Here is a 114,043-nt window from a genome sequence, read left to right as displayed (position 1 = left end):
GCCGGGAGATTAGAGAGAAATTCTGCTTTTTGGCGGAAAAAGACTGTTGCAGTCTTTCCCTGCGCCGATGTTGAAGGTAGGATTTACCCCTAAATCGCGAAGTCAAGGCGAGTAGCTTGCTGAGCGGCGCAAGGCTTTTGGGACAACACTGAGTTGATTTAGCACTCCGCAATGCAAGCGAAATAACCTTGTACTTCCGCCTAACGTATTGGCGTCGCCTCGGGTCTTCGATATCTGCCTACCGTTCGTGCCGGTAAGGCGGACTCTAAAGCGCAGCCCAGAAAGACGACGGCCCCTAGTTGGCGACTCCTTTGGAATAGACGGATCACCGCTGTCTAGACGGTGTTATGCACTTTTGGTAAGGGATGCAAAGTGAACAAGAATAAGCACGGAAAACACGACAAAGTGCAAGCCAGCCAGGGTTTCAGGCAATCGCTCGTAATCCCTGGCCAATCGGCGGAAGCGGTTAAGCCAGCCAAAGCTGCGCTCGACCACCCAGCGACGTGGCAACAGTACAAAGCCCTTTTTCGCCTCGGACAGCTTGATGACCTGAAGCTCAATGCCCTCCTCGTCGAGTGCCGCCTGCGCGGGCGCTTCGCCGGTGTACGCCTGATCCGCGAATGCTACCTTGACCGTCTGACCCGTGACCTGCTGGACCTGCCGCGCCAATTCTCCAACCGGTGCACGCTCCTGTTCGTTGGCCGGCGTCAAATGCACTGCGAGCAGTTGCCCCAAGGTATCAACCGCGATGTGCGCCTTGCTGCCTTTCTTGCGTTTGTACCCATCATAGCCTGCACGCGGTCCGCTCTCGCATGTCGATTGCAGCGTCCGGCCATCAAGGATCACTGCACTGGGCTGACCTCGACGATCCTGCGCCACCCGGATGATCGAGCGCAGGTCATGGACCTTGGCTTCAAAACAGCCCGCCTGAATCCAGCGTTGCGTCTGCTGGTAGACCGTCTTCCAAGTCGGAAAGTCATTGGGCAGCAGACGCCACGGCGCACCCGCGCGGACAATCCAGCGCAAAGCGTTGAACATTTCGCGCAATTCGTATCTGCGCTGTGGCGCGTCCTTGCTCATCAAGGTCAGGTACGGAGCAGCGAAGTACCACTCTTCATCCGACATATCCGTTGGGTAGGGTCTGCATTTTTTCATCCGGCCGGGATACCAGGTCTGGCCGAAAGTTCATAACACCGTCTAGAACCGACTTCCGCTGTATGACGTCGCGATTTCTTCGCAGGTACCCGGTCAACGAGCTTTCTGGATTTCCCGATTATCCGAGCGTGTAAGCGCATTTATGTTCGGGTAGGGGACGCAGCCAACTTTCGTAGAATAGTTTTCGCGGGGTTGCTCACCTATTCTGATTCCATGGGCTTAGGGATTTCGATCCAGCGGCGGCGAAGTCAAACGTAGTCGGACTTATTTGAATCTACTGTTGTGGCAGGTCCTAATTTGGACTACTAACGGAACTTACATAAAGGATTATCCATATGCTAAAACGTCGTCAATGCGGGGGCGGGACCGACTCTGGAGCCGCTTCGCCAGAAGTATTAGCCAATGCCGCACAAGAGCACCAGCTCTCTTTTCCCTGACCGCAGCGCGCGCCGCGAAGCTTGTCCCGAGGTCAAGTACTTATCTTGGTGCGAACGTTTGCGCTGCGCCGGTTGCCTGCGCTTCTCCCCCTGAAATTTTAGACAATCGCGCCATCGGACAGTCCGATGTCTCAGGCGAATTTATCTTGCTTGTAATTTGGACTACTAATGGCATTTACATAAAGGATTATTCATATGCTAAAACGTCGCCAATTTCTTACTGGTGCCACAGCAGTTGTTGGTAGCTATATCTTGACGGCATGCGGGGGCGGTACCGACTCTGGAGCCGCTTCGCCAGAAGCATTAGCCAATGCCGCACAGCGACCGTCACCCGATGGCACGACCATTCCGCCCGCCTCGTCGATCATCGACCCCTCCGGCAATACGTGGACGGTAAAGAACGGCGTGATATACAAGGGAGGCGCGAAGGCGGGGTTCTCACAGAACGTCACCCTACTGCTGCTGTACGGCGGCAACATCTACCAATCTGCCTATGGAAGCTGGTGGGTGTGGTCGGGCAGTGCGTGGAACACTTCCTCGGACCCCCGCGTCGCATCATCCACGGGACCTGCGATCGGCGTACATTGTGAAGGCGACAACGATGTTTCGCTTTATGCCGCATTCAGTGCATGGCTTGGCAAGCCGGACCTGTATCGGCTGACGTTCACCGCCCGCGATTCATGGTCAGACGTAGCCACACCGTATTTCCTGTCTGCCACACAGACATGGATTGCACAGCCTGGTCGCTATGAAGTTATGTCCGTTCCGCTGCTGCTGGGATCGGATACATTTGCAAGCATCGCAGGGGGGGCACAGGATGCGACATGGCAGGCACTGGCCAACAACATCAAGTCCATTGGGAATCCGGCCCAGGTGATTATCCGGCTTGGCTGGGAACATAACGGCAACTGGTATGCATGGAATTCCCGTAGTGATCCTAATGGCTACGCGGCGGCGTTCGCGCACGTCGCGCAGGTGATGAAGGCCATCGCGCCCGGTCTCCGATTCGACTGGTGTACCGACTTCCAGGCCTACGACACTTTCAACTGGCAGGCGGCCTATCCTGGCGACGCCAGTGTGGATATCGTGTCGATGGATGTCTACGACGAGTGGAATCCCAATGGCTGGAGCGACATCACTAGCGGAGCAGCAAATATCACACAGCTTCGCGCCTTTGCTGCTGCCCACGGCAAGAAGGAAGCCTATCCTGAATGGTCCTGTTCAATCGACGCGAGCGGCCATGGTGATAATCCCACCTTCATCACAAACATGTACAACTGGTTGATGGCAGGTGGTAGCAATGTCCTTTACCATTCGTACTGGAACACGAACCTGGGTGGGCCCAATGCTGCTATTCAAGGGCCTCTCTCTGGGAACGTACCGTTGGCGGCAGCACAATATAAAGCCTTGTTCTCTCGCTAGAAGGTGTTAGGCGCCCTTTGTCGGACCAAGTATCCTGTCAGGATGAAAAAGCGCAGGCCATACCCAACGGATGTATCGGATGAAGAGTGATACTTCGCTGCTTCGTACCTGACCTTGATGAACTAGGACCGCACCGCAGCGCCGCTACGAACTGCGCGAGATGTTCAACACGCTGCGCTGGATCGTGCGGCCGGTGCACCGTCTGGTAGACCAGTTCCCAAGGTGGAAAGTCATTGGCACATGGTTGACCAGGACCGTCAACGAAGGAGCGCCGTTGACGGTCGGGATAGCCACTCCCCGTCAAAAGCGATCGCCGCTGTGGTTGAGGCGAGGATCGTCGGCGGGCGCATGCCGTTCGTGCAGCAGGTCATGCAGTGCGATGCGCGCGCGCAGAGCCTCAATGACTTCAACGACGGCGAGCGCACGTTCGCGCGACAAGTTCTCGGGTATCGGAGGTGTCCAGAAGAAAGATGGTCACTCTCGCCCCACAAGCTGAGGGTTAGCCGCTTCTTTAGCGTTGCGAGGTTCATTCGTTTTGCCGAAATATCCGGTACATCTCAGTAATCTCGCGCAGCGAAAGGAAGCCACACCATATGACGTTGGTCGAGAGGGACGATCATGCTTGCGATTCGAGATAGCCGCCGAGGCTGGCAATCCATAACACTACCTGAGCCAGCGAGGGGACCTTTGTGGGCAGTGTGTGGAGAGCGTCAAGCAGGACGTCCGGTCGTGGGCGTCGCGAACCTCTCCGTCGTGCCGTGCTGCGGGCTTTGTCAAATTGAAGGAAGATGGCCGTACGAATCGGCAGTCCGGAGGATTCCTTCTGATTACCGGGTGTACTTGACTAGGTCGGCTGCGCTCCAGCCATACCAGCCGTCGAGACGTTGCTTCAGCTGGGCACGGTGAGTAGCAGCGTCCATGCGGTGACGGGGTAAGGCGAAGTGTTGCCGGATCAGTCCGAAGCTCGACAGAAAGCGCTGCGTGCGTCGCGGATCACGGAAACCCTGCATCTGGCGCTCACGCCGGCGCGTCGGCTGGTGGCTGTTTTCCGCCCGGTTGTTCACCCGGGCCGAAGCCTTCACGAACACGTGTTTCACATTGGCCAGCTGTGGCACCTCGGCCTTTGCCGCCGGGTAGCTGCGCAACCGGTCGGTGACGATCTTCCGGGGCACCGGGTGCGAGCGCAGCATCTTTCTGAAGAAACGCCTTGCGGCGGCCTTGTCGCGCTTCTTCTGCAACAGCACCTCCAGTTCGGTCCCATGTTCGTCCACCGCGCGCCACAGCACGTATGGCTCCCCGCGCAGTTTCACGAACACCTCATCCAAATGCCACGTCGTGCCCGATCGCGGCCGGACTGCTTTGGCCCGGCAGGCGAACGTCGCACCAAACCGGTCGCACCGGTTGCGCACCGACTCATATGTGACCACCACACCACGTTCGGGCAGCAATTCCTCGATGTCGCGCGGGCTCAGATTGAAGCGATGGTACCAGCGTACCGCGCAGCTGATGACCGCGGATGGGAAACGGAAACCGTGATACGGCGAGGTGCTCTTTTTCATTTCGCCATTCTATCCAGCCCGCCTTCAAGTTGACATTGCCGTCAACGGTGGTGCGAATGCGTCGGCCGCGCCGGTTTGCGAATGGCAGTTCGCGCAACGGGTAGTCGAGCCGGGCAGCAAATGGTCGCCGTCGCGCAATTGCGCCGCGATGAATGCTGCCCGTTGAAGATCGCGCACCCGAGATCCTTTGGCCCGCAAAGCGGCGCGGCGTGCGCAACATACATGATGCTCGCCAACCCGAGCATTAGCGCCACACGCGCCGCGGTCCGCCCTGACAGTATCGCCATCACTGGATCTGCACCGTACGCGAAACGCTCGGCATGCCTTTCGCGTTCAGGCCAAACAGCATGTAGTAGCCGGGCACGACTATTCCCGGATCGGAAGGAATATTGATCAGATATTCATCCGCCGTTCCTACCGTGAAAGTCACGGGTACCCGCCGCGCTCGTTGTTGACCGCGTGGGTCGACGAAGACAAGCGCATCAACGCAAAGGCCGTGATGCCACTGCTGCCCGTCACGGCGATCGATGTCCCGAGCTGTGCTGGGGTCGGCGCGGCTGTGAGGGTCGGTCGGGTTGCCCGCGAGCCGTCCGCGTTCAGCAGGTACGGCGGCGTCAGTATTTCGAGGTTCGTATGATTTGTCGAGCAACTTCCGCACAGTCCACCGCCGCCGCTCAATACGCGACCGTCCGGCAACAGCAGTCCGATGCTGTGATAGTTGCGCGGCACGGCTTGCGGCGGAAGCACCGAAAAAGTCTTCGTGGTAGGGTCCCACAACTCTGGCGCCAGCACGGCAGTGTCGTCCGAAAACGTTATCGGGTACGCCTCTCCACCTAAGACCACCACCTGGCCGTTCCGCAAGACCACGCTGGTGTGAAAGGCGCGGCGGTAATTCATCGGCGTAAGCGCTTGCGTCACCGCGGTGCCGCTACTGATGTCGATTAGCGTGGCGTTCGCAGTCGCGTTGGCATACTCGTAGTTCGTCGCACCGCCTGCAGCCAGGATCTTGCCGATATCGTACATAACGGCGTTGCCGTTCATCGCATCGGTATCGCTGCCCTGGTTGCCGACAGGCGTCACGTTGCCCCCGCCGGCGGTATCGAACCAGTGCATGGCAACGCTCGGACCGGCGTGGAAGACTCGCCCATTTGCCACCGCAAACAGCCATGCATGATTTGTCGGAGCGGAAAATGCCAGCCGCGTCATTCGTGAGGATGTAGTCGGCGAGAATGGCGCTGTTGACCTGCCAACCCGTACTCGGTGACCAGGTCTCGCAGGTCTTGCCGCCTTCGCCTCCGTTCCACGAACCACCCACCAGGAATACGTTGCCATTGCTCAGCGTTACGCTGATGTCTGCAGCGCGCCGCCGCTGCAAGGCTGCTGCGTGATCTGCGCGCCCTATGCCGTGAGACTCGCAACCGCCAGACACAAGTTGCTCTGCGACGCGACGATCGCAAAGCCGCCACCTTGCGGTATGAGCTGAAAGCTTTGATTCCCCTGGCCATTGCAGGTCCACTGGTCCGCTCCAGCGCCGGCGTCCGTGCTTACACCGTAGATGTCGAGGCAAAGATTGCTGTTTACGTTGACGAACTGATAAAGCCCGTTGTTCTGGGTCAGTGTCCAAAGCTCGTTATTCTGCCCATGGAAGGTCCACTGGATGACCGAAGCGCCAGGCGTTGTCGATTGGGCGTCCACATCGGCGCACAAGCTGGTGCCGTTAACGGTGATCGTACTCGATGTCTGCGCTTGCAGTCGTGGAGTACATTGAAAGCACCGGCAAAAATGCAATTAGCAGCAATGCTCTCACGCACCTGTCGAATCACTGCGACATGAACCTAAGCGATTTTTTCGTGACATGTTCTCAGTCCAATAGGTTACACACGCCCTAATGCGCCCAATACCTCGCAAACTTGATCCGCGCGGGGCAGGTCATCGCTTCGCCAGCGCAACATTGCGTTAGCGTCGAAGCAGTAGATTTGGGTCGAGTGATCGGCAATGTTGCCGACTGGCAAGGTGCTGCCCGAAAGCGCTGTGCGCATCCGGTCGACGTCCTGCAACGTCGGCGTGGCCGCCCGCCATTCGGGTCCGGCCTCGAAGCGCTTGAGCCATGCGTGCAGCGCGGGCGGCGAGTCGGAAAGCGGATCGATTCCGATCGACACCAACTGAAGGGGATAGCGATGCTGCAACTGCGATATCCGTTGCTGAACGGTGCTGAACAGCGCACCTTGCAAAGGACAAACTGAACTGCATCCTGTGTAAATCGTCTGCAACGCAGTCACTTTCCGATGCAACAGGTCGGTTAGAAGCTGCTTCTGGCCGCTTTGATCGATCACCCAGTAGTCGTCGAGACGAATAGGCGGCGTGACGAGTCCCACGCTTGCGTGCTGCGCATATAGCGGAAAGGAAATGCCGGCTAACGCCGCCGCCGATACTCCACGCAACAGCGCACGGCGACTCGGGCTTCGTACCGGCGCGCGCGCGCGCAACGCCGCGCGACCCGGCGCGTGTTGATGAAACATGAATGTAATCTCCCGCAACGTGTAACGATCTTCAGAACTATTCGTCGCCATCTCTCACTGCTGTTACCCGCGCGCCAAATGTGCAGACGTCGCGCGCGACGGCTAACGGTCGCTCTCTCACTGGTGAGCGTAGCAGGGAACCTTCCGGAAAATGACAGCGTCTGGCCCGCGACTTGCTGCGTTTTGTGAGGTCGGCCACATAACCGTGAACCTCCAGGAACTGGCCGTTTCGAAGGCCCGAGCAAAGCCCTTTTTTGACTTGCAGCTTTTATTTTCAAAAGCACTAAATCGAAGCGTCGCGAGATCCGCATTTCGCGATTTATGTATTGCGAGTGGGGCAGTCCCACCGAAAGGCCTCGACGGACGGCCTCTCTTTCTAAAAAATCATACTAACGAATTCACCCAAGTTTTCAGCTATCCCTTACCGACACGCCTCCATCTCACAGATTTCGTTGTTACGCTTGGTTACGACGGCGGGGCAATTTTTGCGCCATTTCTGTATCATTCGTTTCGTCAGATCAGTCAGGGAAAACCTTGGTCGTTTCGATCAGTATAACTTTGCAATTTTCGACGAATCACCGAATCGTGCTTTTTGAATGCTTCAACGTGTTTCCGGTGCATCGCATTTAATCTGATGATTGAATTCGATTAATGCATTACGCGAGTCCGGCGACTGGTGCCTTTTGACAAAAGCGAATCATTAGTTAGTTTTATCTGTGTTTCTGCGTAATTATTCGTGGCGAGGTCCTTATCACCCGAACGTTGTTCGCTTTAGCGGCCAAGGTTGATCGGCCTTGATAGAAAGGTGTCCTCTTTCAGCAGACTCTCTCCAAGACTAAAACCATCATTTCGTCAACTTCCTGAGATCGCAAAAACTGTTTCAGTACTTGCATTTACCGCAGGAATCCTGAGCCTTGCAGGTTGCGGCGGTGAAACAAGCGATGACGGCAGCACGCAGTACGTGACTGCCAACTCCTCGCTCTCTGCTAACGCAGTCGCGAACGCGACTACGAATGAGTACAGCAACGGCGTAGTGTCCGCCGACAACGGTTCGCCGCCGGTTCAGGCGAACGGTCAGCCTTATAACCGCGCCCACGTGCAACGGGCGGGACAAGGCGATTGAGCCGTTTCGCGACGATCGATACGAAAGCCGCATATCCCGCGCAAAGTCCATTTGCAATCGTGACGTCAGCGACAGTTGACTCACGAGTTTGACGTGTTTGCGTTACGTGTGCCATCGCCTCAGGAACTGATGGTCATCGGCAAACGTAACGCCGACGTTCTCGGTTCATTCCCCGTTGTATGGACGCCTCCTTTTTTTGCAACAGCTTTCGATTGATCTGGTGTAACAGGAACGGCTTGCAGCTTTGTATCCGGCCTTCATGCAGCCAATACAACCGCTGCGGGCCCCTATGGAATCCGCTGACTTGCACCTCATTTCAATATCGAGCTCGAAGCTCTTCGGAGAATTCAGGTTTAGCAAGTCCCAGGTCCGACCTGTATTGCCATCACATTCGACTGCGGGTGCAAACTTTCGAGGTTCATCCTGTGTTAAACGTCAATCTTCCACATTGCGTAAGACACTCAGGCGGGCTTCGCGGTCAGGTAGTCCTTCTGGTATGGCCTGTTGTGGGCCAGTAGCGCCCAAATCGTCCGCGCCATCTTGTTGGCTAGCGCCACGATCACGACATTCTTGAGCTTGCGCTTGAGCATCTGCAAAACCCATGGATCGGACTCCTTCGCATGCTCAATCACCGATCTCGCACCGTGGATCAGCAGTGTGCGTAGATATGTGTCGCCACGCTTCGATATACCGAGTAGGATCACCTTGCCTCCGGAGCCCGTCTGCTTCGGCACGATACCAACCCATGCGGCGGAACTCCCGGCCGGACCTGAATGCCTTCGGGTCGCCCATCGTCGCCACCGATGCCGTAGCCGTCAGCAACCCGACGCCGGGAATCTCACTGACCTTCTTCACGGACGGATCCTCCTTCTTCCACTCGCGCATGCGACGCTCGATCTGCGCGGCCTGTTGATCCAGCTCCGCCAACCCGTTCCATTGCTCGCGCAACGTGTCGATTACCACTGCGGGCAGACGTTGAGCGATCCGCTCGAGCACCGCCGGTATCTCCTTGTCCAGCTTGGCCCGCCCATTGCTCATCACTTCACCGTATTCCGCGAGCAGTCCGCGCAGGCCGTTAATCTGCATGGTGCGAAACTTCACCAACTGCTCGCGCATTCGATGTAGTGCCAGCATCGCCTGCTGCATTTCCGTCTTCACCGCCACCGGCTTGCTGGGTTGCTGGACCGCAAACCAGATTGCGCGTGCGTCGCCAGGATCTTTCTTGTTTCCGATGTTGAATGCCTTCACGAACTCGCCCGGCAAGAGCTTCACCTCGTGCCCCATTTTTGCGAGTTGCCGATGGTGCGCGCCACCGCATGCCTCCATTCCGATCAAACAAGGTCCACGGTTATTCTTTTCCAGGGGGGCATGTATGCACCGTCTAGCGCATACCAATGCTCGGCCACCCAGAATCCGCCGAGCGGATCGTCGCCGCGACTCGACTTCTGCGACGCGACGTTCACGAAGTATCTCGGCTCGCTGATGGACGTCGTTCTGCCCTTCACGGCTGACATCGAATTGTTCAATGAGACCAACTGGTCGTTCTCCGCTTCGGACCCGTCTTACGGCGATCCGAACGGTATTTCCGGCTAAATTCCCAATCGCAGCAAGACGCTCTATTCGGAAGCCAGGCAGGTCCTGAACACGAAGAGCCAGTCGGACTACAAAACGGTTCTGCATACTCAGGGCATCTCGTACTTCTACAACTCGGCGTATCCGAATAACGGCTGGCTACCGCCCGCAGGCAGCCAACTGATCCAGGCGACCGACTACATCAATGCCATGGGCAACAACACGAAGAGTGCTTCCAGCCCGTTGAACAACACGATCGACGTCGTTGACGTTCACCCGTACTTCGGCAGCGCCGAGTACAACACGCTGGTGCAGGCATTCATGACTACCGTATCGAACCTCGTCAGCAGCGGTGCGAAGCCGATCTGGGCTGACCGAGACCAACAATGGCACCAACGGTACGGATGCCGGACAAACGGCCGCGTTCAATCAGTTGAAGATTCTGATGAACAACAGTTCGGTGGCAAAGGCGTTCTGGTATGTCATGCGTAACGGCGATCCGAGCAATGGCGAGGGTGACGGCTACTCGATCTACGACTACAACCGTAACCTGATTCGTCCGCAACTTGCAGCCGCGATTCAGGCCTACACGGCAACCATTCCGAGTTCGGAACGTTTCCTGTCGGGTTCTTATCTGACTCCGATCCAGTAAGCCTGCCCGTGTAGCCCATGAATGAACGGAGCGCCGACTATGGCGCTCCCTTCTTTTTTGCCGTTTGGATACGCCCCGTGTGCGATCGCTCACGCAAGGCGGCAAACTCGTCCGGCAGCGGACGAGTCAACTCAGCGCCGTGCCTTTCTTCTTTTCTTCGGCTTCGGTTGCGTGAGTGCAGCGCTCCAAAACGCGGAGGCCGCGCGTTTGGCCGCCGCCGTCGTTCGTACCCCCGCCGAGTTGGCGATGGTATTGGCGCCGCTTAGCGACATGCTCAGGAACGGGTTCTTCCTGGTCCAGGGATTTTTCATGTCAGCCTCGATTAAACGAATGTCCAGCGAGCATGCAATGGCTATTCCCGAACATTTGTAGCCTCTTCGCTCTACTACCGCATCGCTCGCCCAGCAGGACGCTGCGGTAACAAAATCACGCACAGGGCCATGAACGAAACCAGAATCACCGATGCATAGAGTCGGCTGATCTCGAGCCCACCTTGAGATACGGGTTTGTCGAGCAGATCTCCTAAGGTCGCGCCGAGCGGACGCGTCAGGATGAACGCCGCCCAGAAAATGGCGGTCCGCGACAGCCGCGACCAGTAATACAGCGCGCCGACGATCAGCAGACCCGCACCGAAGATCAAAGCGCCGTTCTCATAGCCGAGCCCCAATCCGCCTTCGTCCGATCCCGCCACCCAATCGCCCAACGCCGTACCCAGTGTCTGCGAAAAGAGGATCGTCACCCAATAGAACCACTCGGCTCTCGGCGTGGTTACGCTCTGCACTGACACCGTACCTTCCGATTTGTACCAGATCCCCAGGCTCGCGAGCAGAAGCGCGAAGACGATCATGACACCGCCAGGATAGCCAACTCCCACGGATCGATCGAAGAAGTCGGCCAGCGTGGTACCGAGCGTGGTCGTTGCGACGATGGTCGCCCAATAAAGCGTGGCATTGAACCGCTCCGCCCTGATCTGCCCTGCGACCAGCGCAATAAAAATAACTGCAAAGATCGCGGTGCCGATCAGATAACCCAATTTGAGCGACATGGTCACCCAATCGCCGCCCGTTTCACCAAGTGTCGTGGCGGCGATTTTGATGATCCAGAAGCCCAGCGTGATCTGAGGGACTTTGCTGACTGCATGCGCGCGAATTTCCGATCGGCTGATATTCATGTGAGGTGCTCACTATTCTGGTAGCTTGAACATAGGCTCGACCATCGCAGAACAACTCTTAACAGAGCCTTAAGCATTCCCGCAGAAGTTTCAACGCAGTTCCAGCCACATCGGCTGATGATCGGACGAGCGGCTGTGCGGATCGACATCGCACGACGCAATGCGTGTGCCCAGGTCTTGCGTGACGAAAACGAAATCGCACGCGAATGGTCCGTCGGGCCATTGCTCGTGATCGTATAGGCCGACCGTCGCAGCCCGCGGCTCGCCGGGGTGCGCGCGGGCCCACGCATCGACGAAGGTCGGCGCGTCGGCGATCGGTTCGAGCATCCGACAAAACGCGGTGTCTTCGAACGCGCTGTTGAAGTCCCCGCAGACAACCGCGCTGAGTGGACGCGCCGTATCGGCAAACGGGCTGTCCGGCTTTTCACCACGCGCGGGAAAGTGCGCGTGATTGCATGCTTCCTGATGCAACTCGCGCAGTCTCGCCACTTGCGCGAGCCGCTGTTTCTCCGAATAGAATTCGAGGTGCGTGCTGATGACACGAATCGGACCGACGTCGGCTTCGAGCACCGCTTCGAGCGCGACGCGCAGCATCGACGGCTTGGCGGGATCGGCAGGCCACGGCAGCGAATGGCGCAGCACCTGACGAACCGGTAAGCGGGTCACGATGGCATTACCGAACTGCCGCCGATGACGGCTCGCGCCCAGCGAAGGCAGGTCGGAGCCGATCGCATCGAGCACGGTCATTTCCGGAAGCAGAGCGGCAAGTTCGGCGAACTGATCGGCCGACGGCGCGCCTTTCAATCCGCCTTCAGCCGGTGCTTCGTTGAAGCCGCGCGTGACTTCCTGCAGACACAGCACGTCGAAGTCGCACAACGCGCGTGCTTCCCGCACGATCCGGCCGAGGTCGACGCGGCCGTCGACACCGCAGCCCCACTGAATATTCCAGTCGACCAGTTTCATGATGGCCTCCTTGAAAGATCCGACTATCGGTCATCGCTGCGCCTGGCGCTGTTACGGAAACAACTTCCGACGAGCGATTTCAACCCGTATTTCGCATTGTGATGAGCGATCGCGGGGTCACCGAAAGTTAGCGATGAAATTGCGCAGTAAAAATTGTCAGTGAAGGTAAGCGAAAAAAAATGCCCCTGCGGGCGATGAATTATGCTGATACTCATCCGGCGACCGGCTCCATTTCTTTACAAAAATATGAATAGCTTCGATTTATCCATCGAAACATATCTATCCAACATACATTTCAGTCATTTCGCGACGCTATCCATACAAGCCATCGACAACCTGTACACCTTCAAAGGTCTCGTGCTCGTTCCCGTGCTGTGGTGGATGTGGTTTCAGCAAGACGAATGCCGCGAATGGCGGCGAGAAATGGTTCTCGCGACGGTTGTCAGCGGCCTCGCGGCGCTCTTCGTCGGAAGAGTGCTGACTCACTGGTTGCCGTTCAGGGTGCGCCCCGTCTATGACCCCGAACTGCATCTGAGCTTCGCCAGCGGCGATATCAAGGACGCAGTGCTGACCAACTGGAGTTCCTTCCCGAGCGATCACGCGATGCTATGGATGGCGGTCGCCACCGGCATTTTCCTCGTGTGGCGGGGCATCGGTGTGCTGGCGCTTCTCTATACCGCGCTGTTCATTTGTCTTCCGCGCGCCTATCTCGGCTTTCACTATCCGACCGATTTGCTGGTGGGCGCCGCGGTGGGGATCACGATCACCTTGATCATGACGCGCGATGCGATCCGCACGCGCTACGCGACGCCGGTGCTGCGATGGATGGACCGCCACCCGGCGCCCGCTGCGACGCTAGCCTTTATTCTGTGCCTCCAACTCGTCACACAGTTCGACGAACTGCGCAGGCTCGCGAGCGGCATATTGAAACATCTATGATGCAACGTAGCGCGCTTCGTTCAGATCCGACAGTAGCGTGGGACCGGTCGGTCGCCAGCCCAAACGCGCTTGCGTCTGCGCGCTCGATGCCGGCATATCGAGCGCGGCGAAAATCGCCATCCATCCGAAGTACGCCTGCGCTTCGCCGCGCGCGATCGAGACGACCGGCAACTTCAGGCCGCGCCCCAGCGCTTCGGCGATCTCTCGTGCACTAACACCCTCTTCGTCGACCGCGTGATAGCGCGCACCGCGTTCGCCCTTCTCGATCGCAAGCCGGTACAGCCGCACCACATCCGACAGATGCCCGCGCCGGCCAGCGATTAAGTCCTTCCTCCACATATGCGCACACGCCTTTGTCCCGAGCGATCTGGATGAGCGGCGTGATGAGGCCTTGCCTGTATGGGTTATGCACTTGCGGCAAGCGCATCACCGACACGTTGACGCCGTCCTCCAGTAGCGCATTGCCGGCCATCTCGGAGCCGATGCGAGGGTTCGGGTGGCTGGTGTTGAACACGTCCTCGACGGCCGGCTGCCCGTTATCCCGGCTGCCGACGCCCGTGCCTGAGGTGATCAGAAGCGGCCGATCCGAGCCCGCCAGCGCCGAGCCAAGTGCTGCGATCGCACGCTTGTCCTTCTCGCAGTTCTCCACGAAGTGCGAGAAGTCGTGATCGAAAGCAAGGTGTATGACGGCGTCGGCCTTCGCGGCGCCGCTGCGCAGGCTGTCGGTGTCTTCGAGCGTGCCGCGATGCACCTCCGCGCCCGCTGCGACGAGCGCCTGCGCGCCCTGATCGGAGCGGGTCATGCCGATCACCTGATGGCCGGCTTCGATAAGTTCGGGCACCAAAGCCGAGCCGATAAACCCGGTTGCGCCTGTCAGAAAGATTCGCATGGTCAAGTCTCCAGAATAGCCACGGACGCACTATGCGATCATTCGCTATGCTATTGAAGTAGTGAGCTTATCCCGGTAAAGCGACTAACAGGTTAATCGTCCAGTGAACACCGCCCAATCCCTCGGAGACTTTCTGCGCAGCCGCCGCACGCGGCTCGATCCGGCCAGCTTCGGCTTCTCGGGCCGCAGGCGTACACCCGGCTTGCGTCGGGAAGAAGTCGCGCAGCGCGCGAATATCAGTTCGACCTGGTACACCTGGCTGGAGCAGGGCCGCGGCGGCGCGCCGTCCGCCGCGGTGCTGGAGCGCATCTGCGCGGCGCTGATGCTGACCAACGCGGAGCGCGAACATCTGTTCATGCTGGGCCTCGGACGCCCCCCGGAAGTGCGCTACCGCTCCACCGACGCAGTGGACCCGCGCTTACAGCGCGTGCTCGATTCGCTCGAGGCGAGCCCGTCGATCATCAAGACCGCGACGTGGGACGTGGTCGCATGGAATCGCGCGGCAGCCGTCGTGCTGACCGACTACAGCGCGCTGCCGCCGGGCCAGCGCAACATCCTGCGCTTCCTGTTCGGCGATCCCGACGCCCGCGCAAAACAGCATGACTGGGAGAGCGTCGCCCGCTCCGTGGTGGGGACGTTCCGCGCGGACGTCGCACGCGCGGGGATCGCCTCCGAGGTGGGCGATATGGTCGACGATCTGTGTCGCAAGAGCCCCGACTTCGAACGCATGTGGCGCGAAAACCAGGTATTCGGCCACAGCGAAGCCCAGCACGTTAAGCGCCTGCTGCATCCTGCGTTTGGGACCATCGAAATGGAATATTCGCTGTTCGCCGTCGATGGCCGGCCAGAGCTCAGCATGCTCGTCTACACCCCGCTCGACGCGCGAATTGTCGCGCGCATCCGTAGCGCCGTTTCGGCGATGGACGAGACTGACAGCGCCGCGCCCCTGAGCACTGCGTGATCGGTTTCGACGGTCGAGCGCGGCCGACGGATCGCGCTTCGGCCCACCAATTGCTTGTACGGCATCGCACAACCTTCGTGTAAAAAAATGCCTGAGCAAAAGAGGGAGCAAAGCGACGATTCGTCGTATCGCCGCCAGCGCGGCGGCGGCACGCTCGTGCTAGGCGCACTGGGTGTCGTATTCGGCGACATCGGCACGAGTCCGATCTACGCATTGCGCCAAGCCGCCATCGAAACCGGTTCGATCGACGTGCAGGTCGTGATGGGCACGCTGTCGATGATCGTGTGGGCCGTCGTCATCGTCGTCATACTCAAGTACGCGTGGTACGTGATGGCCGCCGACAATGAAGGCGAAGGCGGCATCATCGCTCTGACGGCGCTGGTTCGATCGGGCTATGAGGACGAAGGGCGGCGGGTGCCGCGTGCGCTGCTACTCGCGGGACTCTTCGGCGCCGCGATGTTCTATGGCGATTCGATGGTAACGCCGGCCGTATCCGTGCTGTCGGCCGTCGAGGGACTGAGCGAGATCAGTCCATCTTTCGATCCATGGGTCGTGCCGATCGCGGCAGCCATCCTGATCGCGCTCTTTTCGTTTCAGCGACGTGGCAGCTCGGTGGTCGGGCGTGCATTCGGTCCCGTGATGGCCGTGTGGTTTCTGTCTCTTGCCTCGGTCGGGCTGTATCGGGTCGCGCAACATCCCGTCGTGTTGCATGCGCTATCGCCGCGATGGGCCGTATCGCTGATGATCGGCCATCCCCGCATCGCATTCACGATTCTCGCCGCCGTGATTCTCGCGCTGACCGGAGCGGAGGCCCTGTATGCCGACATCGGTCACTTCGGACGCCGCGCGATCCGTATTGCGCTCTTCGCCATCGTGTTTCCGTCGATCATCATCGGCTACTTCGGGCAGGCAGCAACCCTGTTGTTCGTGCCCGACTCTTTTCACCAGCCGTTCTTCCACGCTGCGCCGTCGTGGGCGCTCGTGCCGAGCGTCATCATCGCGATGCTCGCGACGATCATCGCTTCGCAAGCGGTGATTTCAGGCGCGTTTTCAATGACGAGTCAGGCGATCGAACTGGGCTTTCTGCCGCGCCTGCGGGTCGTCGAAACGTCAACAACGCAGCGCGGACAGGTCTATTCGCCCGCCGTCAACCTTGTCCTGTTCGTGGCGGTGCTGTTTCTCGTGCTGGCGTTTCGAAGCTCGTCGAACCTGACTTCGGCGTACGGCATCGCAGTCGCGCTGACGATGCTGATCACCACGATCCAGATGATCAGCGTGTCGCGCAACGTCTGGCATTGGCCCAGCTACGGCGTGGCGCTCGTGAGCGCGCCGTTGCTCGTCGTCGACGTGACGCTGGTATCCGCGAACGTGCCGAAAATCGCTTCCGGCGGCTGGTTTCCTGTCGCCGTCGGGCTGATTCTTTTCGTGCTGATGTCGACCTGGAATCGCGGACGCGAGATTGCCGCAACCCATGCGAACGAAGCCGATGCGCTCGACGCGTTCCTGCGCGACGCGCTAGCCGGTCCCGAACCTCCGGCTCGCGTGCCAGGCACGGCGGTTTATCCGGGCAACGCATCGGGCAAGACACCGGCGACATTCAAGAGCAACATCCGCCACAACCGCGTGCTGCACGAGACGACGATTTTTTTCGCCAACATATCGGAGTCGGCGCCGCGTATCGATGACGAAACGCGCATCGACGTGCGAGACCTCGGCAACGGATGCTTCGAGATCATCGCGCATCATGGGTTCGTCGAGCGCCCCAACCTGCCGCGACTGCTTGAATCGCTGGCGGGTCGGTTCGATGGCTGGCACTACGATCCCAGGCACACCACGTTTTTCCTGCCGCGCGATGAAGTCATCAAGGGACGTTCGCACGGCAGCATGACGCGCTGGCGCGAGGCGCTGTTCGGACAGATGGCGTTTCATTCCACGCCCAGCGCGGAATACTATGGGCTTCGAGCGGAAGACGTCGTTGAACTTGGCATTCAGGTGGCGCTTTGAACCGGTGAGTCATCTACCGTTCATGATGGAGAGTCAACGAATCACGATGACCGCCTCGCTGGCGGCAAGCAAATTGGCGCCCTGGACGAAGGCGTCACCGATGCGCGTGGTCACCGTCGATAGCAGCACCATGCCCGCGCGCGATTGCACGGTGGCAGCTTCGGCACCCATGTTCAGCGCGATGAACAGACATTGATTGCCGGAGTGCCGCTCATAGGTCAGCACGTCGCCGTCGGCAACGACATTCTCTATCGTGCCGCGCACGAGCGCGGCGCTGCTGCGGCGCAGGCTCAGCAAACGCCGATACAGCGACAACATGCTCGACATGTCGCCGTCCTGTTCGCGCACGCTCGTCGCGGTCGCAATCGGCAACCACGGTCTGCCGTCCGTGAAGCCCGCATTCGGCAGCGAGCCATCCCATTGCATAGGCGTGCGCTCGGGATCGCGTCCTTGGCAAATGCCCGGTTGCCGGAGCTCCGCCGGGTCCTGAATCTGATCGGACGGGATATAGCCGTCCGTCATGCCGATTTCATCGCCGTAGTAAAGCGTCGGCGTGCCTCGTAGTGTCAACAGCAGCACAGCGGCCACACGTGCCTGTGCCGCGCCGACGCGCGACGCAACGCGCGGATTGTCGTGGTTTCCCAGCACCCAGTTCGGCCACGCGTATTCGGGCAACGCAACGTCGTAATCCCGGATCATGCTGGCGATGTTCTCCGCATTCCATCTCGCGCTGAGCAACTGAAAATTGAACGGCATATGCGCTCCTTCGCCTTTCACGCCGTAATACTTCACCAGTTGCGCAACAGTCAGATAGATTTCGCCGATCAGCACGCGCTCGCCGTATTCGTCCAGCGTGGCTCGCATCGAGCGGACGAGTTCATGTACTTCCGGCTGATCCTCGGTGTAAGTTTGCAACAGTCGATGATGGTCCGGCTCGCCGGGCAAATAGCCGGGATTGGGCGGATTGTCGCGAAACTGCGCGTCCTTGATCAACAGCCACAGCACGTCCACGCGGAAGCCGTCCACGCCGAGGTCGAGCCAGAACCGCAGCACCTGGTCCATCGCGCGGCGCACTTCGGGGTTGCGCCAGTTCAGGTCAGGCTGCTCGCGCAGAAACGCGTGATAGTAGTACTGCCCCGTCACCTCGTCCCACTCCCACGCCGAGCCGCCCATGCGGCTCAACCAGTTGTTCGGCGGTCCGCTATCGGGCGCGGGATCGCGCCACAGATACCAGTCCCGTTTCGGATTGTCTCGCGACGAGCGGCTTTGCTCGAACCACGGATGCCGGTTCGACGAATGATTCGGCACGAAATCGAGCAGCACCTTGAGCCCGAGCCGATGCGCGTGGCCCATCAATTGCTTGAACCCGTCCAGAGTGCCGAACATCGGATCGATGTTGCAGTAGTCCGCGACGTCATAGCCAAAGTCGGCCATCGGCGACGGGTAGATTGGGGAGATCCACACCGCATCGACGCCTAGCGCCGCGACGTATTCAAGGCGCGCGCTGATGCCGGACAGATCGCCGATGCCATCGCCGTTACTGTCCTGAAACGAGCGCGGATAGATCTGATAGATCACACCGCGTTGCCACCACGCAAGCTCCGACATTGCAATTCCTCTTCACGATCGATAGTTTAGGCGCCCCCGCGCGGAACCTATGCTTAATGACCTCTGGTACAAGAACACGATCATTTACTGCCTTTCGGTAGGCACCTTCATGGACGCGAATGGCGACGGTGTCGGCGACTTCGAGGGGCTGATGCGCAGGCTCGATTACCTGCAAGGGCTCGGCATGACGACGATCTGGCTGATGCCCTTCCACCCGTCGCCAGGACGCGATAACGGTTACGACGTTTGCGACTATTACAACGTCGATCCGAAGTACGGCACGCTCGGCGATTTCGCCGAGTTCACGCATGCGTGCGCCCAGCGGGGCTTGCGAGTGATCATCGATCTCGTCGTCAATCACACATCCGACCAGCATCCGTGGTTCCTGGAAGCACGCAGCGATCCCAAGTCGAAATATCGCGACTGGTATGTCTGGTCGGACGACAAACCGCCCGATGCGCAACGCGGCGTGGCGTTTCCGGGCGTGCAGAAGTCGACCTGGAGTTTCGACAAGCGGGCAAAACGCTGGTACTTCCATCGCTTCTACGATTTTCAACCGGACCTGAATACTTCCAATCCGCATGTGCAGGCGGAGCTGCTGAAGATCATGGGCTTCTGGATTCAGCTCGGCGTGTCCGGATTCCGCATGGACGCGGTGCCCTTCGTCATCGCGACGAAGGGCCCGAAGGTGCGCCGCCCCGTCGAGCAGTACGACTTGTTGCGAACGTTTCGCGAGTTTCTGCAGTGGCGCGAAGGCGACGCGATCATTCTGGCCGAAGCCAACGTTCTGCCCAAATCGGATCTCCAGTATTTCGGCGACGAGGGCGAGCGCTTGCCGATGATGTTCAACTTTCGCGTCAATCAAAACACCTTCTACACGCTCGCGACGGGCAACACGAAGCCGTTGAAGGACGCGCTGCTTGCGACGAAACCACGGCCGCCGACTGCGCAATGGGGGGTGTTTCTGCGCAATCACGACGAACTCGATCTCGGCCGGCTTACGCCCGCTCAGCGCGAGGCAGTGTTCGCCGCCTTCGCCCCGGACCCCGACATGCAGCTGTATGGACGCGGCATCCGCCGCAGACTTGCGCCGATGCTGTCCGGCGACAGACGCCGTCTCGAGCTCGCCTACAGCCTGATGCTGAGTTTGCCGGGCACGCCCGTGTTCCGGTATGGCGATGAAATCGGCATGGGCGACGATCTGCATCGGCCCGAACGCCAATGTGCGCGCACCCCGATGCAATGGTCGGGCGAGCCGCAAGGCGGCTTCACGAGCCATTCGAACCCGCCTGTGCCGGCGATCTCCGGCGGGGCTTATGGGTTCGAGCGGGTCAACGTGGCAAAGCAGCGGCGCGATCCCGATTCGTTTCTCAACTGGACCGAGCGGATGATTCGCATGCGCCGGGAAGTGCCGGAAGTCAGCTGGGGGGACTTCGAAGTGCTGCCCACCTCGCGAAACGATGTGCTCGCGGTCGGTTATCACTGGCGCAACAACTCCGTGCTGTTTCTGCATAACTTCCGCGCCGAGGCGTGCACCGTCGAATTCCGCCTCAGCTCCAACGAACCCGGGCGGGATTCGCTGATCAATCTACTGTCCGACGACCACAGCGGCGCTGACGATGACGGCCGTCACACGGTGATGCTCGAGCCGTTCGGATACCGATGGTATCGGGTGGGCGGCCTCGACTATCTGCTCAAGCGGACCGAGGTCTAGCGACGACGAGCCACGGTTAAACTGATACGATCGCATGCTCCTGGTCGTTCGCGGACTCACGCGAATGCTCAGCCTGCTCGACTCATCGGATACGCAATCGGAAAAGGGATGTCATGGCAAAGGATCAAATAGTCTGGGGAATTTTGGGCGCCGCAAAGATCAACGACAAGGTGGTCGTGCCCATGCACAACGCGCCGAAGTGCCGGGTGAAAGGCATCGCGTCGCGCTCTCTGGAGAAGGCGCGGGAAGCCGCGGCCAAATATGGTCTGGCTGTCGCATACGACGGTTACGAGGCGCTGCTCGCGGACCCGGAAATCGACGCGGTCTATATTCCATTGCCCAATCATCTCCACGTGGAATGGACGATCAAAGCGGTCGAGGCGGGCAAGCACGTGCTGTGTGAGAAACCGATCAGCCTGGACGCGCAACAGGTCGAACGGCTGATCGCCGCGCGCGACAAGAGCGGCCGATACATCCAGGAAGCCTTCATGGTTCGCACGCATCCGCAATGGTTGAAGGTGCGGACCCTGATCGACGAAGGCGCGATCGGCGAATTGCGGGCAGTGACCGGCGGTTTCACCTATCACAACACGAACGAAGACAATATCCGCAATAAGAGCGAGCTAGGCGGCGGCGGTCTGCTCGATATTGGTTGCTATCCGATCACGACGTCGCGCTTCACGATCGGGCGTGAGCCACGGCGCGTAGTAGCGCTGGTGGAACAGGATCCTGCCTTCAAGGTAGACCGGCTCGGCTCCGTGCTGATGGACTTCGATGGCGTGCAGGCGAGTTTCTTTTACTCGACTCAGACCTATCCGTACCAGCGGATGCAATTTCACGGCACCAAGGGGAGAATCGAAGTCGAAATTCCGTTCAATGCGCCACACGATCGACCGACGCGTCTGCTAGTCAGTGAGCACAATAGCGACGGTGTCGCGACTGAGCGCTGGCTGGAAGTTCCGGTGTGCGATCAATACGGCGTAGCCGCCACCACGTTCGCGGAGGCGATCCTGAGTGGAGGCCCGCAAGCTATTCCGCTGGAAGATGCGCGCGCAAATATGCGGGTGATCGATGCCGTGTTCCGCTCGGCTCAGTCGGGCGCGTGGGAGAGCATCGCCCAAGCTTGAAGTGCAAAGCTGGGGCGAGCTGTGCGGGTCAACGCGCGGGAAGTGCCCCAGCTGTCTGATCTCTACTTGGCTGGCGCAGTCACATCGCAATCGCCGCCATGGGTGCCGCCGCCAGTGTTTTTCAGCGTCAGCACGAGCCTGCTGCCCCGGTTTGCCGTCATGATCTGACCGTAGCTAACCGTCGGAATGAACTGGATATCCGGCGCGACCGCCACTGGCGGATTTCTCGCACCGTCGACGGTCAGGTCGAGCTCCACGGTGATCGAGTCGATTGCGGCGCCCAAGTCCTGCTTGCGGCCAGCCTGATCTTTGCGGAAATTGCACAGGCCCTGGAGAACCTGCTCGAGGGCAGTCGGGATATCGACCGGCTTACCCGGTGCGATCGGAGGCGTGTTACAGCCGACGATCATGAACGGCAAGGTGCAAAGCGCTACATATCGCCAGGCTCGCATCGGCTCCCCCGCTTGATGTGGTGGACGTGGTGTCTGCCTTCCCATGCTGTCGCTGGTTCAGTGCCCAGCCGGCGCACGCGAACTCAAACGCTCAATACTTGATATTCCTGGCCGCCTGACGGCCGCCCTGCTTGGTTTGCCGCTTGTCCTGCCGGCATTGCGAATTGCTCTTCTGATCCGCGGCTCTGCACTCCTGCTTCGTATGACGGGCACCCTGGCGTGTCTCCTGGCGCACGTCGCGTCCAGCACGACGTTGCTGAGCCTGTTCAGTTGCCCAGGCGCTTCCCGCGCAAGCCATCGCGGACACGGCGATGACCGCGAGCGCGAACTGCCGGCTCCATGAAAACATGGCGGCCTCCCTGACAGGTTGCATGTGAGTATTCCGGCTTTGTACAAGGGTGCCACGCGTGGGAGTCGCGTCAATCGGACCAAGGTCCTAGGGCCGTCGCGATGGCTTTGTCAGGCGGGCGAAGCTCAAACGGGTGTGTAGATCGAGAGTTTGAGCGACGGGTCGTCGTTCGCCTGAAACGTAGCGTATTGGTAACGTTGGATACCACGCTGAGGATGCGCGAGTACTTTCTCGCCGGACGCGCCGCCACGGACGTCATGCGCGATCCACCAGCTAGCGAACTCCGCACTCGACGAACGCAGGCGCTCCACTAGCTGGACGAACGATGGATCGGTGGCGAAGAGATCATGCGTTGCGCGAAAGAGCGCGATCATGCGGCGCGCTTCGTCTTCCCACGCGGGTCCGAATAGCCGTCGCGCTTCCGGGTCGATGAACATGAAAACGAGGATATTGCGGTCCGCCTCGGTCAGCCGATCGAATCCGAGTAGTTCGGCGGCCGCCCGGTTCCACGCCAGGATGTCCCACCGCCTGCCGGTCACGTATGCCGGCAGGCCCAGGTCTGAAACGATGCGCGCGATTGCCGGCGGCACTTTCTCGGCAGCAAACGTCCGCTGATCGTTGCTGCGCGCGAGCGCCCGCAGATGCGCGGCTTCTGCTTTGCCAAGCCGCAGCGCGCGAGCAAGCGCGTCGAGGGTGGCATCGGATGGGGCTGACCGTTCGCCCCTGCTCCAGCCGCACATACCAGTCGACACCGATGCCCGCCAGTTCGGCAACTTCTTCCCGCCGCAGACCCGGCGTACGACGGCGCCGGCCGCTCCCGAGCCGCCCCGATGCCGGGCTCAGCTTCTCCCGGCGCGACCGCAGAAAATCGCCAAACTCGCTCCGTTTGGATGCCGGCATGTTCGTCCTCGCAAGGAGGTATCGATGAATCCTGGGATAGTACCAGGCCTTGTTGCCTATTCTACGTTCGCCAGAATGACCTCGTCAGACCACCCTTGACGGAGAACGACGATGAAAGCTGCAATCCTGAATTCGCTCGAGCGACCGCTCGCGATTACGCAAATGCCGGATCCGGAAATCGGCACGGGCGAGGTGATCGTGGATGTCGCCGCCGCGCCGGTGCTGTCATACGCGAATGAAGTGTTCAACGGGCAGCGCCGCTATCCGCTCGAGCTGCCGATCGTGCCCGGTTGCGGCGCGATCGGTCGTGTAAGAGCGAGCGGTCCCGATGCGACTCATCTGAAGGTGGGCGACTGGGTGTTCTGCGATCCGACAGTGCGCTCGCGCGACGACGCGTTGATGCCCGATATAGCGCTGCAGGGTTGGAGTTCGCGTGGAGACGGGGGCTTGCGACTGCAACGGTACTTTCACGACGGCCCGTTCGCCGAACAGGTGCGTGTGCCGACCGAGAACGCGGTTCGCATCGGCGACATCGATCCTGACGAGGCGGCGCGCTGGTGTGCGCTCAACGTGATGCTCGTGCCTTATGGCGGGCTGCTTGCGGCCGCGCTGCGGGCTGGCGAAACGCTGCTCGTCAGCGGGGCCACCGGCAACTTCGGCAGCGCCTGCGTGGCTGTCGCCCTCGCGATGGGAGCGCGCTGCGTGGTCGCGCCGGGACGCAATGCGGAAGCACTCGACGATCTGAAACAGCGCTTCGGCGCGCGTGTGCGCCCGGTCAGACTTTCAGGCGATGAACAGACGGATCGCGAACTGATGCAACAGGCGGCTCCTTGCCCTATCGATTGCGTCATCGATCTGCTGCCGCCCTCGGCGCCCGTCACGGCCGTGCGTGCCGCGATGAGGGCCGTGCGGCCGTACGGCCGCGTCATTTTGATGGGTGGCGTGGGCATGCTGGGCGATGCTGGGCTCGATCTGCCATATCCGTGGCTCATGCGCAACGACATCACCGTGCGCGGCAAATGGATGTATCCGACGGAAGCCGTGACGCTGATGACGGGCCTGATTCGCTCGGGGCTGCTCGATCTCCGCCATTTCGACGTCAAGACATTCCCGCTCGATCGCGCCAATGAAGCGGTGTCCCACGCGGCCGCAAACGGCGGTCCATTCAGAATGACCGTGATCCAGCCGTAGCCAGCGATTCAGCAAACGCTCACTCGTCCGCCAAAAAATTCGGATGACTCGTGCGAATCTGATCGATCTGACTCAGCGTCCCCGACAGATGCTTGCGTAGCGCCGCCTGCGCGGCCTCGACATCGCCTTTGTCGATCGCATCGACGATCTCCGTATGATCGCGCACGACCGCCATCGTCTTGCCCTCCGCCGGCAGATTCAGGCGCCGCAGCCGGTCGATATGCCCGCTCAGCCTGCGCACCAGGTCCCACAGCTGCGGCACGCCCGCCGCCTCGTACATCTGCCGATGAAACGCCTGATCGAGCAGCGAGAACTCCTCGTAGTTCTTCAGGTCGAGCAATTCCGTTTGCCGGGCGATCGTGACGCGCAGTTCCGCGATCAGCGTGGCGTTGCGCTGCTCCGCGAGCGTGCGCACCACTTCGAGTTCGATCGAGCGGCGCAGGAAATGCGCCTGCAGCGCGGAGGTCACTTTGATCTGACTAACGACCGTCGCGTGCTGCGGATAGATATCGACGAGTCCTTCCTCGCCGAGCTTCATCAGCGCGTCGCGCACCGGCGTCTGGCTGAGCCCATAGCGGTTCGCGAGCTCGGTGCGCGACAGCACCGTGCCCGGCGTCAATTCGAGAGAAAGGATCATTTCGCGCAGTCGTTCGAAGACTTGCGGCGCAGCGTGGCGGGAGCGGTCGAGCCGGGTGACCGTCGACGAGTGAGCGTGGTTTTTCATGGCAGAAATTGAAGCTTGGAAGCAGGCGGACCGACGGGGCGGTCCGCTGAGGCACTAGTACTATAGCCGACGCTCGCCGCTTCTAGCGGGCTTGCAAGCGGAATTCGCCACGAAGTGGACATGAGAGTTTACCCCACTAACGCACTAATATATTAGTGCTTTACTATCCGGCCCATCAAACTCCACTTATGCCGATTGACATCATGACTCGCGACATCACCATCACCCAGGTGCGCATCACCCCGATCGCCTTCCGCGACGGCCCGCTGCTCAACGCCGCCGGAATCCACGAACCTTGGGCGCTGCGCGCCATCGTCGAACTGGAGACGAGCGACGGCCGCGTCGGCATCTCCGAGACCTATGGCGACGAACCGATGCTGCGTGTGCTCGAACAGGCGAAGTCGCTGGTGAACGGGCTGTCGCCGTTCGACCTCAATCGCATGGAAGAACGCGTGCGGGGCACGATCAAGGCGACCCCGGGCGCGGTCGAATTCGAACTCGCGCCCGGCTCGCATGCGGCGAAGAACGCGCCGAAAGTCATCAGCACGCTCGAAGTCGCGATGCTCGACCTGCAAGGGCAAATCGTCGGCGCGCCGATCGTCGATCTGCTTGGCGGCAAGGTGCGCGACGCCGTGCCGTACAGCGCCTATCTGTTCTTCAAGTACGCCGAGCACATCGACAAGCCCTATGCGCCCGATGCCTGGGGCGAAGGCCTGAGCCCCGAGCAGATCGTCGCGCAGGCGCGTCGGATGATCGAGCTGTATGGTTTCCAGAGCATCAAGCTGAAGGGCGGCGTGTTCGAGCCGGCACACGAAATCGCGTGCATGCGCGCGCTGCATCAGGCGTTCCCCGGCGTGCCGCTGCGCCTCGACCCGAACGCGAACTGGACGCTCGAAACGAGCATCGCCGCCGCCCCTGAACTCGACGAACTGCTCGAGTACTACGAAGACCCGTGCCCGAGTCTCGAAGGCATGGCCGAACTGGCGAAGCACACGCGCCTGCCGCTCGCGACCAACATGGTCATCACGACGATGGAAGATTTCCGCCGCGGCGCCGAGATGGGTTCGGTCAAGGTCCTGCTGTCGGATCACCATTACTGGGGCGGCCTGCGCGCGACCCAGACGCTCGCGCGCATGTGCAAGCTGTGGGATCTCGGCATGTCGATGCACTCGAACTCGCACCTCGGCATCAGCTTGATGGCGATGACGCACGTCGCGGCCAGCATCCCCAACCTGACCTATGCGTGCGACACGCACTACCCGTGGCAGGAGGAAGAAGTCATCAAGGGCGGCCGTGTCACGTTCGACAACGGCTCGGTGCGTGTGCCCACCACGCCGGGCCTCGGCGTCGAGCTCGACCGCGAGCGGCTCGCCGAACTGCATGCGCAGTATCTGTCGTGCGGCGTGCGCAATCGCGATGACCTCTCGCAGATGCGCAAGTACGAACCGGGCTTCACCGGCAAGAATCCGCGCTTTTAATTCTCGCTTCCAAATCCGCGCCTACGAGGCCCGCGACGCGCAATGCGCGTCGCCATCGAAGGAGACAACCCCATGAGTAGCCCGATTGCCGACACGGCGCGGCCCGAGCTCGCCGGCGCGCTGGCGAGCGCGGTGCACAAGATCAAGTGGCGCGTGCTGCCGCTGTTCGTCGTGATGTTCATCGTCAACTACATCGACCGCGTGAACATCGGCTTCGTGCGCCAGCATCTGAGCGCCGATCTGGGCATCGGCGCGGCGGCCTACGGGCTCGGCGCGGGGCTCTTCTTCATCAGCTACGCGATCTTCGAAGTGCCGTCGAACATCCTGCTGCAGCGCTACGGCGCGAAGCTGTGGCTCGCGCGCATCATGCTCACGTGGGGGCTGGCCGCGGCCGGCATGGCATTCGTGCGCGGCGAAACGTCGTTCTACGCGATGCGGCTGCTGCTCGGCGCGGCCGAAGCGGGCTTCTTTCCCGGCGTCATCTACTACTTCACGCAATGGCTGCCGAGCAACGAGCGCGGCAAGGCGATGGCGATCTTCCTGAGCGGCTCGGCGCTCGCGTCGGTGCTGTCCGGGCCGATCTCCGGCGGGCTGATGCTGATCGAAGGCGCGGGGCTGCGTGGCTGGCAGTGGATGTTCATCATCGAAGGCATGTTCTCGGTCGTGCTCGCGGGCTTCATCCTGCTGTGGCTCGACTCGAAGCCGCGCGACGCCGCTTGGCTCACCCGCGCCGAGCAGGACGCGGTGCTGGGTGCGATCGACGAAGAGCAACGCCAGCGCGCCGCCGCGCACCCGGTCAAGCCGTCGCTCGGAACCCTGCTGCGCGATCCGCAAATCCTGATCTTTTGCCTGATCTACTTCGCGGTATCGCTGACCATCTACGGTGCGACTTTCTGGCTGCCCAGCATCATCCACAAGATGGGCCATTTCAACGACTTCCAGGTCGGCCTGTTCAACTCGATTCCGTGGCTGATCTCGATCGCGGCGATGTATCTGTTCGCGATGCTCGCGGCGCGCTTCAAATTCCAGCAGGCGTGGGTCGCGTGTGTGCTGCTGATCGCCGCGCTCGGCATGTATGCGGCTGGCCAGGGCGGCCCGGTGTTCTCGTTCGTCGCGATCTGCTTTGCTGCGATCGGCTTCAAGGCGGCCTCGTCGCTGTTCTGGGTGATCCCGCAGGGCTATCTCGACGCGCGGATTTCCGCCGCGGTGCTTGCGCTGATCAACTCGATCGGCAATCTCGGCGGCTTCGTGGCGCCGGCGACCTTCGGCTTCCTCGAACAGAAGACCGGCTCGATCGAGGGCGGCCTCACTGGACTCGCGGTGATGTCGGTGATTGCCGCCGGGGTCGTGTTCTTCTCGCGCATGAGCCCGCGCGAAGGATTGCCGGCCTCAGCGCATTGACCGTATCGAACCACCATATAGACACATTTTCAGAAACCTTCAGGAGACTCGATGAAAACACTAGAAGCTACGACGGCCGCCGCACGGACGGTCGTCGGACGATACCGATGGACCATCTGCGCGATGATCTTCGCGGCAACGACGATCAACTACATGGATCGTCAGATGCTCGGGCTGCTCGCGCCGCTGTTGCAAAAAGATATCGGTTGGAACCAGGTGCAGTATGCGCAGACCGTGATGGTGTTTACGGTCGCCTATGCGGTGGGTCTCGCGATCTTCGGCCGCATCGCCGATCGCGTCAGCACGAAGAAGGTCTACGGCAGCGCGATGGCGCTGTGGAGTCTCGCGGCGATGCTGCACGCGGTGGCATCGACCGTGCCGGGTTTCGCGGCCGTACGCGGTCTGCTCGGCTTCGGCGAAGCGGCCAATTTTCCGGTTGCGATCCGCACTACCGCCACGTGGTTTCCGAAGAAGGAACGCGCGCTAGCGACGGGCTTCTGGAACATGGGCGCGACGATCGGCGGCATCGTGGCGCCGGCCTTCGTGCCGATCGCCGCGGTGATGTGGGGCTGGCGCGCGACGTTCATCGCGGGCGGCGCGACCGGTTTCGTCTGGCTGGCAGTGTGGTGGCTGGTTTATCGGCAGCCTTCGGAGCATCCGTCGGTGTCGAAGGAAGAACTCGCCTACATCAATGCTGATCGCGAAGAAGTCGTCGAGCAGAAAGTCAGCTGGTTGTCGGTGCTCAAGTACCGCGAAACGTGGGCGTTCGTCTTCGGCAAGCTGCTGACCGATCCGGTGTGGTGGTTCTATCTGTTCTGGCTGCCCAAGTGGCTCAATGAGTCGCGCCATATCGACATCGCCCACATGGGTCTGCCGCTGATCGCAATCTACACGATGTCATCGATCGGCAGCGTGGCGGGTGGCTGGCTGTCGTCGCGTTTGATGGCGCGCACCAACCGGCCGAATTTCGCGCGCAAGCTCACGATGCTCATCTGTGCATTGTGCGTGGTGCCGATCGCAACGTTGTCGGCATTCCAGAGCCTGTGGTGGGCGGTGCTCGCCGTTGGCCTCGCGGCAGCGGCGCACCAGGGCTGGTCGGCGAATCTCGTCACGACGGTCGGCGACGTGTTTCCGAAGCGGGTGGTCGGCACGGTGGTCGGTATCGGCGGCGTGGCGGGGATGGTCGGTTCGTTCTTCTTCTCGGGCGTGATCGGCGAGACCTTGCAGCGCACTGGGAATTATTGGGCGCTGTTTACGGTCGGCGCATCGGCGTATCTGGTTGCACTGGGCATCATTCATCTGTTGATGCCCCGGATGACGGCGGTGAAGTTGCGCGATTGATGTAGCGTTTGTCGGTGAAACAACCGGAGGGCGGGGACGCATGATTGGCGTCACCCGCTTTTTTTGTCAGGACGGGGATGCAGCGGAGTTGATCCAGTGAGTGATTAGCACTCACGCTTACTGATTGATTGGCTTTGTCAGTTCATCGAGCCGATTCCTGGTAATTCTCGTCATGCAGTCCCAAAACTCGACGAATCGCAACTACGCCTGTCCAACCTCATACACTTCCGCAAAACATTCGTTGTCGCGATAGAGCTTCCAGCCCTCCTGCCCTCTCCGCAAATACGGAAGTGCCTCGGGTTCGCTATTTGCTCGACGTTCGTTGTCGCCGTCAGCCATGATCCGCTCGATTGCGGATACCTTCTTTTCGAGCGTCCGTGAAATGCGTTTGAAATCGTGCTGAGCGCAAGCCGAAACGGCCATTATCGCTAGGGCATTTGCCGGTGAAATATTGAATACGGTTCTCCACGAAGCGTGACGAACATTTCGTCGAGATGCCATGTACTACGCCGGATCGCGCATTCTGCTGTGTCAGCGGCGGTTGAAGCGTCTCACGACGCAATAAAAGATCCACGGATGGATCTTGAGCATGGTCATAGTGATGGAAAGCTTCAGATGCCGATCGGCAAACAGGCCAAGCAGGTGCTTCACGCGCAGCTTCTCCGATACGCTTTGCAGAATAGGGCTCGCGAGGCGGTAGGTCGGCGCGGTGATCGCGGTCTGAAACGCGATCGCGCGGAATGCCCAGCTGTATTTGAGCCGGAAGAAGAGGCGCTTGTAGTCGGTAATCGGGAGGGACGCGGTATTTTTCTCCACGCGGTCCATGATGGCAAAAAGGTCGACGACCTGCGGGTTGAAGCGTCTCGAAATTCCTGATTCACGGATCATGTATGAATAGAGGTTGTCCGGAATGAGGCGCACCACTTTCGAGTTGGCGAGCGTTTGCACCGACACGCAAACGTCTTCGAAAATGAGACCGCACGGATGATCGGCTGCGACGAAGATGGAGCGGCGCACAAGCTTGTTCCAGCAAAAGGCTTGCAGCTTGAGTTCGAGAATTTTCTGGACGGCTTCCACGCCAGTGATAATCCCGTCGCCGGAATCGATCCGAGCGTTGACGGCGCCATCGGGACTGATGCGCTCGGCGGCGAAAATGACGACATCGGCGTCGTGCTGGTCGGCTTCGCGCAGCACGGTGCAAATGAGATCGCGATGGACGTGGTCGTCGCTGTCAACGCAGAGCACATAGTCGCCCCGCGCTTCCGATGCTGCGATTTTTCGCGTTTCAGCGAGCCCTTTGTTGTCGATGTTTCTGATTAACTTCCACGAAATGCGATCCTGTTGCGCGAGAACCCGGGCGGCGATTTCACCGGAACGATCGGGGCTGCAGTCGTCGACGGCGATGATTTCGAAATCGGTGCAGGATTGTGACAGCAGTGAGTCGAGACAGTCCTCGATATAGTCCTCGACCTTGTAGATAGGCAGCAGAACGCTGATTCTCGGTGCGGACATAGACAATGCTCCTGGAGGTAAACGAGGCGTGAACTACCCGTTGTATATCGCATAATCCCTGCTTCGCGAACAAATCAACTAATCACGAATCATGTTGTGGGAGCAAATCGGGCCGACCTGAAGTGCCGGCAGTCTGGGTCTACCAAGATCGCCAGCAACTGAAATAATCAGACAATTAATCGGGTAGAACGAGACTATGCCCTCGCGGCGCAATCTTAGGACAAAGTCGAGCAGCATGCGGCCAAGAACGAAGGTACTCAAAAGAGTAGAATGCATCGCTGTACCAATATATTGTAGGAATCGGCACAAATTGGTGAGGTATTGGCGTATTCCGCCACTGGGGCAGTGGATCAGGCAAGTATGTCAAATAGGAATTTTTTAATGAAATCGTTGTGGCGATGTTTAGACGAATACGCCAACAGATATCAAATTAATCCGGTGTCGTCAAATTAGCTGGATAACCCGCGCCCCAATGCTATTCGCATGAGTTTGCGAACGCCTTCATCGCGGCCGACCCTCTCTTCGGCGTTACTGATCAATCTCTGCATCACATCCGCGGGGTAGATCTCGTCGAAAAGCTGATGGGATCCAGTACTGGCAAACACGTGATGCAGGAATGAACCCTCTGGTGGACAGACCCGTTTGAACACGCCAAGCTTGACCACACGATTATTCCAAAGTTTAAGCGTATATGCATTGGTGCAAAGCGCAGCGCACTCTTCGAAATAGTGGGGCAAAAATACCTTATAATAGGAATTGGCATGCACCGGATAAAACACTTTTTCAGGCAAGCCGGCCTTTGCACCATAGACTTCCGTCAAAATATGGGAACCAGCAGCACGCCATTTAATATTCGTGTTTTCCATCGCTTCTACCCGTCGAATTACATCATGCAGCTGTGGATTCCGCGGGTCGAGGCGCAGGAGTGCGGTGCAAAGCAGATCCGGCTTTCCCCGGCCGACCAAGTCGCCCGCAATGGTCAGGTCAAAACGTTTCAGGAGAAGAATATCTGTGTCCGCCCAGATTTCATCCGTTTTGGTAAACATTATCAACCGGAAATAATCTGTGAAATGCGCCATTGAAGGAACGCCATTAACGGGAAAAGCGCTCAGTGAGTCGGCAGAAAGAATCGACCGGGCGTCCTTTTCGATCACGCCTTTTGGCAAGTTACTGATGGGTTTGTAACTATATACAGCGATTTCGCTGTCATTAGCAGTGAACGTATTCAAACAGGCGATTTCATAAGGAGATAATTCCGGACCATTCCAGAACGTTGCAAATTTTGCATCGCTCATAATTTACCCTCCTCGATTTGCTTCGTTGAGAGCATCGCTGCATACCATTGGAGGCTCGGCATGGCGTGCCGTACGCGAGAAGGTGGTTGCCTTGTAACGGACTACGCAATACGAGTTTATCCAGGACTAAATGCGGTCTCTAGAGCATGTCTCTTTTTGCCCGACTAATGTCGCCAATGGTTGGGTGGGGCTAATTAATCATTTAATCGAAAATTTCCGCCGTCGCCAAGTCGATCCTGACGTTCATCACAACTGCCGACGGCCTTGTCAGCTTGCGAGGCCGGTAAAGTGGCGTGATGAAAAAATCGAAATCGCTCTATCACGGTCACCGTTTTCCGGCTGGGGTCATCCGCTGCGTGGTTCGATGGTATTTCCGCTTCCAGTTGAGCCTGCGCGACATCGAAGAGCTGCTGTTCGAGCGCGGCATTCTCAACGGCTCGAGCGCCTTTCCGGAGCCGGATGTATTGGCCACGTTGTGCGCTTGATATGATGAAGCCACGGGAGATACTCTTTCAGCAACCTCATAAAACTGACGATATCTTTCCGGCGCACCGGATTGCTGCCCTTTACCGCATGAATGAACAACATTGGATTGCCCAGTCGACCGCTCGCATATGATTTGCCTACACCTCTTGTTTTGCCACGAATGACCTTTATCGGAGTGTCCAGCATCCCGTATTGCGCGAGCGTCTGATTCAATTCAAAACTTGGGCTCGTCCTTGAATCGTCTCCCATGCCGCTCCCAGCCGAACCGACCGGGCGTGTATGGAACACGGAAAAACGATCAATAATGCCAATCTTTCCAAAAGAAGCGACCCACTTGGGCCACAAGAAATCGAGGCCCCAGCCTGATTTGTTCATCCCGAAGCTGTGTTTTATCGCATGCAAAGCATTCGAAGATAAACATGGCATCATCAACTCCACGAAATTTGTTTCGCGAAATTCAAACTCCCTGTTTTGCAACGTCGTTTGGTGACCGAAATAGCTTCTGTCGTCGAGAGACGGTTGCGCGAGTGCGAAATTTTCTCGTTCTACATACTCGAAGAAGTCGTTCATGGTTGGAACATCCATCAGGATGTCGTCGTCCGGGAGCCAGATGTAACGATATTGCAGAATCAATTCGGCATTTTGCAACATGAAGTCGTTAAGACCTTCCCATTTTGATCCTTTGAATCGATGTATGGCTTTGGCAAAGATGTCTGCATAATCTTCGTTCTTCCCGTAGTAACTCAGCACCAAATCAAAGTTTGGTGCCTGTCCGCCGCTGAACCATTGCGGATGCAAGGAACTGTCTCCACACCTCAGAACGACCAGGTACTTGTTCATCTTTCAATTTCCCTATGCGTAGAAGCAGATTGCGCGGCACGTAGAGACAGTCACTGGCGAAGAATTGCATTTGACTGACACCAACCGCGCGAAATCACGAAACCACACACTCCGCTCGGCGACGCGCGCCCTTGCTCATTTCCATAGCGTGCGCACTCGCCGATAGATCGCGCGGCTGACACGCTTCGACGCTTCAAGCGTCCCCTTGGTGGCCTGCGGCGGGTGGTCTTCGAGCCAGCGCAATCGCGCTTCGATATCGCGTTCACGGTCCGCGTAGAGTGAAATCGGGAAGGGATGGCCAAGCCTCCCGTCGTAAAGCGCGCGAGCGGCATCGACGATGTCGCGGTTCTCCTCGCGCTGGGTGAAGTACGCGATGTGCACGAATGGCACGCTGCGCGCACAGACGATTCTCAGCCGGTGCCGCGCACAGTACATATGCATCATGTGCTCGTCATCTTTCCCACCGTCGTCGATCATGTCCCATAACTGCTTGCGAAAAAGAATGCAGCCGATCGAATAGCGCGATTCCGCCGGCACTTCGCAAGGTTCGAGGTCCCGAGTCGCAGCGATGAAAGCATCAGGCTGAAGCGTGGTCCGTTCATGTAGCCAGCGCGCGATGTGCGGATAGCCCCATATCGTGCCATTGGTGCCGATCTCGATCTGTTCCGCAGGGATGATTCGCATCGGATAGCGCTTGTCCCCGTCGGCCCCGACGAAATGCGGATGCGCCTGGTTCGTGAAGTACTCGCGTTCCAGACTCATCGCACGCATCACTTCCGGGAAGCCCCAGTTGTTGTTGTTGATGAGCGGGGTGACGTAGGCAAGCCCGTTCCCGCTTTCCTTTTCCGCCGCGTCGTACGTGGCGAGCATCTTGTCGAGCCACCCGCCGGCGATCGGGAACGCGTCGTCGTCCACCTTGCAGATCAGGTCGATTTCGGCGAACGCCGGCTGCGAGAATAGTTTTTTGATCGTGCGATAGGGAGGGCCAGGTGGAATATCGTCGACGACCCGAACGACGCCCGGAAAAAGTCTTGCATAGCGCCGCGCGACGGCAAGCGTGCGTTCCGCGTCATAGCCGCCCCGACAGTTCTGAAGCAGGATGAACTCTACGCCTGTCGGCCGGTACGCCAGGTGACTGGCGAGGGTCAGTTCGAGCGCTGCGTAGTCGCGACAGAGCAGGACCAGAATAGCGACTCGCCTCGATGCCGCGTTAGAACGGGATGCAGTCATGCTTCTCCTTCGTAGGACGAGTACATCTTATTACTGCTCCTTTAGACGAGTGTTTCTACTGCTTTGAGCGCCGCACCAACGACCTGGTCCATGTTGTAATAGCGATACTGCGCCAGCCTGCCCACAAAAGTCACATCGGTAACTGTCTCCGCGAGCGCGCTGTAGCGCATGAACAATGCCTCGTTTTCCTTGCGTGGAATCGGGTAGTACGGCTCGCCTTCGGCTCGCGGATATTCCTTTACGATCGAAGTTCCTCGATGCTGTTGCCCGGTGAGGTGCTTGAACTCCGTAATCCTCGTATATTCGTGATCGTTCGGATAGTTGATGGTACCCGTCGTCTGAAAACGCTCCACGTCGCTCAGATGCTGGTGTTGAAAGTGGAGGCTGCGGTACGGAAGCTTGCCGAACCGATACCCGAAATACGCGTCGATCGGTCCAGTGTACACAACGTGTCCACATTCGATATTCGCTTTCACCACGTCATAGTCGGTCGACAGACGCACGTCGATATTTGGACTGTCAAGCATCTTTTCGAACATCGCGGTGTAGCCGTGCGCCGGCATAAATTGAAAAGTATCGGTGAAGTACCGGTCGTCGTCGTTCGAACGCGTCGGTATTCGCGCAGCGACACCCGCTGACAATTCAGACAGATCGAGTCCCCATTGCTTGCGCGTATAGCCACGGAAAAACTTGTCGCACAGATCCGGGCCAACGCTGCTCAGCACCACGTCCTCGCTGGTCGTATTGACCTCTCGCGCTTCACGTACCGACTCAAGGAACGCTATCGTGTCCTGCTCGCTCAGATCGAGGCCATATAGCTTGTTGATCGTCGTGCGATTGATCGGTATCGGATACAGATCCCCGTCTACATAGGCCTTCACGCGATGCTCGTAGAAGCGCCAATCGGTAAAACCCGACAGGTACTCGAATATCCGCTTACTGTTCGTATGAAAGATGTGCGGACCATACGGATGGATCAGCACACCGTTCTCATCCTCGCGGTCATATGCATTGCCGCCAATATGATTTCGCTTGTCTACGACTAGCACACGCTTGCCGCTTGCCGCCAGACGTTCGGCACAGACCGCGCCTGCAAAGCCGGCGCCTACGATAAGGAAGTCATAATTCATCTCTGCGCATCCTCGTATAAAAAGCTGGAATCTTGCATTTGATCAGGTGGAGAGCCATTAAGGCCGTAACCAGAAATTCGGTGGCAAGCACTGACATTGCCGCGCCCTGAGCGCCATAAGCCGATGCAAGAGGCACGAGCAGGGCAAGGTTGATCAAGCCGCAGACGACCAGTATCTCGCTGACTCTCTTCTTCATGCCGAGCGGCAGCATCACCTGAACGCCCAGTACATTGTTTAGACAGATGAGCAGCGGCAGGAGGGCCATCCACTTAAGGACGATGACCGCTGGTTCGTACCCAGGGCCCACGGCGATGCGAATGATCAAATCGGCGCCGGCCCAGAGCGCGACCGAAGCCAGCAACATGGCCGAGCCCCCCAGGTAGAGCATCTTGCGCACCAGCCCAAACGCCTTTTCGGAGTCTTCGGAAAAGAGCGCCGTCACGCGCGGGTAAATTGCGTTGGCGAACGGTACGAGCGGCGCCTGGGCGACGTTCCGAATCTTGTCGGCTACGCCAAAGTAGCCAACAGCGACGTCTCCCGCAATAAATCCAAGCAACACGCTATTAGTGGTTGTGTACAGACTGATCGCTGCCGTGGAAATGAACATGTGCCAGCCTTCACGAAGCGCTTCGATGACGTCCGCCATGCTCGGCATCAAGGGGATGATCAGTCTGTTTTTTGCGATCAGGATCGATGCGACGACTCCGGCAGCAATCACGCTCATCGAACTGATGAGCGACGCGATCCACGTGTCGGCCGGCGAGTGCACCAGGAAGAACGTTAGCGGAAGCAGTAGCACCCGCGCGCTCAACGTGGAGACCGTAGTAAACGTCATCTGCTCCAAGCCCTGGAAAAGCCACTGTGGAAACAGGACCGTTCCGATAACGACCGGATAGGTAGCCAGCAGAACCGGCAGCAGTTCGCGCAATCTTGCTACGAAGAACGCCGCTACAAGCAGGATGGCGAAGCAGACCAAAGCGATAAGCGCCTTTGCGCCTTGCGTCGCCCAAAAGATCTTCGATACCGCGTGCCGATCTTTTTGGACCCGTGCGACGTGAGCAGTCGCTGACCAGTTAAAACCGTAGTCCGTCAGCAGCACGAGATAACCAACTAAGGCTTGCGCGAAGACGTACGCACCAAAGTGTTCCGGGCGCAGAACACGCAACAGGTAGGGAAATGTTGCAAGCGGCAGCAGCATGTTGGCTGCTTGCAGAACTGACAGCGCAACGATGTTGTGTCGGAGTGGACTCGTCATGAGTTAGCCGTTGTCAATACATCGATGAAGGATCGCTTGGAGACAGATCTTTATATCTCCGCGGAAGCGAATACCTGATCAGGCCGACGCCGGATGGGCCTTGCTACCGGTTCCCCGACTCTTCGTCCGAGGAAGCCACCGCTACCGGCAATAAGCCGCAAGTCCGCACTGGTCGGGCGCGGATGCGTCACTGTTGTCCGACTCGGATGAAATTCGTGGCGCACCGTAAGCGAATCGCCACCAGAATCGCCAGGAACTGAAATAAGCAGACAATTGATTAGCTAGAACGGGTTTGTGCCGTTGCGGCGCAATCGCAGGAAAGGTCGACCAGGTGCGGCCAGGAAACGAAGTACTTTAGAAATTTGTACATGCTTCGCTGCACCAATGTCAGCAACCGGCACAAATTGGAGAGGTATTGGCGCATTCTCCACTTCGATAGTGGACCGGACAAGTATGTCAATAGCTATCTACACACCGGCGCGAGAGCGTCGCCATGGGATGGTTGGGAGTACCTTTCCGCGTGCGCCTCGCTGCTGTTGCTACTTCCGGTGACAAAGTAGTCCCCGCCACTCGTTCGGGGGCCTACCGTGGCCACTTCGGCGCCATCGGTCTAGGCGGTACGAGAGTCACCGCCATGAACAAGCGCTGCGCGCACTCGATTCGATAGATAGCAGCGCATGCTCTGCGTTATGTGCCAGATGACGCATTTCGCAGGGTCACGGCCATGGAGGCTTCTCATGAAGCAATAGCAGACGTCATGGTGACGGAGACCTCCGGCCGCTTGTCGCATCGCGCTTGCCAGTCACGACATCCCATGCTCGCCGACCATTTTTCCACAGCGTGCGCACTCGCCGATAGATCGCGCGACTGACCCGCTTCGACGCTTCAAGCGTCCCCTTGGTGGCCTGCGGCGGGTGGTCTTCGAGCCAGCGCAACCGCGCTTCGATATCGCGTTCACGGTCCGCGTAGAGTGAAATCGGGAAGGGATGGCCAAGCCTCCCGTCGTAAAGCGCGCGAGCGGCATCGACGATGTCGCGGTTCTCCTCGCGCTGGGTGAAGTACGCCATGTGCACGAATGGCACGCTGCGCGCACAGACGATTCTCAGCCGGTGCCGCGCACAGTACATATGCATCATGTGCTCGTCATCTTTCCCACCGTCGTCGATCATGTCCCATAACTGCTTGCGAAAAAGAATGCAGCCGATCGAATAGCGCGATTCCGCCGGCACTTCGCAAGGTTCGAGGTCCCGAGTCGCAGCGATGAAAGCATCAGGCTGAAGCGTGGTCCGTTGATGTAGCCAGCGCGCGATGTGCGGATAGCCCCATATCGTGCCATTGGTGCCGATCTCGATCTGCTCCGCAGGGATAATTCGCAGCGGATAGCGCTTGTCCCCGTCGGCCCCGACGAAATGCGGATGCGCCTGGCTCGTGAAGTACTCGCGTTCCAGGTTCATCACGCGCATCACTTCAGGGAAGCCCCAGTTGTTGTTGTTGATGAGCGGGGTGACGTAGGCAAGCCCGTTCCCGCTTTCCTTTTCCGCCGCGTCGTACGTGGCCAGCATCTTGTCGAGCCACCCGCCGGCGATCGGAAACGCGTCGTCGTCCACCTTGCAGATCAGGTCGATTTCGGCGAACGCCGGCTGCGAAAGTAGTTTTTTGATCGTGCGATAAGGGGGCCCAGGCGGAATATCGTCGACGACCCGAACGACGCCCGGAAAAAGTCTTGCATAGCGCCGCGCGACGGCAAGGGTGCGTTCCGCGTCATAGCCGCCCCGACAGTTCTGAAGCAGGATGAACTCGACGCCTGGTGGCCGGTACGCCATGTGACTGGCGAGGGTTAGTTCGAGCGCTGCGTAGTCGCGACAGAGCAGGACCAGAATGGCGACTCGCCTCGATGCCGCGTTAGAACGGGATGCAGTCATGCTACTCCTTCGTAGGTGCCGACGAGCACATTGTCTAAGGAACATACATGCGAGTATCGGGACACACTGAATTTGGCGTCGTCTACATCACACGAATTTACGAACACCAACAGTGCCGATGCTAATAACCGCGCCTCAGGTCGCAGAACCGATCGCGGCTACTAAAGAGACAAGACGGGGACACGCCGGTTCATCATAGTACAAGCAGCGATGAAGTGAAGTCGCATTCCATAGCGCGTCGCCCCATCTCTCGGCGGCGAACGGTTACTTCAAGTATTGAGGCAAACAACTGCCGGGAGGAAGTTCTATGAGTTATCAGACATTTCAGTGCGCTGAAATCCGCCAGACCATCATGGCGGAGGGCAGCAGATGCCGGCTGCCGCCGGAAAGCGTCGCTACGTGCCAGTTCCACCGTTCACGACCGCCTCCTACCCATGACGCTACCCACGCTTCGGGCCGACGACCGGTCACGATCTTGCGCACACAGCGCGCGAAGCGTTCTGTTCGAGCGTGAACGTCTGTAGCGCATCAGGCTCGACCGGCAATTCCGCGACAGGGATGGCGGTGGGCGGCATGGCTATCATGATGCCCAACTCGCGCTACGTTTAGACGCTCAGAGAGCCTTGTATTTGCGCGTGCGGGAGCGACGTCGACTCACGCGCGTCACCGCGACGGCGCGATACCGCGAATCACTGCGCGCTATTCTTGCGAAAAAGTTACGTATCGCTAACGGGTTCAGCAGTCAGAGGCCATAGGCATGAACCACGTGGTCGCCACCGGCGACGAAGACTTGCCCGTTCACGACCATCGGCGACGCGAAGTTGCCCTCGCCGTTTTGAGCTGGCGTGTATTGGTCGTGGAAGAGTATGGTCCCGTCCGCGGCATCCAATGCATAAAAGTCGTTGCCCAAACCGTCTGCGTAATACACCACACCATTTGCGGCGACGGGCGGGATAGCCGGGTTGAACGCGACTTGGTTCAAGCCGACTTGCGCCGTCCACACGGGTTTGGGGTTCACAGTACAGTTGCTGTCGATCGACAGTGCAATCACCCCGTGTTGGTATAAGTTGTTGCTCCCCGAACCGCCAGGGGACACGACGTAAAGCCGATTCAGCACCGGGTCGAATACAGGAAGGCCTATGTTGCTGCCGTCGGCTGAAGTTTGGGAAATCGTCAACTTTTCAATGGGGCCCTGCTGCTGAATAGTGGCTCGGTTATAAATGAACAGGTTGCCGGACTTATTGTAGGCCGCGAGCATCGTCGGGCAGGTGGGACGCTGAAAGAGCAATGCTGTAGCGCCGAAGTCGACGTCCGAGAGGGGCGGAGAAAGCGGCGAGTTCGCCGCGGCTACCGCCAAGGTCGGCGTGAGCTTCACGACGTGCTCCGCGAACGCGGCATTTTCCGGATTGGCGAATGCGTTGCCCGTGAGTGCATAGACGACCGTCCCATCAGGCGGAATCGATACGCCTCCCATACCCCATATACCGCCCCCATCTGGCCCGCTTGCGCCGGTTGGGTACCAGCGTTGCAGAATCGCAGCTGGGTTGGTGGTGGACGCGCGGACGACCTGTCCATGGTACGGCTCCGTATCGCAGGGGTCACCGGCTGTTCCCACGTATATCGACGAACCATCGGGACTGAGCGTCAAGCCGCCATAGACCATCGTTCTTGGAGTAGCGTTGTTTGGGTCGAGAAGTAGCAGGTTGAAGCCCGGGAGATCCACGCCGGTCTGGAGGTTGTACGCATGCAGGTAGCCTCGCCCGCTCACAACGAAAATCCGGTTGTTGGCATGGTCGATGACGGGCGTGCCCTGCACCCCGATCTTGCCTTGGAACAGCCCCTGGCAGGCCGACGTCAAGATAGCTTGAGGGATAGGGGCGCTTTGCCAAATGACCGCCCCTGTCGCGGCATTCAGTGCCCATGTAGTGTTCCCCTCTGTCGCAACATAGACGATATCGGTTGGCACCCCCTTGATCATTACCCCGGTAGCCAGTACCGGCTGAGTCAGGATAGCACCGTCCAGCAAAGGTGAGTCCCAGTGCTTTCTCAAAGTGCCCACGTTGGTCTGGGTGAGCACCGTCTCGACTGAGTTATACCCAGTCCGCTGCCTGTTCATACCATACGTCGGCCAGTCGGTCGTCGTAAAGGTTGGCGCCGCGACGGCCCCTGGTGTCCGGCTCAATGTAGCGGCAGTCGCTGCTTCGGGAGCCTGGTACGGCGTATCCACCGCCGGCCCGCGATCGTCGCGGAAGTTATCCGGATTGATCTTGTCTCCGCCGTTCTGTTTGTCTACGTCCGATCCATCGAGGGCGAAGGCTGGCGGCACTTTCGGTCCGACGCCATGCGGGTGCGGGCCATGAGGGAATGGGTCCAGTGCGTTTGACGACGCCTGAGCGGCTATTGCAAGACCCGGCGCAGATGCCGCAGCCGGTGCCGCGTTCGAACTTTGCGCTTGTGCGCCCGAGCCCGCCGCGCAGGCGAGGATCAAAGCTGCAACGAGCCGAGAAGCGTCGATAACGTTGTGTGCGCTTTTCATGTAGCCACCTCTTGCAAATATTGCTGTTAGCATTGGGTAGACGGCGCACCGCGACTTCTCGCCTCGAATCTACTACTTCATACGCGCTTTGCTAACGTGAGGTTAATCGTACGCCATCTAAACTCAACCGCAAGAAATGGCCGCGATGGACTACCGTCTGGCGGACGGGGAATTGTCCCTATTGAGTAATGCAACGCTCACACACCGTTCGGCTGCTTCATCAGAATGCGCCATTTCGCTGGAAGCAGATCGGCACATCCGGCCACCCCGTCCCGAGCCGTTTTCAATCGACGTGCCATCCGCCGCCGCTGCGCTGACGTTGCGGCCGAAGGCAAACCAAATGATCGATCGATCCATCGCCAAGCAGATTGTCGAGCTCATCAAGAGCGAAGGACTCGACGCCGGCGCGCACCTGCCCGCACAGATGCTCGCCGACCGTCTGCGCGTCTCACGTTCCCCCGTGAACGAAGCGCTCGCGTTGCTGCACGAGAAAGGCATCTTGACGCGGGAAAAGAATCGCGGCTTCTTCCTCGCGAAGCCGCTCTCCGAATCTTTTGCGGACGTGGACGACGAACTGCGCCTCGCCGAGACCGACGTCGTGACGCGCGCCTATTTCCAGATCGCCGACGACCGCCTGAAAAACGAATTGCCCGATGAATTCTCCGAGCAGCTGATCCGCACCCGCTACGGACTCACCAGCGCGCAACTGACCGCGGTGCTCGGCCGCATCGCGCGGGAAGGATGGGCCGAACGCAAACCGGGCTATGGCTGGCAGTTCTCGCCAATGCTGACCACGCCCGACAGCCTGCTAAAGTCGTACCGGCTGCGCCTCGCCCTTGAACCGGCGGCACTGCTCGAGCCCGGCTACCGGCTCGAGCGCAAGGTGCTGGAGCGGTGTCGCGAGGTGGAGAAGCATCTGCTCGCGGGCGGCATCGAAACGGATACCGCCGACCAGTTGCACGATCGCGGCGTGCGCTTTCACGAGTCGCTCGTCGAGGCTTCGGGCAACAGCTTTTTCATCGACACGATCCGGCGCGTGAACCGCGTGCGCCGTCTGCTGTCGTATCGCTCGATGCAGCATCGCGAGCGCTATGTCGAACACGCGAAGCAGCATTTGCATCTGCTCGAACTGCTGGAGCAAGAGCGCAACGAAGAAGCATCGGAAGCGATGCGTCAGCACCTGCTGCATACGCTAGACGCGCTGTCCCGCATCAGCGAACTCCTTGAACCCTGAGACCGCCCTTCGCCCTGAACGCGGTCGCCATGAGAACCTCCATGACTATCGATCCCTCCGTCGTCACCGCCTTCACGCCCACGGGCAAGCTGCGCGCATCGATCAATCTCGGCAATCCGATCCTCGCCAATCGCCATGCGGGGTCCGGCGAGCCGTTCGGCGTATCGATCGATCTCGCGCGCGCGTTCGCCGCGAAACTAGGCGTCGAACTGGAACTGGTGGTATTCGATACGGCCGCCAAATCGGTGCAGGCCGTCAGCGAGGAACGCGCGGATTTCGGCTTCTTCGCGATCGATCCATTGCGCGGCGAAACGATTGAATTCACCGCGCCGTATGTACTGATCGAAGGCTTCTATCTGGTGCGCGACGACTCGCCGGTGCGGTCGAATCAGGATGTGGATCAGGCGCACAACCGGGTCGTCGTCGGCAAAGGCAGCGCGTACGATCTGTTCCTCACCCGCGAGCTGAAAGCCGCGCAGATCGTCCGCGCGCCGAGTTCACCGAGTGTCGTGCCGACGTTCATCGAGCAGCAGCTGGAAGTGGCGGCAGGCGTGAAGCAGCAACTCGAAGCCGATGCGAAGCAAACGGCCGGCCTGCGCCTGCTCGACGAGCGCTTCATGGTGATCCGGCAGGCGATGGGTCTACCGAAGAGCCGCGGCGAAGCGGCGGCTCGGGCGCTGCGTTCGTTTGTCGAAGAGGTGAAAGCGTCGGGCTTCGTGGCGGAATCGCTCGCGCGACATGGGATCGCCGGGGCGTCCGTTGCGCCTGCGGAGTAGCCGTCGGCTCCCAGCCGACACCGCGTAGCAAGCGGGGCGTAACAGAAAGGCGGGGCGGCGCCCGATACTTCGGCGCCGCCCCGCCACAAACTACCCTGACCAACCCTCAAACGAGCGTAGTCTGCACATCCACGTTGCCGCGCAACGCCTTTGAATACGGGCAGGTCAAATGCGCGCGCTCGATCAACGCGTGCGCCACGTCCCGCTCGACACCGGGAAGACTGACGAACAGACGCGCCTGAAGGAAATAGGCGCCATCGGTGGTGCCGAGATCGATTTCGGCATCGACGCTCGTATCGGGGGGCAAAGACACGTGCAGCGCGCGCGCCGCCAAACCGAGCGCACCGATGTAACACGCCGACCAGCCGGCAGCCAGCAACTGCTCGGGGTTCGTTCCAACTCCCGAGGTGCCGGGCGACGACAGCTTGATGTCGAGACGGCCGTCCGAGCTGCGCGCGGCGCCTTCGCGGCCGCCGGTCGTATGGGTCTTGCCGGTGTACAGCACGTTTTCGATGCGGGTCATGGTGGCTTACTCCTGTTGATCCAGTGATGTGATATCTGCAAATCCGGGCTCGAACTTGCGTTGGACGTATTTGAACGCGCCGACGTATCTCGCATGTGTCTGGATCAGCGGGTTTGGTATGCGCACGTATCCGTGGACCGCGCAGATACATTGCGATACAAGGAGCGGCGCGCGGCAACTAGCGCACGCCATCGCGCCCGTCGCTTCATTCAGCGACGCCGGTCGAAATACCGCCGCAGCAGATAGTTCGCGGTCGAGCCATGCAGCAGCACCGACAACACGATTGCATCGAGCACCGCGGGCAGCAGCGGCGTCATCGCGCCGCGCGCGTATTCGAGGCCGAACATCAGGTAGTAAAACGCGCCGACACCGCGAATCCCCATCCATGCCATCAGATACCGCTGGCTGCTGTCGATGCGCGCACCCATCATCGCGACGACGACGGACAGCGGCCGTGCGACGAAAAACAGAAACACCGCGGGCAACACGGCGCGCACGTCGAGCATCTCGCTCCAATGCGCAGACACGACGCAGCCGATGATCAACATCAGCGACAACTCCGCGAGCCGCTCCATTTCGCGCGTGAAGCCCATCATCGATTCGGCGAGGATCGCATGCGCCTTTTCCGGGTCTTTCGCGACATCGGCCCTTTCGCCGTGCTGCACCTCGTCGAGCACTTCGGACGGGTTCTTGTCGCCGGTCGAGCGCAATTCCTCGTGGCGCACGGCGACGCCCGCCACGAATACCGCCACGAACGCATACGCGTGCACCAGCAGCGCCGCGCCGTATGACGTCGCCATCAGCCCTAGCGCGAGAAAGCCGTCGAGACCGATCGCTTCGCCGTAGCGGGTGCGCAGCAAGAAGATCGCGCGCGCGAACACGATTGCGGATACGCAGCCGACCGCGAGCGCGCTGACGATCCCCCACAGCACCGAGCCGGCGAAATGCACGCCGCTGCCGGAGCCGAACAGCCTCGCGCCGGCAAGCGTCAGACCCAGCACCGCAAACGGATAGGCGGCGCCGTCGTTGAGCCCGCCTTCACCCGACAAAGCGAAGCGCACGGGTTCGTCGTCGCCGGCCTGGGTCACGCGCAGTTCATTGGCGAGCACCGGGTCGGTCGGCGCGAGCGCTGCCGCGAGGAACAACGCCGCGCCGTCCGCGCGTCCGGTCAGCCAGGCGGTGAAGCCGAACATCAAGGCAACGGTGACGATCATCGCGGGCCCGCCAAGCCGCAGAGGCAACCACCACAATGGATTGCGCAGCCGCACGCGCAGATGCATGCCGATCGAAAACAGCGACACGACGAGCCCGACTTCGGCGAGCGTCGCGAGCAGCACGGTATTGGCGAGCAGATCGACACCGACGAGCCCGGACACGGCCGGACCGACCGCCACGCCGACCAGCAGATAGATCATCGCGCCGGTCAGCGGCAAGCGGCGGATCGGACCGCGCGCGACCGCCATGAACGTGAGCAGTGCGCCGATCAGCAGGAACCAGACCGGTTCGTCTCTCATAGTGGAATCGCGCGCGCTAGCGGCGACGGCGGCAACCGGGCCGCGTCGCCGCTAGCGCGCGCGGCTGGCACCGTGGGGCGCGCTCGCGCCCTGCTGACTGCGCTGTCCGTGCTGAGCCGCGGCCTGGTTCGCGCGCCCCGCCTGTTCGCGTTTCGTCTGGTCGCGGCTCAATTCGCCGGGTGGCGTGCCCGACTGGCCTGCCGTGCCCGCGCCGCCTTCGGTGCCCGCGTCTTTGCCGGCCTGCACGAATAGCAACGGCGGCGCGGCGACAGCCGGCTGAGTCCCGGCCCACTCGACGGCTTGCGCGCAGATGAAGTCACTCGCAACACTGAACATCGCGGCAATGGTCAAGCGCTGTACAACCTTGTTCATGAGCGGCTCCCCGGTTTGGATAAGCTGGATATGCACTGTCCGCTCCGCTGCAAGCCGTGTTCCTCGCTCATACACCGAATGGAAAAGTCTCCGCCGCGTGGTACTTCTCGTCGGCGGAAACGGGCAGCGTGGTCACCGCGCTGGTGCGATCGAACCACACGAACGCATCGAACTGATCGGCCAGCGACGCTTCCGCGTAGTGGCTATACCGCTCGGTCTCCGGACGATAAATCACGCCGATGAAGCGCTCAAGCAGCGATGCGCGCAGCCGTTCGCGCAGCGCGTCGTGCACGCCGGGCCGCAGGTCGAGCAGAAAGCGTGCGAGGCCAGTGGCGTGCATGCTGAATTCGATACTGCCATCGAGCGATGGCCGCACGGTCTTCACTTCCATCGGTCCGTCCCAGTCGCTGGCCGCGGCGACCGTGCCGCTGTGCGTGCCGAATCCGATCAGCGCCGCCGCGTCGCCGAACTGCGCGCGGCACAGCTGGCCTAAATTGATCTCGTCCTGCACGCGGCCCATCTGCGTGGCGCTCGCGTCGCCGATATGCGAGTTATGCGCCCACACGACCACACGCGCCTGCGGCCCGTGACTGTCGAGCGCATGTCGCAGCGTGTCGAACATATGCGTGTCGCGGAGATTCCAGCTTTGCGGTCCGCCGTAATACATCGCGCGATAGTAGTGCTCGGCGACAGCCACGAGCCGCGCATTCTGCGCCGCGTCGAGGAAGCGTTCGCCGTCTTCCCGTGCATAGTCGAGCCGGCTTTTCAGCAGATCGCCGAGCTGGGCGACCACGTGCTCTTCGCACTGCGCGTAACCGCCGCTCAACGCGGCGCGCCCGTACACGGCGGGATCTTTCTGCCACGGACTGAGGCACCCATAACGCCCGCGCGCGATGCGCGCCGCGGCCGGGTCGACGCTGTCCAGATAGCGCAGCACCGCGTCGATCGATTCGGACAGGCTGTAGATGTCGAGCCCGTAAAAGCGCGTCTCGCTGTCGCGGTGCAGCGCATTGTGCGAGCGCAGCCATGCGACGAAGCTCATGAAATCGGTGTTGCGCCACATCCAGGTCGGAAAGCGGCGAAACGGTCGAGACCGTTCGCCGGGCATCGGCCGGTCGCGCACATGCCGGTCGATGATCGCGGCATCGGGCCAGTCGGCCTCGACCGCGATCATCGAAAAGCCGTGCCGCTCGACGAGGCGTCGCGTGATCGCCGCCCGCGCGCGATAGAACTCCGACGTGCCGTGACTGGCCTCGCCGAGCAGCACGACGCGCCGCCCGGCGAAGCGGTCGAAAAACGCCGCGAATTCCGCGGAATCGATATCGGGTAACGGTTCGGCCGCGTCGCGAAGCGCGAGTTCGAGTGCGGCCGGCTTAGGCGCGGCCGGCTCAGGCGTGGCCGGCTCACGCGTGGCCCGCGAATCCGCATGCGGCACGCCGCCCGGCGCCGGCCAGCCGTCGTCACCGACGAGCGGCACGAAGCGCACGTCGGCGAATGCATGTTCGTCGTAATCGTGCTCGTCGCGCCGCACGATCTTCACGAGCCGCTGACGGCTCGGACTGCTGCCGACCGGCATCACGAGCCGTCCGCCGACCGCAAGCTGCACGCGCAGCGCCTGCGGCACACGCGGCCCGCCCGCCGCCGCGATGATCGCGTTATACGGCGCATGCGCGGCAAGACCCGCGGTGCCGTCGCCGACATGCACTTCGACATTCTCGTAGCCGAGCCGCTGCAAGCGCTCGCGCGCGCCCTCGGCGAGGCTCGCGTCGCGTTCGATCGAATCCACCCGGCCCGCGATCTCCGCGGCAATCGCGGCCGCATACCCCGAGCCCGTACCGATGTCGAGTACACGGTCGCCGGGCTGCAATTCGGCGGCCGCAAGCATCTTCGCGACGATGTACGGCTGCGAGATCGACTGTTCGCCGCCGATCGGCAGCGGCGTATCGTCATACGCGAAGTCGCGCAGATCGAACGGCACGAACGCTTCGCGTGGCACGCGCCGCATCGCCTCGATCACGAAGTCGTCGCGCACGCCGCGTTGCACGATTTGCCGCTCGACCATCCATGCGCGCGCTTCGTCGAAATCGCCCATCGCCGCCTCCTCGCGAATGCGCAGCGCTGCGCGCGCCACGCATCGCGACGGGGCCGCGCGCGAGTTCGCTGCTCTTCTACGCTTCAGCAATGAGCATACCGCCGGCTTGAACCGATGGCGATGCGCGAAACGTGAAGCGCGCGCGGACCGATCCTTGCTGAGCTTTTCCACGAACAAAACGCCGGTCCGAATCCGTCGCACAACAAGGGCGAAAATCATGAACGTTCCCATGCAGGTCGTGTCCTTCCTCAGCTCGCGAGGTCTGAAGCTCGCGACCGCCGAATCCTGCACCGGCGGCCAGATCGCGTCGTATCTGGCTAGCGTGCCGGGTAGCGGCGCGTGTCTCGATGTCGGCTTCGTCAGCTACTCGCCATCAGGCAAAGCAGGCTTTCTCGGTGTGCGGGAAAGCACGATGAAGCAATACGGGCTCACCAGCGAAGCGGTCGCGCGCGAAATGGCCGAGGGTGCGCTGCGTCAGGAAGGATGCTGCGCTGACATCGCGGTATCGAACACGGGGCTTGCCGATGGCGGCTCCGCTGACGGCCCGCCACCGGGCACGCAATGCTTCGCATGGTCGTTCCGACGGCCCGGCAATCAGTTCGTCACGTTCGCCGAGACGCGGCGCTTTTCGGGCGACCGCAACGACGTGCGTTCGGCCGCCGCGCTGTATGCATTGTCGCGCGTCGAGCATTACTTCGATCAACTTCCGCGCATCGAGCGGGACCACTGAAGAGAGGCCAAACGATGAATCTGCACCCTTCCTTCGACACCGACGCGTGGCAGCAGGCAGTGATTGACGAACTCGGCGTCGAGCGCGATTTCGACGTGGCCCGCGAGCGCGAGCGGCGTGTCGCGTTCCTCAGCGACTACCTGGCGTCGCAAGGCTTGCACACCTATGTGCTTGGCATCAGCGGCGGCGTCGATTCGTCGACTGCCGGACGCCTCGCGCAGCTTGCCGTCGAACGTCTGCGTGCCACCGGCTATGAAGCGCACTTCGTCGCGGTGCGTCTACCGTACGGCAGCCAACGCGACGAAGAAGACGCCGCGGCCGCCCTCGCGTTCATCTGCCCCGACGAAACGCTGACGGTCAACATCAAGGAGCCCGCCGACGCGATGCTGTCTTCGCTCAAGCGAGGCAACGTGCAGTACGTCGACGACTTTCATGAAGACTTCGTGCTCGGCAACATCAAGGCGCGGCAACGTATGATCGCGCAATACGCGATTGCGGGCGCCCGGGTCGGCGTGGTGATCGGCACCGACCATGCGGCTGAATCGCTGATGGGCTTCTTCACGAAGTTCGGCGACGGCGGCGCCGATATCCTGCCGCTGGCGGGTCTGACGAAGCGCCGCGTGCGCGCACTCGCGCATGCGCTCGGCGCATCGGAGCGGCTCGTCGAGAAGGTGCCGACGGCGGACCTCGAATCGCTGACGCCGCAGAAACCGGACGAAGACAGCTACGGCATCGGCTACCAGGACATCGACGACTTTCTCGAAGGCAAGCCGGTCAGCGGTGAAGTATTGACGACGATCCGCCGCTTTTACATGGCGACGCGCCACAAACGCGCGCTGCCGGTGGCGCCGACGCGATCGTCGGCGTCGGTGTAGAGCGCGGCGCCCGCTTATCCGGCGCGCGGGCGTTTGGCGCGCTTCGGCGCTTCGATGTCCTCGCCCGGCGTTTCCTGCAGTTGCTGTTCGGGCGCGATGCGCGAGCCGCGGTCGCGATCGGCGGACTGATCGGTCGGCTCCTGCGGCGCGGCAGCGCCTTCCGCCTCGATCTGCCGGCGCGCTTCCTCCCAATGGTCGTCGGCTCTCCCTTCCGGCGACGGATCGTTTTCCCAAATCTGATACGCCCGCGTGCGGATGCGGGCTTCGAGTTCCTTGTCCATATGTGATTCTCCGTGAACGTGAGCGATGCCGCGGCACGGCGCCGCGCGCGCCGGATCCAGATGACGGCGAGCGAAAGACGAGCAAGGGTTGTTCCGCGCGGCGCGCGTTGGGTCGATGGCACCACTTCAGCAACAGAGCGGCTGCCACACAACTCCACCGTGTGCCGGTCGTGAACCGGGACAAGCGTTTGATGGGGATGCCGTCGTCACCACGGCGGGTCGCCGCGCGCTACCCAGGCCGCGCGCTTACGCCTCGGGGCAGGCAAGGTCGGCCGCGACGATCCGCGCGCCGTACTCCTCGGCGGCGAGCCGCGCTTCCTCGATGCTGTTGAACGGACCGACTTCGGGCGCGCCATCGAACGGGAACAGACGGCGGCCATCCACTTTACGGCTCACCAGCAGATCGGCATAGAAACGTCCATCGGCGCTGCGTCGTGCAGTGACGTAGATCGAAAAGTCGTCGCGCGAGGCGATCGCTGCCGCCGGATACTGCGTGAGTTTCAGCTTTCTCCTTGACATGGCTCCCCCTGCCTGCATCAGGCGATCCGTTTTGCCCTCCTGAAAACGATGTTAATGGACATGCAAACGGGTGCGTTCGTCCGTAAGCGTCGACTTATGAACGGGACTGTCGCACCGACGCTTTAAGGTTCCAATCAGGTCTTGTCGCCAACCGCACCGCTGCCCGCCTGATCCAGCCGCGCTTGCAGCGTTTCCTTGCGCGCCGCGATCTTGTTACCGAGCCCCGCGAGATCGCAGCCGGTGCGCCGCAAGGCCGGAAAGAGCTCGCCTTCCTCTTCCTCGACGTGATGCCGCACCAGTTCGGCCATGACCTTGAACGTCGCGTCGAAGCCTTTGTCGCCCGGCTTCAGCGTCGTGAACTTCGCGATTAGCGTCTTCACCAGAAAATGCTCGACGTAGGCTTCATCGACATCGAGCTTGCCGTCGTCCGGTAGTGCTTGCTGCGCGGCCGGATACAACAGCTCTTCCTCGATGATCGTATGCATCGTCAGCTCTTCGCACGCGCGCTGCGCCAGCGCGGCTTTGGCTTCGAGCGTGTCGCGCTCGTCACCGCGCGACTTGCCGAACGCATCGAACAGCTTTTCGACGGCACGGTGATCAGCTTCGAGCAGCGCGAGCGCGTCGGGTGCGCTGGCGGTTTCGCGTGCAGCGGTGGGCTTCTTGTCGTTAGAAGCGGATTGCGTTGCGCGGTCGTTCATGGCGGCTCCTTTGATCGGTCAAGTGCCCGCATCGAGCAAACGCCGTACCGCTTCACCGGTCGGTGGCGGTACGTCGATTGCTGCTGCTGGTCCGGCGCGGCGTGTTGCGCGCCACCCTCCCTCCCCTCTTTTCAACGCCCGATGAGAATCGCCCAGATCGCTCCGCTTTACGAAAGCGTGCCGCCGTTCGCGTACGGCGCGACCGAACGCGTCGTGTCGTATCTGACTGAAGAACTGGTCGCCCGCGGCCACGACGTGACGCTCTATGCGAGCGCCGATTCGACGACCGCCGCGCGGCTCGTGCCAATTTGCCCGCGCGGTCTTTGGCGCGACACGAACGTGTGGGACACGCAAACGCATCACGTCCGGCAATTCGCGCGCGTGATTCGCGACGCGGATCAATTCGACGTCGTTCATTTTCACGGCGAGCCATTGCATTTCGCGTGGGCCGAGCGCTTGCCGTGCCGTACGCTGACGACGCTGCACGGCCGTCTGCTGCTGCACGATCATGGCCCGCTGTTTCGCGAATTCGCCCGGGTGCCGGTGGTGTCGATCTCCGCGAGTCAGCGCCGGCCGGTGCCGTGGGCGAACTGGCAGGGCACGGTCCATCACGGCCTGCCGCTCGACGAGTTCTCGTTTCAGCCGATATCCGGTTCCTACCTGCTTTTCCTCGGCCGCATGATGCCGGAGAAACGTCCCGATCTCGCGATCGAAATCGCCCGGCGCAGCGGCTTGCCGTTGAAGATCGCCGCGAAGATTCATCCCGGCGAGCGCGACTATTTCCGCGAGCGCATCGATCCGCTGTTGCGGCGCTCGACCACGTTCACCGAATACCTCGGCGAAGTCGGCGGCCTCGCGCGCCGGCGGTTGATCGAGAACGCATGCGCGTTGCTGCTGCCGATCGAATGGGACGAGCCGTTCGGCATGGTGATGATCGAGGCGATGGCGTGCGGTACGCCGGTGATCGCGTTTCGCCGCGGCGCGGTGCCGGAGTTGATCGAAGACGGCGTGAGCGGCCTGATCGTCGACAACGTGGACGCGGCCGTGCAAGCCGTTGCGCGCATCGACGGCATCGGGCGCGACGCGTGCCGCCACGCGTTCGAGCGCCGCTTCACGGCCTCGCGCATGACCGACGACTACCTGACGATCTACGACGCACTGCTCGCACGCGACACACGAGACCATCCGCGCGCGACCGGCAGTCAGCCCGCGCCGGTGTAATCGCCGTTCAGTTGCGATCGGGCGCCTTGGTACGATCGTCATGATCGTCGGACTCCGTCGCATAGCGACGCGATTGACCGAGTTGCCGGCGCAACTCGTTCACCTCGTTCTTCAGATCGATCACGCGCAGTTCGCGGCCGATCGCCGCCTTGTTGAACCGCTCGAGTTCCTCGTTGCGCGCGCGCAGGTCTTCCTCGGCGCGCGCGCGTCCGACCGCGGCCCACGTGCGCTCGGCCATCAGTTCGAGAAACATCAGTTCGTCGGGCGCCCACGTGTGCGCGGTGTCGAAGTGCACCGTCAGCGCGCCGAGCACGCGACCCGACTGCACGAACGGCATGTTGGCCCACGCGCCGATGCCGAGTGCGTGGCACGCGCGCCGCTCGGCCGCGCTAGCGGCGGGATCGGCCATCACGTCGTTGCTCCAGCCGCTGCGGCCGGTGAACAGCGCGGCGGTGAGCACAGGCCCGGCGTCGTTGATCGCGCAGCGGCGGCCCAGCATATCGGCCGTGCCCGCGAGCGCGTCGGTCGCGACGATTTCCAGTTCGTCGGGGCCACGCGCTTCCGAGTAGTTGACGCGCGCGGCGCCGAACTGCTGACGCAGCATCCGGATCGCCGTCGATCGGGTATTACGGTATCCGGACAGCCCGCGCAGCGCGTTGGCGAAGCGCATCATGAAATCGTGCATCGCGCTTTCGCGCAGCACTCTTTCCGCGTGCTTCAGGTCCGAGATGTCGGTGACCGTGACGGCCACGCCGCTCGTGCCGGTCTGCGACAGAAACGGGCGAATGCGCCGCAGGAACCATCCCCCGCTGGCATTGCGCACCTCGGCTTCGCGCGGTGTCCCGCTCTGCATCACCGCGAGCACGTCGCGCAGGAAATTCACGTCGTCGACTTTCGGCGAAATATCGGCGATGCCGCGTCCGACGTCGCCCGTTTTCAGCGGAAATATCTCGCAGATCGAAGGCGTGAACCAGCGCACGCGCAGCGCCTGATCGAGAAACATCGCCATCACCGCACCGGCGCTCAGTACGCCGCTCTGCATCTCCAGCTCCGCAATCTTGCAAGTGAGCCGCGCATTGGCCTGGTTCAGGTCGTCGTTGACGAGATTGAGTTGCTCGTTCGCGGCTTTCAGTTCCTCGTTTAGCACCTGCAACTCTTCGCGCGACGCCTCCAGTTCCTCGCGCGAGATGCGGATCGCTTCGCTCCACTCGCTCGAAGCTGCGACGTCCGCAGCGTGGCTCGGCAGCGCAACGGGTTCGGTGGCGCCGGGCCGAATTTCGCGCGCGCGAGAAATGAACGATGCGAGCAGCCGCGGCGCGGCGCCGTTTTGCGCGCTTCGAATCGGTGTGAGCCGGATCTGGAACGCGTGCGTGACGTTCCCTTCTTCACGCAGGCCGTTGACGATCGTCGGCTGACCGTCTTCGAGCGCTATCTTCGCGGCCGCCTTCAGGCTCGACGCCAGTTCGCGCTGCGTCAGTTCGAGCAGGTTGTCGGTGGGTTGGCCGGCCGGGACGCGCAGGTATTTTTCCGTGTCGCCATACACCCGCAGCACGCGAAATTCGTCGTCGATCAGCACCGACGGGAAATCCCGCTGCGCATGCACGCTCGAATGACCGATGAAAGGCACGGCGCTCGCGCGCAAGCTTGTCGCGACACGCAACGGGAAGCGGACCTCGACGTCGCTCGCGGCGCCGGTCTTGCGGTAAATATGCCAACGGCTCGACACGACGTTGAAACCGCCTTGCCGCGACAACAGCGGTTCGCCCTTGCCGAGGAACAGATAGCCGCCCACCTTCAGCGAGTTGTGCAGCAGGAATACGACGCGCTTGACCGCTTCGGGGTCGAGATAAATCAGCAGGTTGCGACAAGTGACCAGATCCAGGTTCCTGAACGGCGGATCGAGCAGCAGGTCCTGCGGCGCGAATACCATCTTTTCGCGCAGGTGGCGTTTGACGCGCCAGTTGCCGTCGGTGGAATAGAAGAACTTCTGCTGGCGTGCCGAAGAGACGTTCTTCAGCGCGTCGCTCGAAAACGCGCCGCGGCTCGCGCGCGCGACGATTTCCGGCGACGCATCGGTCGCGAACACCTGGAAATCGATGGGACGGCCAGTCTTTTCCGCATGCTCGTGCAGAAGCATCGCGACTGAATACGCTTCTTCGCCGGTCGCGCACGCCGGTGTCCAGGCCCGTATGACATCGCTCGCGCGGCGCTCGCTCAGCATCGGCTCTATGACCTCGTGCCGCAGCACGTCCCAGGCGGGCGCGTCGCGGAAGAACTCGGTCACGTGAATCGGAATGCCGCGAATCAGCGCTTCGAGCTCAGCCGGGTCGTCGCGCAACAGCGACTCGTAGTCGCCGAACGATTCGGTACGCCGCAAATCCATGCGCTGCTGGATGCGCCACAGCAGCGGGGTCGCTTTGTAACCACCCAGATCGAAGCCCGCCTGCTTGCGGATCAGCCCGACGATCTCGTCGAGCGTTCGCGTAATCTCGCCGGTCCACGCGACTTCGTTGGCCGGCCGCACATAGGCGGGTGACGCACAGCGCAGCAGCTGTTTCGCGATCTCGCCGACCGGCAGGATGTAGTCGGCGGCGCCGCGCGAAATCACCGCTCTCGGCATGCTGTCGTTCATCGTGGTGACCGGGTCCTGTACGAGCACCACGCCGCCGGCCCGCTTCACGCAGATCGCGCCGGCCGCGCCATCGGTGCCGGTGCCGCACAGGATCGCTGCGAGCGCGTGCGAGCCGCGATCTTGCGCGAGGCTTTCGAGGAATGCGTCGATGGTGTCGATGCCGGGACGGCGGCTGCCGCCGTCGACCGGCCGCGTGCGAAAGAGGCCGCCTTCGAGAGTCAGCACGTCGTCGGAACCCGCGACGTAGACGTGATTCGGCTCGGGACGCTCGCCGTTGTTCGCGGCACGGACCGGCAGCAACGTCCACTTGCTGACCAGATTCACGAGCTCGTCCGATCCACCCGGCAGCTGGTGTTGCACGACGACGAGCGCAAGCGCAGGTTCGGCGGGCAAAGCCTGAAGCAGGCAATGCATCGCTTCGATGCCGCCGGCGGATGCGCCAATGCCGACGACGTGGCAGCTTTCCGCTGGCGCGGAAGCTTGAATCGGAGTCGCCATGAGTGTGAGCTTGCGCAGGAACGTCGTATCGTGCCGGCCATGTCCGGCACGCGTGTCCTTACATGTTCATCATATGCCTGTGCGTGGTTCGCGGCGCTTTCGTCCCGCGCGGCTGATTTGTGGCCGGGGCTGAAGACCGGTGTCGGCGCAAGGGACGTTTTCATCGGCAGCAGCGCAATAAAAATGCCCGGACGGCATATCGCTTGCTCATTACGTTGACTGACAGGAAAGGCCCGTTTTTCCGTCCCGCTTCCACGTCCCGGAGTCCACTTGAGCCACCGTGATTTCATCGTAATCGGCACGTCCTCGGGAGGGGTCGACGCGCTGCGTGCGCTTGCGTCGCAGCTTCCCGTCGATATGCCCGCCAGCATCGCCGTCGTGCTGCACATCGGCGCGCATGGCAGCATGCTGCCCACGCTTCTGAACCAGGCCGGCCCGCTGCCGGCCAAGCACGCGCAGGATGGCGAACATTACGCGCCCGGCAGAATTTACGTGGCGCCGCCCGATCGGCACCTCGTGGTAGACGATGGCCAGCTGCGGTTGCTGCATGGCGCGAAAGAAAATTTCGCGCGCCCCGCGATCGACCCGCTGTTTCGCAGCGCGGCCGCGCAGATGGGACCGCGCGCGATCGGCGTGATCCTGACCGGCCTGCTCGACGATGGCGCCGCGGGCCTCGAAGCGATCCAGGCGTGCGGCGGCACGACGCTCGTGCAGGACCCCGACGACGCGTTCGCGAGCGAGATGCCACGGCACGCAACGCCCTTCGCCGACCACGTGCTGCCGCTCCAGCAACTGGGCCCATGTTTGGTAAAACTGACCGGCGGCATTGCCAATCCGCCCGTAAATCTCGGCCCGGCGCAGCGCGAGGCCTCCGACCGCGTCGTCCTCGAACAGCGCGCGTGGCTGTCCGGCACCGCGCCGTTCGACGCGATCGAGGGACTGGCCACGCCATCGACTTTCACATGCCCCGAATGCAACGGCACGCTGTGGCGCATCACCGGTTCGCGCGTGATGCGTTACCGCTGCCATACCGGCCATGCGTATTCGGCCGCGTCGCTCGACGACGGCCGCATGATCGATGCGGAGATGTCGCTGCGCAATGCGCTGCGGGCGCTGCGCGAGCGCGAAATGTTCAGCCGCGAGCTCTGCGAACACTTCGCGGCGATAGGAGACACCGCCGCACAACAACGCGAGGAGGACAACGCCCGGCGCGCGGGCCACGCGGCCGAACTGTTGCAGTCGATGCTGCTGGAAAAATGAGTGCAATGCGGGATAATAACGATCCGGGCCGAGCAAGAAATGGGCTCGTTGCCCTATAAAAATCCACCGCTGGACACTATCCTTTTCCAAGAAGGGACACGCAGCCATGTCAAAGAAGCGAGGGCAAACTCTGCCTAGCCAGGCACTCTATCCGATCGTCGGTATCGGCGCATCGGCAGGAGGGCTTAACGCGCTGACGGAATTCTTCGAGGCGCTGCCCGCGCGCACGTCGATGGCCTTCGTCGTGGTCGTTCACCTGTCGCCGGACCACGAAAGCAATCTGGCCTCGCTGCTGCAAAAGGTCACCAGCATGCCGGTGCAGCAGGTCACGGGCCCCACGCAAATCGAATCGGACCACGTTTATCTGGTCGCGCCCTCGTTCGAGATGATCATGGTCGACGGCTACCTGCGCGTCACACAGAAGCAGTCCGAAGAGGGACGCCGCGCGAGCATCGATCTGTTCTTCCGCACGCTCGCCGAGGCGCATCGCGAACGCGCGATCGGCATCGTGATGTCGGGTGCGGGCTCGGACGGCTCGGTCGGCCTGTCGCGCATCAAGGAAATGGGCGGCATCACGCTCGTGCAGGACCCTTCCGAAGCGGAATACGACAGCATGCCGCGCAGCGCGATCGCGACCGGCATGGCCGACTTCGTGATGACCGCGGCCGAGATGCCGCAGCGGCTGCTCGATCTGTGGTCCACCGCGCGGGAAATCCATCTGCCGGCCGTGCAGCCGGACGAGCCCGAGGAAGACACGGTCAACGAGTCGGCCGAGCGCGCGCTGCGCGAGATCATGGTGATCCTGCGCACCCGCACCGCGCACGACTTCCGGCATTACAAACGGGCTACGGTTCTGCGCCGCATCGAACGCCGGCTGCAGGTCAACGGCATTACGGATCTGCAGGCGTATCGCGATTATCTGCATCTGCACCCTGAAGAAACTCAGGCGCTGCTGCAGGACATGCTGATCAGCGTCACCAACTTCTTCCGCGACAAGGAAGCGTTCGACGTGCTCGAGCGCGAGGTATTGCCCCCCCTCTTCGAAAACCGCGGCGAACAGGACCGCATCCGCGTCTGGTCGGTGGGCTGCGCGACCGGCGAGGAGGCGTATTCGCTGGCAATGCTGCTGCAGGAGCGCTCGCTGAAGTCGCCCGAGGGCGTGTCGTTCCAGGTATTCGCGACCGACATCGACGAGCGCGCCATTGCGTTCGCGCGCGTGGGCCTGTACCCGGACTCGATCTCGGCCGACCTGACGCCGGCGCGCATCCGCCAGTTCTTCACGAAAGACGCCGCCCACTACCGGATCAAGAAGGAATTGCGCGAACACATGCTGTTCGCGCACCACAACGTGCTCAGCGACCCGCCGTTCTCGCGGCTCGACATGATCTGCTGCCGCAATCTGCTGATCTATCTGGACCGCGAAGCGCAGATCGAAATTCTGAAGATGTTCCACTTCGCGCTGCGGCCCGGCGGCGTGCTGTTCCTCGGCAGCTCGGAGTCGGCCGACAGCGTGAGCTCGATGTTCACCGTGGTCGACAAGCGCAACCGCATCTATCGCGCGAACATGGCCGTGCGCGGCGACACGCCGGTGCCGATCGCGATTTCGGGCACGATGAGTTCGCGCCCCCTCGTCACCACGGTGCAGCCGCCGGGGCGCCGGCGCTTTTCGTTCGGCGATTTGCATCAACGGCTCGTCGAGCAATATGCGCCGCCCAGCGTGCTGGTGAGCCGCGAATCCGAAATCGTGCATCTGTCCGACCGCGCCGGGCGCTTTCTGCAATATTCGGGCGGCGAGCCGTCGCATAACATCGTGGCCGTCGTGCGTCCCGAACTGCGGCTCGAACTGCGCACCGCGATCTATCAGGCCTTGCACACGAACCGCAGCGTCGAAGCGCGCCGCGTGCGCATCGAACGCGACGGCCGTTCGTACTTCGTCAACATGACCGCGCGGCCGGTGCACGACCCGGAAGCGAACGCGGACTTCGTGCTGGTGCTGTTCGACGAGGTCGAAGACAGCATGGCCAACGCCGAAACGGCGTCGGTCGACGTGCAGAAAGACCCGATCATCAGCCAGCTCGAACGTGAGCTGCAACGCACGAAGGAGCAATTGCAGTCCACCATCGAGCAGTCGGAGACCTCGACCGAGGAGTTGAAGGCGTCGAACGAGGAATTGCAGGCGATCAACGAGGAACTGCGCTCGGCGACCGAGGAGCTCGAAACCAGCAAGGAAGAGCTGCAATCGATCAACGAAGAGCTGACCACGGTCAACGCGGAGCTGAAGTCGAAGGTCGAGGAAACCGGCAAGATCAACGACGACCTGCACAACCTGATCGCCGCGAATGACATCGGCACGATCTTCGTCGACCGCAACATTTGCATCAAGCGCTATACGCCGCGCGCCACCGACGTCTTCAGCATCATTCCGTCGGATATCGGGCGCTCGCTGCTCGACATCACCCACCGCCTCGAATACGACAAGCTCGCCGACGACGCGGCCGAAGCATTCGACTCGCTGCGCCTGATCGAACGCGAGCTGAAGAGCAACGACGGGCGCTGGTATCTCGCGCGCTTCGTGCCCTACCGCACCACCGAAGACCGCATCGACGGCGCGGTGCTGTCGTTCATCGACATCACCGGCCGGCGTCAGGCGGAAGACCGGCTGCGCGAAGGCGAGCGGCGCATGCGCATCGTCGCCGAGGGCACCAAGGACTACGCGATCATCACGTTCGACGAAAACGGCGTGATCAATAGCTGGAACGCGGGCGCGGAACGGATTTTCGGCTATTCGGAAGCTGAAATGATCGGCCAGTCCGCCGACATCCTGTACACCGACGAAGACCGCGCCGCGAACGTCGCGCAACGCGAGTTCGCCGAAGCGCGTCTGAACGGCCGCGCCGAAGAGGAGCGCTGGCATCTGCGCAAGGACGGCACGCGCTTTTTCGCGAGCGGTGTGCTGTCCCGTCTCGACGAGCCGGGCATCAGCGGTTTTGCAAAGATCACGCGCGATCTCGGCGAGTTCGCCAGCGACCCGACCTCGGGACGCGGCACCCACGTCGAAACGCTGCGCGCCGCGAGCGAGCGCGAAGCGCAGCGGCGCCGCGATGAATTTCTCGCAGTCGTGTCGCACGAACTCAAGCATCCGCTCAACCTGATTTCAGCGAGCGCCGAACTGATCGCGCGCGCGCCGGAAACGCGCCAGAACCTGAACGTGTCGCGCGCGACCGATACGATCCGGCGCACCGTGATCGGCCAGGCGCAAATCATCGACGACCTGCTCGACATTTCGCGCGTGCGCACCGGCAAGCTGTCGGTCGTGCGCACCGTGGTCGACATGCGCGAGATCGTGCAGCGCGTGTGCAGCGCGGTGCAGGACGATGCCGCGCAGCGCGGCATCGCGTTGAGCGTCGAAGTGACCGATGCGCCCGTGATCATTCATGCGGATCTGACGCGTATCGAGCAGATCGTGTGGAATCTGATCAGTAATGCGCTGAAGTTCACACAACGCGGGTCGATCCAGGTGTCGTTGCAGGTCAACGACCACGCCGAAGCCGTGCTGCGCGTCAGCGATACCGGCATCGGCATCGAGGCCTCGCTGCTGCCGCATATCTTCGAGATGTTCCAGCAGAGCCGCGATCCGGGCTCGCGCCGCGGAGGCCTCGGCATCGGCCTCGCGCTGGTGCGCGATCTGGTCAACCTGCACGGCGGCGCAGTGCGTGCGGAGTCGGACGGCGTCGGCCGCGGTGCAACGTTCACGGTGACGCTGCCTACCCACCGGCTCGCCACCCGCACGAGCGCGGGGATCGAAGTCACCGGCGAGCCGCTGAAAGGCACGCGCATCCTGATGGTCGACGACGACGCCGCGACCGTCGAAACCTTCAAGCTGCTGCTGGAAAGCGAGGGCGCCGAAGTGCGGACCGCGACGAGCGGTGAGGAAGCGCTGACGATCATCAACGGCAACGCGCCCGATATCATCCTGTCCGACATCGGCATGCCGGGCATGGACGGTATGGAGTTCATCGGCAAGCTGCGCGGCATGCCGGCGATGAAGTCCGTGATCTGTATCGCGGTCAGCGGCTTCGGGCAGCAGGCGGACGTCAGCGCAGCCGAAGATGCGGGCTTCGACGCGCACCTGAAAAAACCGGTGGTTCTCGAAGACTTGCTGAGCATTTTCGCGCGGCTGCGCAGTTGAATCCGCCGCCCGGCGGCGCGCAGCGCGTCTAGCCGTTGCTTTGCGACGGCGATGCGTTGCGCGACCCGGCCCTTGCAACGGCCGCGTTGACCTTGATCGGCGGCTGCTTGTCGCCGAACGGCGGCTCGACGACGAAGCGCTCTATCACGCCCGGCTCGAACACCAGGCAGCAAGTCGATCCGCCGTACTGGAAAAACCCCAACTCATCGCCCTTTCGGACGCGCTGACCCGGCAACGCCTCGATCATGCACGACGACACGTCCGCCATCCCGACGAACACGCACGCCACCTGCCCCACCGCCGCATCGTCGCATTCGATCACGATCACCGCGCGTGCCGCGAGCGCCGTGATGTAGCCCTGCGAATCGTTGAGCCCGCTTGGGTCTTCGCCTTCGCTATCGGCGGTCGAATAGTAACTGCCGTCCGCCGCGTACGCGCGCGAGATCACGCCACTGACCGGCGCATGCCAGCGGTGATAGTTGAACGCGCTCAGAAAGGCCTGATACACCGAGCCGCCTTGGAAGCGCCGCGCCAGTTCGCGCTCGCGCGAGCTCAGCATGTCTTCGAGCGAATACGGCTGTGACTTGATCCAGAACGTGTCGCGCAGCTTCACGCCGTGCTGCACGTTGTACGGCGTCGCCTCGCACGCGCTGACGATCAGCTTGTCGTTGTCCGGCTCCTCGACGGGCCGCATGCCGGGACGGAAGCGCCGCGTGAAGAAATCGTTCCACGACGTAAAGCCCCAATACGGTTGCTCGGGATCGCAAGCGAATTGCGCGAGGCCGATCCGTTTGTCGGCCTCCGAGCTGAACCAGCCGTCGGGCGACGACGTATTTAAATGTTCGCGTGAATGCGGACCGCTCAGAAAGCCGCACCAGCAATTCAGCACGTGCTTGAGCTGCGCGTTGAGCGCCGGGTCGCGAAACAGTGCATAGCCGGACGGCATGCACATCGGCCAGTCGAGCACCGCGTTCAGCGGACAATGAATCAGATCGGATTCGCTGAACGGCGGCGCGTAGGTCATCAGGTAATCGACGAGCGTCATCAGCTCGTCGATCGTTGCATAGCCGAGCACGTAGCCTGCTTGCTGTGCCTGCATGATGGCCCGCGTCATATCCATGCGCAGCACCGGATCGCCTTCGATCAGCGCCGCGAGTTCCGCGACGGCACGCGTGCGTGGCGCCGTGCGCGCACGTTCGCGCGCTTTCGCGGCCAGCGCGGTCCGGTAGCGCGCGAGATGCGCTTCGTCGCGCGGCAGCCATCCTCCGAGCCGGCGCCGTTGCGTGCGCGGGCTCGCCACTTCGTCGTTCGTCATGCTTCTCCTTTCTTATCTGAGTTGCGGATCATTTGGCGCGCGGCGTGCCGAGGCCGTCGTCCGGTTCCTTGCGCCCGCCACGAATCTGCTCGACGCAGGTCGCGACGGCCTGGGCCACGTTGGCCACTTCCTGCTGCATGTCCTCGTCGCGATCGAGCGCCTCATGGCTGGTCGCATAAGGCTCGTAATAGCCGATAAAGCGATCGAGCCGCGACTTCGCGCCCGCTTCGACGAAGCCCATCCAGTCGAGCCAGTCGGCGAGCGCCCTGCGCGAGTCCTCGATGCCGGCGACGTCGCCATGCACGACGACGCCATAGGCCCGGCCCGCCAGATGTTTCGGATAGCCCCAGCCGGCCAGTTCGAGACGCTTCGCTTCGTCCGCTTTCTTGCCGTGCGTCGAGGAGGGATCGGGATTGCCGCCGTCGGCGCAAACGAGGCGATCCATCATCAGCTTCAGCGGCGCGGACACCTGATACCAGTAGACCGGCGTCACGATCAGCACGCCGTGGCAGGCGGCAAAGCGCTCGTAGATGTCGTTCATCCAGTCGTTGACGAGCCCGAGCGAATGGTTCGGATAACAGCTGCAAGGCCAGTGACACAGCGGCATCGCGGTCGACACACAGCCTTTGCACGGATGAATGTGCAGGTCGCGATCGGAGTTCAGATGCGACAGATCGAGGAAATCGACGTCGAAGGTCCGGCGTTCGAGCGCCTGTTGCGCGATCTTCGCGAGCCGGAAGCTCTTCGACATCTCGCCAGGGCACGTGTAGTCGTTGCGCGAGGACGCGTTGATCACGAGCACGCGCGAGCGCGTCGCCGGATCGCGCTGTCGCGCCTGCGCCGCCTTCACGCGCTCGCTCGCGGCACGCCATTCGACCGACAGGTCGTAGTCCGGGTCGGCGAATCCCGGGCCGGCCTTTTCGGTGACCGGCGCCTTGCGGCCTTGCGAGTAAGCATCCCATGCGATCGCTTCGAGCCGCGCGAGCGATTCGTCTTCCGCCCGAAATGCCGGGTCGTAGAAGCGGGCCATGAAGCGCTCGCGAAATGCGTCGCGGGACATTGCTTCGGTTACCTGACCTTTGCGGACTTCGACGGTACGGATGTGATCGGGCGGTTTTGCAGGCGGGCTCATGGCTGAAGTTGTAAGCGGTAGTCGAACCGCAGGTCAGCAAGGGCTGTTCCAGCGCCGCCCCGTGGCGCGCCGCGACGGCGGAACGCAGCTTGCTAACCGCCGGTATGGAATCGAACCAGCGCCTGCTCGTCATCTCACCGCATCTCGACGATGCGGTCCTCAGTTGCGGACTTCTGCTCGCGGCGCATCCCGGCACGGTCGTTTGCACGGTTTTCACCGCGCCGCCCGCCGAGAAGATCACGACCGATTGGGACCGCGCGGCCGGTTTCGCCGACGCATTCGAAGCGATGCGCACGCGTCAGGCGGAAGACCGGGAGGCGCTGGGATTGCTGTCGGCAATGCCCGTGCATTTGCTGTTCCGCGACGCGCAATACCATGCGTCGCCCGCTGCGGACGAGCTGATTACCGCGTTGAGCCAGACTGTTGCTCATGCGAAGCCCACGCGTGTCCTCATGCCGTTGGGTCTGTTCCATTCCGATCACGTTATGGTGGCCAATGCCTGTCTCGCACTGATGCGGCGTCAGCCAGCCACGCACTTCATCGCCTATGAGGACGTGCCCTACCGGCGCATGTCCGGCGTCGTGCAAGCGCGCCTATGCGACCTCGCGACACGCGGCTATGCCGCTGATGCGCCGCACGCGCTGAACGTGCCCGGCACGACGCAACACGAGCGCATGAAGCGCGCGGCACTCGACACCTATCGCAGCCAATTGCGCGCGTTCGGTCCCGACGGACAGGCAAGCCTCTTTTCGGCCGAACGCTATTGGCAGCTCAGCTGCGATGAATCGAGTCGGCATCCGCAAAACGCGTGACGCACGGCACGGGGTTTGCTCCCCCATCGCTGTCCAACCGTCGAAGCGATCGCTTAGCATGCGAACAATAGCCGCCCACCCGCGCATTTCGGTCGTCGTTCTGACGCATAACCGTGCGGGCGAATTGCTCACCACCCTGGAACGTCTGCTCGCGTTACCCGAAAACCCGCCGATCATCGTGGCCGACAACGGCTCCACCGACAACACGGTCGCACTCGTCAAAGCGCGCTATCCGAGCGTTCGCGTCGTCGAATGCAACGGCAATCTCGGCGCGGCGGGCCGCAACCACGCGGTCGCGTGCGTCGAGACCGACTATGTAGCGTTCTGCGATGACGACACGTGGTGGGAGCCCGGCTCGCTCGAACGCGCGGTGCAATTGCTCGACGCATGGCCACGCGTCGGCGTGCTGAATGCGCGCGTGGCCGTCGGCGCGGACCACGCGACGGACCCAACCTGTGCGTTGATGAGCGCAAGCCCGCTGGGACGTGTTGGCCTGCCCGGGCCCGCTTTGATCGGCTATATGGCGGGCGCGTGCGTGTTTCGTACCGCGCTGTTTCGCGAGGTCGGCGGCTATGAGCCGCGCCTTTTCATCGGCGGCGAGGAAACACTCGTTTCCCTCGACGTGCTCGCCTCGGGACAGGCGATCGCCTACTGCGAGCAGTTGACGCTCCAGCATCGTCCGTCGCCGGTGCGTGACAGCGCGTTGCGGCGACGCATGCTCGCGCGCAATGCCGCGTGGGTGGGATGGCTGCGCCTGCCGTTGGGCGAAGCGATGAGCGCGACGCTGCGCGCCCTCGACGTGTTCGCGCGGGAAGGCACGCTGCTGCGCGACGGCATCGAATTGCTGGCTGGGCTTGGGTGGACCGTGCGAGAACGCCGGGTGGTCCCGCAGTCGATCCTCGCAATGCGCGACCGCGTGCGCGCGGCCGAGCGCAATCTCGACGCGTCCGCAACGACGTCCGTGGGTGGCAAGTTCGACGCGCCGACCTGAAACCTGAATTACGCGCTTTCCTTATCCTGGCAACGTCGAGTCCGCGCTCGACGGCACAGGCGCGAGCCGACGGATCGCGGCGATCAGTTCTTCAGGCGGCACGGGCTTGTTCAAATGCGCGTCGAAGTCCGCGCCGCGCGCGTGCTGTTCGTCGAGTGCGTCCGTGTAACCGGTCAACGCAATCGCGGGCATTGGCCTGCCCGGAAAGGACGGCCGCTCGCGTTCCAGTTCGCGCAAGCGGCGCAGCACGTCGTAGCCATCTTCGCCCGCCAGCATCAGATCGCAGAGCAGCACCTGCGGCCATTGCGCCGGGTCCGTCGCGCGCAGCCAATCCAGCGCTTCGTGGCCGGATGCGAACAGCCGCACGCGTGCGCCGCTCGTGCCCAGCACCGCTTCGAGCGCGTCACGTGCTTCTTCCTGATCGTCGATCGCGAGCACGAAGAGGCCGTCGAGCGAAGCGGGCTCGGCCGAATCCGGTGCGGTGGACTCTGGCGGCTGCGCATCCGCGACCGGCAGCAAGGGCAGCATCGCGACATAGGCGAGCCGCCCGTTGAGCGGGGTCAACGTGAAGCTGCCGCCCGCCGCCGCCAGCGCGCTTTCCATCTGCCGCGCCATTGCCTGCGATAGCTCGGCCGGCTTGTCGCCCATGCCGAGCACGCTGAACCATACGTGATTGCCGTGGCGCTCAGCGCGCAGTGCGATGCGCTGCCCCGGTGTCGCCTGCGCGATCTCGTTGCGGCACAACTCGGCGATCAACGGCTGCAGCACGCTCGGATCGCCGGTCACCCGCAGTTCGTTGTCGGACGGCTCCGCGTAGACGACCACGCGCTGCCCGGCGATCTCGTCGTGCAACGCATCGATCACACCCGCCGTCAATGCGCTGACGCTGACCGACCGAGCAGTCAGCCGGCGCTGCGCGTGTTCGAGTTCGCCCTGCTGCCATTGCAGCGACCACATCTTCGCGTACACAGCGTCGCGCGCGAGCAGCTCACGATGCGTGCCCTGCTCGACCACCTGACCGTGTTCCATCACCAGAATCCAGTCCGCGTCGACGACAGTCGAAAGCCGATGTGCAATCACGATCGACGTGCGGCCTTGCGCGAGACGCGTCAGCTCGGTCTGGATCGCGCGCTCCGAGCGCGTGTCGAGCGCCGAGGTGGCTTCGTCGAACACGATGATGCGCGGGTCCTTCAGGATCGCGCGCGCGATTGCGATGCGCTGGCGCTCGCCGCCCGACAGCCGCACGCCGCGCTCGCCAACGCGCGTGTCGTAGTGATCGGGCAAGCGCTCGATGAATTCGTCGAGCTGCGCGGCGCGTGCGGCGCGCACCACGTCCGCCCGTGTCGCCGACGGACGTCCATACGCAATGTTGTAGGCGATCGTTTCATTGAACAGCACGGTGTCCTGCGGCACGATGCCGATCGCCTCGCGCAGACTGCGCTGCGTGACCTGGCTGATGTCTTGCCCGTCGATGCGGATCATGCCGCGCTCGGGCCGGTACAGCCGGAACAGCAGCTTGACGAGCGTCGATTTGCCCGAGCCGCTGCCGCCGACCACCGCGAGCGTCTTGCCCGGATACGCATGGAAGTCGACATCGCGCAGCACCTGACGCGCGGTGTCGTAGCCAAAATCGACGTGCTCGAACTCGATCAGCCCCGCGCCGACCTTCAGCGGCTGCGCGTCGCGTGCATCGATATCCTCGCCGACGCGGCCGCGCGCCGCCAGAATCACGAACATGCGCTCGACGTTGACGAGTGCGTCGTTGGTCTCGCGAAACACGAAGCCGAGCGTGTTCAACGGCATGCAGACCTGGATCAGGTAGGCGTTGACCAGAATCAGGTCGCCGACGCTCATGCTGCCGGCCACCACGTGCTGCGCGGCGAGCAGCATGACTCCCGCCACCCCCAGCGCGATCACCGCGCTCTGTCCCACGTGCAACGCGGTCAACGCGTTCTGATTCGCGATGCGCGCGTGGACCCACTTTTCCAGCACGTCGCCGAGCCGTTGCGTTTCGCTGTCTTCGGTCGCGAAGTACTTGACCGTGTCGTAGTTCAGCAGGCTATCGACGAGCCGTCCGTCCGATTGCGCTTCCAGCAGATTGACCGCGCGCTGGAACGCGACGCGCCGCCGCGTGAACACGAACGTATAACCCGCGTACAGCACGAAGGTCGCGACGATCACGAACATGAACTCGCGCGCGTAGGCGTGCACCATGATCGCGACGATCACCGCGATCTCGAAGAAGGTCGGCACGATCGCAAACAGCGCGGTGCCGAGCAAAAAACCGATACCGTCGGCGCCTTTCTGCACGTCGCGCACGATCGCGCCAGTCTCGCGCCGCGCATGAAAACGCGCGCTCAACCGATGCAGATGCGCGAAGGTCCGCTCGGTCAGCGCCGCGACCGTGCGCTGCACGACGATGCTGAACACGACGTCGCGCGCCTCGTTCAGCGCGTCGCCGAGAAAGCGCAGCAGCGCATAGGCGAGCACGAGAAACACCGGAAACGCCACATGCGCGAGCGGATGGCCGAGCTCATCGACGATGTGCTTCAGCGTGAGCGGCATCAGCACGGTCGCGAGCCGGGCCGTGATCATCAGCGCGAGCGCCCCGCTGGTCTGCCAGCGATAACGCCATACCGCATGCGCGAGATCGCCGACGATTCGGCGCGTCAGTTCGGAGCGAGGCGGCGGGGCGGAATTCGGCATGGGATCCTGGTCGGGGGCGCGCCCGGATAAAACGTCGCACAAATGGGACGGGAAGCAAGTCGCGCGCCCGGCAGCGAGCGAAAAATGACCGGCGTACAGCGCTCTGGCCGCGCACCTCTTACCTGTTCAATGCGCGCGATGCTGCGCCCATGCTAGTACCGCCGCGCCATCAGCGGTGCGAAGTTACATGATCGTATGTAGAAAAAGGGAACGCCACAGCGTTTCTCCCTTGGCACGAAAAAGGGCACGCCACAGCGCTTCGTCCGCGCGGGCCAACGTCCGCCGTCGTTTCTCGGCACCGCAAGAACCGAATGGCACAGCGAATGCTCGGGGCGGGGAAACGATTCCTCAATATCGAAGAACGCGCAACTCGGGAAGGAGTGCAAATGAAGATCGCCCTGATCAGTGAACATGCGTCGCCACTTGCTGTCGCCGGTGGCGTCGATAGCGGCGGCCAGAACATCTACGTCGCGAACGTCGCGCGTCAACTGGTGGAAATGGGCCATCAGGTCGATGTGTTCACGCGCCGCGATCGCGCACTGCTGCCCGAGCGCGTCGACATGGACGGCGTGCGCGTGATTCATGTGCCTGCCGGACCGCCGCGACAATTGCCGAAGGAACAATTACTGCCGTTCATGGACGAGTTCGCCGCGTTTCTAATCGGGTTCTTTCGGCGTGAAGCTCAGCCGTACGACGTGATGCACGCGAACTTCTTCATGTCCGGCCTCGCCGCGTTGAAGGTAAAGGCTGCGCTCGGCGTGCCGCTGGTCACGACCTTTCATGCGCTCGGCCGCGTGCGCCGCATCCATCAAGGCGCGAACGACGGCTTTCCCGACGAGCGCTTCGCGATCGAAGACGAACTGGTCGCACGCTCGGACGTCGTGGTCGCCGAATGTCCGCAGGACCAGGCCGATCTGCTCGAACACTATCGCGCCGATCCCGCGCGCATCCGTATCGTGCCGTGCGGTTTCGACGACGAGGAGTTCCGGCCCGTCGAGCGCGAAGCCGCCCGCAATGCGCTCGGCTGGAGCCCGCACGACTTCATCGTGCTGCAGCTAGGCCGGCTCGTGCAGCGCAAAGGCATCGACAACGTGGTACGCGGCGTCGGCGTGCTGAAGCACACCTTCAACGCGGCAGCGCGGCTGTACGTGGTCGGTGGCAATTCGGACGCGCCCAACGAAATCGCGACACCGGAGATCGCGCGCCTGCGCCAGATCGCACGCGAATGTGGCGTCGCGGAGCAGACGAGCTTCGTCGGCCGGCGTGGTCGCGCGCGGCTGCGCTACTTCTACAGTGCCGCCGACGTGTTCGTGACGACGCCCTGGTACGAGCCGTTCGGCATCACGCCGGTGGAGGCGATGGCCTGCGCAACGCCGGTGATCGGCGCCGATGTCGGCGGCATTCGCTATTCGGTCCTCGATGGCGTGACCGGCTTTCTGGTGCCGCCGCGCGATCCGCACGCGCTCGCCGCGCGTCTCGACCGCTTGCGGCGCGACCCCGCGCTCGCGCGCCGGATGGGCGAAGCGGGCCTCGACCGGGCGCGGACCAGCTTTACCTGGCTTGGCGTCAGCGAAGCGCTCGCGCAAATCTATGCACGCGCGGCAAAGCTCGCGCCGAGCAAAACATCGCTCGACACCGGCTCCGAGCCGGCGCAGCTACCGCTGCGAGCAGCGGCCGGAGCGTCGTTCGGTTGACGACGGCGCACGCCGCGCGAACGCGCACGGCGTGCGCATTTGGAACGCGCCGCAGCCGGTCCAGCGGCTACGGCACGCCTTTTTCCGACTTTCGGCCCACGCTCGCAAATACCACCAACCATCATGACGGTACCCGCTGTGTTCATCGACAAGGACGGCACGCTGCTCGAAGACGTGCCCTACAACGCCGATCCCGCGCTGATGCGCTTCGCGCCTGGCGCGCGCGAGGCGCTCGCGCTGCTCGCCGCCTACCCTTATGCGCTGTTCTTGATCAGCAATCAGTCCGGCATCGCGCTTGGCAAGTTCGAAGACAAAGCGCTGTTCGCGGTCGAAAGCCGGCTGCGGCAGATGTTCGCCGAGTGCGGCGCCACGCTCGCCGGCGCGTACTGGTGTCCGCATCATCCCGAAGGCAGCGTCGAGCGTTACGCGATCGTCTGCGACTGCCGCAAGCCCGCGCCCGGCATGCTGCTGCGCGCCGCCAAAGAACATGAACTCGATCTCGCGCATAGCTGGTTCGTCGGCGACATTCTCGACGACGTCGAAGCAGGCAATCGCGCCGGCTGTCGCACGATCCTGCTCGACAACGGCCACGAGACCGAATGGCGGACCGGCCCGCAGCGCACGCCGAATGCGCGCGCGGCCGATCTGCACGAGGCCGCGCAACGCGTCGTGTTGAACGGCGTGCCGCCGGGCAGCGCGGCACGCCGCAAGGAGGCGCCGCGGTGAACGCACCTCTGCCACTGGCGCCGCCCACGCTCGCTCATGCGCGCGTGCCCGATACGTCGCAGCCGGTGTGCTGGGGCGACGACGTCAAACGGATTCTGTGTGTGCGTCTCGACAATCTCGGTGACGTGCTGATGACGACCCCCGCGCTGCACGCGCTGCGCGAGTCCGCCGGAGATCGCCATCTCACGCTGCTCGCGTCGCGCAGCGGCGTCGCGCTCGCGCCGTTTCTCGACGACGTCGACGACGTGATCGAATACGACGCGCCGTGGGTCGCGCCCGCGTCGAACGTGACGCGCGATCTGCTCGACGATCATCGGATGCAGCAGCGGCTGAAGCGCGGCTGCTTCGACGCGGCGGTGATTTTCACCGTGTATAGCCAGAGCCCGTTGCCGGCCGCGATGCTGTGCTATCTCGCGGGGATTCCGCGCCGCCTCGCGCATTGCCGCGAGAATCCGTACGCGCTGTTGACCGACTGGCTGCGCGAACCGGAGCCGCAGCAGCGCACGCGGCACGAGGTGCAACGCCAGCTCGATCTGGTGCGCCACGTCGGCGCCCAGTCGAGCGACACCGCCATGCGTTTTCGCGTGCCGCCCGCCGCGCGCCGGTCGCTGGACTCGAAACTGAGGACCCTCGGCATCTCCCGCCACGACGAGTGCATCGTGCTGCATCCAGGCGCGACCGCCGCGTCGCGCCGCTATCCGCCCGAGCGCTTCGGTGAAGTCGCGACACGGCTCGCGCGCGAAACCGGCGCCGCCGTGCTGTTGACCGGCGGCGCGAGCGAGCGAGCGCTCGTCGAGGCCGTGATGCGCGCCGCTGCTCCAGACGTGTGCGCGCAGCTATATGACCTGAGCGGTGCACTGACGCTCGCCGAGCTCGCCGCGCTGCTCGAACGCGCAAGCGTGCTCGTCTCCAACAACAGCGGCCCCGTCCATGTCGCGTCCGCGCTCGGCACGCCGGTCGTCGATCTCTACGCGCTGACCAACCCGCAGCACACGCCGTGGCAAACGCCGCAACGCGTGCTGTACCGCGACGTCGAATGCCGCTGGTGCTATCGCAGCGTGTGTCCGCACGGGCATCACGCTTGCCTGCTCGGTGTTCCGATCGAAGAAGTCGTGCACGCGGCACTCGAATTGCGGCACGCGCATGCGCATGCGCCGCGTCGTGGCGCAGCCGAGCGCGCGGGCCGCAGCGATGACACGAGCACGCCGTCGCTGACGGATCAGCCAACCATCCCCTGAACCCACTGCCACTGCTAACGCCATGTACACACTCGGAATCAATGCGGTCTATCACGACAGCGCGGCCGCGCTGCTGCGTGACGGCGTAGTGCTCGCCGCCGCCGAAGACGAACGCTTCACGCACGTCAAACACGCGAAACGTCCGGTGCCGTTCTCGACCTGGCAGCTACCGTTCGACGCTATCGACTACTGCCTGAAAGCCGCCGGCATCACGCTCGCCGACATCGATCACGTCGCTTACTCGTACGACCCCGCGCTGTTCGGCGGCATGCCGAAGAAGCCGGGCGCGACGATCGAGTTGCCGTTCGATCCGGCCGGCACGCGTCCGGACAACCCGTCCGCGTCGCCGTGGGACCCGCTGTTTCTCAGCTATATCGCAAACGCGAAGGGCCAGTTGCTCGACGGCGCGCCGCATCATCTGCGCAAGCGGTTCCAGGGCGTGGATCGCGAGCACGGCTTCGCCTGGCACTTCGTCGAGCACCATCTCGCGCACGAGGCGAGCGCGTTTCTCGCCGCGCCGTTCGACGACACCGCCGTGCTGACGATGGACGGCCGCGGCGAAGGCGTGACGACCAGCATGGGGCAATTCGTCGGCGGCGAGTACACGCGGCTGAAACAGGTCGAGCTGCCGCACTCGCTCGGCTTGTTGTACGAAGCGGTGACCGACTGGCTCGGCTTCCTGCACTCGTCGGACGAGTACAAGGTGATGGCGCTCGCGTCGTACGGCAAGCCGGCCTACGTCGACGTGTTTCGCGAGATCGTCAAGTACCGCCAGGACGGCAGCTATACCGTCGATGCGCCGCGTCTGACCGAGCGCTTCGGTCCCGCGCGCGAACGCGGTGGTCCACTCGGGCAACGCCACTTCGATATCGCCAATTCGTTGCAGCGCGTGCTCGAGGAGACCGTGCTGGAACTCGCGCACTGGCTGCATCGGCAGACCGGCTTGAGCCGGCTGTGCATGGCGGGCGGCGTCGCGCTGAACTGCGTGATGAACTCGAAGGTGCGCGACGCGGGGCCGTTCAGCGAAGTGTGGGTGCAGCCGGCGGCCGGCGACGCCGGCACCGCGCTCGGCGCGGCGCTGTGGACCGACTATCGCGAGCGCGCGGCGCGCGGCGACCGCGAGCGTCGCTGGAAAATGGACCACGCGTACCTCGGGCCGGAATTCAGCGAAGCGGAAATCGAGCAGTTCCTGCGCTGGTCGAAAGTGCCGTACCGGCGCCTCGACGATATCGCCGGTGAGACCGCCGATCTGCTCGCGCAAGGCAAGGTGATCGGCTGGTATCAGGGCCGCACCGAATTCGGGCCGCGCGCGCTCGGAGCGCGCTCGATCCTCGCGTCGCCGATCGATCCGCACATGCAGGCGAAGCTCAACGAGATCAAGGATCGCGAAGACTTCCGCCCGGTCGCGCCGGTCGTGATCGAAGAGGAGGCAAACGAATGGTTCGTGAACGGCCAAACCGCGCCGTTCATGCTGTTCATCTTCGACGTGCGCGCCGACAAAGCCGCGCGTATTCCGGCCGTGCGGCATGTGGACGGCACCGCGCGCGTGCAGACCATCAACCGCGCGCAGCACCCGCTGTACTACGACCTGCTGGCCGCGTTCAAGCAGCTCACTGGCGTGCCGATTCTCGTCAATACGTCGTTCAACACGCGCGGCGAGCCGATGGTGAATTCGCCGCGCGACGCGGTCGAGTCGTTCTGGACTTCGCCGCTCGACGCGCTCGTGATCGGCCCGTTCCTCGTCGATAAGGCGGGGAGCCGCGTATGAACGCGTCGGTCATGTGTCCGGCGCCACTGCATGGCGGCGTGGCCGCGCGCTACAGCAGTGAGGATGCCGAGGAAACCGGCCGCACGCTGCGCACGCCGTCGTGGCCCGACGTGTCGGTGGTCGTGCCCACCTATCGCCGTCCCCAGATGCTCGCGAACTGCCTCGACGCGCTGTGCGCGCAGCAGTTCGCGCCGCATCGCTACGAGATCGTGGTCTGCGACGACGGTCCAGACGACGCCACGCGCGCCTGCGTCGAACGGTTCGCGCGCGAGCAGGCGCCGCGCGGATTGGAGGTGCACTACCTGCCGGTCACGCGCACCCAGGGTCCGGCCGGCGCGCGCAACGCGGGCTGGCAGTATGCGCGCGCGTCGCTGATCGCCTTCACCGACGACGACACGCTGCCCGATCCGCACTGGCTGACGGCCGGCGTCGCGGCGCTCGCTTCCGGCGCCACGGCGGCCGCCGGCAGGATCGTCGTGCCGCTGCCCGAGCTGCCGACCGATTACGAAGCGGACGCGAGCGGCCTCGCGAGCGCCGAGTTCGCGACCGCGAACGTGTTCGTGACGCGCGCGGCGCTCGTCGCGACCGGCGGCTTCGACGAACGTTTCACGTCGGCGTGGCGCGAGGATTCGGACCTGCAGTTCACGCTGCTTACCGCCGGCGGCCAGATCGTGCACGCCCGCGACGCGGTGGTCGTGCATCCGGTGCGGCCCGCGCGTTGGGGCGTCAGCATCGCGCAGCAGAAAAAGAGCCAATTCGATGCGCTGCTTTACCGCAAGCATCCCGAACTGTTTCGAACGCGCATCGGCTCGCGGCCACCGCTGCTGTATTACGCGATTCTCGCTGCCGCGTTGCTCGCGATCGGCGGCGGGTTCGCGGATCTGCCGATTCTCGCGGGCGCGGGTGCGATCGCGTGGTGCTGCTTGACCGGCTATTTCTGCGCGCGTCGGCTGCGCGGGCGCAATCACGGCTGGCGCCACGTCGCCGAAATGATCTGGACGTCCATTCTGATTCCGTTCCTGTCGATCTACTGGCGGCTCTATGGCGCCATCCGTTTCAAGGTGTTCTTTCCATGACCGTACCCTCGCTGCTGGCGGCGCTCGCGCCGCGCCGTATCGTCGTGTTTCGCGCGCTGCAGCTCGGCGACATGCTGTGCGCGGTGCCCGCGCTGCGCGCGCTGCGCGCCGCCGCCCCCGCTGCGCATATCGCGCTGATCGGACTGCCGTGGGCGCGCGCGTTCGTCGAGCGCTATGCGGCGCTCGTCGACGAGCTGATCGTGTTTCCGGGCGCCGTCGGTTTTCCGGAGCAGCCCGAAACGGACGATGGTTTGCCCGCGTTCTTCGCGCGCATGCGCGACCGGGGTTTCGATCTGGCGATCCAGCTGCACGGCAGCGGCGGCGTCGCCAACGATCTGCTGCATCGACTCGGCGCGCGTGCCGATGCCGGCTTCGTGCAGCCCGATGAGACCACGCGCGAAGGCTGCTTCATCGATTGGCCGGATGCGCTGCCCGAGCCAGAGCGCTATCTCGCGTTGATGAGCGCACTCGGTGCGCCGGTACACGACCGGCGCCTGACATTTCCGCTCACCGGGCCCGACCTCGATGAGTTTGCCGCGCTGCGCGCGTATCACGGCATCGAAGACGAGCGGCTCGTGCTGATTCACCCCGGCTCGCAATTGCCGTCGCGCCGCTGGCCCGCCGAGCGCTTCGCCGCCGTCGCCGACCACCTCGCAGCCGACGGCTGGCAGATCGCGATCACCGGCACGGCCGCCGAGGCGCCGCTGACCTGCGCGGTGCTCGGCGCGATGAGCGCGCCCGCGCTGCATCTGGCCGGTGCAACGTCGCTCGGCGGGCTCGCGGCGCTGACGGCGCATGCGCGGCTCGTGGTTTGCAACGACACCGGCATCTCGCACATCGCCGCGGCGATGGCGACTGCGTCGGTCGTGATCGCGTGCGGCAGCGACACGCGGCGCTGGGCGCCGCTCGATCATGCGCGGCATCGCGTGCTGGCCGACTATCCGGCGTGCCGGCCGTGCATGTTCCGCGACTGCCCGTATGGCCATCCATGCGCGCTGAACATCGGCGTCGATGAGGTGGTCGAGACCGCCCGCGAGCAGCTTGCGCGCGCACCGGGCGCGCAAGCTGGCGCGCCCGGTAGCCTGCATGAGGGAACCGTTTCACTGTTTTTCGAGGATCTGCACCATGCTGCGTAATTGCCGCCGACTGCGTGTGTTGACCTGGCACGTGCACGGCAACTACATGTACTACTTGAGCCAGACGCCGCACGATTTCTATCTGGTGACGAAACCGGGTCATCCGCCCGGTTACGCCGGCAAGGTCGGCGTCTTGCCGTGGGGCGATAACGTGCACGAGATCGCGATCGACGACGTCGCCAATCACGAGTTCGACGTGGTGCTGTACCAGCATCGCACGCACTGGGAATACGACCGCGAGCACGTGCTGAGCGCCGCGCAGCGACTTCTGCCGCGCGTCTACGTCGAGCACGATCCGCCGCAGGAAAACGCGTTCGAGCAATGGCATTGGGTCGACGATCCCGGCACGCTGCTGGTGCACGTCACGCACTTCAACCGGCTGATGTGGGACTGCGGCGTCACGCCTACACGGGTGATCGAACACGGCGTCGTGGTACCCGACGGCGTGCGTTACAGCGGCGAACTGCAGCGCGGCATCGTGGTAGTCAATCATCTCGCGCAGCGCGGCCGGCGGCTCGGCGCGGACATCTTCAGCGAAACGCGCACGCGCGTGCCGCTCGATCTCGTGGGCATGGACGCGCAGCGGCTCGACGGCATCGGCGAAATCGGCAATCTCGATCTGGCCTCGTTCAGCGCGCGCTACCGCTTCTTTTTCAATCCGATCCGCTGGACCAGCCTCGGCCTCGCGATCGTCGAGGCGATGACGATCGGCATGCCGATCGTCGGTCTCGCGACCACCGAGCTCGCGACAGTGATCCGTAACGGCGAAAACGGCTTCGTGCATACCGACGTCGATGCGCTCGTCGACGCGATGCTCGGGCTGCTGCGCGATCCGGACGAAGCGCGGCGGCTCGGCGAAGGCGCGCGGCGCACCGCGCTGGAGCGCTTTCATATCGACCGTTTCGCGCAGGACTGGCACGACGCGCTGCTGCACGTCACCGCGTGACGCCACGCCGCTTCTCAACGCCCATGCGCTCCAACCACAGGATCACGCACCATGAAAGAACTCACCCGCAAGCGCATTCTGGTCACCGGCGGCGCCGGCTTTCTCGGCTCGCATCTGTGCGAACGGCTCGTCGCGCAGGGGCACGACGTGCTGTGCGTCGACAACTTCTACACCGGCACGAAGGACAACATCGCGCATCTGCTCGATTGTGCGAACTTCGAGCTGATGCGTCACGACGTGACGTTCCCGCTGTATGTGGAAGTCGATGAAATCTATAACCTCGCGTGCCCCGCGTCGCCGATTCACTACCAGTACGATCCGGTGCAGACCACGAAGACCAGCGTGCATGGCGCGATCAATATGCTCGGGCTGGCCAAGCGCGTGAAAGCGCGGATTTTCCAGGCATCGACGAGCGAAGTGTATGGCGACGCGCTCGTGCATCCGCAGAAGGAAAACTATTGGGGTCACGTGAATCCGATCGGTCCGCGCTCGTGCTACGACGAAGGCAAGCGCTGCGCGGAAACGCTATTCATGGACTATCGCCGCCAGCATGGTCTGTCGATCCGCATCGCGCGCATCTTCAACACCTACGGCCCGCGCATGCATCCGTCCGACGGCCGCGTGGTGTCGAACTTCATGATGCAGGCGCTGCGCGGCGAACCGCTGACCGTCTATGGCGACGGCACGCAGACGCGCTCGTTCTGCTATGTCGACGATATGATCGATGCCTTCATCCTGCTGATGAACAGCGCCGACGATCCGGGCGGTCCGGTCAACCTCGGCAATCCGCACGAAGTGTCGATGCGCGAGATCGCGCAGCGCATCGTCGCGGTGACCGGCTCCGCTTCGCCGCTCGAAACGCAGCCGCTGCCGGCCGACGACCCGTGGCACCGGCAGCCGGACATCTCGCTGGCCATCAAACTGCTCGGCTGGCAGCCCGGCATGTCGCTCGATGAAGGGCTGCTGCGCACCGCGCATTATTTCCGCGCGCGCATCGAGGCGAGTCGGCCGATGCCGCCGCAGCAGGTGGGGGAACGAGTCTCGTGACGCGTTAAAAAAGAAGCGACCGCGAAGGTCGCTCGGGGAGCAGTGCCACGGAGGCCGCTCAAAAGCCATGCCGCGAAGGGCGTGCGGGCTATGGCATTGGGTTCATCAGGAACGGAGGGTGGACTCCGCGTCGCTGATCAGCACCGTCATCGGTCCCGCGCTCAACGCGGCCGAGATGATCGCGAGGCGTTCGGCCGGGCAATCGACCAGATCGACGCTCAGCGACTCGCGTCCGCCCGCGGTGTTCACGTGCGCGGACCAGCCGCACACGTGCGCATGGTGTTCGATCAGGCTCTTCCAGACTGCGACGACTCGGAGTGATCCCGGGCTTGCATAAACAGTCAGACGTTTCACGTTCATGGCTTTCATACGGCATCGCGCCGCGCCTCGGGTTCGGATCGCAAGGTTTGACAATGTGGTGTGTAGGTTGAGGTTAGACGTGTGAACTTTCAAAGCAAAGCATATGCCTCTGTCCGTAACTGATCTGTTACGGACAGCAGCTTGTGCGCGCCGTGCCAAGGCAATTTAGCGCTTTCCGCCAATCGGTTCTGCGAAACGCGCCAGGCGGATGCCCGAGCGGCGATGCGGTAAGAACGATACGAAAGAAATCGGCAGGTATTTTCTACATGGCTGGCGTGTCCGCGCGAATGCGCATCACGGTCTGGCGCGAAGTGCCGAAGCGTCGCGCGACTTCGCTGACCGACTGTCCTCTGCCGAGGGATTGCAGCACGCGTTGGCGCTGTTGCTCGGACAGCGACGGCGGCCTGCCCGTGTGTTTGCCGCTCGCGCGAACGGCCGCGAGACTATCGCGGCTACGCAGGCTGCGGCACGCGGCATCAAGCCGCACCAGCGCGCGCAGCGCCTTCACCGCCGAAGGCTCGGGACGTCCGGCCAGATCGGTATGGCCGACCTCGACGCAACGCAGCGCCACGCCGGCCTTCCGGCACTGCATAACGGTGGCGAGAATGTCGCGTGCATTGCAGCCGAGCGCGGCCAGCTCGAGCACGACGAGCGTATCTCGCGGCGCGAGGCGCCGGATCAGACTCTGCAGTTCGGGGCGTTCGCGCCCCTGTGTGTAGGTCGGCAGATCCTCGACCACGAGCCGCGCGAGCGTGACCATGTAGCCCGCCTTGTCGAGCCGGATCAGCGCCTGCTCGTGGCGAACCGCATCGTGCGCGCCGAATAGATAGATATGTAGTTTTTCCACGTCGCCTTCGTAGTCGCGATCCGCCATTCGCGGCGCTATTGCACCCGGAATCCCGTTAGTTCGAGCGACGACGCTTGCACAGGTCGTCGCTCAACGCGCTCAGGGCTGCCGCTGGCCGCCCTGATGCGTCGGAGGAGTCTGGTTCTGTTGCTGCTGTCCGCTGTCTCGGCCGGGTTGCGCCGGGTTCGACGGCTGGCGATTCGAATTCTTGTCCGAGGTCATAAAGTTCTCCTGGGTGAGATTGCCGATGACCGTGGCTAACCGCGGCCATCGTGACCGACCCGCAATCGGCGTTCCCGGTCGCTGCGCCGCCGCGTGAGACCGTTCGGCGCGGGCATGCAGGTGCTTGGCTATGACGCTTTTGCTGTCGACGCAAGCGACCCGGTGGAGGAATTTGGAAAGTGTATCAATCGCGTTGAGCGTCTAATACGGTTGGCGTGCGTAATTGGCGCGATTAAACGGTGATTGTGTGTGGGCAGTGGACCCGCGGCATATGGTGGGCAAGCAATCTGCCTGGCGCAAAGGAATGTAGCGCCCTGCTCAAAGCTGGGCGCACGAGACGATCCAGATCCAGCCCGCCGCGAGGAAAGCGACGGCTCGCTCGCCCTTTACTGAACCTGGCTGCGCAGCGTCTTCGCGGCGGCAACCATGTTCGTCAGCGCCGGAATCACTTCAGCCCACTGGCGTGTCTTCAGGCCACAGTCCGGGTTCACCCATAGACGCTGTGCTGGAATGCGTTCCGCCGCCTTTTGCATCAATTGCACGATGTGCTGCTGCGTGGGGATGTTCGGCGAGTGAATGTCGTAGACGCCCGGGCCGATCTCGTTCGGGTAGTTGAAGTCGTCGAACGCGGCGAGCAGCTCCATGTCCGAGCGCGAGGTCTCGATCGTGATGACGTCCGCATCCATGCCGGCGATCGACGCGATGATGTCGTTGAACTCGGAATAGCACATATGCGTGTGGATCTGCGTTTCGTCGCGCACGCCGTTCGCGGTGATCCGGAACGACTCGACCGCCCAGCGCAGATACTCACCCCATTGCGCGCGGCGCAGCGGCAAGCCCTCGCGCAGCGCGGCTTCGTCGATCTGCACGACGCGTACACCGGCCTTTTCCAGGTCGAGCACTTCTTCGCGAATCGCCAGCGCGAGCTGGTAGCACGACACCGAACGCGGCTGGTCGTCGCGCACGAACGACCAGTTCAGAATCGTCACGGGGCCGGTCAGCATGCCCTTCATCGGCTTGTTCGTCAGCGACTGCGCGTAGCTGATCCATTCGACCGTCATTGCGCGCGGACGGCTGATGTCGCCGAACAGGATGGGCGGCTTCACGCAGCGCGAACCGTACGACTGCACCCAGCCGAACTGGCTGAACGCGTAGCCGTCGAGTTGCTCGCCGAAGTATTCGACCATGTCGTTGCGTTCGGCTTCGCCATGCACGAGCACGTCGAGACCGAGCGCTTCCTGTTCGCGCACGCTGCGCTCGATTTCCCGCCGCATCGCGTCCCGATAGCCTGCCTGATCGAGCGCGCCGCTCCTGAACTGGCTACGAGCGTGGCGGATTTCCACCGTTTGCGGGAACGAGCCGATCGTCGTGGTCGGGTATGCGGGTAGTTCGAGCAGCGCGGCCTGCTTCGCCGCGCGCTCGGCATAGGCGTGCTGGCGATTGCCGAGATTGGCGTCGATGCGCGCGAGCGCGGCCTTCACCGCCGGGTTGTTCACGCGCGGCGACTCACGGCGCGCGGCAACCGCGGCGGCATTGGCGGCGAGTTCATTGGCGACCTTATCGCGGCCACCGTTCAGTGCGGTGGCGAGCACCTTCAGCTCGTCGAGTTTTTGCAGCGCGAACGCGAGCCAGGAGCGGATTTCCGCATCGAGCTTCTCTTCGCTCGCGAGATCGACCGGCACGTGCAGCAGCGAGCACGACGGCGCGAGCCACAAGCGCTCGCCGAGTTGGCGCGCGAGCGGCGCGAGCCAATCGAGCGCGGCGTTCAGGTCGGTCTTCCAGATGTTGCGGCCATTGATCGCGCCGACCGACAGCACGCTGTGCGCGGGCAGTTGACGCGCGGCCAACGCGATTTCTTCGCGTGCGTTGATTGCGTCGATATGCAGACCGTCGACGGGCAAGCCGCACGCAAGTTCGAGGTTCTCTTTCAGCTGGCCGAAGTAGGTAGCGAGCAGCAGCTTGACGCCGCGTTCCTCGAAGCCTTGATACGCGGTCACGAACGCGTCGCGCCATGCCGGATCGAGTTCGGTGACGAGCACCGGCTCGTCGATCTGCACCCACTCGACATCCATCACCTTGAAATAGTCGAGCAGCGCGCGATAGACGGGCATGATGCGAGCCAACAGCGCGAGTTTGTCGGAGTCGTCCTTCGCCTTGCCCAGCCATAGATACGTGATCGGGCCAATGATCACCGGCTTCGCCTTGACGCCCTGCTCGCGCGCTTCACGCAGCTGTTCGAGGAAGCTGGACGTGTCGAGGTTGAACGTCGTATCGGCGGTGAATTCGGGGACGATGTAGTGGTAGTTGGTATCGAACCACTTCGTCATTTCGCCGGCCGCGACGCCGCCGCAGCAGGCGGCGTGCTCTTCGGCACCCTGCGCCGAACGGCCGCGCGCGACGCGGAAGTAGTTGTCGAGCCTGTCGCCATGAAAGCCCTGCACGCGTGCCGGCAGATTGCCGAGGGTGAAGCTCATGTCCAGCACCTGGTCGTAGAACGCGAAATCGCCGACCGGTGCGAGATCGAGCTCGCTCTGGTCATCCCAGTGACGCGCGCGTAGTTGCGCGCCTAGCGCCTTCAGTTCCTCGCGCGACGATTCGCCCTTCCAGTAGCGTTCGAGGCCGAACTTCAGTTCGCGTTTTGCGCCGATGCGCGGGAAGCCGAGATTATGTGTCGTGACCATGGAGGCTGCCTTCCGATGAAAAAATGCAAGGAACGATGTAAGGATTGGCAGCCATGATAGGGGCTTCGTTCCATGACGAAAAATGGAATTATTTCATTTATCCATTAGTTTTGTTCATTCAAGTTGTCGGGCGCTCGGATCGGGTCGCGGCGTCGGGTCGCGTCTCAACGCGAACCGACGCCATGTTTTTCTGCCATCACGCGTCGACAATCGTTTCGAAACCGCCATAAATGAGCCGCTGGCCGTCAAAAGGCATTGGATCTTTATCTGGTTGCAGCCGCGGGTCGGCCATTACCGCGTTCATTCCTTCGTCTCGCGACTGGCGCGACGGCCAGACAACCCAGGAGAACACCACTGTCTCATCATCCTTGCGCTTGACCGCCATTGGAAACGACGTCACCTTGCCTTCCGGCACGTCATCTCCCCAGCATTCGACCACCTTCAACGCGCCGTGCTCCTTGAAGACGGCCGCCGCTCTTTCGGCGAACTGTCTGTAAACTTCGCGGTTGGCTGTAGGCACGGGGACAACAAATCCATCGACGTAAGTCATTCGGAAACTCCTTTTTCCCATACGGACTATAGGTGCGGTCGGCAGCGCATCGCAACACGACCGCCCATACGTACGACGAGCGGGGAGTCAAGAAATCGACAATAGTCGGCCCATCGCGACGCGCTGTCTTTGTCCACCCGATAACTGGCGCGGCAGGCGTTCAAGCAGCGGGGTCAGTCCAAGGCTCTGCGCGACGTCGTTCACGCGTGCCGCCATCTCTGCCTTGGACGCGCCTTTCAATTGCAGAGAAAACGCAAGATTGTGCGCGACAGTCATATGCGCATAAAGCGCGTAATTCTGGAACACCATCGCGATGTTGCGATCTTTCGGCGCGAACTCGTTGATCGATTGATCGCCCAGCATGATGTCGCCTTCTGTGACCGACTCCAGTCCACCGATCATCCGCAGCAAGGCAGATTTCCCGCAGCCCGACGGACCGACGAGCGCCACGAATTCTCCTTCGGCGATTTCGAAATCGATGCCGCGAATGGCCTCGTCCGCAACGTTCACAAACGCTACGACAATACGAAGCTGCTATGAAAGAGACCTCTGAAGGCATCGAGCGTCGGCTTGAAGAGCAGGCCGTCGTCGAAGATCGTGTCAGCGGGACGCAACGCCAGTTGCACGAGCCACAAAAACGGAAACAGCAGCACCACAAGTAGCGCAACGACTACCACCTCGCGTGCATGGCGTTGCAACGCCGCGCCCAACCGATACATCCGCGTGCCGTTGCGGCGGCGGCCGACTGGTGCCGTGTGTCCGTCTTTGCGCAGTCCAGGTGCCCCGGGCAGATCGCGATTGATCGAAGTACTAGTTTGCGGCATGGCTATTCCATCCGAGTTTGCCGATCAGCCAGCTCAGCAGAAAGACATCGACGAGGACGACCGTCGCGAGCGCGCTCCCGTAGCCCCAGTAAGAGAAATTGAACGCCTCGATGAAGCTGTAGTAGTTGGTGACTTCCGTTACGATGCCGGGATCGCCGTTGGTCAACACATAGATCAATGGGAACGCCTTGAAGCTGTCGATGAGCCGGAACGATCCGCAGACCACCAGCACCGGACGCAGGTATGGCAGCACGATATAGCGAAACAATTGCCAGCGCCCCGCGCCATCGAGGCTCGCCGCTTCGAGCGGATCGTCGGGAAGGGTCTGCAATGTGGCCAGCACCATTAGCATCGTGAACGGGAACCATTGTCACGTGTCGGCGGCGGCGACTGCCCACAGCGCGGTAGACGGATTCGCGATCAACGAACTCACCGGATAACCGGCCGACTCCAGCACACGATGCAGTGGGCTGATATCCGGCGAATAGAGGATCTTCCAGATCAGCGCAGCGACAATGGGCCATCCAGTGAGACATCCAGGCACGCATCGCCGAAGCGCTGGTCCGCAATTGCGACCGGGTCTCGGCCAACCGCCGCAAACCGCTTCATGCGGCTCACATAAGAAACGCGGCCAGATCGGTCGCTGGTCGCTCTGCGCTGCCAGACCGCGATATCACCGTGAAGCTCGTTCAAGTAGAAATCGTCGAACCGCCCTTCCGTCCGCCTGACACGCTCGCGATTCTTGCCCAAGGTCGGGGATTTACCTATTTCCGTCATTGGTCCGCAGGTGCAACATCGCATTACATTGCATAACATTCATGTATACGAAAGAGCCGTCTAAATGCACATACTAAAATGAAGGCGTGACGCTGCTGGTCGCACCCGCGCCGCTGCTATGTTGGGCCTGAATACACGGTAGTGGATTTGCGTTTATCGTCCGTAATGATCGAGAGGCGGAGGCACTGTTCACCGGCCCCGTTTCAGAAAACAAAATGACCAAACTAGATCGCAGATCATTTATCCAGACCTCAATTGCATCGGTCGGCGGATTGATGCTGACTCCTGCGTCCGCCTACGCGGATGCGACGGTGGCACAGAAGCCTCCAGCGCAGAGCCCCGCTGGTCCGGATGACATCGTTGCCCTTGCAGACTATTGTTTGCAGACCACCTATGACAACCTGCCGAGCGCGGTGATTGCCATAACCAAGAATCAGATTCTGGACACAGTGGGCGCGGCGCTAGGGGGCACCAATGAGCCAGGAGCCAACGAGATACGCGAGTTCACCATCGATATGGCCGGTAAGCGCGAAGCCGCAATCTGGGGTACCAGCATTCAGGTTCCCGCCCAGGATGCTGCTCGCGTCAATGCAATCATGGCTGACGCTCTCGACTATGACGATACCTATGAGCGGTCTTTCATGCACCCCTCGGTCATCACGATTCCGGCCGCCTTAGCCGTGACCGATATGCTCGGCAATGTCAGCGGCAGGGATCTAATTACGGCTACGGCTTTGGGCGTGGACCTTGCCTGTCGATTGGCCAATTCGGCACAGCCTGGCGTCGATGCGTTCATTGTGGGCTGGCACAACACTAGTCTTTATGGATATTTCGCTTCAACTTTTGTCGCAGGTAAGCTGATGGGGTTGACGCGTGATCAATTGGTATCCGCACTGGGTATTGCATTTCATCAAGCTTCGGGTAATTCCCAGGCACATCTGGACGGTGCATTGACGAAGCGTATGGGCGCTGGCTTCGCTTCCTATGCCGGCGTAATGGCTGCGCGTCTATCTCAGCGGGGCGTCCAAGGAGCCAAAAATATTCTGGAAGGTCGCCGTGGCTTTTATTATCAGTTTCACGGTAACAAGTATTCGCGCGATTTCCTCTTTGAGGGACTAGGAAGTACTTTTGCCGCGACCGAGGTCTCGTTCAAACCATGGCCGTCGTGCCGTGGTAGTCATACGGCGGTGGATGCAGCGCTGACTATGTTTGCAGAGAACAAAATTGAAGCTCCCGATGTGGAAAGCATCACCATCTACAATGGCCCGGGCGAATATCTGCTTCTCGATTTTCCGCTTGGCAAAAAGCAGAACCTAACATCTGTCGTGGACGCGCAATTCAGCAATCCTTGGGTTGTGGCGTGCGCGCTGGTGGACCATAAGGTCGGATTCGAACATTTCACTACGGCAGCGATCCGGCGCCCTGATCTGCTGGCAATGGTCAAACGCATCAACACGATGGAAGACAAAAGCCTGGCACGTCCGGGCGGCGGACCTGGTGCTACACGCCTTGACGTTTCTCTGAAAGATGGCCGGACGTTTACCAAAACGGTGGCGTTTGCCAAAGGCGAACCCAAGAATCCAATGTCGCCCATCGAGTTCCGTCAAAAATTTCTCGATTGCACGAAAAAGGCGGGAATGAGTAGTGCGCAAGCCCAAGCGTTGATGGCCGACATTCAACAACTGGAGACCCTGCCAAAGGCCAAGACCTTGACCACAGCAATGGCCTTGTAGCCGCGATCCTGCAGGGGATTATATGGGCGGATTTACTAATCCGGCTCTAAGGAATCGCGTCTTCCTCATCGTCGAACGGAATACATGCCAATACCGGGCATCCGAACGTCCACGCCGTGCCGGGATAGGCGGCCTACCGCTGCACCAAGGCTAGCTTGACCCCGACTCCGACGAACGCGGCCGCAAAGCTCCGGCGCATCCACTTGAGAACATCGGGGCGCGAAAGAATGCGGTCACGGACCCTCGCCGCGAAGACGCCGGATGCCATGAAAACGACGAACGTCATCGCCATGAAGACGAGCGATAGTTCCAGCATGCGAAGCGCAGGCTGGTTTTCGCCGCGATCGATGAATTGCGGCAGGAACGCGAAGAAGAAGATCGAGAGTTTGGGGTTGAGAATATTCACGAGGATCGCGTGCAAGATTACATCCCGGTCGGTGCGGGCGGGGCTGTCGAACGTGATCTTCAACGGTCCTTTTTCCTCGAGTGTTTCCCATGCAATGAAGAGCAGGTAGGCGACGCCCGCATATTTGATCGCTGAGAACGCGACAGCGCTCGCATGCAGGAGCGCTGCCAGACCAGTGATCGCCGCCACCATGTGCGGCAGGATGCCGAACGTACAGCCCAATGCTGCGACGATTGCTGCACGCGCTCCACGAGACAAACCAGCGCCCACTGTGACGAGTGCGCCGGTTCCGGGCGAAGCTACGACAATCAGCGACGTGACCAGAAATTCGATGCTCATGGCCTCTCCGTCGTGGATGCGCAAAACCAGAGCACACATTCGACGCGCGTTGGAATATCGCGGCGAAAATAGGGGAAAAGGAAAAATAGCAAGATCGTGCCTCACGCCGGGGAAAGAGATTGAGCCTCGATTCTCGGCGTCGGCGGTCCGACGGTCTTGAACAAAATTGCAGGCGTAGGCGGTCAGCCGGCTCCGGTGGCGTACGCACCAGGTGTCATGCCAAAACTACGGACGAACAGCCGCGTCATATGGCTCTGATCGGAGAAACCGCTCTGCGCGGCAGCTTCGGCGAGCCGCGCGCCATGACGGATCAACTGACGTGCGTGATGAATGCGGCGCTGCAGGATGTAGGCGTGGGGCGTGAGGCCGGTCGCTTTCGCGAAAGCGCGCAGGAACTGATAGCGGCTCAGCCCGGCTTCGTCTGCGAGTGCCGTGAGCGTCACCATCCCTGGGGGATCGTCATCGATCAGGGCGCGGGCCGAAGCGATTCCGGCTGGAATGCACCGATGTGTGGCGGATGCGGGCTGGAGCAAGCTAGCTAGCACAAGCAGCAAGGTCTCGTCTGCCCTGAGTCCGTTCGGGTCTGCAATCTTGCCAGTCATTGCGCGAAATAGCTGGCCGAATTGCGCTGCGAGTCGTCGGTCACTGACTTTTGGTTGGCTGAACTCGCAAGTCGCTCCTTTGCGGCCTTCCGTAATGTCCGCGGCCAGCTCGGCAACGATTGCGGGGTCGAGATACAGCATTCGCCATGAGCGCCCGCCGTCGCCGATCGGTGCCCCGTCATGCACTTCACCAGGGTTGACAGTGATTACGTCACCCGCACTGGCTTCGACGAGACCACGGCCGCTCGTCGATTTCTGTGCGCCGCGCTCGATCAGACCCACACCAAACTGCTCATGGGTGTGGCGGCCAAAGACGAGCGTGGTGTCCGCTTCCACAGCTTCGATACCGCTTCTTTCGCAGATCAACAGCCTAAATTTGGTGCGTTTCATTTCGCTCATGACCTCCGGGTCTCGTCGCACCCACCCACGTTGCCAGTGCGAGTCATGTCATATCATGTATCCAACTGCCTGGACAGGGACCATGTCAATGGCCATCATGGCTCCGGCAATCGGCCACTCGATTCAGCAAAATATCCGGAAACCGTTGGTCATCAGTCGAACGTGATCAAGTCCTTGAAGATCAGTCGTCCCCAGTTATTTCCGCGCGCGTGCACAAGCAGTCCACCCTCCGAAAGCCCGCCAAGTTGGATTGGCGCGAAACCGAGTTTTTCCGCAAGCGCACCAATATCCGCTGCGGCGCCGTCATCATCGCTCGCGACGAACACGACTCTCCTGCCACCCTGCACGGCCGGGTCCTGGCCGAGGACGGCCGCAGCCAGATGATTGAAGCCTTTCACCAGCCTGGCTCCGGTGAACGCGTTCGCGACGAAAGCTGACGACGGAAGACCGTCGAGTTCCTCGGGCGGGGAGAACGTGTTCATCACGTCGACGATGATCTTTCCCTTCCAGTTGGGCAGCGCCTTCGCGACCTCCGCGTATGACTCGAAACGAACAGCCAAAAAGATGATGTCCGCCTTGACGGCTTCCGCCAGGGTTTTGGGAATGATCGTAGGTCCGATCGCTGCTGCATCGGAAGCAAAGCTTGCCGGGTCGCGCGTGGTTGCAACGGATACTTCGATGCCGTTGCCGGCGAACGCCCTGGCAAGTGCGTGGCCGATCTTGCCGAAGCCAATGATTGCATAACTCATATGTTTCTCCATCGTTTCCCGGCGGGCTCAGAGCTTGTAGCCGCCGCTCGCTTCAATCGTTTGGCCGGTCACCCAATGGCCTTCATCGGAGGCGAGGAACGCCACGACGGCCGCGATTTCTGAAGGCTCGCCAAAGCGGCCCAGCGCGATTTGGGCCTCGACCGCCTTGACGAGTTCGGGATTCGCCCGAAAATCGGCGTTCGCATCCGTTCGCGTGAAGCCCGGCGCTACGGCGTTCGCTGTGATGCCACGCGGCCCGAGCTCGATTGCGAGCGTATGGGTCAGGGTGTTGATCGCCGCTTTCGCCATCGAGTACACGGGCGCAGCCGTCACGGGCTTCGTGGCGGCTGCGGAAGAAATGTTGATGATGCGTCCACCATCGGCGAGTCGATCGAGAGCGGCCTGGATGATGAAGAACGGCGCGCGGGCGTAGACCGCCATCAGGGTGTCCCAACTCTCCGGCGTCGCGTCCTTGAAGCCAACCCAGCCGGAATTGCCAGCGTTGTTGACCAGAATGTCGAGGGCCTTGCTTCCGTTGCGCTTGATGAACTCGTCGTCGAGTCTCTCGAACAAGGCCGGCACGCTCGCCGGATCAACGAGATCCGCATGGATCGCGAACGCGCTGCCTTGCGCTTTCTCGATGGCCGCGATCGCCTCGTCCGCGCTGGATTTGCTGGCGTTGTAGGTTAGCGCGACTGTCGCACCATCCTTTGCAAGACGTTCGGCGATGGCGCGGCCAATGCCTCGTGATGCCCCGGTAACGAGAGCTGTTTTGCCCTTTAGAGGTTGTGTCATCTGATTTTTCTCCTCAGAGTTGTGCCAAGCCGCCGTCAACGGCGACCTCGCTGGCGGTCATGAAGCTGCTGTCCGACGACGCAAGAAAGGCGGCGACCGCCCCGATCTCCACCGGATCGGCCATACGCTGGAGCGGCGTCATCCCTCCGTAGGCCTTCTGGCCCTCTTCGCCTAGCGCCTCCTTCGCTAGTTCGGTCGCCGTCGCCCCGGGCGACAGCACGTTTATCCGGATGCCAGTGCCCTTCAGGTCTTCCGCCCAACTCCGGGCAAGATTGCGCACCGCTGCCTTGCTCGCGCTGTAGGCCGTGAACCCCGGGGCTCCTGTGGTGCCAGCGCTCGATCCGGTCAGGATGATCGAACCGCCTGAGCCCATCAGCGGCAGCGCCTTCTGGACCGTGAAGATTGTCCCCTTCACATTGGTGTCGAAGGTGTCGTCAATGTGCTGGCCGGTGATCTGTCCGAGCGGAAGCGGGCTTCCCGTCCCCGCATTGGCGAAGACGATGTCCAGGGTTCCGCGCTCGGCCTTCACCGCCGCGTAGAGCCGGTCGAGGTCGGCCAGATCGGTGACCGAGCCCTTCACCGCGCGTGCATTGGGCCCGAGGGCGGCCACAGCGGCGTCGAGCGCTTCCTGCCGGCGGCCGAAGACGAAGACGAACGCGCCCTCCTCGATGAAGCGCTGAGCCGCAGCGCGGCCGATACCGGTAGCGCCGCCGGTGATCACGGCGGTCTTTCCCTTCAGTCTGTTCATGTCATGCATCCTTCGAAACGAAAGCGACAAACAGGATTCTGCGGCTCTTGATTCATGAAGCCAATTGACTAAATATGCATATTTCCCATCTAGTTTTCAGATAGCTATGCTCGACAACGTCACGATCAATCAACTTCGGGCCTTCGTCGCCGTGTGTGATCAGGGAAGCTTTTCCGGGGCTGCACGGGAGCTGAGGCGTGCACAGTCGGCGATCAGTCACGCGATCAGCGCTCTCGAGAGCGCCTTCGATGTGCCGCTGTTCGAGCGCAACACTCGCAAAGCGACGCTGACGGCTGCTGGCCGCAGCCTCCTGCCTGATGCTCGCGGTGTGATCTCGCGCACCGAGGAAATGAAGATGCGTGCGGTTGCCATTGCTGAAGCTGGGGTCCCACAGGTCTCGGTTGCCGTGGATAGCTACTTTCCACGTGCGCACCTGATCGAATGCCTGCGCACCTTGCAGGCGGACTTTCCAACGGTTGCAATCAATCTGCGCATGACGACCATGCAGGACGGCGAGCGTTTGGTTCGCGAAGGCATGTGCGCGTTGGCGGTGACGATCACGGACGTGCCGGAGCTGAGCCCCGGCACCATAGAAAGGCAGCATCTATGTGACGCGCAAATGGTGACCGTCTGTGGGCCATCCCATCCGCTCGCCTCAATCGCGGGGCCAATCCCGCGGGAGGAATTTGGCCGGCACATCCAGCTCGTCGTAACCGACAATCAGCCCGATGCGGAAAAGACCCAACAGGGGGTCGCCAGTGAACGCCAGTGGCGGGTGAATGACCTCGGCGCGAAGCACGATCTGCTCAGAGGAAGCTTGTGCTGGGGGCACATGCCGCGCCATCTGGTCGAGGAAGACCTCTTGAAGGGGACACTTGTCGAACTCCAACGGCGCGCATGGCACATGCGCCCCCTCACGTTCATGATCTCGCAGCGGCGCGGCTACTCGTTTTCCGAATGCGAGGCACGGCTGGTCGAACTTCTCGGCAATCGTGATCCTTCGCAAACGGTGGGAAGACCGAGGCCAGCGTAACGCGCGGCCGCTGTCGACAGCGACACAAGAAACGGGCGCACAATAATGCGTCGCTTACCTGGCCCCGGAGGAAACAATTATGTCGCTCGATCGCTATACCCTGCTCGGTCGTTCCGGCCTGCGCGTGAGCCCGATGTCGCTCGGCACGATGACGTTCGGCACCGAATGGGGCTGGGGCGCCGACGAAGCAACGGCGCAGCGGCTCTTCGATCTATACGTCGACGCAGGCGGCAACTTCATTGACACGGCTGACCTTTACACGGAAGGCACGAGCGAGCAATGGGTCGGCCGCTTCACAGCGGCGCGCGCGATGCGCGAGCGACTCGTGATCGCGACGAAATACTCGTACAACGCGCAGCCCGGCAACCCGAACGCGGGCGGCAACCACCGGAAGAACCTGCTTCGGGCGCTCGAAGGCTCGCTCAGGCGGCTCGGCACAGACTACATCGATCTCTATTACCTGCACACGTGGGACCGCATGACGCCCGCCGACGAAGTGATGCGCGCGATGGACGACGCCGTCAGCGCTGGCAAGATCCGTTACGTCGGCCTCTCTGACGTGCCAGCGTGGTATGCGGGTCGGGCGCAGACGCTCGCGGACTGGCGCGGTTTCGAACCGGTCGCTGCAATGCAGTTGGAATACTCGATGATAGAACGCAACCCGGAACACGAGTTCGCGGACCTTGCTACACACCTCGGCATGGGGCTCGTGGCGTGGAGCCCGCTTGGCATGGGCGTGCTGTCGGGCAAATACCGTCCGTCGCAAGACGCCCAAAACCAGGCCGCTGTAACGGGCAGTGGTCGCCTGCAGACGCTAGGTACCGCGCCGCCGCCCGGATTCGACAAGCTATCTGCGCGCAACTTTTCGATCGTCGCCGAGCTGGAGGCAGTCGCGCACGCTGCGAATCGGCCGATGGCCCAGGTCGCCCTGAACTGGCTGTATCAGAAACGGGGGGTTGCGAGCATCGTCGTCGGCGCGACGAAGGCCGCGCAGCTCGAACAATCGCTCGGTGCACTCGACTTCGTGCTGGCGCCCGAGTTGATTGCCAGGCTCGACGCGGCTTCGGAGCCGCCCCACCCGTTCCCGTACTACATGTTCGCGGATGGTCATCAGGCACGCATTCATGGACAGGTCGATGTGGCCGCACAACCGCCGAATCATGCCGACTTTCAGCGAGTACCCGCGCCGCAGCCCACCGGGAAGTGAGCAGCACACACTTACCGTCGCAACAACCACAAGAGCACTGACACCACGACCGAAATCACGATGCACGTGACGATCGGGAAATGGAAATTGATACCGCCGCGAACGATATGGATGTCGCCAGGCAGCCGGCCGAATGGGATACGCACGAACCAGCGCCATCCGAGGCCGGCAAGCAGGCACAGCACGCCCAAAAGAATGAGGAAGCGGTTCATGGTGCTCGGTCACTCACGAAAAAACAAATCGTGTCGAGGTCCCCTATCGAGAATGGCTCCAGCTACCGCGTCCATTTTTCTTGGGTTGCCTGCTGATAGCCACGTCATCGACGCGCTCAAAGGAATCCGCCGCAGCCATCCCGTGGGCACGCAGCACCTCGGCCAGCGAATCGCGCAAGAGTGCGATCGGCCGCACGAGCCGTCCCGGTAGCGGGTGGTGAACGAGCCAGACCTCGACGCCTGATTCGAAATCCGTGACATCAATCACCTGCAACACGTCGCGAAAGGGGCTGCGCGCAAGCACTTCCGGCGAGACGATCCCGATTCCGAGTTGGCGCGCGACAAGCGATAGCTGCAAGTCGGAGCCGAACGCCTCGACGGCGATGTTGAACGGCAACCCCGCCCGCGCGAGCGCGCGCGACAGCGCCGAGCGCATGCCGCAGCCGTCCTGGTTGAGCACCCACGGATGCTGCGCGAGGTATTCCAGCGTGACGGGCGCTTTCGGCAGCCCAAGCGAACGCGCCGCGACGACGGCAGTCGGCATGAAAGCGAGCCGCGTACTGACCAACGCCTCGGGCAGCGCGACATCACCGGGCATCAACACGACAGCGGCGTCTACCTGCGCCAGTTCGACCGATTGCAGCAGACGCGGTGACCAGCCCGCCGTAACACGCAGCGTCAGCTTGGCGTAGGTGCCGCGCAAGCGGTCGAGCGGCTGTTCGAGCGCGAGGTCAGAGAGGAACGGCGGCACGCCGATGCGCAGTTCGCCTTCCGGCTCGCTGTCTGGGGACGCGACGGCCAGCAGTTCGTCGACGGCGCCGAGCACGTTACGCGCAAGCAGGTAGACCTCCCGCCCGGCGGCGGTCGGCTTGAGGGGCTTCTCCTGACGGTCGAGCAGCGCGAGAGCCAGTGTGCTTTCGAGGCTCTGGATGCGGCGCGTCAGGCCGGGCTGGGTTAGATGGAGCCGTTCGGCGGCAGCGACGATCGAGCCACACTCGACGACGGCCACGAACGCCTCTAGATCACGCGTGTTCAAAACAATCTCGCATAATCATTATCAATACATTTCAATTGTCGCATAACGATGCGACTTCTAGCATAGACCATAAGTCCTTCAACCGGAGCGTCGTCATGGACCGCGCCGCAGATCCTTCATCCTGTACCGTCGGCCAGCCGCACGCCGAACGCGCCGACGAGCGCCAGCCCGGCCAGCTCACCACGCCGATGACGGTTTTTTTCGCCACCGCAGTCGGTCTCATCATCATCAACCTGTTCGCCGCGCAGCCGCTCACCGGCCCGATTGCCACCACGCTGAATCTGCCGCATGCGCTCGGCGGCCTCGTCTCGATGCTGCCGCAGCTCGGCTACGCCACTGGACTCGTGCTGCTCGTTCCGTTGGTCGATCTGATCGAGAACCGCCGCCTGATCGTGCGGACGCTGTTCTGCTGCGCATTGCTCCTCGCTGTGCCGATGTTCGCGCGTTCGGCGTGGGTGTGCCTTGCCGCGCTATTCCTCGCGGGCGCGACATCGACCGTGATCCAGATGCTCGTGCCGATGGCCGCGTCGATGGCGCCCGAGGCCCAGCGCGGCCGCGCCGTGGGCAACGTGATGAGCGGCTTGATGATCGGTATCCTGCTGTCGCGGCCGCTCGCTAGTGTCATCACGGCTTGGGCCGGCTGGCGCGCGTTCTACGGCACGACCGCGCTGCTCAATGGGTTGCTCGCGAGTGTGCTCATGCGGCGCCTGCCCTACCGCGCGCCACCGGTAATCACACGCTACGCTGCCTTGCTGCGATCGCTCTCGACGCTTCTCGCGCGTGAACGCATCCTGCAGCGGCGCGCAATCTCCGCCGCTTTGGCAATGGGGGCATTTAGCGCGTTCTGGGCGTCGGTCGGACTACGGCTCGCGCAGGCACCGTTCGGATTCAGCATGCACGGGATCGCGCTTTTCGCGCTCGCGGGTGCGAGCGGCGCGGTCGTCACGCCGCTCGCCGGCCAGGCGGGCGACCGCGGGCACGGTCGCAGCGCGCTTCTGTTCGCGCACCTGTTGATCATCGCGGCCCTTGTGCTGATCGCCGTGGCGGGATCGGGCGGACTGGGGTTCGCCCCGCAGGCCCACCCCCGGCTCGCGATCGCGGCGCTAGTCATCGGCGGTGCGGCGATCGACACAGGCGTCGTCATCGATCAGACGCTCGGCCGCCGCGCCGTCAATCTCATGAATCCCGCCGCGCGCGGGCGGCTGAACGGGCTGTTCGTCGGGGCGTTCATGGTCGGCGGCGCGCTGGGAGCGGCGCTCTCGGGAGCCGGATGGGCTGTCGCGGGGTGGCGCGGTGTCTGTGGCGTGGGCGTTGCATTCGCGGGAGCAGCCTTTGCCTACGGTGTCGCGGGCCGCTCCAACCGGGTGGGAACGTGAGGCCTGCAACGCAGTTGAGCGCGCGTGGCCCGGCGCGAACAATGCGTTCAAGGCAACCTACTGCCAGGGTTAGGCGCATGCGAATCCACTACCGAAGCGGCGCGAGCTATTGCAGAATGACCGCACGCTCGGCCAGTCTTTCGTTGAGCGAAAAAGGCATTGGAGACAAGCTGCTGATCACCGGCTCAGTTGGCCATCTTCGGACGTTCGCAGACATGCTCAGGCAGGCAGTCGGAGGCCGGCTTCCCCCCAATCCGTCGTTGCTATGCCACCAGCCGACGCGGCTGAGACAGTTCTGCGTGCGCGCCCCAGTTCGCGGCAGCGCCTAGGGCGCTAGTTGCCAACGCAGGATCGGGTGGGTCGCGCCCGTCGGTATAACCCACGTCCCGGTCTCACTGAAATCCCACGAGGCGTCAAAACTGGCCGGATTGCTCATCTGCGCGGTCGTGAGCCCGTTGGACGCCGATAGCTGCGCGCCGTACCCGCTGCTCTTCGTTCGCGTTGTCGTCTCCTTGTCCCAGTACACGTTGGACGCGAGCGGCACTCCAGCCGGTAAGCCCTGGACGGCGACGATGCCGCCATAAGTGCCATAATCCGGGCCCTGGAAACTTGGTCCTAAGACTTCGCCCGACGCAAACGACTGCTCGATGAGGCCGGTATTCGAAAGAGCCAGTCCGCCAGCGCTGAATGGGCCGTACACTTGCCCCGTGGCATACGACTGCGAAATCGTTCCGTCGTTAGCGCCGACCAGACCGCCACCGGAGCCATGATTGCCGCCGCTCACCGGCCCTGTCGCATAAGATTGCACGATGGTACCGCCGTTGCCACCGACGAGGCCGCCGAGCAGGCCGGCAGAACCGACGAACGCGCTGCTCCACGAGCGCTCGATCAGGCCGTCGTTGCGTCCAACGAGGCCGCCGAGGACCGCGCCTTCGAACGCGCCGGAACCGCGGCTGCCGGTAGTGTAGGCGTAGGTAATCAAGCCATGATTCTCGCCGGCCAGAATGCCCAGCGGGAGCCCGCTCGGGAAATAGAAATTGGTCGCTATCCGGGCGTTGGTCATCCCGACATTGCGCACGACACCGGTCGGCCCGATCGCGCCGAACAGTCCCGTCGCCGGTTGCTCGGTCGAACTCTGATCAATCTGGGTGAACCTGTCGATCACATGGCTCATCCCGTCGAACTGGCCGGAAAATGGCGTGGTCGCATTGCCGAGCGAAGAGAAAGCGAAAGACGTATCGGTCGCACTGGCGTCGAGGTCTTTGCCGAGCGCATATGCGCCGCCGAGATCGAGCGCGATGTTCTGCAAATCGCCAACCGAATTGACCAGCTTGTAGCCGGTCACCTGGGCGATAAGACCGCTATACGGAGCTGCTGTCCAGGCGCTGTTCGCGACGATCGTGCCGGGACTGTAGCTGCCGTTCATGTCGTAGAGCGCGCTGACGATGCCGGTACTTTTCGACCAGTCGATGGTCCCACCGCTGGTCACGCTGCCGCCGTTGTCGATGCCTGACGCGTCGGCGCGTAAGGTCAGGTTGCCCGTACCGTTGTTCGCGATGGTCGTACCCGACGTCACCGAGACGTGGCGGTACGCCGCGAGCGTGAGCGAAGCCGGACCTGACCAGCGCAGGCTCGACGTGACACCCAGGTCGCCCGTTGCTCCGTTGGCGCCCGTCGCGGTGACGTTGACCGAGGTGCCATCGTTCAGGCTGCGGCGCAACGCGTGCGCGTCGGCATCATCGATCGTGAAAGCGGGGGTCAGGAGGTTCCATTGGCCTGCATCGACCACCGCGTGCCTGCCGAACGTCAGTTGTGCCGCCTGGGTATCGACCGTTCCGCCGCTGCCGTCCGCGTTGCCTGCGGCGATCCTGCCGAGTTGGTCCACACGGCCGCTGTCGGCCACCAGCCACACATGGCCGTCGCGGCTGGCCGTGCCCGTCGCGCGGATGCGCGTGCCACCACCTGCAAGCGCATAGACGTTGCCGTCGGCGGCCTGCAGGCTGACCTGCGCCGCGTTTATCAGCCCGTTGTTGACGACCGTGCCCTGACTCCCCGTCTGAACGAACACCTGCCGGCTGCCCGCTGAGTCCTGCAACAGCAACTGGCCCCCTGCGGCCAGTTCCGCCGTGCCGTTGGGCGCTGCCACGGTGCCGGCGTTGATGACTGCGTGTCGCGCAATCAGGAACACATCGCCGCCACTCGAACTGATGCCGCCCAGGTTGACCACGCTTGCATCGGAGCCGCCCGAGAGCGTAAGCGCGCTGCTGCCACTCATGAATGCACTGTTGCAGACATCGAGGGTGGACGCGACGAAGCGGCCACCGGTGCTGACCACACCCGACGGACCCACGACGATGCCCTGCGGATTGATCAGATACAGGCTGCCCGTTGCACTGAGCCTGCCGAGAATGGCCGAGGGCGAGCCACCCGTCACGTGGTTCAGGGTCGCGCCCGTGCCGTTGTCGAACGTCACGCTGTTGTGCCTGCCGATCGAAAAACTGTTCCAGTCGATCACGCCGCGCGTCGCACCGGGTTGCGTGATCAAAAGAGCGTTGCCCTGGTTAGCTATCGTGCCCGTACCGGCAGTATATGTGCCGCCTTGCGGAAGGCGGCCCGCGGCGAACGCAACGGGTGTCAGGGCCAGTCCCGTCAGCGAAATGCCGACGGCAAGCCAGATGCGGCCGCGCGAGTGCAGTACGCATCGCGAGGGCCAGGGTAGTTTCGAATGTGACATACAGCCCCCTTTCCGCTGCGTGCGGAATGGTTGCCGACGACCCACAGAGTCGACCGGAAATGCATGAGTCGCTGTGTCTGAAGAATAGCAGTCGGCGTCGCCGATGCATGCCGATGTCTCAGCGTATTGCGCCGTCCTGTGCGGACTACCTAGGAAACCGTTCAGCGCGAAACGGACGCGCATCCGCACAGGTCGGTGTCCCGGTCATCATCTCCGCCAACAGTCGACCGGTGACGGGCCCCAAGGTCAAGCCATGGTGGTTGTGACCGAATGCAAACCACAACCCGCGGTGACGCGGCGCGCGCCCAATGACGGGGCGCATGTCGGGTGTGCAAGGACGCAGGCCGAGCCACGGACTCGCATCGAGTCGCTCACCCAGACCGAAGCTCGGCCGGGCGGTGCGCTCCGCGCGTTCAAGCTGGATGCCCGTCGGCCTGGCGTCGCGTCGCGCGATCTCGACCCCCGTGGTGAGCCGCAAGCGCCCTTCCATCGGCGCCACCACGTAGCCCTGCTCCGCGTCGACGAACGGCATCGACAGCATCTGGCGGGTAGGACGGTAGTGCATGTGATAACCGCGCTTCGCGCGCAAAGGAATGCGGTAGCCAAGCGGCGCGAAAACGCGGTCGGACCATGGACCGAGCGCCACCACGACTTCTTTTGCGCTGATCCGGCCCGACGATGTCTGAACCGTCCACGCAGCGCCCGCTTGCGCCGTCAGCGTGGTGGCGTCGCCGGTGAGCACCGTTCCGCCGCCTGCTTCGAAAAGACTCGCATAACCTTTGGTCAGTGCCCCGGGATTGACGATGCTCTTCGGGTCCTGCCAATGCAACGCGCCACAAAAGCCGTCGGCGAGGCCCGGCTCGCGCGCGGCCAGCGCCGCCGAATCCAGCACCGCGACCCGCAAGCCATAGGTCCTGGCAGTCATTGCGGCGGCCGCCGCCTGCCGCGAAAATTCCGCCGGGGTGCGATAGGCGTCGATCCAGCCGCTGTCGCGAATGAGATGGCCGAGTTGCGCGCGCTCGATGAGCCGATCATGTTCCGCAACGCTTTGCTGGATCAACGGCAACATGTCGCGCGCGGCCGCCATCAATCGCTCAGGGGACGATTCCCACCAGAAGCGCGCCAGCCAGTTCGCAAAGTGCGGCAACGCCCGATAGTCCCAGTACAGATCGGTCGAACGATTCTTCGCATAGCGCAGCAACGTGCCGAAATCGCGCGGAAAGCCGTACGGAACGACCGACGAGCTTTCAATCAGACCCGCGTTGCCGAAGCTGGTCTCTTCGCCCGGAGCGCGCCGGTCCACCAGTGCCACCCGGCGGCCGCGATCCTGCAACTGCAGCGCGGACGATACGCCGACAATCCCGGCGCCCAGCACTATCACATCGAAATCCATAAGCTCGCTTCGCTTTTTCTGTCAGGACTGGACGCCGGGCTGCCGCATTTTGCGCAGCAAGCCGGCGCGAAGCCTCTGGCGCCGGCTCGTGGACCCGTTACTTCGCGATGATGTCGTTGTTGAAATACTTCTGCGAAAGACTGCTCAGCGTGCCGTCTTTCTTCAGCGCGTCGAGTGCGGCATTGACTTTCGCGACCAGCGCCTTGTCGGCCTTGCGCAAGCCCCAGCCGGTGCCCTCGCCGAGCGTTGCCGGATCGCTGAGCGGCTTGCCGACGATCGCATACTCGTGGCCCGCGGGCTTACCGAGGAAACCGTCCTGCGCAGTTTGCGCTTCCTGAACGGCAGCGTCGAGGCGGCCGCCGAGCAGGTCGGCGTACACCTGATCCTGGTCCTGGTACGAGACCACCGTTACGCCGGCATTCGCCCAGTGAGCTTTGAGGAAATCCTCCTGCGAGGACCCCTGCAACACGCCCACCCGTTTGCCCTGCAGACTTTTCACGTCGGGCAACAGGCCGGAGCCTCGTCGGGCTACCATCACGATCGGCACGATATAGATCGGCTTCGTGAATTCAATCGATTGCTTGCGCTTGTCCGTGATGTTCATCGCGGAATTGATCACGTCGAATTTGCGGGCTTCCAACGCGGGAATCAGTCCATCGAACGCATTCTCGACCCATACGCACTTCACACCCAGCTTCGTACAGACCGCATTGCCGACGTCGACGTCGAAGCCCTGCAATTGCCCGCTCGGCGACTTGCTTTCGAACGGCGGGTAGGCTGCCTCGATGCCGAAGCGCAAGGTGTCCTGAGCCTGCACGCCGACGGTCCCAAGCGAGCCCACCAACGCAGCGGCGACGATAAGTGAAAATTGAAGCTTCCGAAACATAAGAGGTCCCCTGGTGTTTGGGCGACGACGATTGAGGGCATGCGCGACGGTTGACCGACCCGCTCCGAGACATCGCATGAGGCAGCTGACGCGCCGGCCTCACACCTGCTCTGGATTGACAGTCTATTCTGGACAGATATAAAAGCAAGCAATTTCAAAAATAAATGTCCAGACTGGACTGTTTGACTTAGAATCGCCTCACCGCCGGAGCACCGGCATCGTTGTGGAGCGCAGTTCAATGATCCAGTCAGAAAACGCAATGCCCCTGATCGTCGACCAGCAAACCGTTCGCGAAGCGCTACCCCACCTCGACGTGCGCAGCGTGCTGGCGCAGATGTTTCGCGCGCTCGGAAGCCAGATGGCAGTGCAACCTCCGCAGACGCTGACTCTTTTCCCGCAGAACACTGGCGACTTCATCACCTATCTTGGCGTGATGGCGGACGCGAAGGTGTTCGGCGCGAAGCTGTCGCCGTACATCGTCACGCAGGCGAAGCCGATCATTACTGCGTGGACGGCATTGATGTCGATGGAAACGGGACAACCGCTGATGTGGTGCGATTCAGGCTTGCTGACGATCGAGCGCACCGCCGGAGCGACCGCACTCGCGGTACAGCAACTCGCCGCCGATCATGCGCGCCAGCTCGCGATTGTCGGCGCAGGGGCGGTCGGACGGGCCCATGTGCGCCATCTGGCGTCGACACGGCCATGGCAATCGATCCGGGTGTTTTCTCCCGGGCTTGCGAACGACACCGAAAAACGTGCGCAGCTCGCGGCGCTCGATGAAAGAGTCTCCATCTGTGCAAGGATCGAAGACTGCGTCGCCGACGCCGACGTCGTTGCGCTGTGTACCTCGTCCGGCACCCCGGTGCTGCACGAAAACATGCTAGGCAAGCCAGCGCTCATCACGTCTATCAGCACCAACGTGGCGAACGCTCATGAGATTCCGCCCGCATGGCTTGCCGACATGGACGTCTATTGCGACTACCGCCGCACCACCCCAGCCAGCGCGGGCGAGATGAAGCTGGCTTCGCAACATCATGGCTGGCGTCCCGAAGCCGTGCTGGGCGATCTCGCCGAACTCATGTGCGGCGAAGCGACCAAACCGTCCTATCGAAAGCATGCGTTTTTCCGCTCGATCGGGCTGGGTCTTGAAGACGTCGCGATTGCCTATGAACTGTTCAACTATCTGACTGCTCGAGCGGGCATGTAAGTAATCGCCACGATCTTGCCGACGCGCCAGATCGCACCATGCCGCCGGAGCAATGGCGAAGGCCGTTCGCCGACATGCTGGTCGTCGTGCCATCGAGCAGAAGTACCGCATCGCTCGTGGCAAAATGCCGAACATTTTCGGACCTTCCATACCGTCGCCCACCCAAGTGGACTTTCAGAAAGCTGCAAGCATCTATCCCTATGCGAAAGCCCAAGACAACGGCCGCACGCCGGCTACTTCTGGATCGCTACAGCCGTATCGCCGATGGCATTGCGCTGTTGTTTTTCCCGTACGTCGAAATCGTCATTCATGACCTGCAAAGTCAAACGATCGCCTACATCGCGAATAATCTGTCGAAACGCGAACTCGGCGACGACTCCGCATTGGAAGAGATCGACCATTCCGCGGAGTCCGGTACGGTCGGGCCGTATGAAAAAATCAATTGGGATGGGAGGCGGATGCGGTGCGTCAGCACAGTGTTGTTCGACGATGCCGGTAGCGCTGTCGGCGTGATGTGCGTGAACTACAACATCGCCGTCTTCGAAGACATCAAACATGTGATCGATCGTGTGATCTCCGGCGCCGGTGTCGTGAAGCAGCCCGAAGAGCTGTTCAAGGACGACTGGCAGGAACGCATCAACACGTTCCTTCACACATGGCTCCAGGAACGTCAGTTGGCCCTGAATTCGCTGACTCGCGACCATCGTCGCGAGATCGTCGAAGCGCTGTGGGCCGAAGGGGCGTTCAAGGGGAAGAGCGCTGCCAACTACGTCGCGAATGTGTTGGGGATGGGACGTGCCACCGTCTATCAGCACATTAGAGATTTGCGAGGCACGGCGACCTGATACGGGACAAACAACACCGACATGCACACGATGGCAACGGCTATGCCCGGTCGCGACAGCGCGTGCCTCACTCTGCTCGTCTGAATTTTCGTCGATAGACTCATGTGCCGGTGCCTAGTTGCGTGCGCCGTGACCGCCGCTGTGGCCCCCGCCCTGCTCGAACTGGGTACTGCGACCGTGGAACCCATGGTGAAAGCCGTCGCCATGGTCAAAGTCGTGGAAGCGGCGGAAATCGCCGCCAAGGAATACACATGGCTGGCCGCGAGACGGGCACCCGGCATAGAACTCACACGGATAAGCCGGATACGCCGCGCACGTGTTGTAATAACCTGGCTCCGCAGCGCAATCTATCGCGCCAAGCAGCAGCACGGCAAACAGAACCTTCCCCTTCATGATGCAAACCTGCCATACCCCGTTCTTTCAGTACTCACCGCCACTGTTCGCAGCCGTCGGCATGATGGCGCCGTCATCCGATGGCATGTTTTGCGTAACAGGTGGCGCGTTTTGCGTGTCGGGTGCCGCTGTCATGGTCTTTCATAGCCTATCCGCTGGGGCTGCTTCGACGCAATGACTGAAGTTTAGACCATTCGATCCAGTGGATAACCAGACATGTGAGCAAAGCTCAGTCCGGAGGCAGCCGGTCACGTCTGGCGAGTTCCGCGACCGGCTGAGGCAAGGTCCTTCGTCCCGAACTTTGATATCGTCAATGGTCGGCGACTCGCTCCCTGGAGCCGCTTGCTGGAGCGATGATCCCGAACAGTCCATTTGTCTCCTTGTTAGGACCGGCCGAGAAGTACAGCGTGTCGGGGCTCGAATTGCGGCCGCCACCGAGTGTCAGAGTCCAAAGCCCGTCGATTGCCAGCGGATTGCCGAACTCATTCTCCAACTGATCGACGAACCCGCCGTCATTGTCGAAGACATTGATTCGACCATCGCCGAAGTTGCCAATGAGAATCTTGCCGCTGAAGCGGCCAAACGCAAACGATGCGCGCGTGATACCCCACGGCGAGTCGAGCGTCCCTCGGCTTGCAAAGCGACGCAGCAGGTGGCCGTCGGTATCGAATACATCGACGAATCCACGACCGCGTCCTGCATCGTCGTCGTGCTTCTGTTGGTTCTGCTTTGCGTAGGTGACGAAAAGATCCCCATCGATGTTCGCGATGCCAAACGGCGCATAGCCGGCTGGGATGTTCGGGTCGACGAAGCCGCCGTCGGTCGTCGCAGGCGTGAACAGGCCGTCTGAACCGTTCGGCCCAAATACATCGATCCGACCCGAACGGAAGTTCGTCGCAAACAGGAATCCGCCTTGCGCATTCACTCCGAAGACGAGCGCCTTGTAGACAGCCCCGCTGGCGGCGGAGGGATTGGACGAGTTATCGACCGCGATCACGGCGTTGTTCGCCGGATTCAACCCACCGGCCCAAGCGGAAATCGTGCCATCTTCAGTTGCGAAGATGAATAGGGCCGGGATCTTGGTGCCTGGCACGAGAAACGCAGACGAAGGATTCCATACAATCCCGGTTGGCGCCGCGGGCGTGGGATTCGGTGGAGACTTCGGAAGGACGGGATGACAGGCGCCGGCCGGTATCACGTTGCCTGGCAGCGGGATGGCGACCTGCAACGCCGTCACCTTTGTCCCCTCGCCGTCATACAGCGTGGAGCAGCCGGTGGCGTTGTCGTTGATCCAGAATGGACTTCCTGCCGGACTAAAGGCAATACCCCAGGCGTTCTGCAAAACACCGTCGACCTTCGGGGCAGCGCCTGCCACGTTGGACACGAGCGGTTTGACGACATAGGCATCATCAGCAGCGGCATGCCCGATTGTGAAACCGGCGGCGAGCACAATCACAGCCGCCTTGAGACCACGCGAGATCAGAGACATAGCTACCCTCCTCGGCACTGGCGAGACATCGCCGCAAGCTAAACGACCGCAGGACTTCGAATATTCCCGCTCTGCACGAAGAATTTCGATGCCTCGACTTGCCACGACCGGTTGCTTCAGAGTCGACGACGTCGATCTCTCTGCATGGTGATGAAGTGAAGCGGGCACGGCAGATGAGCGAGTTCGGCAGGTGGCTAAAGTGCCTTGCTAAAAGCCGCATCGTGCACTAAAAAACATCTACCTACCTCGTACGTCTACTGGCTGCCCAGCCAATGCGGTGGGCGCCTCCACCCAGCGAACGCGACAGTCTATGAGTCTTCTCGAGCTCAGAGGCGTTTCCAGACATTTCGGCGCCATTCAGGCCCTGATCGACGTGACGCTCAGCCTGGAGCCAGGCGAGGTGGTCGGGCTCATGGGCGATAACGGAGCAGGGAAATCGACATTGGTGAAGGTGGTCGCCGGCAACTTTCCGCCTTCGCACGGTGACATTCTCATCGATGGAAATCCCGTGCATTTCAACAAACCGATCGACGCCCGCACGCGCGGCATCGAGGTCGTCTATCAGGACCTCGCGCTTTGCGACAATCTGACGGCAGCCGCCAACGTCTTCCTTGGCCGCGAACTGCGGATCGGGTTCGGACCTATCCGCGTGCTCGATCACGCGACCATGTATCGGCGTGCGGGTGATCTGTTCAAGCAACTGAAGTCCGAGACGCGCCCGCGCGACCTCGTCAGGCAAATGTCGGGAGGGCAGCGGCAAGCGGTGGCCATCGCCCGCACACGCCTCTCTGAAGCGAGGCTCGTCCTCATGGACGAGCCGACCGCCGCAATCAGCGTCCGCCAGGTCGCCGAGGTGCTTGATCTCATCAAACGCCTGTCCGAACACGGTATCGCCGTCATCCTCATCAGCCACCGCATGCCTGACGTATTCGCAGTCGCCCACCGGGTGGTTGTCATGCGGCGCGGGCGCAAGGTCGCGGACAAGAAGACCGAAGAGTCCTCCCCGGAAGAGGTGACTGGTCTCATCACCGGCGCCATCGCCGCTGCCTGAAACTGCCTTGCATCGGAGTCCCACATTGAACGACGCGTCGCGAAGGCCCCCCACAATGCCGCCATTGCTCGATGATCCACAGTCCGCGAGGACGCATACTCGCTGGTCGGGACTACTCGCAAGCCAGGTATTCTGGGTCGTGCTGGCAACGATCGTTGCCTGTATCGCCCTATCGATTGCGACCTCGACCTTCGCGACCTCCGAGAATCTTTTCAACGTTACGCGAAACTTCGCCTTCGTCGCCATCGTGGCGCTGGGAATGATGGCGGTGATCGTCACGGGCGGCATCGACATTTCGGTCGGCTCGACCATCGGCATCAGCGGTATCGTGCTCTCGGTCGTCATGAACGCGGGCTACCCGATCTGGGCCGGCATCGGCATGGGACTACTGACCGCCGGGCTGGTCGGCCTCGTCAACGGCTTGCTGATCGCGTATCTCGGCATGCAGCCTTTCGTCGTGACGCTCGCCATGCTGAGCGTCGGCCGCAGCCTCGCACTCGTGATTTCCCGCAGCCGGACCATTTTCGATTTCGGCCCTGACGGCAGCAAACTCCTCGCGCTCGGCGGCGGCGCGACGCTCGGCGTCGCCAATCCGGTGTGGTTCCTGATCCTGCTTGGGCTGTTGTTCTGGTTCGCGTTCGGCTGGACGCGCTGGGGCCGCTACGTGTTCGCGATCGGCGGCAACCGTCATGCGGCGACTCTCACCGGCGTACCGGTACGCCGCATCGTTTGCAGCGTCTACGTGCTCTGCGGCCTGATGGCGGGCGTCGCGGCGATTCTCGAAGTCGGCTGGCTGGGCGCAGTCACGACAGGCCTCGGCACGGGCGACGAGCTGCGCGTGATCGCGGCCACCGTGGTCGGTGGGACCAATCTGATCGGCGGGGTTGGCAGCGCCTTCGGCACGGTCGTCGGCGCGGCGCTCATCGAAGTCATCCGCAACAGTCTGATCCTGCTCGGCGTCGACGCGTTCTGGCAGGGCACGGTCGTCGGCAGCTTCATTGTCGTCGCGGTGCTCTTCAACCGGCTCGGTGGCGAGCGGCAAGGGGATTGAAGTGTCTCTGGACGCACCGGCCGCTTTCGAGCCGGTGCACAGGACGCGGGACGCGTTACGAAGACTGTGTAAGCCGACATGGGCACCGTAGAGCCGGCGCTCAACAGGAGGAAGCTATGAAAAAACTGTGGATGTGTCTTGCTGCGGCTGGAGGACTCGCGATGCTGGCGTCCCCGGGCTTTGCGGCCGATAAGACCCTTGCGCTGGTCGTCAAGGGTCTCGACAACCCGTACTTCGACCTTATGCATCAGGGATGCGAACGGGCGAACAAGGAACTCAACAAGCAAGGCTACAACTGTTATTACACCGGTCCCGCGACCGCGGCCGACGAGAGCGCGCAAGTGCAGATCATCGACGACCTGCTGACCAAGGGCGTCGCGAGCATGGCGATCTCGCCCGCGAACGCGCCGGCTGTGGCGGAGGTGCTGCGCCGCCGCGGCGGATCAGTCCCGGTCATCACCGCGGATGCCGATCTGCTGCCGAAGGATGCGTCGCTGCGCAAGAGCTATGTCGGCACCGACAACTACGAGCTGGGCGCCAAGCTTGGCGAACAGTTGAAGATGCTGATGCCGAAAGGCGGCAACGTCTGCCTCGTGATGGGCAATCCGGCAGCGGAGAACATCAATCAGCGGGCCCAGGGCGCACGCGACGTGCTATCCGGCAAGAAAGGCGTCACCAAGCTCGCTGGCGAGAACGGCTGGCATGAGATCAGTGGCTGTCCGCTCTACGTGAACGACGACGCCGCGAAGGCGAACCAGATGATGCAGGACACGCTGACCGCCAACCCCACGGGTCTCGACGCCTTTCTGCTGGCGGGCGGCTGGCCCCTCTTCGCTCCGCAGGCCTTTTCGCAGGTCGTCGCCCCGATCATGGACAAGATCAAAAACGGCAAATTCGTGATCGTCTCGGCTGACACGCTCGGGCCCGAACTGCAGGCGCTCAAGGACCGCAAGGTGAATGTGCTCGTCGGCCAGCGGCCCGAGGAAATGGGCTACCGCGCCGCGATGGTCATGCGTGACCTCGCGGAAGGGAAGTCCGTGCCTCCGGTCATTCACACGGGACTCGACGTCTGCACGTGGAAGAACGCCGACACTTGCCTGAAGCATTGAAAGCCGGTGACCACGGCGACGACGAAGCCGTACTTCGCGAGTCCCGGATGAAATGGAGTTCGAAATGGATGAGCGCGGTCCTGGCCGTCGTCGCGGTCGCTGCACTGCTTGCCGTCCCGTTGCCTCGGCCGGTCAATCTTACGACGAGGATTGCCACCGTGATCTCGATCGGGCGACCGGATACGGTGGTTTTCGACTACGTAACGACACCCGCTCACTGGCCCCGCTGGCATCCGTCTTCGCTATCGGTAAGAGGGGCGATCGACCACTCGTTAAACGTTGGTGAACAGGTTGCGGAAGAATTTCGCGTGGCGGGTCGCCGGGGAAGCGTCCTGTGGACCGTCGCCGTACGGGACCGTCCGCGCAAATGGGCGATTGTCGGCACGATAGACGGGAAGCCAGCAGGCACAGTGAGCTACGCTCTGACGCCCGTAGCGTCCGGGACACGATTCGAGCGCGAGTTCGTGTACCGCGCACCGACACTGTGGTTTGCGGTGTTAAATGTCTTGTTCGTTCGAACGAGAATCCAGCAGGAATCCGACGAGGCAGTCGCGCGACTGAAGAAAGCATTGGAAACAATGCCGTAGCCCGGATTTTTTCTGAATCTTTTGTTCACACACATTGCACTACAGAACCTGGAAGGCGGCGAATGCGCTGCCCGCGAACACTTGCTGGGAGAAGATCTGCCAGATGCCGCCCACTCGCACGCCAATCATGCACATGGATTGGCGTGGATTCGCGCCAGCGCCCGGCACCGGGTTGCCATTTGGAAAGCCGGGGATGCTCCTCGATCAGGCGCGGTGCGCTTGGCCAGCCCGGTTTGCGCAGATCGTTGATCGAGCGCGCCTTGTACCAGACATTCCATTCATCGAACGACAGCATGATGCGTTTGCTCGAATGCTTGCGCGCCGCCACGCTGTCCGCAACGGCGACGATCTCCTTGATGAACAGATCCATCACGTCGATGTTGCCGAAGAATTCCGCGGTCGAGTCATGACGGTTCTCGAAGTACGTGTGCAAGGAGATGAAGTCAACCTGATCGAAGCAGTGTTCGAGCACGCGATCTTCCCGCGCTCCATAGGTCGGCATGTCATGGGTCGACGAGCCGCACGCCGCGAGTTGAATGGTGGGATCGACCGCGCGCATCAGTTTGGCCGTTTCGAGCGCGACGCGGCCGTACTCGTCCGCGGTCTTGGGCCGCGGCAGCCGAATAGCCGAACAACCATTGGCGGAAGCCGGATTCGTAGATGAACTGGACGAGCGGTCGCGATGCATTGTTCGGTCCGCCGCCGGTCAGCAATTGCGCCTGACCGAACGGCTGGAACTGGAACACCGCTTCGATCACCGCAACCAGCGCGACGGTGCGCCGGATCGACGGCAGCGTGATCGCTCAGGGAAGGTCGAGCGGCGCTGCTCTCCTCCTTCCCCCATTCGTGGGCGCGGAACAGGAAAGGTTACCGGCGGGCTTGCGTTGCCATACGGACTGCAAGGCCCGCTAGCACGGTGCCCATCAACCAGCGTTGAAGCGTAATCCACGTCGGGCGGCTCGCGAGAAATCCGGCAATCGAGCCAGCCATAGTCGCAATGGCTGCATTCACGCAGACGCTGATCACGATCTGCGTTGCACCCAGCGCAAGCGATTGATGAAATATGCTGCCGTGCGACGGATCAATGAACTGAGGCAATAGCGACAGGTAAAGCACGGCGATTTTGGGGTTCAGCAGATTGGTGGTGAACCCCATCAGGAACAGTTTGCGACGGCTGTCCACGGGAAGATCGCGGACCTGAAATGGTGAGCGCCCGCCGGGCTTGACTGCTTGCCACGCAAGATAGAGCAGATACATCGCGCCGCCAAAGCGGAGCGCATCGTAGGCGTAGGGTATAGCGAGAACCAGAGCGGTGATGCCGAATGCGGCACACAGCATGTAGAAGACGAAACCGAGCGCGACGCCAGCCAGGGAGATAAGTCCAGCTTGACGACCTTGGCAGATGGAGCGTGAAATCAGATAAACCATATTCGGTCCGGGTGTAAGCACCATGCCGAATGCAACGAGACCGAATGAAAGGAAATGGCTTAGATTGGGCATCGAAAACTCCAAAGTTACGCGTATCGAAGGCGGCGAATTTTCATCCGTGATTTTCCATGAGCTTTGCGGGTTGCCGCCAGCGGATGTTTTGCGAGACTCGAGCGAACGGATGCAGCGCCAGTTCGAAAACCCAGGGCGATGAGGAATAGGAGAAAGCAACGGCGGAAGGTTTTTGGACTGATCTACTGCCGCACGATCGAGCCCAACCACATTCCAGCGAGAGCGGGCACGACAGCCAGCAGCGACAAGCCGAGCTGGTCGATCCTGAACGCGCCACGGGCGAGCATATGAGATTCGATCTCGCGGATCTGCGTCTGTTCGTTTGCGCGGTCAATGCTGGCAGCATTGCAGCCGGGGCCCGACAGGCAATTCTCGCATTGACTTCGGCAAGCGAGCGGATTAGTAACATCGGGTCGGATGCAGGTGTCGTTCTGCTCGAAAGAAGCCACCGGAGGTAGTGACCACCGAGGCAGGAGAGGCGCTCGCGCACCATGCGCGTCTGATTCTCCAACAACACAGTCTGTTGCAGGGAGAACTACGCGACTTCGGTGCCGGCGAACGTGGTACGTTGCTGCTGTACGCAAATACGGCAGCGCTTACTGGCCTATTGCCGCACGCAGCCGGCGATATTGAACGCGCCCCCGCAATCGACCACCGCTGCGGTGGCGCCCAGTTCCGAGGAGTTACCATGCCGCTCGCCACCGCCTCCGCACGGCTCGCCGCCGATGCCCCCAACTATCTCGTGGCCCTAGAAGCCGGCCGCCATGCGCTCGCTGGCGACGAAGGCCCGCACGAAGGCGGTCAGGATCGCGGGCCTGCCCCTTTCGAATTCGTGCTTGCGGGTCTCGCTGCGTGCACGTCCGCGACGCTGCGCATGTACATGCAGCGCAAGGGCTGGCCCGACGGCGCCATCGATGTGACCACGACGCTCCACGCGGACCAGGAGCGCAACCCGTACATTCGTCGCACCGTCAACGTGGATGCGCCGCTCGACGCCACGCAACGGGCTCGACTCGCGGAGATCTGCGAAAAGACGCCCGTCACGCTCTTCATCAAGCGCGGCACGCGCATTGACACCACGATGATAGAGCGGTGAAGAGCGGACGAACGCGTACTGCAGGCTAGTTCCCGTCATTGCTCTCATATGGTCGATGCGCTTCGGCAACTGACGTTTGCCTCTCAGTGTTGCCAGAACAGGGCGGCCGGCTGCATACAGCCATCGGAGGGACATACGCAAGGGATTTATTTAGCCCTTCAAGTTCCATCCGATCGTGCCGCGCATCGAACAAGAGCCGCATCGGCGACAATCAAAAAAAGCGCGTCAATCAACATCGGCTCATCAACTTCGCCGCGACATTGTCACCTTGCGTGGGGCGCATTTCTCATTCAGATTGTCGCGCCACACGATCGGGATTCCCCGTCGGATAGCCGCTATGACCTTCGTCTCGTGCACGATAGCGCGGCCGAAAACGAGGCGGCGGATTACCTTGACCCGCCCGAGCCCGAACCGCCTCCGCCGTAACCGCCTCCGCCCGAACCGCCCGAGCCGTGACCGCCTCCACCCGGACCGCCTGAGCCGTGACCACCCGCGCCCGAACCGCCTGCACCCGAACTGCCTGCACCTGAACCGCCTGCGCCCGAGCCGCCTGCCCCCGAACTGCCTGCACCGTGAGCACCTGCGCCCGAACTGCCTGAACCCGAACTGCCTGAACCCGAACCGCCTGAACCCGAACTGCCGGCACCTGAACTGCCGGCACCCGAACTGCCGGCACCTGAACTGCCGGCACCCGAACTGCCGGCACCCGAACTGCCGGCACCCGAACTGCCTGCACCCGAACTGCCTGCACCCGAACTGCCTGCACCCGAACTGCCTGCACCGTGACCGCCTGCGCCCGAACTGCCTGCACCCGAACTACCTGCGCCGGAGCCGCCTGCGCCTGAACCGCCTGCGCCCGAGCTGCCAGTACCCGAATTGCCTGCACCGTGAGCGCCTGCGCCCGAACTGCCTGCACCCGAACTGCCTGCGCCCGAGCTGCCTGCGCCCGAACTGCCTGCGCCCGAACTGCCTGCGCCCGAACTGCCTGCGCCCGAACTGCCTGCGCCCGAACCGCCTGCGCCCGAACCGCCGGCGCCCGAACTGCCTGCGCCCGAGCTGCCTGCGCCCGAACTGCCTGCGCCCGAGCTGCCTGCGCCAGAACTACCTGCGCCCGAACTGCCTGCACCCGAACTGCCCGCACTAGAGCTGCCCGCACTAGAACTGCCCGCACCCGAACTGCCCGCACCGCGACCGCCTGCGCCCGAACTGCCGGCATTCGAGCTGCCGGCACCCAAACCACCGGCACCGGAACCGGCTGCGCCTGCGCCCGAGCTGCCTGCACCTGCACCCGCGCCACCGGCACCTGCACCAGAACCACGTCCGCCCGAACCGGCCGCGCCTGCACCCGAGTTGCCGGCATTCGAACCGCCCGCACCCGGACCGGCTGCGCCTACCCCTGAACCGCCCGCGCCCAACCCGCCTCCTGCGCGAGCGCCTGCAGGCTGCCTTTGAACCGGTTGCAGTGAAGCAGGATTCCGAGAAGGTGCGCCGCGAGTATTCGGAGAAGGTGCACTGCGGTGATCGAGCGAAGCGGAAGACCCGCGTGGGGCGTGCTCAGCACTGCTAGTTGCAGATCCCAGCGCAGGAACTGGCGATGGCCCCGCGACATGATCGGACGAAGACGCTCTTGGCGTCGGCGATTTGGGTCCAGTGATCCCGCTCGCATGCCGCTCGATTGCTCTCACGTCCGGTGCCGAATGGCGGCGAGCTTGTGTAGCGGTATAGCTTGCCTCGTCGGGCACTCGCTTAACCGACTGCGGCGCAGCACTATCCGGAGTAGCTTTAGCGTCATGATCGGACGGAACGGAAAACGCAGGCGGGGCGAGTTCAGCACTGCCAACCGCGGTTGGGTGAGTGGGAGGCGACGGCGGCAGCGCGACATGCCCGAACCACGTCGTGTGTGGCGCTGGCGACGTGGTTTCGATAATCCCGAGCGCCTGATCATCGTCGAACCGATCGATTTGCGCGACCACACCCATGACGGCGACAGCCAACGCGCTTGCCGACCCAGCCCAAAGCGCGAGATGTCGGCCACGCGAAGGCTGTGCGGTATCGATGTCTGCATCCGGGCTACCTGCACCCGAACCCGGAAGCCCGGTCCGCCTGAACATTCCAACACGCTTCGGATCGTTTCGCCTGGTCCTTCCATTCACTACGTTCATCTGCCGTCCCCTTACGGAGAGCTCATCGAAATGAGCCGCGGTTCGGCCTGTTCGCCCACGGTTCCGTCACGGCAATGGCAGCCGTGAACCAGCTTTTTTATCCTAAGCCTTTGAGCTATGAAAACGCCCGTCATCTTCGTGGCTGATCTGGACTAGTGGCCGGAATCGCCGTCCGGCGCACCTCTGCGCAATCCCTCCGAAGTCGGCGGCGACTCATGCAGACGGAGCATTCACTGTGCCTGATCGGTCGCATCCAAATGAAGCCATGAGATCGTGGACATAGCATGGGCATACACGGCTCAGCAGGGTCCGTGCGGGGCGAGGTTGCGGTTTGTGTCGCCTTAATCCCGCTTGCGTTATGAGGCACTTTGCATGCGCATCACGCAGCGACGGTCACCTGAGCGTGACGGAGACAAACCGGCGAGCATTTTGACGCTGGATCAGCACCGATATCGCTTTCTTCGCCTTTTCTTCCACTGCGCTCGCTTGCTCCCGCGATTCGATCAGCTCGCCATTGAAGGATAGGACGATATCGCCAGTGCGAATGCCAGCCATCGCCGCAGGTCCAGTCACCTGGTCCACCATCATCCCTTCCGGAAGATCATTCGCCCGCTTCTCGTCGTTGTTCAGCGGATGCATCGTCAAGCCAAGGCGATCCGGTCCGCCGCTTGCGCTTTGGGCCGGAGGGGGATTCGACGCTGCGTCAGGGGTTTGCACGGCGCTTGGGGTTGCGCCGGGCGCGCCGACGATGATTTCAATCGTCATCGGCTTTCGGCTGCGGATCACCGTGAGCGTCGTCTTCGTTCCGGGCTGCAGCCCGGCCGCATACTGGGACAGTTCGGCCGAGTGAGCGATCGTCCTGTCGCCAATCTGCATGATCACGTCGCCAGGCCTAATGCCACTCGCGGCGGCCGTCGTACCAGGCGTGACGACGTTGACGAGCGCCCCGGCCGGCCGTTGCAGGCCAATGGCCACCGCCAACCCAGGTCCGACGTCCTGAACCTCTACACCAAGAATGCCCGCCGGGCCATTGCTCTGGGTTTGCAACTGCGCTCGCACCTTATTCGCCGAGTTGATCGGAATCGCAAAGGTCAGGCTCGGGTACCGCTCCGCGTCCGGATAAACCTGCACGTCGATGCCGATCACGTCGCCCGCCCGGTCAAACAAAGGACCGCCCGAATTGTCGGGACTGGCAGCGACCTCGGTCTCGAAAAAGGGAAAACTGCTGCCGTCGGGCAACAGGCGCGACGTGGCGCTAACAATGCCAGTCGTAACGGTGTTCTGGTAACGGTCGGGCGATCCGATCGTCAGCACCTGTTCACCGACGCGCACGCGCGACGAGTCACCAAGCTTGACGGTCGGCAGCGTCGCAGCATCGATCTGAATCACCGCAACGTCGCTATCTGTGTCGACGACGAGCACCTTGCCTTTGAACTCCCGCCGGTCGGTCAGACTGACCGTGACTTCGTCCGCCTGATCCACCACATGTGCGGTGGTCAGAATGAGGCCATCGGGGCTGATGATGAAACCGGAGCCGGTGCCCGTTGTCACGCGAGCAATGTTGCGTTGCGGCTCCGGGGATTGCGGCGCGACGCCGCTGAAAAACGCGGCAATCGGATCGTGGGGGCCGATGTCCTCAGGGGGCGGCGCCGATGTTTGCTTCTCTGCAGCCGTTGCGCGGATATGGACTACAGCGGGCCCGTATCGCTCGACCATGGTGGGGAAGTCAGATGGCGTCGTGGCATTGGCCGGTGCAACCAACTTCCCCTGGGCGGGCTTGGGT

The 114,043-nt window shown here is 62.2% G+C and carries 100 protein-coding genes and 7 pseudogenes (1 of these 107 cut by a window edge); 46 read left to right on the top strand and 61 right to left on the bottom strand.

Translation table 11 applies throughout. The features are described 5' to 3' along the window. Window positions 1-345: 345 nt before the first annotated feature. Window positions 346-1,155, bottom strand: coding sequence for an IS5 family transposase (locus QFZ91_RS01905; RefSeq protein ID WP_429566035.1), 810 nt, complete (start codon window positions 1,153-1,155; stop codon window positions 346-348). Between the two features lie 632 nt (window positions 1,156-1,787). On the opposite strand from QFZ91_RS01905, the gene QFZ91_RS01900 reads away from it, so the two are divergent. Together QFZ91_RS01900 and QFZ91_RS01895 are read left to right on the top strand one after the other, a co-directional pair. Beyond that, on the top strand, window positions 1,788-3,014 hold the full coding sequence (locus tag QFZ91_RS01900; protein ID WP_429566034.1) for a glycoside hydrolase family 26 protein: 1,227 nt from the start codon (window positions 1,788-1,790) through the stop codon (window positions 3,012-3,014). Between the two features lie 42 nt (window positions 3,015-3,056). Continuing rightward, window positions 3,057-3,204 (top strand): annotated as a pseudogene (locus tag QFZ91_RS01895) (IS5/IS1182 family transposase); the annotation flags it as partial. Window positions 3,205-3,314: 110 nt separating this feature from the next. Here the strand turns inward: QFZ91_RS01895 and QFZ91_RS01890 are convergent. From QFZ91_RS01890 to QFZ91_RS01865, 6 genes are all read right to left on the bottom strand, one after another. Then, entirely contained in the window at window positions 3,315-3,452 is a 138-nt protein-coding gene (locus tag QFZ91_RS01890; protein WP_429566666.1) for a hypothetical protein, read from the bottom strand. Window positions 3,453-3,841: 389 nt separating this feature from the next. Then, window positions 3,842-4,573: an IS6 family transposase gene (locus QFZ91_RS01885; RefSeq protein WP_429566033.1), complete on the bottom strand. Its 732-nt coding sequence runs from the start codon at window positions 4,571-4,573 to the stop codon at window positions 3,842-3,844. 286 nt (window positions 4,574-4,859) lie between these two features. After that, window positions 4,860-5,003, bottom strand: a complete 144-nt coding sequence (locus QFZ91_RS01880) for a galactose oxidase-like domain-containing protein (protein WP_429566032.1) — start codon at window positions 5,001-5,003, stop codon at window positions 4,860-4,862. Continuing rightward, a complete protein-coding gene (locus tag QFZ91_RS01875) occupies window positions 5,000-5,779 on the bottom strand; it encodes a hypothetical protein (protein WP_429566031.1) in 780 nt (259 codons plus the stop codon). The genes QFZ91_RS01880 and QFZ91_RS01875 overlap by 4 nt, the downstream gene beginning before the upstream one ends. Window positions 5,780-5,971: 192 nt before the next feature. After that, window positions 5,972-6,280: an RICIN domain-containing protein gene (locus QFZ91_RS01870; protein WP_429566030.1), complete on the bottom strand. Its 309-nt coding sequence runs from the start codon at window positions 6,278-6,280 to the stop codon at window positions 5,972-5,974. Window positions 6,281-6,447: 167 nt separating this feature from the next. Further along, the gene (locus QFZ91_RS01865) at window positions 6,448-7,092 is read right to left on the bottom strand and encodes an SCO family protein (RefSeq protein WP_429566029.1); all 645 of its coding nucleotides are present in this window, start codon (window positions 7,090-7,092) and stop codon (window positions 6,448-6,450) included. 805 nt (window positions 7,093-7,897) lie between these two features. Here QFZ91_RS01865 and QFZ91_RS01860 point away from each other — a divergent pair. Then, a complete protein-coding gene (locus QFZ91_RS01860; RefSeq protein ID WP_429566028.1) occupies window positions 7,898-8,215 on the top strand; it encodes a hypothetical protein in 318 nt (105 codons plus the stop codon). Window positions 8,216-8,676: 461 nt separating this feature from the next. On the opposite strand, the pseudogene QFZ91_RS01855 reads toward QFZ91_RS01860, so the two are convergent. After that, window positions 8,677-9,565, bottom strand: a pseudogene (locus tag QFZ91_RS01855) (IS110 family transposase); the annotation flags it as partial. Between the two features lie 18 nt (window positions 9,566-9,583). Here QFZ91_RS01855 and QFZ91_RS01850 point away from each other — a divergent pair. The 3 genes from QFZ91_RS01850 (at window position 9,584) to QFZ91_RS01840 (ending at window position 10,811) form a co-directional block, all read left to right on the top strand. Further along, window positions 9,584-9,808: a hypothetical protein gene (locus QFZ91_RS01850; RefSeq protein WP_429566665.1), complete on the top strand. Its 225-nt coding sequence runs from the start codon at window positions 9,584-9,586 to the stop codon at window positions 9,806-9,808. Window positions 9,809-10,139: 331 nt separating this feature from the next. Beyond that, window positions 10,140-10,439: a hypothetical protein gene (locus QFZ91_RS01845; protein ID WP_429566027.1), complete on the top strand. Its 300-nt coding sequence runs from the start codon at window positions 10,140-10,142 to the stop codon at window positions 10,437-10,439. A 39-nt stretch (window positions 10,440-10,478) separates the two neighbouring features. Further along, complete coding sequence (locus tag QFZ91_RS01840; RefSeq protein WP_429566026.1) at window positions 10,479-10,811, top strand: hypothetical protein; 333 nt, start codon at window positions 10,479-10,481, stop codon at window positions 10,809-10,811. 13 nt (window positions 10,812-10,824) lie between these two features. Here QFZ91_RS01840 and QFZ91_RS01835 read toward each other — a convergent pair whose 3' ends face one another. Continuing rightward, window positions 10,825-11,610 carry a COG4705 family protein gene (locus tag QFZ91_RS01835; protein ID WP_429566025.1) on the bottom strand — a complete coding sequence of 262 codons (786 nt, stop codon included), beginning with the start codon at window positions 11,608-11,610 and terminating at the stop codon, window positions 10,825-10,827. A gap of 90 nt (window positions 11,611-11,700) precedes the next feature. Continuing rightward, complete coding sequence (locus tag QFZ91_RS01830) at window positions 11,701-12,573, bottom strand: endonuclease/exonuclease/phosphatase family protein (protein ID WP_429566024.1); 873 nt, start codon at window positions 12,571-12,573, stop codon at window positions 11,701-11,703. A gap of 246 nt (window positions 12,574-12,819) precedes the next feature. On the opposite strand from QFZ91_RS01830, the gene QFZ91_RS01825 reads away from it, so the two are divergent. Beyond that, window positions 12,820-13,512 carry a phosphatase PAP2 family protein gene (locus QFZ91_RS01825; RefSeq protein ID WP_176112016.1) on the top strand — a complete coding sequence of 231 codons (693 nt, stop codon included), beginning with the start codon at window positions 12,820-12,822 and terminating at the stop codon, window positions 13,510-13,512. Here the strand turns inward: QFZ91_RS01825 and QFZ91_RS01820 are convergent. Continuing rightward, window positions 13,507-14,401: pseudogene (locus QFZ91_RS01820) on the bottom strand (SDR family oxidoreductase). The gene QFZ91_RS01825 and the pseudogene QFZ91_RS01820 overlap by 6 nt on opposite strands. A 103-nt stretch (window positions 14,402-14,504) precedes the next feature. Between QFZ91_RS01820 and QFZ91_RS01815 the strand changes: the two are divergent. Then, a complete protein-coding gene (locus tag QFZ91_RS01815) occupies window positions 14,505-15,362 on the top strand; it encodes a helix-turn-helix transcriptional regulator (protein WP_429566023.1) in 858 nt (285 codons plus the stop codon). An 87-nt stretch (window positions 15,363-15,449) separates the two neighbouring features. Further along, window positions 15,450-17,366, top strand: coding sequence for a potassium transporter Kup (locus QFZ91_RS01810; protein ID WP_429566022.1), 1,917 nt, complete (start codon window positions 15,450-15,452; stop codon window positions 17,364-17,366). Window positions 17,367-17,399: 33 nt separating this feature from the next. On the opposite strand, the gene QFZ91_RS01805 is transcribed toward QFZ91_RS01810, so the two are convergent. Further along, the gene (locus QFZ91_RS01805) at window positions 17,400-18,974 is read right to left on the bottom strand and encodes an alpha-amylase family glycosyl hydrolase (RefSeq protein ID WP_429566021.1); all 1,575 of its coding nucleotides are present in this window, start codon (window positions 18,972-18,974) and stop codon (window positions 17,400-17,402) included. A 49-nt stretch (window positions 18,975-19,023) separates the two neighbouring features. Here QFZ91_RS01805 and QFZ91_RS01800 point away from each other — a divergent pair, with 49 nt between their 5' ends. Both QFZ91_RS01800 and QFZ91_RS01795 read left to right on the top strand, forming a co-directional pair. Then, window positions 19,024-20,688 (top strand): alpha-amylase family protein, encoded by a 1,665-nt coding sequence (locus QFZ91_RS01800; RefSeq protein ID WP_429566020.1) that lies wholly within the window; start codon window positions 19,024-19,026, stop codon window positions 20,686-20,688. 113 nt (window positions 20,689-20,801) lie between these two features. Next, window positions 20,802-21,815, top strand: a complete 1,014-nt coding sequence (locus QFZ91_RS01795) for a Gfo/Idh/MocA family protein (RefSeq protein WP_429566019.1) — start codon at window positions 20,802-20,804, stop codon at window positions 21,813-21,815. Between the two features lie 62 nt (window positions 21,816-21,877). On the opposite strand, the gene QFZ91_RS01790 is transcribed toward QFZ91_RS01795, so the two are convergent. The 4 genes and pseudogenes from QFZ91_RS01790 to QFZ91_RS01775 all read right to left on the bottom strand — a co-directional run. Next, the gene (locus tag QFZ91_RS01790) at window positions 21,878-22,225 is read right to left on the bottom strand and encodes a hypothetical protein (RefSeq protein ID WP_429566632.1); all 348 of its coding nucleotides are present in this window, start codon (window positions 22,223-22,225) and stop codon (window positions 21,878-21,880) included. Between the two features lie 133 nt (window positions 22,226-22,358). After that, the gene (locus QFZ91_RS01785; RefSeq protein WP_255208872.1) at window positions 22,359-22,616 is read right to left on the bottom strand and encodes a hypothetical protein; all 258 of its coding nucleotides are present in this window, start codon (window positions 22,614-22,616) and stop codon (window positions 22,359-22,361) included. A 125-nt stretch (window positions 22,617-22,741) separates the two neighbouring features. Next, complete coding sequence (locus QFZ91_RS01780) at window positions 22,742-23,368, bottom strand: transcriptional regulator (protein ID WP_429566018.1); 627 nt, start codon at window positions 23,366-23,368, stop codon at window positions 22,742-22,744. 13 nt (window positions 23,369-23,381) lie between these two features. Further along, a pseudogene (locus tag QFZ91_RS01775) lies at window positions 23,382-23,516 on the bottom strand (transcriptional regulator); the annotation flags it as partial. A 111-nt stretch (window positions 23,517-23,627) separates the two neighbouring features. On the opposite strand from QFZ91_RS01775, the gene QFZ91_RS01770 reads away from it, so the two are divergent. Next, complete coding sequence (locus QFZ91_RS01770) at window positions 23,628-24,707, top strand: alcohol dehydrogenase catalytic domain-containing protein (protein WP_429566017.1); 1,080 nt, start codon at window positions 23,628-23,630, stop codon at window positions 24,705-24,707. A gap of 19 nt (window positions 24,708-24,726) precedes the next feature. Here QFZ91_RS01770 and QFZ91_RS01765 read toward each other — a convergent pair whose 3' ends face one another. After that, a complete protein-coding gene (locus QFZ91_RS01765) occupies window positions 24,727-25,431 on the bottom strand; it encodes a GntR family transcriptional regulator (protein WP_176123614.1) in 705 nt (234 codons plus the stop codon). A 203-nt stretch (window positions 25,432-25,634) separates the two neighbouring features. On the opposite strand from QFZ91_RS01765, the gene QFZ91_RS01760 reads away from it, so the two are divergent. The 3 genes from QFZ91_RS01760 to QFZ91_RS01750 all read left to right on the top strand — a co-directional run bounded on the left by QFZ91_RS01760 (window position 25,635) and on the right by QFZ91_RS01750 (window position 29,651). Further along, entirely contained in the window at window positions 25,635-26,909 is a 1,275-nt protein-coding gene (locus tag QFZ91_RS01760) for a glucarate dehydratase family protein (RefSeq protein WP_429566016.1), read from the top strand. Window positions 26,910-26,981: 72 nt separating this feature from the next. Continuing rightward, entirely contained in the window at window positions 26,982-28,310 is a 1,329-nt protein-coding gene (locus QFZ91_RS01755; RefSeq protein WP_429566015.1) for an MFS transporter, read from the top strand. Between the two features lie 51 nt (window positions 28,311-28,361). Then, complete coding sequence (locus QFZ91_RS01750; RefSeq protein ID WP_429566014.1) at window positions 28,362-29,651, top strand: MFS transporter; 1,290 nt, start codon at window positions 28,362-28,364, stop codon at window positions 29,649-29,651. 201 nt (window positions 29,652-29,852) lie between these two features. Here the strand turns inward: QFZ91_RS01750 and QFZ91_RS01745 are convergent, their stop codons facing one another. The 3 genes from QFZ91_RS01745 to QFZ91_RS01735 form a co-directional block, all read right to left on the bottom strand. After that, on the bottom strand, window positions 29,853-30,074 hold the full coding sequence (locus QFZ91_RS01745) for a lysozyme inhibitor LprI family protein (RefSeq protein ID WP_429566631.1): 222 nt from the start codon (window positions 30,072-30,074) through the stop codon (window positions 29,853-29,855). A 108-nt stretch (window positions 30,075-30,182) separates the two neighbouring features. Then, window positions 30,183-31,163: a glycosyltransferase family 2 protein gene (locus QFZ91_RS01740; RefSeq protein WP_429566013.1), complete on the bottom strand. Its 981-nt coding sequence runs from the start codon at window positions 31,161-31,163 to the stop codon at window positions 30,183-30,185. Between the two features lie 449 nt (window positions 31,164-31,612). Then, window positions 31,613-32,458, bottom strand: coding sequence for a hypothetical protein (locus tag QFZ91_RS01735; RefSeq protein ID WP_429566012.1), 846 nt, complete (start codon window positions 32,456-32,458; stop codon window positions 31,613-31,615). 296 nt (window positions 32,459-32,754) lie between these two features. On the opposite strand from QFZ91_RS01735, the pseudogene QFZ91_RS01730 reads away from it, so the two are divergent. Then, window positions 32,755-32,886: pseudogene (locus tag QFZ91_RS01730) on the top strand (IS6 family transposase); the annotation flags it as partial. A gap of 1 nt (window position 32,887) precedes the next feature. Here the strand turns inward: QFZ91_RS01730 and QFZ91_RS01725 are convergent. The 6 genes from QFZ91_RS01725 to QFZ91_RS01700 form a co-directional block, all read right to left on the bottom strand. Further along, entirely contained in the window at window positions 32,888-33,784 is an 897-nt protein-coding gene (locus QFZ91_RS01725) for a DUF707 domain-containing protein (RefSeq protein ID WP_429566011.1), read from the bottom strand. A 135-nt stretch (window positions 33,785-33,919) separates the two neighbouring features. After that, window positions 33,920-35,014: a hypothetical protein gene (locus QFZ91_RS01720; protein ID WP_429566010.1), complete on the bottom strand. Its 1,095-nt coding sequence runs from the start codon at window positions 35,012-35,014 to the stop codon at window positions 33,920-33,922. 41 nt (window positions 35,015-35,055) lie between these two features. After that, window positions 35,056-36,144: a UDP-galactopyranose mutase gene (gene glf, locus QFZ91_RS01715; protein ID WP_176380558.1), complete on the bottom strand. Its 1,089-nt coding sequence runs from the start codon at window positions 36,142-36,144 to the stop codon at window positions 35,056-35,058. Then, entirely contained in the window at window positions 36,134-37,399 is a 1,266-nt protein-coding gene (locus QFZ91_RS01710; protein WP_429566009.1) for a flippase, read from the bottom strand. The genes glf and QFZ91_RS01710 overlap by 11 nt, the downstream gene beginning before the upstream one ends. Window positions 37,400-38,154: 755 nt before the next feature. Continuing rightward, a complete protein-coding gene (locus QFZ91_RS01705; RefSeq protein ID WP_429566008.1) occupies window positions 38,155-39,321 on the bottom strand; it encodes a hypothetical protein in 1,167 nt (388 codons plus the stop codon). A gap of 742 nt (window positions 39,322-40,063) precedes the next feature. Further along, complete coding sequence (locus QFZ91_RS01700; protein ID WP_429566007.1) at window positions 40,064-41,857, bottom strand: PQQ-binding-like beta-propeller repeat protein; 1,794 nt, start codon at window positions 41,855-41,857, stop codon at window positions 40,064-40,066. Between the two features lie 340 nt (window positions 41,858-42,197). Between QFZ91_RS01700 and QFZ91_RS01695 the strand changes: the two genes are divergently transcribed. Together QFZ91_RS01695 and QFZ91_RS01690 are read left to right on the top strand one after the other, a co-directional pair. After that, on the top strand, window positions 42,198-43,091 hold the full coding sequence (locus tag QFZ91_RS01695; RefSeq protein ID WP_176111760.1) for a GntR family transcriptional regulator: 894 nt from the start codon (window positions 42,198-42,200) through the stop codon (window positions 43,089-43,091). Window positions 43,092-43,132: 41 nt separating this feature from the next. Further along, window positions 43,133-43,867, top strand: coding sequence for an ABC transporter substrate-binding protein (locus QFZ91_RS01690; protein WP_429566006.1), 735 nt, complete (start codon window positions 43,133-43,135; stop codon window positions 43,865-43,867). Window positions 43,868-43,973: 106 nt separating this feature from the next. Here the strand turns inward: QFZ91_RS01690 and QFZ91_RS01685 are convergent, their stop codons facing one another. From QFZ91_RS01685 to QFZ91_RS01670, 4 genes are all read right to left on the bottom strand, one after another. Continuing rightward, entirely contained in the window at window positions 43,974-44,390 is a 417-nt protein-coding gene (locus QFZ91_RS01685; protein ID WP_176380553.1) for an organic hydroperoxide resistance protein, read from the bottom strand. 209 nt (window positions 44,391-44,599) lie between these two features. Further along, window positions 44,600-45,904, bottom strand: a complete 1,305-nt coding sequence (locus QFZ91_RS01680; protein ID WP_429566005.1) for a cation:proton antiporter — start codon at window positions 45,902-45,904, stop codon at window positions 44,600-44,602. A gap of 51 nt (window positions 45,905-45,955) precedes the next feature. Continuing rightward, window positions 45,956-46,276 carry a hypothetical protein gene (locus tag QFZ91_RS01675; RefSeq protein ID WP_429566004.1) on the bottom strand — a complete coding sequence of 107 codons (321 nt, stop codon included), beginning with the start codon at window positions 46,274-46,276 and terminating at the stop codon, window positions 45,956-45,958. 67 nt (window positions 46,277-46,343) lie between these two features. Continuing rightward, window positions 46,344-48,368: a protein-L-isoaspartate(D-aspartate) O-methyltransferase gene (locus QFZ91_RS01670; RefSeq protein WP_429566003.1), complete on the bottom strand. Its 2,025-nt coding sequence runs from the start codon at window positions 48,366-48,368 to the stop codon at window positions 46,344-46,346. Between the two features lie 217 nt (window positions 48,369-48,585). Here QFZ91_RS01670 and QFZ91_RS01665 point away from each other — a divergent pair, with 217 nt between their 5' ends. Together QFZ91_RS01665 and nadE are read left to right on the top strand one after the other, a co-directional pair. Continuing rightward, complete coding sequence (locus QFZ91_RS01665) at window positions 48,586-49,098, top strand: CinA family protein (RefSeq protein ID WP_429566002.1); 513 nt, start codon at window positions 48,586-48,588, stop codon at window positions 49,096-49,098. A 14-nt stretch (window positions 49,099-49,112) separates the two neighbouring features. Beyond that, the gene (gene nadE / locus QFZ91_RS01660) at window positions 49,113-49,973 is read left to right on the top strand and encodes an ammonia-dependent NAD(+) synthetase (protein WP_429566001.1); all 861 of its coding nucleotides are present in this window, start codon (window positions 49,113-49,115) and stop codon (window positions 49,971-49,973) included. A gap of 14 nt (window positions 49,974-49,987) precedes the next feature. On the opposite strand, the gene QFZ91_RS01655 is transcribed toward nadE, so the two are convergent. The 3 genes from QFZ91_RS01655 to QFZ91_RS01645 all read right to left on the bottom strand — a co-directional run bounded on the left by QFZ91_RS01655 (window position 49,988) and on the right by QFZ91_RS01645 (window position 51,471). Then, on the bottom strand, window positions 49,988-50,254 hold the full coding sequence (locus tag QFZ91_RS01655) for a DUF2934 domain-containing protein (protein ID WP_176123634.1): 267 nt from the start codon (window positions 50,252-50,254) through the stop codon (window positions 49,988-49,990). A 246-nt stretch (window positions 50,255-50,500) separates the two neighbouring features. After that, window positions 50,501-50,773 (bottom strand): DUF6723 family protein, encoded by a 273-nt coding sequence (locus QFZ91_RS01650; protein ID WP_176111751.1) that lies wholly within the window; start codon window positions 50,771-50,773, stop codon window positions 50,501-50,503. Between the two features lie 134 nt (window positions 50,774-50,907). Beyond that, window positions 50,908-51,471: a hemerythrin domain-containing protein gene (locus QFZ91_RS01645; RefSeq protein WP_429566000.1), complete on the bottom strand. Its 564-nt coding sequence runs from the start codon at window positions 51,469-51,471 to the stop codon at window positions 50,908-50,910. A gap of 141 nt (window positions 51,472-51,612) precedes the next feature. Here QFZ91_RS01645 and QFZ91_RS01640 point away from each other — a divergent pair, with 141 nt between their 5' ends. Continuing rightward, a complete protein-coding gene (locus QFZ91_RS01640) occupies window positions 51,613-52,692 on the top strand; it encodes a glycosyltransferase family 4 protein (RefSeq protein WP_429565999.1) in 1,080 nt (359 codons plus the stop codon). A gap of 7 nt (window positions 52,693-52,699) precedes the next feature. Here the strand turns inward: QFZ91_RS01640 and QFZ91_RS01635 are convergent, their stop codons facing one another. Next, window positions 52,700-55,822 carry a CheR family methyltransferase gene (locus QFZ91_RS01635; RefSeq protein WP_429565998.1) on the bottom strand — a complete coding sequence of 1,041 codons (3,123 nt, stop codon included), beginning with the start codon at window positions 55,820-55,822 and terminating at the stop codon, window positions 52,700-52,702. A gap of 270 nt (window positions 55,823-56,092) precedes the next feature. Here QFZ91_RS01635 and QFZ91_RS01630 point away from each other — a divergent pair, with 270 nt between their 5' ends. Both QFZ91_RS01630 and QFZ91_RS01625 read left to right on the top strand, forming a co-directional pair. Continuing rightward, entirely contained in the window at window positions 56,093-57,082 is a 990-nt protein-coding gene (locus tag QFZ91_RS01630) for a chemotaxis protein CheB (RefSeq protein WP_429565997.1), read from the top strand. A 106-nt stretch (window positions 57,083-57,188) separates the two neighbouring features. Further along, the gene (locus QFZ91_RS01625; protein WP_368716975.1) at window positions 57,189-61,271 is read left to right on the top strand and encodes a CheR family methyltransferase; all 4,083 of its coding nucleotides are present in this window, start codon (window positions 57,189-57,191) and stop codon (window positions 61,269-61,271) included. 28 nt (window positions 61,272-61,299) lie between these two features. On the opposite strand, the gene QFZ91_RS01620 is transcribed toward QFZ91_RS01625, so the two are convergent. Both QFZ91_RS01620 and QFZ91_RS01615 read right to left on the bottom strand, forming a co-directional pair. Then, complete coding sequence (locus QFZ91_RS01620; RefSeq protein ID WP_429565996.1) at window positions 61,300-62,586, bottom strand: phosphatidylserine decarboxylase family protein; 1,287 nt, start codon at window positions 62,584-62,586, stop codon at window positions 61,300-61,302. A gap of 28 nt (window positions 62,587-62,614) precedes the next feature. Next, window positions 62,615-63,646, bottom strand: coding sequence for a flavodoxin family protein (locus QFZ91_RS01615; RefSeq protein ID WP_429565995.1), 1,032 nt, complete (start codon window positions 63,644-63,646; stop codon window positions 62,615-62,617). Between the two features lie 176 nt (window positions 63,647-63,822). Between QFZ91_RS01615 and QFZ91_RS01610 the strand changes: the two genes are divergently transcribed. Then, entirely contained in the window at window positions 63,823-64,530 is a 708-nt protein-coding gene (locus QFZ91_RS01610) for a PIG-L deacetylase family protein (RefSeq protein ID WP_429566630.1), read from the top strand. A 58-nt stretch (window positions 64,531-64,588) separates the two neighbouring features. Further along, window positions 64,589-65,521, top strand: a complete 933-nt coding sequence (locus QFZ91_RS01605; protein WP_429565994.1) for a glycosyltransferase family 2 protein — start codon at window positions 64,589-64,591, stop codon at window positions 65,519-65,521. Window positions 65,522-65,542: 21 nt separating this feature from the next. Here the strand turns inward: QFZ91_RS01605 and QFZ91_RS01600 are convergent, their stop codons facing one another. Further along, window positions 65,543-68,227, bottom strand: coding sequence for an ATP-binding cassette domain-containing protein (locus QFZ91_RS01600; protein WP_429565993.1), 2,685 nt, complete (start codon window positions 68,225-68,227; stop codon window positions 65,543-65,545). A 386-nt stretch (window positions 68,228-68,613) separates the two neighbouring features. Here QFZ91_RS01600 and QFZ91_RS01595 point away from each other — a divergent pair, with 386 nt between their 5' ends. The 8 genes from QFZ91_RS01595 to QFZ91_RS01560 all read left to right on the top strand — a co-directional run bounded on the left by QFZ91_RS01595 (window position 68,614) and on the right by QFZ91_RS01560 (window position 77,858). Then, a complete protein-coding gene (locus QFZ91_RS01595) occupies window positions 68,614-69,921 on the top strand; it encodes a glycosyltransferase family 4 protein (RefSeq protein ID WP_429565992.1) in 1,308 nt (435 codons plus the stop codon). Between the two features lie 123 nt (window positions 69,922-70,044). After that, window positions 70,045-70,647, top strand: coding sequence for a D-glycero-alpha-D-manno-heptose-1,7-bisphosphate 7-phosphatase (locus QFZ91_RS01590; RefSeq protein ID WP_429565991.1), 603 nt, complete (start codon window positions 70,045-70,047; stop codon window positions 70,645-70,647). After that, entirely contained in the window at window positions 70,644-71,885 is a 1,242-nt protein-coding gene (waaF, locus tag QFZ91_RS01585; RefSeq protein ID WP_429565990.1) for a lipopolysaccharide heptosyltransferase II, read from the top strand. The genes QFZ91_RS01590 and waaF overlap by 4 nt, the downstream gene beginning before the upstream one ends. A gap of 22 nt (window positions 71,886-71,907) precedes the next feature. Next, window positions 71,908-73,653: a carbamoyltransferase family protein gene (locus QFZ91_RS01580; protein ID WP_429565989.1), complete on the top strand. Its 1,746-nt coding sequence runs from the start codon at window positions 71,908-71,910 to the stop codon at window positions 73,651-73,653. Continuing rightward, window positions 73,650-74,729 (top strand): glycosyltransferase, encoded by a 1,080-nt coding sequence (locus tag QFZ91_RS01575; RefSeq protein ID WP_429565988.1) that lies wholly within the window; start codon window positions 73,650-73,652, stop codon window positions 74,727-74,729. Before QFZ91_RS01580 ends, QFZ91_RS01575 begins: the two co-directional genes overlap by 4 nt. After that, entirely contained in the window at window positions 74,726-75,865 is a 1,140-nt protein-coding gene (locus QFZ91_RS01570) for a glycosyltransferase family 9 protein (RefSeq protein ID WP_176380533.1), read from the top strand. The genes QFZ91_RS01575 and QFZ91_RS01570 overlap by 4 nt, the downstream gene beginning before the upstream one ends. Then, window positions 75,855-76,811, top strand: coding sequence for a glycosyltransferase family 4 protein (locus tag QFZ91_RS01565; RefSeq protein ID WP_176380532.1), 957 nt, complete (start codon window positions 75,855-75,857; stop codon window positions 76,809-76,811). The genes QFZ91_RS01570 and QFZ91_RS01565 overlap by 11 nt, the downstream gene beginning before the upstream one ends. Window positions 76,812-76,862: 51 nt before the next feature. Continuing rightward, entirely contained in the window at window positions 76,863-77,858 is a 996-nt protein-coding gene (locus tag QFZ91_RS01560; protein ID WP_176123652.1) for a UDP-glucuronic acid decarboxylase family protein, read from the top strand. Between the two features lie 105 nt (window positions 77,859-77,963). Here the strand turns inward: QFZ91_RS01560 and QFZ91_RS01555 are convergent, their stop codons facing one another. The 9 genes and pseudogenes from QFZ91_RS01555 to QFZ91_RS01515 form a co-directional block, all read right to left on the bottom strand. Beyond that, on the bottom strand, window positions 77,964-78,227 hold the full coding sequence (locus tag QFZ91_RS01555; protein WP_429565987.1) for a hypothetical protein: 264 nt from the start codon (window positions 78,225-78,227) through the stop codon (window positions 77,964-77,966). Window positions 78,228-78,480: 253 nt separating this feature from the next. Next, a complete protein-coding gene (locus QFZ91_RS01550) occupies window positions 78,481-79,092 on the bottom strand; it encodes a recombinase family protein (protein ID WP_176123654.1) in 612 nt (203 codons plus the stop codon). 72 nt (window positions 79,093-79,164) lie between these two features. Then, complete coding sequence (locus QFZ91_RS01545) at window positions 79,165-79,287, bottom strand: hypothetical protein (RefSeq protein WP_013094087.1); 123 nt, start codon at window positions 79,285-79,287, stop codon at window positions 79,165-79,167. Between the two features lie 386 nt (window positions 79,288-79,673). After that, complete coding sequence (gene metE, locus QFZ91_RS01540; RefSeq protein WP_429565986.1) at window positions 79,674-81,968, bottom strand: 5-methyltetrahydropteroyltriglutamate--homocysteine S-methyltransferase; 2,295 nt, start codon at window positions 81,966-81,968, stop codon at window positions 79,674-79,676. Between the two features lie 196 nt (window positions 81,969-82,164). Further along, window positions 82,165-82,518: a DUF1428 domain-containing protein gene (locus tag QFZ91_RS01535; RefSeq protein ID WP_429565985.1), complete on the bottom strand. Its 354-nt coding sequence runs from the start codon at window positions 82,516-82,518 to the stop codon at window positions 82,165-82,167. Window positions 82,519-82,617: 99 nt separating this feature from the next. Then, a pseudogene (locus tag QFZ91_RS01530) lies at window positions 82,618-83,043 on the bottom strand (ABC transporter ATP-binding protein); the annotation flags it as partial. Then, window positions 83,034-83,342: a hypothetical protein gene (locus QFZ91_RS01525; protein ID WP_429565984.1), complete on the bottom strand. Its 309-nt coding sequence runs from the start codon at window positions 83,340-83,342 to the stop codon at window positions 83,034-83,036. The pseudogene QFZ91_RS01530 and the gene QFZ91_RS01525, both read right to left, overlap by 10 nt. Next, window positions 83,329-83,700, bottom strand: a pseudogene (locus QFZ91_RS01520) (carbohydrate ABC transporter permease); the annotation flags it as partial. The gene QFZ91_RS01525 and the pseudogene QFZ91_RS01520, both read right to left, overlap by 14 nt. Before the next feature lie 12 nt (window positions 83,701-83,712). Beyond that, window positions 83,713-83,886 carry a hypothetical protein gene (locus tag QFZ91_RS01515; protein ID WP_429565983.1) on the bottom strand — a complete coding sequence of 58 codons (174 nt, stop codon included), beginning with the start codon at window positions 83,884-83,886 and terminating at the stop codon, window positions 83,713-83,715. Between the two features lie 448 nt (window positions 83,887-84,334). On the opposite strand from QFZ91_RS01515, the gene QFZ91_RS01510 reads away from it, so the two are divergent. Continuing rightward, window positions 84,335-85,852 (top strand): MmgE/PrpD family protein, encoded by a 1,518-nt coding sequence (locus QFZ91_RS01510; RefSeq protein ID WP_429565982.1) that lies wholly within the window; start codon window positions 84,335-84,337, stop codon window positions 85,850-85,852. 133 nt (window positions 85,853-85,985) lie between these two features. Here QFZ91_RS01510 and QFZ91_RS01505 read toward each other — a convergent pair whose 3' ends face one another. From QFZ91_RS01505 to QFZ91_RS01485, 5 genes are all read right to left on the bottom strand, one after another. Further along, a complete protein-coding gene (locus QFZ91_RS01505) occupies window positions 85,986-86,597 on the bottom strand; it encodes a LysE family translocator (RefSeq protein ID WP_429565981.1) in 612 nt (203 codons plus the stop codon). A gap of 182 nt (window positions 86,598-86,779) precedes the next feature. Beyond that, the gene (locus tag QFZ91_RS01500) at window positions 86,780-87,598 is read right to left on the bottom strand and encodes an AraC family transcriptional regulator (protein WP_429565980.1); all 819 of its coding nucleotides are present in this window, start codon (window positions 87,596-87,598) and stop codon (window positions 86,780-86,782) included. A gap of 152 nt (window positions 87,599-87,750) precedes the next feature. Further along, window positions 87,751-88,347 (bottom strand): NADPH-dependent F420 reductase, encoded by a 597-nt coding sequence (locus QFZ91_RS01495; protein WP_429565979.1) that lies wholly within the window; start codon window positions 88,345-88,347, stop codon window positions 87,751-87,753. Window positions 88,348-88,374: 27 nt separating this feature from the next. Further along, window positions 88,375-89,142 carry an SDR family NAD(P)-dependent oxidoreductase gene (locus QFZ91_RS01490; RefSeq protein ID WP_184228024.1) on the bottom strand — a complete coding sequence of 256 codons (768 nt, stop codon included), beginning with the start codon at window positions 89,140-89,142 and terminating at the stop codon, window positions 88,375-88,377. A 13-nt stretch (window positions 89,143-89,155) separates the two neighbouring features. Beyond that, window positions 89,156-89,890, bottom strand: a complete 735-nt coding sequence (locus QFZ91_RS01485; protein ID WP_429565978.1) for an SDR family NAD(P)-dependent oxidoreductase — start codon at window positions 89,888-89,890, stop codon at window positions 89,156-89,158. Window positions 89,891-89,996: 106 nt separating this feature from the next. Between QFZ91_RS01485 and QFZ91_RS01480 the strand changes: the two genes are divergently transcribed. Next, the gene (locus tag QFZ91_RS01480) at window positions 89,997-90,923 is read left to right on the top strand and encodes a LysR family transcriptional regulator (RefSeq protein WP_429565977.1); all 927 of its coding nucleotides are present in this window, start codon (window positions 89,997-89,999) and stop codon (window positions 90,921-90,923) included. A 79-nt stretch (window positions 90,924-91,002) separates the two neighbouring features. Further along, window positions 91,003-92,130 (top strand): aldo/keto reductase, encoded by a 1,128-nt coding sequence (locus QFZ91_RS01475; RefSeq protein WP_429565976.1) that lies wholly within the window; start codon window positions 91,003-91,005, stop codon window positions 92,128-92,130. An 11-nt stretch (window positions 92,131-92,141) separates the two neighbouring features. Here the strand turns inward: QFZ91_RS01475 and QFZ91_RS01470 are convergent, their stop codons facing one another. Together QFZ91_RS01470 and QFZ91_RS01465 are read right to left on the bottom strand one after the other, a co-directional pair. After that, window positions 92,142-92,342, bottom strand: a complete 201-nt coding sequence (locus QFZ91_RS01470) for a DUF2905 domain-containing protein (RefSeq protein WP_176122749.1) — start codon at window positions 92,340-92,342, stop codon at window positions 92,142-92,144. Between the two features lie 43 nt (window positions 92,343-92,385). Beyond that, a complete protein-coding gene (locus QFZ91_RS01465) occupies window positions 92,386-93,378 on the bottom strand; it encodes a LysR family transcriptional regulator (protein ID WP_429565975.1) in 993 nt (330 codons plus the stop codon). A gap of 95 nt (window positions 93,379-93,473) precedes the next feature. Here QFZ91_RS01465 and QFZ91_RS01460 point away from each other — a divergent pair, with 95 nt between their 5' ends. Further along, window positions 93,474-94,754, top strand: a complete 1,281-nt coding sequence (locus QFZ91_RS01460; protein WP_429565974.1) for an MFS transporter — start codon at window positions 93,474-93,476, stop codon at window positions 94,752-94,754. 325 nt (window positions 94,755-95,079) lie between these two features. Here QFZ91_RS01460 and QFZ91_RS01455 read toward each other — a convergent pair whose 3' ends face one another. The 3 genes from QFZ91_RS01455 to QFZ91_RS01445 form a co-directional block, all read right to left on the bottom strand. Then, window positions 95,080-97,488, bottom strand: coding sequence for a filamentous hemagglutinin N-terminal domain-containing protein (locus QFZ91_RS01455; RefSeq protein ID WP_429565973.1), 2,409 nt, complete (start codon window positions 97,486-97,488; stop codon window positions 95,080-95,082). Between the two features lie 145 nt (window positions 97,489-97,633). After that, a complete protein-coding gene (locus tag QFZ91_RS01450; RefSeq protein WP_429565972.1) occupies window positions 97,634-98,881 on the bottom strand; it encodes an NAD(P)/FAD-dependent oxidoreductase in 1,248 nt (415 codons plus the stop codon). Window positions 98,882-98,978: 97 nt separating this feature from the next. Further along, window positions 98,979-99,767 carry an ABC transporter substrate-binding protein gene (locus tag QFZ91_RS01445; RefSeq protein WP_429565971.1) on the bottom strand — a complete coding sequence of 263 codons (789 nt, stop codon included), beginning with the start codon at window positions 99,765-99,767 and terminating at the stop codon, window positions 98,979-98,981. A 238-nt stretch (window positions 99,768-100,005) separates the two neighbouring features. Here QFZ91_RS01445 and QFZ91_RS01440 point away from each other — a divergent pair, with 238 nt between their 5' ends. Next, window positions 100,006-100,977, top strand: coding sequence for an ornithine cyclodeaminase family protein (locus QFZ91_RS01440; protein WP_429565970.1), 972 nt, complete (start codon window positions 100,006-100,008; stop codon window positions 100,975-100,977). A 200-nt stretch (window positions 100,978-101,177) separates the two neighbouring features. After that, complete coding sequence (locus tag QFZ91_RS01435) at window positions 101,178-101,822, top strand: helix-turn-helix transcriptional regulator (protein ID WP_429566629.1); 645 nt, start codon at window positions 101,178-101,180, stop codon at window positions 101,820-101,822. A gap of 114 nt (window positions 101,823-101,936) precedes the next feature. Here QFZ91_RS01435 and QFZ91_RS01430 read toward each other — a convergent pair whose 3' ends face one another. Next, window positions 101,937-102,215 (bottom strand): hypothetical protein, encoded by a 279-nt coding sequence (locus tag QFZ91_RS01430; RefSeq protein ID WP_176111709.1) that lies wholly within the window; start codon window positions 102,213-102,215, stop codon window positions 101,937-101,939. 310 nt (window positions 102,216-102,525) lie between these two features. After that, window positions 102,526-103,704 carry a TIGR03118 family protein gene (locus QFZ91_RS01425; RefSeq protein ID WP_429565969.1) on the bottom strand — a complete coding sequence of 393 codons (1,179 nt, stop codon included), beginning with the start codon at window positions 103,702-103,704 and terminating at the stop codon, window positions 102,526-102,528. Window positions 103,705-104,014: 310 nt separating this feature from the next. Here QFZ91_RS01425 and QFZ91_RS01420 point away from each other — a divergent pair, with 310 nt between their 5' ends. From QFZ91_RS01420 to QFZ91_RS01405, 4 genes are all read left to right on the top strand, one after another. Next, a complete protein-coding gene (locus tag QFZ91_RS01420) occupies window positions 104,015-104,755 on the top strand; it encodes an ATP-binding cassette domain-containing protein (protein WP_429483691.1) in 741 nt (246 codons plus the stop codon). A gap of 55 nt (window positions 104,756-104,810) precedes the next feature. Further along, window positions 104,811-105,806, top strand: a complete 996-nt coding sequence (locus QFZ91_RS01415) for an ABC transporter permease (RefSeq protein ID WP_176122760.1) — start codon at window positions 104,811-104,813, stop codon at window positions 105,804-105,806. Between the two features lie 116 nt (window positions 105,807-105,922). Then, window positions 105,923-106,915 (top strand): sugar-binding protein, encoded by a 993-nt coding sequence (locus QFZ91_RS01410; protein ID WP_176111705.1) that lies wholly within the window; start codon window positions 105,923-105,925, stop codon window positions 106,913-106,915. Between the two features lie 47 nt (window positions 106,916-106,962). Continuing rightward, window positions 106,963-107,502 carry an SRPBCC family protein gene (locus QFZ91_RS01405; RefSeq protein ID WP_429566628.1) on the top strand — a complete coding sequence of 180 codons (540 nt, stop codon included), beginning with the start codon at window positions 106,963-106,965 and terminating at the stop codon, window positions 107,500-107,502. A 25-nt stretch (window positions 107,503-107,527) separates the two neighbouring features. On the opposite strand, the gene QFZ91_RS01400 is transcribed toward QFZ91_RS01405, so the two are convergent. Together QFZ91_RS01400 and QFZ91_RS01395 are read right to left on the bottom strand one after the other, a co-directional pair. Then, window positions 107,528-108,190 carry a hypothetical protein gene (locus QFZ91_RS01400; RefSeq protein ID WP_429565968.1) on the bottom strand — a complete coding sequence of 221 codons (663 nt, stop codon included), beginning with the start codon at window positions 108,188-108,190 and terminating at the stop codon, window positions 107,528-107,530. 179 nt (window positions 108,191-108,369) lie between these two features. After that, entirely contained in the window at window positions 108,370-109,002 is a 633-nt protein-coding gene (locus tag QFZ91_RS01395; protein ID WP_429565967.1) for a LysE family translocator, read from the bottom strand. A gap of 287 nt (window positions 109,003-109,289) precedes the next feature. Here QFZ91_RS01395 and QFZ91_RS01390 point away from each other — a divergent pair, with 287 nt between their 5' ends. From QFZ91_RS01390 to QFZ91_RS01380, 3 genes are all read left to right on the top strand, one after another. Continuing rightward, the gene (locus QFZ91_RS01390) at window positions 109,290-109,460 is read left to right on the top strand and encodes a helix-turn-helix domain-containing protein (RefSeq protein ID WP_429565966.1); all 171 of its coding nucleotides are present in this window, start codon (window positions 109,290-109,292) and stop codon (window positions 109,458-109,460) included. A gap of 230 nt (window positions 109,461-109,690) precedes the next feature. After that, window positions 109,691-110,098, top strand: coding sequence for an OsmC family protein (locus QFZ91_RS01385; protein ID WP_018435075.1), 408 nt, complete (start codon window positions 109,691-109,693; stop codon window positions 110,096-110,098). A 337-nt stretch (window positions 110,099-110,435) separates the two neighbouring features. Then, window positions 110,436-111,242: a hypothetical protein gene (locus QFZ91_RS01380; RefSeq protein ID WP_429565965.1), complete on the top strand. Its 807-nt coding sequence runs from the start codon at window positions 110,436-110,438 to the stop codon at window positions 111,240-111,242. Window positions 111,243-112,653: 1,411 nt separating this feature from the next. Here QFZ91_RS01380 and QFZ91_RS01375 read toward each other — a convergent pair. Beyond that, a protein-coding gene (locus QFZ91_RS01375) for a trypsin-like peptidase domain-containing protein (protein ID WP_429565964.1) crosses the window boundary here: on the bottom strand, window positions 112,654-114,043 show its 3' portion. It continues 110 nt past the right edge of the window; only the last 1,390 of its 1,500 coding nucleotides appear in the window; its start codon lies off the right edge, out of view; its stop codon occupies window positions 112,654-112,656.

The organism is Paraburkholderia sp. JPY419, from assembly GCF_050435705.1.
In the GTDB taxonomy this organism is placed as follows: domain Bacteria; phylum Pseudomonadota; class Gammaproteobacteria; order Burkholderiales; family Burkholderiaceae; genus Paraburkholderia; species Paraburkholderia youngii.
The sequence above is the reverse complement of the archived record's forward strand: the minus strand, read 5'-3'. Positions and strand labels throughout refer to the sequence as shown.

What these genes read in the sequence shown, in the direction of transcription:
- QFZ91_RS01670 (WP_429566003.1), bottom strand. Translation starts at nt 48,368, where the DNA reads ATGGGCGATTTCGACGAAGCGCGCGCATGGATGGTCGAGCGGCAAATC.
- QFZ91_RS01390 (WP_429565966.1), top strand. Translation starts at nt 109,290, where the DNA reads ATGAGATTCGATCTCGCGGATCTGCGTCTGTTCGTTTGCGCGGTCAAT.
- QFZ91_RS01645 (WP_429566000.1), bottom strand. Translation starts at nt 51,471, where the DNA reads ATGAACGACCGCGCAACGCAATCCGCTTCTAACGACAAGAAGCCCACC.
- QFZ91_RS01570 (WP_176380533.1), top strand. Translation starts at nt 74,726, where the DNA reads ATGACCGTACCCTCGCTGCTGGCGGCGCTCGCGCCGCGCCGTATCGTC.
- QFZ91_RS01770 (WP_429566017.1), top strand. Translation starts at nt 23,628, where the DNA reads ATGAAAGCTGCAATCCTGAATTCGCTCGAGCGACCGCTCGCGATTACG.
- QFZ91_RS01735 (WP_429566012.1), bottom strand. Translation starts at nt 32,458, where the DNA reads ATGAGCGATGCAAAATTTGCAACGTTCTGGAATGGTCCGGAATTATCT.
- metE (WP_429565986.1), bottom strand. Translation starts at nt 81,968, where the DNA reads ATGGTCACGACACATAATCTCGGCTTCCCGCGCATCGGCGCAAAACGC.
- QFZ91_RS01695 (WP_176111760.1), top strand. Translation starts at nt 42,198, where the DNA reads ATGATCGATCGATCCATCGCCAAGCAGATTGTCGAGCTCATCAAGAGC.
- glf (WP_176380558.1), bottom strand. Translation starts at nt 36,144, where the DNA reads ATGAATTATGACTTCCTTATCGTAGGCGCCGGCTTTGCAGGCGCGGTC.
- QFZ91_RS01635 (WP_429565998.1), bottom strand. Translation starts at nt 55,822, where the DNA reads ATGGCGACTCCGATTCAAGCTTCCGCGCCAGCGGAAAGCTGCCACGTC.
- QFZ91_RS01405 (WP_429566628.1), top strand. Translation starts at nt 106,963, where the DNA reads ATGAAATGGAGTTCGAAATGGATGAGCGCGGTCCTGGCCGTCGTCGCG.
- QFZ91_RS01380 (WP_429565965.1), top strand. Translation starts at nt 110,436, where the DNA reads ATGACCTTCGTCTCGTGCACGATAGCGCGGCCGAAAACGAGGCGGCGG.
- QFZ91_RS01680 (WP_429566005.1), bottom strand. Translation starts at nt 45,904, where the DNA reads ATGAGAGACGAACCGGTCTGGTTCCTGCTGATCGGCGCACTGCTCACG.
- QFZ91_RS01435 (WP_429566629.1), top strand. Translation starts at nt 101,178, where the DNA reads ATGCGAAAGCCCAAGACAACGGCCGCACGCCGGCTACTTCTGGATCGC.
- QFZ91_RS01595 (WP_429565992.1), top strand. Translation starts at nt 68,614, where the DNA reads ATGAAGATCGCCCTGATCAGTGAACATGCGTCGCCACTTGCTGTCGCC.
- QFZ91_RS01490 (WP_184228024.1), bottom strand. Translation starts at nt 89,142, where the DNA reads ATGACACAACCTCTAAAGGGCAAAACAGCTCTCGTTACCGGGGCATCA.
- QFZ91_RS01460 (WP_429565974.1), top strand. Translation starts at nt 93,474, where the DNA reads ATGGACCGCGCCGCAGATCCTTCATCCTGTACCGTCGGCCAGCCGCAC.
- QFZ91_RS01665 (WP_429566002.1), top strand. Translation starts at nt 48,586, where the DNA reads ATGAACGTTCCCATGCAGGTCGTGTCCTTCCTCAGCTCGCGAGGTCTG.
- QFZ91_RS01795 (WP_429566019.1), top strand. Translation starts at nt 20,802, where the DNA reads ATGGCAAAGGATCAAATAGTCTGGGGAATTTTGGGCGCCGCAAAGATC.
- QFZ91_RS01830 (WP_429566024.1), bottom strand. Translation starts at nt 12,573, where the DNA reads ATGAAACTGGTCGACTGGAATATTCAGTGGGGCTGCGGTGTCGACGGC.
- QFZ91_RS01790 (WP_429566632.1), bottom strand. Translation starts at nt 22,225, where the DNA reads ATGATCGTCGGCTGTAACACGCCTCCGATCGCACCGGGTAAGCCGGTC.
- QFZ91_RS01420 (WP_429483691.1), top strand. Translation starts at nt 104,015, where the DNA reads ATGAGTCTTCTCGAGCTCAGAGGCGTTTCCAGACATTTCGGCGCCATT.
- QFZ91_RS01415 (WP_176122760.1), top strand. Translation starts at nt 104,811, where the DNA reads ATGCCGCCATTGCTCGATGATCCACAGTCCGCGAGGACGCATACTCGC.
- QFZ91_RS01395 (WP_429565967.1), bottom strand. Translation starts at nt 109,002, where the DNA reads ATGCCCAATCTAAGCCATTTCCTTTCATTCGGTCTCGTTGCATTCGGC.
- QFZ91_RS01580 (WP_429565989.1), top strand. Translation starts at nt 71,908, where the DNA reads ATGTACACACTCGGAATCAATGCGGTCTATCACGACAGCGCGGCCGCG.
- QFZ91_RS01805 (WP_429566021.1), bottom strand. Translation starts at nt 18,974, where the DNA reads ATGTCGGAGCTTGCGTGGTGGCAACGCGGTGTGATCTATCAGATCTAT.
- QFZ91_RS01385 (WP_018435075.1), top strand. Translation starts at nt 109,691, where the DNA reads ATGCCGCTCGCCACCGCCTCCGCACGGCTCGCCGCCGATGCCCCCAAC.
- QFZ91_RS01545 (WP_013094087.1), bottom strand. Translation starts at nt 79,287, where the DNA reads ATGACCTCGGACAAGAATTCGAATCGCCAGCCGTCGAACCCGGCGCAA.
- QFZ91_RS01535 (WP_429565985.1), bottom strand. Translation starts at nt 82,518, where the DNA reads ATGACTTACGTCGATGGATTTGTTGTCCCCGTGCCTACAGCCAACCGC.
- QFZ91_RS01480 (WP_429565977.1), top strand. Translation starts at nt 89,997, where the DNA reads ATGCTCGACAACGTCACGATCAATCAACTTCGGGCCTTCGTCGCCGTG.
- QFZ91_RS01745 (WP_429566631.1), bottom strand. Translation starts at nt 30,074, where the DNA reads ATGGCCGTTTCGGCTTGCGCTCAGCACGATTTCAAACGCATTTCACGG.
- QFZ91_RS01485 (WP_429565978.1), bottom strand. Translation starts at nt 89,890, where the DNA reads ATGAACAGACTGAAGGGAAAGACCGCCGTGATCACCGGCGGCGCTACC.
- QFZ91_RS01510 (WP_429565982.1), top strand. Translation starts at nt 84,335, where the DNA reads ATGACCAAACTAGATCGCAGATCATTTATCCAGACCTCAATTGCATCG.
- QFZ91_RS01455 (WP_429565973.1), bottom strand. Translation starts at nt 97,488, where the DNA reads ATGTCACATTCGAAACTACCCTGGCCCTCGCGATGCGTACTGCACTCG.
- QFZ91_RS01840 (WP_429566026.1), top strand. Translation starts at nt 10,479, where the DNA reads ATGGCGCTCCCTTCTTTTTTGCCGTTTGGATACGCCCCGTGTGCGATC.
- QFZ91_RS01755 (WP_429566015.1), top strand. Translation starts at nt 26,982, where the DNA reads ATGAGTAGCCCGATTGCCGACACGGCGCGGCCCGAGCTCGCCGGCGCG.
- QFZ91_RS01410 (WP_176111705.1), top strand. Translation starts at nt 105,923, where the DNA reads ATGAAAAAACTGTGGATGTGTCTTGCTGCGGCTGGAGGACTCGCGATG.
- QFZ91_RS01760 (WP_429566016.1), top strand. Translation starts at nt 25,635, where the DNA reads ATGACTCGCGACATCACCATCACCCAGGTGCGCATCACCCCGATCGCC.
- QFZ91_RS01470 (WP_176122749.1), bottom strand. Translation starts at nt 92,342, where the DNA reads ATGAACCGCTTCCTCATTCTTTTGGGCGTGCTGTGCCTGCTTGCCGGC.
- QFZ91_RS01475 (WP_429565976.1), top strand. Translation starts at nt 91,003, where the DNA reads ATGTCGCTCGATCGCTATACCCTGCTCGGTCGTTCCGGCCTGCGCGTG.
- QFZ91_RS01625 (WP_368716975.1), top strand. Translation starts at nt 57,189, where the DNA reads ATGTCAAAGAAGCGAGGGCAAACTCTGCCTAGCCAGGCACTCTATCCG.
- QFZ91_RS01500 (WP_429565980.1), bottom strand. Translation starts at nt 87,598, where the DNA reads ATGAGCGAAATGAAACGCACCAAATTTAGGCTGTTGATCTGCGAAAGA.
- QFZ91_RS01765 (WP_176123614.1), bottom strand. Translation starts at nt 25,431, where the DNA reads ATGAAAAACCACGCTCACTCGTCGACGGTCACCCGGCTCGACCGCTCC.
- QFZ91_RS01850 (WP_429566665.1), top strand. Translation starts at nt 9,584, where the DNA reads ATGTATGCACCGTCTAGCGCATACCAATGCTCGGCCACCCAGAATCCG.
- QFZ91_RS01865 (WP_429566029.1), bottom strand. Translation starts at nt 7,092, where the DNA reads ATGTTTCATCAACACGCGCCGGGTCGCGCGGCGTTGCGCGCGCGCGCG.
- QFZ91_RS01905 (WP_429566035.1), bottom strand. Translation starts at nt 1,155, where the DNA reads ATGAAAAAATGCAGACCCTACCCAACGGATATGTCGGATGAAGAGTGG.
- QFZ91_RS01740 (WP_429566013.1), bottom strand. Translation starts at nt 31,163, where the DNA reads ATGTCCGCACCGAGAATCAGCGTTCTGCTGCCTATCTACAAGGTCGAG.
- QFZ91_RS01640 (WP_429565999.1), top strand. Translation starts at nt 51,613, where the DNA reads ATGAGAATCGCCCAGATCGCTCCGCTTTACGAAAGCGTGCCGCCGTTC.
- QFZ91_RS01550 (WP_176123654.1), bottom strand. Translation starts at nt 79,092, where the DNA reads ATGGCGGATCGCGACTACGAAGGCGACGTGGAAAAACTACATATCTAT.
- QFZ91_RS01430 (WP_176111709.1), bottom strand. Translation starts at nt 102,215, where the DNA reads ATGAAGGGGAAGGTTCTGTTTGCCGTGCTGCTGCTTGGCGCGATAGAT.
- QFZ91_RS01575 (WP_429565988.1), top strand. Translation starts at nt 73,650, where the DNA reads ATGAACGCGTCGGTCATGTGTCCGGCGCCACTGCATGGCGGCGTGGCC.
- QFZ91_RS01655 (WP_176123634.1), bottom strand. Translation starts at nt 50,254, where the DNA reads ATGGACAAGGAACTCGAAGCCCGCATCCGCACGCGGGCGTATCAGATT.
- QFZ91_RS01690 (WP_429566006.1), top strand. Translation starts at nt 43,133, where the DNA reads ATGACTATCGATCCCTCCGTCGTCACCGCCTTCACGCCCACGGGCAAG.
- QFZ91_RS01785 (WP_255208872.1), bottom strand. Translation starts at nt 22,616, where the DNA reads ATGTTTTCATGGAGCCGGCAGTTCGCGCTCGCGGTCATCGCCGTGTCC.
- QFZ91_RS01600 (WP_429565993.1), bottom strand. Translation starts at nt 68,227, where the DNA reads ATGCCGAATTCCGCCCCGCCGCCTCGCTCCGAACTGACGCGCCGAATC.
- QFZ91_RS01555 (WP_429565987.1), bottom strand. Translation starts at nt 78,227, where the DNA reads ATGAAAGCCATGAACGTGAAACGTCTGACTGTTTATGCAAGCCCGGGA.
- QFZ91_RS01825 (WP_176112016.1), top strand. Translation starts at nt 12,820, where the DNA reads ATGAATAGCTTCGATTTATCCATCGAAACATATCTATCCAACATACAT.
- QFZ91_RS01720 (WP_429566010.1), bottom strand. Translation starts at nt 35,014, where the DNA reads ATGACTGCATCCCGTTCTAACGCGGCATCGAGGCGAGTCGCTATTCTG.
- QFZ91_RS01445 (WP_429565971.1), bottom strand. Translation starts at nt 99,767, where the DNA reads ATGTTTCGGAAGCTTCAATTTTCACTTATCGTCGCCGCTGCGTTGGTG.
- QFZ91_RS01560 (WP_176123652.1), top strand. Translation starts at nt 76,863, where the DNA reads ATGAAAGAACTCACCCGCAAGCGCATTCTGGTCACCGGCGGCGCCGGC.
- QFZ91_RS01705 (WP_429566008.1), bottom strand. Translation starts at nt 39,321, where the DNA reads ATGACTGCATCCCGTTCTAACGCGGCATCGAGGCGAGTCGCCATTCTG.
- QFZ91_RS01710 (WP_429566009.1), bottom strand. Translation starts at nt 37,399, where the DNA reads ATGACGAGTCCACTCCGACACAACATCGTTGCGCTGTCAGTTCTGCAA.
- QFZ91_RS01835 (WP_429566025.1), bottom strand. Translation starts at nt 11,610, where the DNA reads ATGAATATCAGCCGATCGGAAATTCGCGCGCATGCAGTCAGCAAAGTC.
- QFZ91_RS01650 (WP_176111751.1), bottom strand. Translation starts at nt 50,773, where the DNA reads ATGTCAAGGAGAAAGCTGAAACTCACGCAGTATCCGGCGGCAGCGATC.
- QFZ91_RS01675 (WP_429566004.1), bottom strand. Translation starts at nt 46,276, where the DNA reads ATGAACAAGGTTGTACAGCGCTTGACCATTGCCGCGATGTTCAGTGTT.
- QFZ91_RS01685 (WP_176380553.1), bottom strand. Translation starts at nt 44,390, where the DNA reads ATGACCCGCATCGAAAACGTGCTGTACACCGGCAAGACCCATACGACC.
- QFZ91_RS01525 (WP_429565984.1), bottom strand. Translation starts at nt 83,342, where the DNA reads ATGCCGCAAACTAGTACTTCGATCAATCGCGATCTGCCCGGGGCACCT.
- QFZ91_RS01450 (WP_429565972.1), bottom strand. Translation starts at nt 98,881, where the DNA reads ATGGATTTCGATGTGATAGTGCTGGGCGCCGGGATTGTCGGCGTATCG.
- QFZ91_RS01505 (WP_429565981.1), bottom strand. Translation starts at nt 86,597, where the DNA reads ATGAGCATCGAATTTCTGGTCACGTCGCTGATTGTCGTAGCTTCGCCC.
- QFZ91_RS01700 (WP_429566007.1), bottom strand. Translation starts at nt 41,857, where the DNA reads ATGAAAAGCGCACACAACGTTATCGACGCTTCTCGGCTCGTTGCAGCT.
- QFZ91_RS01750 (WP_429566014.1), top strand. Translation starts at nt 28,362, where the DNA reads ATGAAAACACTAGAAGCTACGACGGCCGCCGCACGGACGGTCGTCGGA.
- QFZ91_RS01400 (WP_429565968.1), bottom strand. Translation starts at nt 108,190, where the DNA reads ATGCATCGCGACCGCTCGTCCAGTTCATCTACGAATCCGGCTTCCGCC.
- QFZ91_RS01800 (WP_429566020.1), top strand. Translation starts at nt 19,024, where the DNA reads ATGCTTAATGACCTCTGGTACAAGAACACGATCATTTACTGCCTTTCG.
- QFZ91_RS01610 (WP_429566630.1), top strand. Translation starts at nt 63,823, where the DNA reads ATGGAATCGAACCAGCGCCTGCTCGTCATCTCACCGCATCTCGACGAT.
- QFZ91_RS01495 (WP_429565979.1), bottom strand. Translation starts at nt 88,347, where the DNA reads ATGAGTTATGCAATCATTGGCTTCGGCAAGATCGGCCACGCACTTGCC.
- QFZ91_RS01620 (WP_429565996.1), bottom strand. Translation starts at nt 62,586, where the DNA reads ATGACGAACGACGAAGTGGCGAGCCCGCGCACGCAACGGCGCCGGCTC.
- QFZ91_RS01725 (WP_429566011.1), bottom strand. Translation starts at nt 33,784, where the DNA reads ATGAACAAGTACCTGGTCGTTCTGAGGTGTGGAGACAGTTCCTTGCAT.
- nadE (WP_429566001.1), top strand. Translation starts at nt 49,113, where the DNA reads ATGAATCTGCACCCTTCCTTCGACACCGACGCGTGGCAGCAGGCAGTG.
- QFZ91_RS01885 (WP_429566033.1), bottom strand. Translation starts at nt 4,573, where the DNA reads ATGAAAAAGAGCACCTCGCCGTATCACGGTTTCCGTTTCCCATCCGCG.
- QFZ91_RS01900 (WP_429566034.1), top strand. Translation starts at nt 1,788, where the DNA reads ATGCTAAAACGTCGCCAATTTCTTACTGGTGCCACAGCAGTTGTTGGT.
- QFZ91_RS01615 (WP_429565995.1), bottom strand. Translation starts at nt 63,646, where the DNA reads ATGTCCCGCGACGCATTTCGCGAGCGCTTCATGGCCCGCTTCTACGAC.
- QFZ91_RS01810 (WP_429566022.1), top strand. Translation starts at nt 15,450, where the DNA reads ATGCCTGAGCAAAAGAGGGAGCAAAGCGACGATTCGTCGTATCGCCGC.
- QFZ91_RS01590 (WP_429565991.1), top strand. Translation starts at nt 70,045, where the DNA reads ATGACGGTACCCGCTGTGTTCATCGACAAGGACGGCACGCTGCTCGAA.
- QFZ91_RS01605 (WP_429565994.1), top strand. Translation starts at nt 64,589, where the DNA reads ATGCGAACAATAGCCGCCCACCCGCGCATTTCGGTCGTCGTTCTGACG.
- QFZ91_RS01440 (WP_429565970.1), top strand. Translation starts at nt 100,006, where the DNA reads ATGATCCAGTCAGAAAACGCAATGCCCCTGATCGTCGACCAGCAAACC.
- QFZ91_RS01425 (WP_429565969.1), bottom strand. Translation starts at nt 103,704, where the DNA reads ATGTCTCTGATCTCGCGTGGTCTCAAGGCGGCTGTGATTGTGCTCGCC.
- QFZ91_RS01875 (WP_429566031.1), bottom strand. Translation starts at nt 5,779, where the DNA reads ATGACGCGGCTGGCATTTTCCGCTCCGACAAATCATGCATGGCTGTTT.
- QFZ91_RS01565 (WP_176380532.1), top strand. Translation starts at nt 75,855, where the DNA reads ATGCTGCGTAATTGCCGCCGACTGCGTGTGTTGACCTGGCACGTGCAC.